The following is a 112337-nucleotide window of genomic DNA, read 5'->3' as shown; positions in this document are numbered from 1 at the left end:
GGCGTGCAGTCGGCGCGCGAACAGTCCGGCCGCTGATCGCCGCCTGCGGCGGCCCGGCGGGCGGGCCAGGGGTTCCGATCGCCACCGCCCATGGAGGTGAAGAGGACATCCGCTATCCTTGGCCCTCCGCAACTACCGCCCTCCCGCAGTGGCAGACCCTCATCCCGAGCGCGCGCACGGTGTGCGCGACGACAAGCGCAGCTTCTTCCAGAAGCTGGCCGAGTTCATCAACCCCGGCCCCGATTCGCGCGACGAACTCATCGAAACCCTGGCCGAGGCCGAGGACAACGACATCATCGGCGCCGATTCGCGCGTGATGCTCGAAGGCGTGCTGCGCATGGCCGACATGACGGCCGGCGACGTGATGGTGGCGGCGCCGCGCATGGACCTCGTCAACATCGACGCGCCCTACGAAGACCTGCTGCACCTCGTCATCGACACCGCGCACTCGCGTTTTCCGGTCTACGAAGGCGAGAAGGAAAACATCATCGGCATCCTGCTGGCCAAGGACCTGCTCAAGCTGCAGCGCTCGCCGGGGCTCAACATCCGCGCGCTGCTGCGCCCGGCCACCTTCGTGCCCGAGAGCAAGGGCCTGAACGACCTGCTGCGCGAATTCCGCGGCAACCGCCAGCACCTGGCCGTGGTCATCGACGAGTTCGGCCGCGTGGCCGGCCTGATCACCATCGAGGACGTGCTCGAGCAGATCGTCGGCGAGATCGAGGACGAGTTCGACATCGCCGAGGACGAGGGCGACATCTTCGGCCTGGCCGACCACACCTACCGCGTGAGCGGCGACACGCCCATCGAGCGCGTGGGCGAGGCCTTCGGCATCACCTTCGACGCCGAGCAGCTCAGCGAGGACTTCGACACCATCGGCGGCCTGATCGCGCACGAGATGGGCCATGTGCCCAAGCGCGGCGAGCGCCATGTGGTGGGCGGCTTCGACTTCCTGGTGCTGCACACCAAGGGCGGGGCCGTGCGCTGGTTCAAGGTGTCGCCCGCACGCGGCGACGAGCCGGCCGATTGAGCCCGCTGCGCGGCTTCGCCGGGCTGCGCCCCCTGGGCTTCGTGCTCGCGGGCCTGGCGCAGGCCGCGTCCATCGCCTCCCCCTGGGACGGGCAGCCGCAGCCTTGGCTGCAGTGGCTGTCGCTGGCCGCTTTCGTCGTCCTGCTCGACGGGTTGCGCGCACGGGGTGCGGGCTGGCTGCGTGCGGCTTGGCACGGCTGGCTGTTCGCCACCGCCTGGCTGGTGGGCAGCTTCTGGTGGCTGTTCATCTCGATGAACACCTATGGCGGCCTGCCGGCACCGCTGGCCGCCCTGGCCGTGCTGGCGCTCGCGGGCGCGCTGTCGCTGTACTACGCGGTGGCCGCGGCGGTCTTCGTGCGGCGCTCGCCCGACCCGCCGGTGCGCGCCGCGCTCTTCTTCGCCTTGATGTGGACGCTGGCCGAACTGGTGCGCGGCAGCTGGTTCACGGGCTTCCCGTGGGGCGCCGGCGGTTATGCGCATCTGGACGGGCCGCTTGCGGCCTATGCGCCCTGGCTGGGTGTCTACGGCGTGGGGGCGGTGTCGGCCTGGCTCGCGGCCGTTGCAGCATTGGCGCCGCGTCGAAATCGGAAGCCGCGGGGCCTGCATCTGGCCGGCGCGGCGGTGATCGCCCTTCTGGCGCTGCTGCCGCTGGCCGGAAACGCCTGGCTGAACCGCGCGGGCGGCCAGAGCTCGGCCGGCGCGCTGCGCGTGGCCCTGCTGCAGGGCAACATCCCGCAGGACGAGAAATTCATCCCCGGCACGGGCGTGGCCACGGCGCTGCGCTGGTACGGGGAACAGCTGCAGGCCGCCACAGCGCCTTTGGTGGTCACGCCCGAGACGGCCTTGCCGCTGCTGCCGCGCCAGCTGCCGCCGGGCTATCTGGAAACGATCGCGCAGCGCTACACCCAGGGCCGGCAGGCGGCGCTGATCAGCCTGCCCTTCGAAGACCGGCCGGGCGCCTACAGCAATACCGTGCTGGCCTTCGCGCCGGGGCAGGCGCAGCCCTACCGCTACGACAAGCACCACCTGGTGCCCTTCGGCGAATTCATCCCGCCGGGCTTTCGCTGGTTCATCGATCTGATGAACATCCCGCTGGGCGACTTCCAGCGCGGCGGGCTGGACCAGCCGCGCTTCGAGTGGCAAGGCCAGCGCATCGCGCCCAACATCTGCTACGAGGATCTGTTCGGCGACGAGATCGGGGCGGGCTTTCGCGACGCGGCGCAGGCGCCCACCGTGCTGCTCAACGTGAGCAACATCGCCTGGTTCGGCAACACGGTGGCCATCGACCAGCACCTGGGCATCTCGCGCATGCGCGCGCTGGAGTTCCAGCGCCCCATGCTGCGCGCCACCAACACCGGCGCCACCGTGGCCATCGACCACCGCGGCCGCGTGACGCACGAACTGCCGCGCCACACGCGCGGCGTGCTCGAGGCCGAGGTCGAGGGCCGCACGGGCCTCACGCCCTTCGCGTGGTGGGTGTCGCGCTTCGGCCTGTGGCCCCTGTGGGGGCTGTGCCTGCTGGGGGGCGCGGTGCTGGCCAGGCGGCGGCCGGGCCGGCCCGGTTGAGCATCGCCGCGGCCCCGCCCGGGCCGCGGCGCGTCACAGCCCGATACAAGCACGCTGCGGCGCGCATCCCGGCATGTCAAGGCGGCATGCGCGGGCGGGCATGCTTCCTGTATCTTCCGCGGCGCCGCCAGCAGGCGGCCTCCAGAACACCCCTCCTACAAAGACTTCCTATGCTCATCACGCACCATTTCCGCGCGTTCGCGACCGCCGCCGCATTGCTGGCCAGCGCCGCCCTCGCCCAGGCCCAGCAACTGCCCAACGTGCTGATCCTGGCCACCGGCGGCACCATCGCGGGTGCCGGCGCCTCGGCCGCCAACAGCGCCACCTACGCCGCCGCCAAGGTGCCGGTGGACAAGCTCATCGCCGGCCTGCCCGAGTTGTCCAAGGTCGCCAACGTCAAGGGCGAGCAGGTGTTCCAGATCGCTTCGGAGAGCTTCACCAACGACAACCTGCTCACCCTGGGCAAGCGCGTGTCGGCGCTGGTCAAACAGCCCGACGTGGACGGCATCGTGGTCACGCACGGCACCGACACGCTCGAGGAAACGGCCTATTTCCTGAACCTCGTGGTGCGCACCGACAAGCCCATCGTGGTGGTCGGTTCCATGCGCCCCGGCACGGCCCTGTCGGCCGACGGCGCGCTGAACCTGTACGACGCCGTCAACGTGGCCGCCAGCAAGGACGCCAAGGGCAAGGGCGTGCTGGTGACGATGAACGACGAGATCCACAGCGGCCGCGACGTCAGCAAGGCCATCAACATCCGCACCGAAGCCTTCAAGAGCCAGTGGGGCGCGCTGGGCATGGTCGTCGAGGGCAAGAACTACTGGTTCCGCGCGCCGGTCAAGCGCCACACCACGCAGTCGGAGTTCAACATCGACGAGATCACGGCGCTGCCGCAGGTCGACATCGCCTATGGCTACGGCAACGTGCCCGCCTCGAGCTACGAGGCCATCGGCAAGGGCGCCAAGGCCATCATCCACGCCGGCACCGGCAACGGCTCGGTCGCCGACCGCGTGGTGCCCGCGCTGCAGAAGCTGCGCGCCGACGGCGTGCAGGTGATCCGCTCTTCGCGCGTGAACACCGGCGGCTTCGTGCTGCGCAACGCCGAGCAGCCCGACGACAAGTACGACTGGGTGGTCGCGCACGACCTGAACCCGCAGAAGGCCCGCATCCTGGCCATGGTCGCGCTGACCAAGCCGCTCAGCACGGCCGACCTGCAGCGCGTGTTCTGGGAATATTGAACCGCCCGCCGGGCGGTGCGGGCCGGCGCAGGCCCGCTGCCGCCCTTGATTCAGGTCAGAGTGGATACAAGCGCACAGTTGCCAAGGCCTTCCGGCAGGGCCGCGCACGGCGGGGCATTGATAATGCCCCGATCTGAACGAGATGACGGCCTGCATTCCATCCGGATGCCGCGCGCAAGCATGAGCAAGCAGGCCGCTGTGGAGCGCAACTGACCAATGGCCGAATCTTTCTCCTATGACCAACTGATCGCTTCGGGCGAAGGCCGGCTGTTCACGCCGGAAAGCGGCCGGCTGCCGCTGCCGCCCATGCTGATGTTCGACCGCATCACGCACATCGCCAGCGACGACGGTCCGCACGGCCTCGGCACCATCCGGGCCGAACTCGACGTGAAGCCCGACCTGTGGTTCTTCGCCTGCCATTTCCAGGGCGATCCGGTGATGCCGGGCTGCCTGGGCTTGGACGCCATGTGGCAGCTGATCGGCTTCTACCTGACCTGGCTGCGCCTGCCGGGCCGCGGCCGCGCGCTGGGCGCGGGCGAGGTGAAGTTCACGGGCGAAGTGGGCCCCGACGTCAAGCGGGTGACCTACGAGATCGACATCAAGCGCGTCATCAAGCGCAAGCTGATCATGGCCATCGGCGACGCCCGCCTGCTGGCCGACGGCAAGGAAATCTACACCGCCACCGATCTGCGCGTGGGCCTGTTCGAGCGCGCGCAGCAGCAACCGCAGGGAGGAGCCGCGGCATGAAGCGTGTCGTCATCACGGGCGCGGGCATCGTCTCGTGCATCGGCAATGACCAGGCCAGCGTCACCGAAGCCCTGCGCACGGGCCGTTCGGGCATCCGCGCCATGCCCGAATTCAAGGAAATGGGATTGCGCAGCCAGGTCGCGGGCGTGCCCGAGATCGACCTCGACGCGCTCATCGACCGCAAGCAGCGCCGCTTCATGGGCGACGCGGCCGGCTACGCCTATGTCTCGCTCAAGAACGCCATCGCCCAGGCCGGCCTGGCGCCTGAGCAGGTCTCGCACCCGCGCACGGGGCTGATCATGGGCTCGGGCGGCGCCTCGCCGGCGAACCAGATCGAGGCCGCCGACACGCTGCGCAGCAAGGGCATCCGCCGCGTCGGCCCGTACCAGGTCACGCGCTGCATGGGCTCCACCGTGTCGGCCAACCTGTCCACGGCCTTCGGCGTCAAGGGCATCAATTTCTCCATCACCTCGGCCTGCAGCACCTCGGCGCATTGCATCGGCGTGGCCGCGCAGCAGATCGCCTTCGGCCTGCAGGACGTGATGTTCGCGGGCGGCGGCGAAGAACTCAGCTGGGGCCTGGCCATGCTCTTCGACGGCATGGGCGCCATGTCCAGCGCCTACAACGACACGCCCGAGAAGGCCTCGCGCCCCTATGACGCGAACCGCGACGGTTTCGTGATCGCCGGCGGCGGCGGCGCGCTGGTGCTCGAAAGCCTGGAGCATGCGCAGGCACGGGGCGCCACCATCCTGGCCGAGCTGGTAGGCTTTGGCCTGTCCTCGGACGGCGAGGACATGGTCGCGCCCTCGGGCGACGGCGCCGTCGCCTGCATGCGCCAGGCCATCGCGGCGGCCGGCCATCCGGCCATCGACTACGTGAACACGCACGGCACGTCCACGCCCGTGGGCGACCTGCCCGAGCTGCGGGCGCTGCGCGAGGTGTTCGGCGACGCGGTGCCGCCGTTTTCGTCCACCAAGTCGCTTACCGGCCATTCGCAGGGCGCGACGGGCGTGCAGGAAGCGATCTACTGCCTGTACATGCTGCAGGCCGGTTTCATGGCCGGCTCGGCGCACATCGAGAACCTGGACCCGGCCGCCGAAGGCCTGCCCGTGCTGCGCGAATCGCGCGAGGCGGCGATCCACACCGTGCTGTCCAACAGCTTCGGCTTCGGCGGCACCAACGCGAGCCTGGTGCTCCAGCGCTGGCAGGGGTGATGCCGCGTGGCCGGCGGGTGCTGCCGGCGTTCGAGAAGGACGAAGCAAGAGGCCGCGTGCGGCCTCTTTTCGTGGGCGGCGCCCGCAGGCACCACATCGCGCCTCAGTACAGCCCGGGAACGAAGCGCCAGCTGCGCCGCATGTAGTCGGCGTAGGCCGGGCCGAAGTACTGCAGGCACTCGGCTTCGTCGCGCCAGGCCGTCACCAGCAGGGCCAGGCTGGCCAGCGCCACCAGCCCTGTGCCGGGCAGCGACGGGTTCTTGAGGAAGATGCCCCAGGCCAGCGCCATCAGCGAGGCGTACATGGGGTGGCGGATCCAGCGGAAGACGCCGCTGGTCACCAGCGTGGCCGTCTTCTCGAAGCCGAACAGGGCCGGGTCGGTCCGCGCCGCATCGCGCCGGCCCAGGCGCCGCATCTGCCGCAGCGCCATCGCGACGAGCGCGATGGACGTGGCGAGCAAGGCCCAGGAGAGCAACTGGCGCGGCGCGAACATGTCGCGCTCCCAGTGCGGGTGGTTCAGCAGCAGCAGGGCCAGAATGGCCTCGAAGGCGAAGAAGCGCGCGAAGCCGTGCGAGCGCGGCTGGCGCAGTGCGCCGCGTGACACCCAGGCCAGCCAGCCCGCGCCCAGCGCGAACAACAGGGCGTGCAAGGGGCCGAGGTGCGACATGGCGCGCGATTATGGCGTCGGCTGCGGTGCGGCGGCGCCGCCGTCGGGGTGCGGATTCATCCTTTTCGACGATGTGTGCGCGCCGCGGCGCGCATCCCGCGCCTGCCCTGTCTGCGATGGCCGGCGTTTCCGGAGCGGGTCATGCCTGGCCGGTGTGCGCTGCCTCGAGCCGCTGCAGCGGCAGCCGCTGCACCTGCGCAGGCACGAAGTCCGCGGCGCCCGGCGGATGGTCCCAGCGCTCCAGCTCGCAATGCCGTTCGCCGCTGCGCGCGTCGACGAAGGGCCCGCGGATCAGGTTGACCGAATTGGGCGCGCCCGCGCGCACGCGCGACGAGACGGCGGTGCCCGCCTGCACCACCCAGGCCGTGCTGCGCGCCGCCAGCGGTGCCGCGAAGGGCAGGTGGATGTGGCCGCCCAGCACCAGGTCCACCCCCGCGTCGGCCCAGAGGGCGCTGGCGCGCGCATGGCCATGCAGCAGGTTGCGCCGGTCTTCGGGCCGGCTCACGGCCAGCGGCTGGTGCACGGCGACGATGCGCAGCTGCTGCGGGCGTGCAGCGCGCAGCCGGGCGGCCACGCGGGCGATCTGCGCGCCCGACAGCGCCCCGTCCTCATGGCGCCACCAGCGGGTGGTGTTCAGCGCCTGCAGCAGGCAGTCGGGCACGTCGAGCACGGGCTCCAGCGTGGGGCCGAAGGCCTCGCGGTAGCGCCCATAGGGCGTGAACAGCCGCGCCCCCAGCGCGAAGAGTGGGATGTCATGGTTGCCCGGGATCACCAGCGGGTGAGGCACCGCCAGCCGCGCGAGGAAGGCGCGCGCGGCCGCGAACTGGGCGCGCGTGGCGCGCTGGGTGACGTCGCCCGACAGCAGCAGTACGTCGGGCGCCTGTGCGTGAATCCAACGCACCAGCGCCTCGACCACGGACGGTTGCTCGGTGCCGAAGTGCGTGTCGGAGAGGTGGACCAGCGTGCTCATCCCCGCTCGCGCTCCAGCGACGCGGGCTTGACCAGCCACAGCGGCTTGGGCGAGACGCGAAAGCGCAGCGGCATGCGCATCCAGCGCAGCTCGCCGTCGGTGGCCACGCGCACCCGATGCCCGCGCGGCATCTGCGCGGCGGCCACCTCCAGCTCCCGGAACGACAGGCTTTGCACCTCGCTCGCCCGATCCAGCCGGCCCAGCCCGGCCTGCACCAGCAGGCCCAGCATCGCGGCCCGCCCCAGCGGCCTGAGCGCGATGGCGGCCAGCTCCCCCTGTTCGACCGCCTCGCCTTCCTCCACACCGACCTGTTCGAACTGCAGCGGGTTGTTGCCCACGAACAGCGTGGGGGTGCGCAGGGTTTCGGTGCGGCCGTGCCAGTGCGCTTCCAGGTCCCAGATCCGGAAGCCGCGCGCCAGCGTGAAAAGCGCCGCCACCAGGGCCACGCCGCGGCTGCGGCCGTAGCGGGCCTTGTAGCTCTCGCGGTCTTCCAGCAGGCGGGCGTAGAAGCCCAGGCTGGCATTGACCAGGAACACCTGCTCGTTGACCAGCCCGACCTGCACCGCCTCCGGCCGGCCCTGCAGCAGCGCAGCCACGGATTCCTCGGGCTGGGCCGGCAGGCCGTGCGCACGGCTGAAGTAGTTGAAGGTGCCCTGCGGGAGCACGCCGAAGGCGCAACCGCGCGCCACCGCATGGTTCGCCACGGCGTTGATGGTGCCGTCCCCGCCGGCGGCCACCGCGATGCCTCCCTCGACCAGCGCACCCTGCACGGCCCGTGCGATCACCGGCTCGGGCGACTGGCCGCGCTGGAGCGGCAGCAGGGTCAACGGGCGGCCGCCAGCTTTGCAGGCGGCCTGCAGGGCTTCTCGCGTCTGCGGCCAGTTCCCGCGCCCGGATTGCGGATTGAAGACCACGAAGAGGGGCGTCGAGGCTGCAAGGGCGGGTGCTGTCATGAAAACGGGCGAACGAGGCGCAAAAGCAGGGGCCGAGTTTGAGGGGCTCCCCGCGTGGGCGCCGTGGAAGGCGGCGCGCCTGCGTGTCGGCGCATTGCCCCCGTCCGGGTGGGCGCTTGGCGCCGGGCGGCTTCTAAAATGCGGGGTTCGCCGCCTCGGCGCCCGGCGCCGCCACCTCGTACAGCCCCCGCGGGCGCGGCTGCGCGGCCCCAAGCTCCAGCCCATTCATGCTGACCTTCCAACAGATCATCCTCCAACTGCAGGCCTACTGGGACGCCCAGGGCTGCGCGCTGCTGCAACCCTACGACATGGAAGTGGGCGCGGGCACATCGCACACCGCCACCTTCCTGCGCGCCATCGGCCCCGAGCCGTGGAAGGCCGCCTACGTGCAGCCCAGCCGCCGTCCCAAGGACGGCCGCTATGGCGAGAACCCCAACCGCCTGCAGCACTACTACCAGTACCAGGTGGTGCTCAAACCGGCGCCGGCCAACATCCTGGAGCTGTACCTGGGCTCGCTCGAGGCGCTGGGCTTCGACCTGAAAAAGAACGACATCCGCTTCGTGGAGGACGACTGGGAGAACCCCACGCTCGGCGCCTGGGGGCTGGGCTGGGAGGTCTGGCTCAACGGCATGGAGGTGACCCAGTTCACCTACTTCCAGCAGGTGGGCGGCATCGACTGCAAGCCCGCCACGGGCGAGATCACCTACGGCCTGGAGCGCCTGGCCATGTACCTGCAGGGCGTGGAGAACGTCTACGACCTGAAGTGGACCGAGGGCCTGTCCTACGGCGACGTCTACAAGCAGAACGAGGTCGAACAGTCGACCTACAACTTCGAGCATTCGGACGCCGACTTCCTGTTCACCGCTTTCGCCGCGCACGAGACACAGGCCAAGCACCTGATGGACGTGCAGCTCGCCTTGCCAGCCTACGAGCAGGTGCTCAAGGCTGCGCACAGCTTCAACCTGCTGGACGCGCGCGGCGCCATCAGCGTGACCGAACGCGCGGCCTACATCGGCCGCATCCGCAGCCTCGCGCGTAGCGTGGCGCAAAGCTACTACGACAGCCGCGAGCGCCTGGGCTTCCCCATGGCGCCGCGCGAATGGGTCGCGCAGATCCCGAAGAAAGACAGCAGCAAAGAGAAAGCGGCGGCCTGAGCGATGACCCAAGAGACCCGAAAGAACCTTCTCGTCGAACTCTTCGTCGAAGAACTGCCGCCCAAGGCCCTGAAGAAGCTGGGCCAGGCCTTCGGCGACGTGCTGCTGGCGCAGTTGCGCGCGCAGGGGCTGGCCGATGCCGGTTCGCTGCTCACCCCCTATGCCTCGCCGCGCCGCCTGGCCGCACATGTCACGCAGGTGGCGGCGCGCGCGGCCGACAAGCCCGTGTCGCAGAAGCTGATGCCCGTGGCCGTGGGCCTGGATGCGGCCGGCCAAGCCACGCCCGCGCTGCGCAAGAAGCTGGCCGCGCTGGGGCTGGACGAAGCGGCCGTGGCGCAGCTCAAGCGCGCGCCCGACGGCAAGGCCGAGGCCCTGTTCTACGAAAGCGTGCTGCCCGGCGCCACGCTGGCCGAAGGCCTGCAGAAGGCGCTGCATGAAGCCATCGCCAGGCTGCCGATTCCCAAGGTCATGAGCTACCAGCTCGAAAGCGGCTGCGAGCTGCCGGGCTGGAGCAGCGTGAGCTTCGTGCGCCCGGCGCACGGCCTGGTCGCCCTGCACGGCGCCGACGTGGTGCCCGTGGAAGCGCTGGGCCTGCAGTCGGGCCGCGACACGCACGGCCACCGCTTCGAGGCGGCCGTGGACCCGGTCGTGCTGCGCGATGCGGACAGCTATGCCCTGCAGCTGCAGGACGAGGGCGCCGTGATCGCGGGCTTCGAGGCCCGCCGTGCCGAGATCGCGCGCCAGCTGGCCGAGGCGGCCGTGGCCGTGGGCGGCGGTGCCGAGCCGATCCAGGACGAGGCGCTGCTCGATGAGGTCACGGCGCTGGTCGAGCGCCCCAATGTGCTGGTCTGCCAGTTCGAGCCCGAGTTCCTCGAGGTGCCGCAGGAATGCCTGATCCTCACGATGAAGGCCAACCAGAAGTACTTCCCGCTGCTTCATGCTTCGGGCAAGCTGACGAACCGCTTCCTCGTGGTGAGCAACATCCGGCCCGACGACGCCAGCGCCGTCATCGGCGGCAACGAGCGCGTGGTGCGCCCGCGCCTAGCCGACGCCAAGTTCTTCTTCGACCAGGACCGCAAGAAGACCCTGGCCTCGCGCGTCGAGGGCCTGGGCAAGGTCGTCTACCACAACAAGCTGGGCACGCAGGGCGAGCGCGTGGAACGCGTGCGCGCCATCGCCAAGGCCATCGCGGCGCAATTGTCAGAGGGTTCGGGCGACGCCGCGCTGGTGGCCCAGGCCGACCAGGCCGCCCAACTGGCCAAGACCGACCTCGTGACCGACATGGTGGGCGAGTTCCCCGAGCTGCAGGGCACCATGGGCCGCTACTACGCGCTCAACGACGGCCTGCCCGTGGCCGTGGCCGACGCCATCGAAGACCACTACAAGCCGCGCTTCGCCGGCGACGAACTGCCGCGCGGCCCGGTCGGCCTGGCGGTGGCGCTGGCCGACAAGCTGGAAACCCTGGTCGGCATGTTCGGCATCGGCAACCTGCCGACGGGCGACCGCGATCCCTTCGCGCTGCGCCGCCACGCGCTGGGCGTGGTGCGCATGCTGATCGAGCGCGACCTGCCGCTGGAGCTGCAGGCGCTGGTCGGCATCGCCGCCGACGCCATGGGGCCGCTGCTCACGCAGGCCGACGCGCAGGCGCAACTGCTGGACTTCATCTACGACCGCCTCGCCGGCAGCCTGCGCGAGCAGGGGGCCAGCGCGCAGGAAGTGGACGCCGTGCTGGGCAACCGCCCCGAGCGCCTGGCCGAAGTGCCCAGGCGCCTGGCGGCCGTGCGGGCCTTCGCGCAGCTGCCCGAGGCCCCGGCACTGGCCGCGGCCAACAAGCGCATCGGCAACATCCTCAAGAAGTCGCCCGAGGCCGATGCGCATGTGAACCCGCAATTGCTGCGCGAGCCGGCCGAAGTGGCGTTGCACAGCGCCGTGCAGGCCGTGGTGCCGCAGGCTGACGCCCAGTTCCAGGCCGGCGACTACACCGCTTCCTTGCAGACCCTGGCGCAGCTGCGCGCGCCGGTCGACGCCTTCTTCGACGGCGTGATGGTCAATGCCGAAGAGGCCGACCTGCGCCTGAACCGCCTGGGCCTGCTGGCCTCGCTGCACCGCGCGATGAACCGCGTGGCGCTGCTGGAGCGCCTGGCCTGATCCGACGACGCTGCCGAGGAGGCGAGCCGCCATGCCCCATGCCCCGCTCAAGCTGGTCATCCTGGACCGCAACGGCAGCATCAACGTGCACCGGGACGACTTCGTCAAGAGCGAGACGGAATGGACGCCGCTGCCCGGCGCGCTGGAGGCCATCGCGCGGCTCAACCATGCGGGCTGGCATGTGGTGATCGCCTCCAACCAGTCGGGGCTGGGGCGCGGGCTGTTCGACGTGGCCTCGCTCAACGCCATGCACGCCAAGATGCACAAGATGCTGGCCGCCGTGGGCGGGCGCATCGACGCCATCTTCTACTGCCCGCACAGCCCCGACGAGCACTGCGACTGCCGCAAGCCCAAGCCGGGGCTGTTCCGCCAGATCGGCGAGCGCTACGGCGTGGACCTGGCCGGCGTGCCCACCGCGGGGGATTCGCTGCGCGACCTGCAAGCCGGCGCGGCCGCCGGCTGCGAGCCGCACCTGCTGCTCACCGGCATGGGCCAGGCCTGCCGCGGCGTCGATCCGCTGCCGCCCGAGTACCCGGCGGGCACGCAGGTGCACGAGGACCTGGCCGCCTTCGTGCAGCACCTGCTGGCGCGCGAGGCGCAGGGCGCGCTGCAGATCGCGGTCTGAGCCCGAGGCCCGAAGGACGCCTGCCGACCTGCCACCGCCCGTCCCCGCGCCCCGCGTGCGGCACCGCTGCGCCCGAACCCGACGACGAAGACGACGACAACAACGACAACAACGACAAGAGGGAACACTGCGATGGCCTTTCTGCGTTCCGTGCTGCATCTGCTGTGGATGCTGCTCACGGTGATCCCGTGGGCGCTGGTGATGCTCGTGGCCTCGGTCTGGCGCCGCGGCGAGCCGCTGTGGTGGATGGCCGTGCGCTGGCTGCGCTGGGCGACGGGCGGCCTGCGCGTGATCTGCGGCGTGCACACGCGCGTCGCGGGCCTGGAGAACCTGCCGCAGGACAAGCGCGCGGGCGCGGTGCTGCTGGTCAAGCACCAGTCCACCTACGAGACCTTCCTCATGCCCACGCTGATGCCGCATCCGCTGGCCTACGTGTTCAAGAAGGAGCTGCTCTACGTGCCCTTCTTCGGCTGGGCCATGGGCCGGCTGGACATGATCCACATCGACCGCAGCCAGCGCGCGCAGGCCTTCAACAAGGTGGTGGCGCAGGGCAAGCGCCTGCTGGCGCAGGGTGTGTGGATCATCATGTTCCCCGAAGGCACGCGCACGCCGCGCGGCGGGCAGGGCGTCTACAAGACCGGCGGCACGCGCCTGGCCATCGAGACCGGCGCGCCCGTGATCCCGATCGCCGTCACCTCGGCCAAGTGCTGGCCGCGCAAGGCCTTCGTCAAGCGCCCGGGCGTGGTGGACGTGTCCATTGGGCCCGCCATCCCCAGCGTGGGCCGCAAGGCCGACGAGCTGATGGCCGAGGTCGAGGCCTGGATCGAGGCCGAGATGCGCCGGCTGGACCCCGAGGCCTATCGTTGAGCCCTCCGTCCCGCCGTCCGCGCCAGCCGCGCCAGCCCTTGATGGGGCTGGTGCAGCTGGCGCTGGACCTGTTCGATCCGCCACCGCCACCACCACCGCCCGCGGCGCCGCCCTGGCCGCGCGGCGGCGACGAGGCCCGTGGGCGCGCGCCCTTCGTGCCCGCCGTGCCGCTGGCCGATGCCATGGCGCCCGCGCGCTTCATGCATCCGCGCGCCAACCGCGAAACGCAGCTGGGCGCGGCCTGGGTGGGCTATGAATTCGTGCGCGGCCAGCGCCGCACCATTGGCTTCTCGGTCGGCCCCGAAGGCCTCACGGTGCGCGCGCCGCGTTGGGTGGCGCTGCGCGACGTGGAGGCCGCGCTGCAGGAGAAACAGGCCTGGATCCTGCGCAAGCTGGCCGAAACGCGCCAGCGCGAGGCGCGGCAGGAGGCCGGCCGCATCGACTGGCGCGACGGCGCGAGCCTGCCCTACCTGGGGGCGCCGCTCACCCTGAAGCTGGACCCGGCCCATGCCTTCGAAGGCGCGGGCGCCGTGCTCGATACCGCGGCCGAGGGCACGCAGGTGCTGCGGATGGCGCTGGCGCAGAGCGCGGGCGCTGCGCAGATCCGCGACGCCGCGCAGGCCTGGCTCATGCGTCAGGCCAGGCAGCTGTTCACCGAACGGCTGGCGCATTTCGCGCCGCAGCTGGGCGTGCGGTGGACGAAGCTGTCGCTGAGCAACGCCGCCACGCGCTGGGGCAGCGCGAGCGCCGACGGCTCCATTCGCCTGAACTGGCGGCTGATCCACTTCCGCCTGCCCGTGATCGACTACGTGGTGGTACACGAGCTGGCCCACCTGCGCGTGATGGACCACAGCCCGCGTTTCTGGGAGACGGTGGAAACCGTGGTGCCGGCCTGGCCCGCGCTGCGCCAGGAACTTAACAGGCCGTTGAAAAAATGCTCATCGAACGCGCCAGGGTCGTGGATTTCGAAGAAACGGATCGCCCAAACTGGCCTGCGCAGCGATTGGAGCGGCCATTTCGGCCTGTTTGCAGGCCGTTTTGCCCGTTCCGGGCGCACGTATCCCATGGTTCACGCATGATGCGCGTCCCACCAGCCGCCCAGACTGCCCATGCGCACCAGGTTGTAGGTGGCAAAGCACAGCAGCGCCTGGCCCGCGAGCTTGGCCTGACCGATCAATTTGGTCTTGGCCAGACCACCCACTGTCTTGATCCAGCCAAAGGCCTCCTCGATGCGCTTGCGCACTTTGAGGCTGGTCTTGTAGCCCTCGTGGCGCCGGATGCGGCCATCGACCGCCGAGTGCTTGTCCTTGGCCGCCACGTGTGGCGTGACTTTGAGCTTTCGGCAGCCCTTGATGAAGGCCTGGCTGTCGTAACCTTTGTCGGCCCCGACCGTGGCCCGCTTGTTCTTGTTTCCCCGGCGTTTGAGCATCGCCAGCGCCGCCTCGCGCTCGGCGGTGCCACTGGCATGTGTGATCTCCACATCCACGATCAGCCCGTTGCGGTTCTCCATGGGGATGTGCCCATGTGGCACAGGCGAGATTTGTCGCCCGCGCTCTTCTTGAACAGCCGGGCATCGGCATCGGTGGTGCTGGCGTGGGTGTCGTTGCAGCGCTCCTGCCCTTTGAAGTTCACCTCGGGGTTGCGTCCGGGTGGCGTGCCGCTGTCGTCGTCTTTGCGTTTGAAACTCTTGTGCGAGGCCCAGGCCTCAATCAGCGTGCCGTCCACGCTGAAGTGTTCGTCGCTGGCAAGCCGGCCCCACTGGGCGCTGAGCTTGACGCGCTCGAAGAAGGCGCGCGCCAGGTCTTCGTTGAAGAGGCGTTCGCGGTTGGCGCTGAAGGTGGAGTGGTCCCAGACCTTGTCTTCAATGTTCAGGCCCACGAACCAGCGGTACAGCAGGTTGTAGTTGACCGCCTCGACCAGCTGGCGTTCGCTGCGGATGGAGAACAGGATTTGCAGCAGCAAGGCCTTGAGCAGCATCTCCGGCGGCACCGAGGGGCGGCCACGGCGGGCGTACACCGCTTCGAACTCGCTGTTCATGCTCGACAGCAGCGCATCCACCACGGCGCGCAACTTGCGCAGCGGGTGTGCCGCTGGCACTCTTTCTTCAAGGCTGATGTAGCTAAACATCGCCCCCTGGAAGTCTTGGTTGCCTCTCATCTTTCTTGTCGCAGTTGTTCCGGGATGGCTTCAGATCGTAGCGGCCGACGCGGACGCTCGCAGGGGATTTTTCAACGGCCTGTTAAGGACGAGGGCGTCCCGCGCTGGTAGCTGGACGGCGCCGTGCTGTCTGGCGGTGATCCCCGCCAGCGAGCGACATGAAGCGCTCAGGGCACCCGTGGAACGGGCTCTGCCCGGCCACTGGGGAGGTCTTGCAGACCGCGCGAGGCCAGTGGCCTCGCCCTTCGCCAGTCACAAAAGGTCCACCGGACCTTTTGTGTACGGGCTCAGCCCCCTTCCCGCAGGAGAGGGGGGAGCCGCGAAGCGGCCTGGGGGGTGCTATCTCGTATACGTCACGCCGCCGTCGACGATGACCGTCGAACCGACCACGAAGTCGCCCGCATTCGACGCCAGGTAGATCGCGGCGCCCGCCATGTCCTCGGGCTTGCCGATGCGGCCGGCCGGCGTGTACTCCGCCACCTTGTCGCCATGGTCGCGCGCTTCCTTGTTCATCTCCGACGCGAAGGGGCCGGGCGCGATGCCGCTCACCACGATGCGCTCCTTGACTAGGTGCATGGCCATGCGCTTGGTCAGGTGGATCACGCCGGCCTTGCTGGCGCTGTAGGAATAGGTGTCCCACATGTTGACCGAGATGCCGTCGATGGACGCGATGTTGATCACCTTGGCCAGATGCTCGCCGGCCGCGCCCTTGCGCAGCAGCGGCGTGAGCGCCTGCGTCAGGAAGAAGGGCGTCTTCATGTTCAGGTTGACCACCTTGTCCCAGCCGCTCTCGGGGAACTCGTCATAAGGCGCGCCCCAGGCCGCGCCGGCGTTGTTCACCAGGATGTCCAGCTTGTCCTCGTGCTTCGAGTACGCGGCGACCAGCTTGTCGATGCCTTCGCGCGTGGACACGTCGGCCGGCAGCGAGACGATGTGGCCCTTGGCGGACAGTTCCCTGGCGGTCTGGTCGCAGGCCTCGGCCTTGCGCGCCGAGATGTAGACGCGGGCGCCGGCCGCGAGGTAGCCCTCGGCGATCATGCGGCCGATGCCGCGCGAGCCGCCGGTGATGAGGGCGGTGCGGCCTTGAAGCGAGAAAAGGCGGTTGATGTCCATGTGCGAGTCTCCGACGAGGGGGCAGCGCGCTACCGCGCCGCCGGGCAAGGAAGGGACCGGTCGATCGCGCCGCGTGGCGCGGCCCGGCCCCGGTGAGGCGGCACACCGGCCACGCCAGGCGCACCGGTCTGCGGCCGCAGCTTAAGACGCGGCTGCACGCGCGCCGGTCGCCAAGGTGCCATGCGCCGGCCCGGCGCGCGGGCGCCGTCCGACACCTTCCAGGCGCGGCCGCGGCTAGGGTGGCCACAACGGCGCGGCGCCGCCTCGCCACCCCTTCAGGGCCGCCGGCCCGTCCGAACCCTGCCCGGATCGCCACGCGCATGAGCCTGTTCCGACGACGCACCCTTTTGCTCCACGGCGCCTGCACGGCGCTGGCTGCCCTGGCCGCCTGCGCCGGCTCGCGCGCCGCCGCGCCCGCGGCCCTGCCGGTCCGTGCCGCGCCGCGCCTGAAGCTGGGCGCGCCGCAGCCCTTCTCGTGGGACGGCCTCGTGCAGCGCGCGCGCACGCTGGCCGCGCAGCCGCATCGGCTCGAATCCGCGCTGCCGGCGGCCGTCATCGAGCGCATCGACTACGAACAGCATGGCCGCCTGCGCTTCAAGCCCGAGTACGCGCTGTTCCGCGACGGCCCCGGGCCTTTCCCGGTCACCTTCTTCCACCTGGGCCGCTTCTTTCCCGTGCCCGTGCACATGCATGTGCTGGAGGGCGCGGCCGGCGCATCGCAGCCGCAGAACGCGCGCGAGCTGCTCTATGACCCCGCCTACTTCGACATGCCGCCCGACAGCCCCGCGCGCGAGCTGCCCGCGGGCGCGGGCTTCGCCGGCTTCCGCTTCCAGGAAAGCCGCCTGGGCGGCGCCGGCGCACCGGACTGGCGCACGCACGACTGGGTGGCCTTCCTCGGCGCGTCCTACTTCCGCGCCATCGGTGCGCTGAACCAGTACGGCATTTCGGCGCGCGGCATCGCCATCGACGTGGCCGTGCCGGCGCGCGAGGAGGAGTTCCCGCGCTTCACCCATTTCTGGTTCGAGCCGCCGGCCGACGGCAGCCGGCGCGCGACGGTGCATGCGCTGCTCGACGGCCCCAGCGTCACGGGCGCCTTCCGCTTCCAGCTGCAGCGCGACCAGGCCGTCACCATGGACGTGGAGCAGCAGCTCTTCCTGCGCCGCGACGTGGCGCGGCTGGGGCTGGCGCCGCTCACCTCCATGTACTGGTACTCCGAAACCTTCGGTGCGCGCGGCGCCGACTGGCGGCCCGAGGTGCACGACTCGGACGGCCTGGCGCTGTGGACCGGCGGCGGCGAGCGCGTGTGGCGGCCGCTGAACAACCCGCCGGCCACGCGCGCCTCGCAGTTCAACGACCGCAGCCCCAAGGGCTTCGGCCTGATGCAGCGCGACCGCGCCTTCAACCACTACCAGGACGGTGTGCACTACGAGCGCCGGCCCAGCCTGTGGGTGGAGCCCGTGGGCGACTGGGGCGAGGGCTCGGTGCAGCTGATCGAGATCCCGACCGACGACGAGATCCACGACAACATCGTGGCCTGCTGGGTGCCGGCCGCGCCTGCGCGCCAGGGCCAGCAGCTCGCGCTGCGCTACCGGCTGCACTGGGTGGACGACGAACCCTTCGCGCCGCCGCTGGCGCGCTGCGGCGCCACGCGCGTGGGCCGCGGCGGCCAGCCCGGCCACCCGCGGCCGCCGGGCGTGCACAAGTTCATGGTCGAGTTCAGCGGTGGCGAGCTGGCGAAGCTGCCCTTGGGCGTGAAGCCCGAGGCCGTGCTCAGCGCCGCGAGCGGGCGCTTCAGCGACGTGTTCACGGAGCCCGTGCCCAACGGCGTGCCGGGCCATTGGCGCGCCCAGTTCGACTACACGCCGGCCGAAAGCCGGGGCGAGGCGGTGGACCTGCGCCTGTTCCTGCGCGACGGCGCACGCACCTTGAGCGAGACCTGGCTGTACCAGCTGAATCCCGTGGCGGCCTGAGAGCCTGTTCAGTGTCTCCAAGGGGTCGCGTTGGGGCGCAATCGGGAGGCGATCGGCGTTGCGGCGCGCCGCATGGGCGGGTGCCCATGCAAGCGACGCAGCGCTGAGCGGACCCGATTTCGCCCCAACCCTTCGGGCAGCCGCCTTGCCGGGCGTCCTGCGGCGTTGCAGCGCTTGCGCGTAGATCACTACGAGCGGCGCACTGCGCCTTGCAGGCCACCCGGCGAGGCGGCTGCGCGACCCCTCGGAGGCACTGAACAGGCTCTGCGCGCGCGTCGGGCGCAGGCGCATGCGTTCACGCGCAGCGCTGCACGAGAGCGTCGGAGCCCGGGCGGGCGGCGGGTAGGGGTTGCAGGCAGTCGTCGCGCAGCGCCTGCAGCGCAGGCAGCGCATCGGCCTCGGCGCACCGGCTCAGCAGCTCGTCGAGCAGGCGGCCGAAAGCCAGCACGTCCAGCGCGCGCAGAGCCGGCTGCAGGGCCGCGGGCGCGCAGGCGGCCGCACCCAGGTCGCCGAGCAAGGCGCGCGCGGGCGCATCGCCCTGCGCGGGGCGCCACAGCACGTTGTGCGCGTACAGGTCGCCATGCACCAAGCCGTGCGCGTGCAGGTGGGCCGCGGCGGCGGCGATGTCGGCCGCGATCCGGCGCACCGTGCCGGCGTCGAAGGCCGCGTCGGGCGCATAGACGTCGCGCGTGCAGCTGGCAAAGCTCGGCGGTGCGGCCAGGTTGCGCCAGTCGGCGCCGACGCGTGCGAGCACCAGGCCCGCGCGGCCGTCGGGGTGCTGCCGCAGCCGGCCCTTCAGGCCGACGAGCGCCGGGTGCGCCCCGGCGGCCAGGCTGGCGGCCCTCTCGCTGTCGGGCCGGCCGTCGCTGGTGAGGCCGTCCTTGAAGAGCTTGAGCGCGACCGGTTCGGCGCCGCCGTCCTCGCGCAGCCATTGCGCGGCATGGATGACGCCCGACGCGCCTTCGCCCAGCAGTTCGCCCACGCGCAGTCGCTCCCAGGCGATGGCGGGCACGGCGGTGTTCTGGGCCTGGGCTTCGCGCGCCGCCGTCAGCGGATTGCCGGCCACGCCCAGCCAGGCCAGGCGCGGCAGTTGCAGCAGCCAGGGCGGCAGGGCCTCGAAGCGGTTGGCCGCCAGGCGCAGCAGTTCCAGCGAATGGCAGCGCGCCAGCGAATCGGGCAGCGTTTGCAGGGCATTGCCCGCGAGCATCAGCTTCTGCAGCCGGGGGCGCTCGCCCAGTGCTTCGGGCAGGGCCTCGATCGCGTTGTCGGTCAGGATCAGCCAGCGCAGCCGCGGCGGCAGCGATTCGGCCGGCACCCGGGCGATGCGGTTGCTCCTGAAGCCCACCATCTCCAGCTGCGCGCAGCGGCCCAGGGCGCGCGGCAGTTCGGTGAAGGCGTTGCCGGAGGCGAAGAGGATGCGCAGGCGCTGCAGCAGGTGCAGGTCCTCGGGCAATTCGCGCAGCGCGTTGCCCGACAGGTTCAGCACTTCCAGCGTGTCGGCCAGCGCGAAGATCTCGCGCGGAAATTCCTGCAGGCCCTGCGCGCCGCCCTCCAGGTCCAGCCGCGTGGCGCCCTGCAGGCGGCCCGCGCGCAGGTCTGCAAGCGTCTGCTCGACGGCCAGGCTCACGCCGCGGCCGGCGTGGCCGCGGTGCTGAAGCGCCACACGCCCTGCGCGTCGCGCTGGCGCTGCACCTGGCCCGCGTACCAGAGGTAGTGCAGGTGGGCCACGGTCTCGCCCATGGCAAAGGTCATCTGGTGCACGTCCAGCGCGCGCTTGAACAGGATGGGCAGCGCCTCGGCCGCGCTCATGGGCCGCTCGGCACAGGCGGCCAATAGCTCGGCCAGGCGCGCCTGATGGTGTTCCTGCAACTGGCCCACGCGGCGGTGGATGCCCAGGAAGGGCTTGCCATGCGCGGGCAGGCCCAGCGTGTCCTCGGGCAGCGGCAGGAACTTGAGGAGGCTGTCGAGGAAGAGCTGCAGCGAGTTGGCCTCGGGCTCGCCCGCATGCACGCTCACGTTGGTGGAGATGCGCGGCAGCATCATGTCGCCGCCCAGCAGCACGCCGCGGCCGCTGCGCTCGCCCAGCGCCCAGCCCAGGTCTTCGCAGAACAGCGCGATGTGCTCGGGCGCATGGCCGTAGCCGCTGATGCAGCGCCAGTCGCGCCCGCCGATGCGCACCTCGTGCCCGTCCATCAGGCGCACGAAGCGCTCGGGCACCGCAGGCACGAGCGTGGTGAAGTAGCTGGTGCGCTGGCGGATGGTGCTGAGCATCTCGCCTGCGGGCAGGCCGTGCGCGGCGAAGAAATCGGCGGCGGATTCGCCGCCGGCCAGCGTGTCGCCGGCCTGCACGAGCACGCGGGCCACGTGGTAGTCGGTGGCGCTGATCCACAGCGGCGCGTCCCACCGCTTGCACAGCCAGTCCGCCAGGCCGATGTGGTCGGGGTGCATGTGCGTGACGATCACGCGCAGGATCGGCAGCCCCTGCAGCTGGGTGGCGAAGATCTGCTCCCACTGCGCGCGCGACTCGGGGCGCGAGATGCAGCAGTCCACCACCGTCCAGCCATCGCGGCCATCGATGCGGTCGCGCAGCAGCCACAGGTTGATGTGGTCCAGGGCGAAGGGCAGCGCCATGCGGATCCAGCGCACGCCGGGCGCCACCTCGACGGTCTCGCCCACGCCGGGGAGCCGGTCGCCCAGCGGGTAGTGCAGTTCGCTTTCGAGCAGATTCATCTATGATCCGGGGTCATTGACGTTTACGTAAACGTCACAAGTGGGCCCTCATTGTAGGGAGCCGCGCCGGGCGCCGCTGTCGCCTGTGCATGGCCCCTTGCGGGGGGCCGTGCCGCACGCCGGCCCGCGATGGCGGGGCGGTCCCACCCATCCGCCACGCACTGCATACGCCGAGGAATGTCCGCTCAGACCTTCACCATCAGCGAACTGGCGCGCGAGTTCGACCTCACGACGCGGGCCATCCGCTTCTACGAGGACCTGGGCCTGATCGCGCCGCAGCGCGTGGGCGTGCAACGCATCTACAGTGCGCGCGACCGCACGCGGCTGGCGCTCACGCTGCGGGCCAAGCGGCTGGGCCTGAGCCTGACCGAGGCCAAGTCCATCCTCGACATCTACGAGAGCCCGCGCGACACGGCGCCGCAGCTGGAGGAGTTCCTGCGCGTGCTGGGCGCCCACCGCGCGCAGCTCGAGGCGCAACTGGCCGAGCTGCAGGCCAACCTGCAGGAGGTGCGGGCGCAGGAAGCCCAGGCCCGCGCGGTGCTGGCGCGCGTGCGCCGGCGGCCGGCCGCCAAGGCGGCGGGCGCCGCGGCCGAAACGGCCGCGCCCGGCCGGGCGCGCGCGGGCGGCCGCGCGGCCGGGTCTGCGCTCTGAATCCTTTTTGACCCAGGAGTCCCATGACGACCACATCCATCCAAGACCTCTTCGCTCACAACCGTGCCTGGGCGGCCCAGATGGAACGCGACCGCCCCGGCTTCTTCACCAGCCTGGTCAAGCAGCAGACGCCCAAGTACATGTGGATCGGCTGCTCCGACAGCCGCGTGCCGGCCAACCAGATCACCGGCCTGGACCCGGGTGAGGTCTTCGTGCACCGCAACGTGGCCAACATCGTGGTGTCTTCGGATCTGAACGCGCTGTCGGCCATCCAGTTCGCGGTGGACGTGCTCAAGGTGGAGGACATCATGGTCGTGGGCCACTACGGCTGCGGCGGCGTGAAGGCGGCGCTGGAGAACGTGCGCGTGGGCCTGGCCGACAACTGGATCCGCAACATCAAGAACGTGCGCGACCGCCATCAGGCCCTGCTCGAGGCCGTGCCGGCCGACGTGCGCACCGATGCGCTGGTCGAGCTCAATGTGGCCGAACAGGTCATCAACGTGGCAGTGAGCACCGTGATGGTCGACGCCTGGGCGCGCGGCCAGAAGGTCAACATCCACGGCTGGGCCTTCGGCGTGCACGACGGCCTGCTGCAGGACCTGGGCATCACCGTGAGCGGCGAGAAGTCGCTCGAAGGCGCGTACAAGGCGGCCGTGCAGCGCATCCGCCACAAGTGGAGCAGGCCGGCCGGCGGCGAGCCGGTGACCATCGAGCCGCGCCGCAACCGCCAGCCGGGCAACGGGCCGGCCTGAGTCCGCACGTCCACAGCTTTCCACCCGACCTCATCTTCCTCGGAGACACACATGAGCGAATCCATCGTCATCCTCGGTGCCGCGCGCACCCCCATGGGCAGCTTCCAGGGCGACTTCGCCTCGCTGGCGGCGCACGACCTCGGCGGCGTGGCCATCCAAGCCGCGGTCGAGCGCGCAGGCATCGCGCCCGAGGCCGTGGGCGAGGTGCTGTTCGGCAACTGCCTGATGGCAGGCCAGGGCCAGGCGCCGGCGCGCCAGGCGGCCTACAAGGGCGGCCTGCCCGACAGCGCGGGCGCCGTCACGCTCAGCAAGATGTGCGGCTCGGCCATGAAGGCCGCCATGCTCGCGCACGACCTGCTACTGGCCGGCACGCACGACGTCATGGTCGCGGGCGGCATGGAAAGCATGACCAACGCGCCCTACCTGATGCTCAAGGGCCGCGGTGGCTACCGCATGGGCCACGACCGCATCTTCGACCACATGATGCTCGACGGCCTGGAAGACGCCTACCAGCCCGGCCGCAGCATGGGCACCTTCGGCGAGGACTGCGCGGCCAAGTACCACTTCACGCGCGAGCAGCAGGACGAATTCGCCATCGCCAGCGTGCAGCGCGCGCAGCATGCGACGAAGGACGGCCTGTTCCAGGCCGAGATCGCGCCCGTCACCATCAAGGGTCGCGCGGGCGAGACCGTGATCGCCATCGACGAAGGCCCGGGCAAGGTCAAGCTCGACAAGATTCCCACGCTCAAGCCCGCCTTCAAGAAGGACGGCGGCACCATCACGGCCGCGTCCAGCTCGTCGATCAACGACGGCGCCGCCGCGCTGGTGATGAGCACCGCCTCGCATGCGCAGAAGATCGGCGCCAAGCCCGTCGCGCGCATCGTGGCTCATGCCACGCACGCGCAGCAGCCTGAGTGGTTCTCCACCGCGCCCGTGGGCGCCGTGCAGAAGCTCTTCGCCAAGACCGGCTGGGGCGTGAAGGACGTCGACCTGTGGGAGGTCAACGAGGCCTTCGCGGTCGTCCCGATGGCGCTGATGACCGAACTCGGTGTGTCGCACGACATCGTCAACGTGCACGGCGGCGCCTGCGCGCTGGGCCACCCGATCGGCGCCAGCGGCGCGCGCATCATGGTCACGCTGATCCACGCGTTGCAGCAGCGCGGCAAGAAGCGCGGCGTGGCCACGCTGTGCATCGGCGGCGGCGAGGGCACGGCGGTGGCCATCGAGCTGCTCTGATGGCCACCGTCCCGGCCATCGGCGCTTCGCGCGGCATCGGCCTGGAATTCGTGCGCCAGCACCGTGCGGCGGGCGACGCCGTGCTCGCCACCGCGCGCGACGCGGCCGGCCTGGCGCGCCTGCGCGAGGAGCGGCTGACGCCCTTCGGCCGCGGCGCCGTTCTCAACTACGATGGCCAGCGCTTCAGCGGCTGGTGAAGCCGCGGGGCCACCCTTCCACCTTTCTCATCTTTTCCACGATGGCTGCGTCCGCCATCCCTGTGTTCGTGCATTGCTAGGGAGACAACCATGCGCAACCCCCACCTCACCCGCACCCTGCTGGCCGGCCTGATGGCCGCCGCTTTCCTGCCGCCGGCCTTCGCGCAGCGCGACGACGCGCTGTTCAAGGCGGCCACCGACGCGCAGCCCGCCGTCGTGAAGACGCTGGAGCAGCTGGTCAACATCGAGACCGGCACCGGCGACGCCGAAGGCATGGCCGCCGCGGGCCAGTACTTCGAGGACCAGCTCAAGGCGCTGGGCTTCACGGTCACGCGCCACAAGGCGGCCGGCATGGTGGTGGGCGACAACATCGTGGGCACGCGCAAGGGCAAGGGCGGCAAGAACCTGCTGCTGATCTCGCACATGGACACCGTGTACCTCAAGGGCACGCTGGCCAAGTCGCCCTTCCGCGTGGAAGGCGACAAGGCCTACGGCCCTGGCATCGCCGACGACAAGGGCGGCAATGCCGTGATCCTGCACACGCTGCAGCTGCTCAAGGCACGCGGCTTCGAGGACTACGGCACCCTCACCGTGCTGTTCAACACCGACGAGGAAAAGGGCTCCTTCGGCTCGCGCGAGCTGATCCAGGCCGAAGCCGCCAAGGCCGACTACGTGCTGTCGTACGAACCGACCAGCGCCGGCAAGGAAGGCTTCTCGCTGGGCACCTCGGGCATCGCCTACGTGCAGGCCAACATCAAGGGCAAGGCCTCGCATGCGGGCGCCGCGCCCGAACTGGGCGTGAACGCGCTGGTGGAGGCGTCCGACCTGGTGCTGCGCACGCAGGATATCGACGACAAGGCGCGCAACCTGCGCTTCAACTGGACCATCGCCAAGGCCGGCGCGGTGAGCAACATCATCCCCGACAGTGCGACGCTGAACGCCGACGTGCGCTATGCGCGCAACGAGGACTTCGACGCCGCCATGAAGGAGCTGGAAGCGCGTGCGCAGAAGAAGAAGCTGCCCGACTCGGAGGTGAAGCTGCTCATCACCAAGGGCCGTCCCGCCTTCGACGCCGGCCCGGCCGGCAAGGCGCTGGTGGACAAGGCCGTCGCCATCTACAAGGAAGTGGGCGGCGAAGTGGGCGTGGTCGAACGCACGGGCGGCGGCACCGACGCGGCCTATGCCGCGCTGTCGGGCAAGCCGGTGATCGAAAGCCTGGGCCTGCCGGGCTTCGGCTACCACAGCGACAAGGCCGAGTACGTGGACATCAGCGCCATCCCGCGCCGCCTGTACATGTCGACCAAGCTGGTGATGGAGCTGGCGCAGGGCCGCTGAGCCACTGCGGTCAGGAAGGAGGGCGCGCCCATGGCGATCACCACCCGCGAGCAGCTGCGCGCCCTGTATGCGCAGCCCGGCGAGCGCGCGCTGCGCAAGCAGATGGCGCAGCTCGATGCGCATGCGCAGCGCTTCGTGGCGCTGGCGCCCTTCTGCGTGCTGGCCAGTGCCGGCGTGGGCGGCGCACTGCTGGACGCCACGCCGCGCGGCGGCGCGCCGGGCTTCGTCAAGGTGCGCGACGCCCACACGCTGCTGCTGCCCGATTCGGGCGGCAACAACCGGCTCGACACGCTGCAGAACCTCATCGATGATCCGCGCGCCTCGCTGATCTTCCTGATCCCTGGTGTGGACGAGACGCTGCGTGTGAACGGGACCGCCCGGCTGCGCGACGAAGCGGCCTTCACGGACCTGTTCGTGCAAGAGCGGCAGCGGCCCAAACTGGTGATCGAGATTGCGGTGCAGGAGGCCTACCTGCACTGTGCCAAGGCCTTCATGCGTTCGCAGCTGTGGCAGCCCGCCACCTGGGGGCCACGCGAGGCGCTGCCCTCGATGAACCGCATGATCCATGACCAGATCGGCGCCGGCCCGGTGACCGAGAGCCAGAACCAGATGCTGGCGCGCTACCGCGCCCAGCTGGACGAAGAAAGACAGGCGGGCGCCTGAGCGCCCGTGCACGGAGACGCCCCATGCTGCTGACCCCCGACCAGGAAGCCATCCGCGACGCGGTGCGCGCATTCGCCCAGGCCGAGCTGTGGCCGCATGCCGCGCAATGGGACCGCGAACACACCTTCCCCAAGGCCGCGCACGAAGGCCTCGCCGCGCTGGGCGCCTACGGCATCTGTGTGCCCGAGGAGGACGGTGGCGCGGGCCTGGACTACCTCACGCTGGCGCTGGTGCTCGAAGAGGTCGCGGCCGGCGACGGCGGCACCAGCACCGCCATCAGCGTGACCAACTGCCCGGTCAACGCCATCCTGATGCGCTACGGCAGCGCGCAGCAGAAGCGGCAGTGGCTGCAGCCGCTGGCGCAGGGGAAGATGCTGGGCGCCTTCTGCCTGACCGAGCCGCAGGCCGGCAGCGATGCGAGCAGCCTGCGCACCACGGCGGTCAAGGATGCCGATGGCTACGTGATCAACGGCACCAAGCAGTTCATCACCAGCGGCAAGAACGGGCAGGTCGCCATCGTCATCGCCATGACCGACAAGGCCGCAGGCAAGAAGGGCATGAGCGCCTTCCTCGTGCCCACCGACGCGCCGGGCTACACCGTGGCGCGGCTGGAAGACAAGCTGGGCCAGCATTCGAGCGACACCGCGCTGATCCAGTTCGACAACTGCCGCATCCCGGCCGAGAACCTGATCGGCCAGGAGGGCGAGGGCTACAAGATCGCCCTGGGCGCGCTGGAAGGCGGACGCATCGGCATCGCGGCGCAGAGCGTGGGCATGGCGCGCAGCGCCTTCGAGTTCGCCGTGAACTACGCCAAGGAGCGCACGGCCTTCGGCGGCCCCATCTTCGACCAGCAGGCGGTGGGCTTTCGCCTGGCCGACTGCGCCACGCAGATCGAGGCCGCGCGCCAGCTGATCTGGCATGCCGCCAGCCTGCGCGACGCGGGCCGGCCCTGCCTGAAGGAGGCGGCCATGGCCAAGCTCTTCGCCAGCGAAATGGCCGAGCGCGTGTGCAGCGCCGCCATCCAGACGCTGGGCGGCTACGGCTACGTCAACGACTTCCCGCTCGAGCGCATCTACCGCGACGTGCGCGTGTGCCAGATCTACGAAGGCACCTCGGACATCCAGAAGCTGCTGATCCAGCGGGCGCTGGCATGAGCGTCTGGCGATGAGCGTCAAAGCGCTTCGCGCCACCTTCGGTCCGCTGTGCCACTGGTGCGCGCTGCCCATGGATTTCAATGAACCGCTCGGCCGGCCCGAGTCCGCGACCGTCGAGCACCTGAACGACGCCACGCTGGGCAGCGTGCGCAAGCAGGCCCACCGGCGGCTGGCGCACGGCGCCTGCAATGCGGCGCGCAACGCTTTCCGCCAGCAGGCCGAGAACCAGTTCAAGGCCTGGATCGCCGAGCGCGTGGCACAGGCCGACGCGCGGCAGCCTCGCGAGGCTGGCCCACAGCCCGCCCAGGACATGCCCCATGAGCGCGCCTGAAGCCGCCACCGCCCCCTGCCCCTGCGGCCGGGTGGACCGGCGCAAGAAGCCCCTGAGCTATGCGGCGTGCTGTGGCCGCTATGTGGACGACTTCGCGCACACGCCCGCGCCCGACGCCGAATCGCTCATGCGGTCGCGCTACACGGCCTTCGTGCGGGAACGGGCTGACTATCTGCTCGCCACCTGGGCGGCCAGCCACCGGCCGGCGCACCTGCACTTCGACGCTGGCACGAAGTGGCTGGGCCTGGACGTGCGCGCCCATGCGGCGCAGGGCGCCGACCGGGCCGAGGTGGAGTTCGTTGCCCGCTCGCGCGACGCCACGGGTCGCGCCCATCGCCTGCACGAGCGCAGCCGCTTCGTGCGCGAGGGCGGGCGCTGGTACTACGTGGACGGCGCGCTGTTCTGAGAACGTGTTTACGATCTTCTGAGTAGCAGCCCCAAGAACGCCATGTGAATGAACTGCAAGCTGGTGTTGAGCAGCCTCTCGCAGTTCTTCCACAGCCTGCGGTTCTTCTCCAGCCACGCAAAGCTGCGCTCCACCACCCAGCGCTTGGGCATGACCTTGAAGGTGCGCAACTCGCTCCTTCTGGCGATCTGCACCGTCACATGCCCGCTCAGAATCTCTTGTACGCCCCGTGCAAAGGGCTGGCCCACGTAGCCGCTGTCGCCCAGCAGGCTTTGCACCCCTGTCAGCCTGGGCTTGCAGCGCCTGAGCGCCGCCAAGGCCCCTTTGCGATCCGTCACCTCGGCCGTGGTCACGGCCACCGCGTGCGGCAGCCCCTGGGTATCCACGCAGATGTGACGCTTGATCCCAGAGACCTTCTTGCCCGCGTCATAGCCCCTCAGGCTCGCCGTGTCGGTGTTCTTCACGCTCTGCGCGTCCACGATCAAGAGCGTGCTGCAGGCGTTGCGCCCCAGTCTCTCGCGGGCCGCGCCAACCTGATTTTTTGAGTGCCTGCTCCAGCACGCTCACGCCGTGCGGGTCAGGCTCGCTCCACTTGCGCCAGTAGGCATACACGTTCTGCCACTTGGGGAAGTCCGGTGGCAGATAACGCCACTGACAGCCCGTGCGCAGCAGGTACAGCACTGCGCAGAACACTTCGTACAGGTCCAGCTTGATCGGCTTGGTGCTGCGCCGAACGCCTCGCAGCAATGGCTCTATCTCGGCAAACTTCTCTCGGCTGATGTCGCTGGCGTATGGCTTTCTCTTCACCTCCCGATTGTCGGCGGGAGGTGATCGTAAACACGTTCTGAATGCCACCCGAGCGCTGCTGTCTCAGTCGCGCACCTGCGCCAGCGGCAGCAGTTGCCGCAGCGTGAGCGCGTAGTCGGCGGCCCTCACCGCCATGGGCACGACCGCGGCGTCGATGCCGTGTTGCGCGAACCACGGGTTGTAGATCATGGCGACTTGACGGTCTCGGTCGGATCGCCCAGCAGGGGCAGCAGTTCGGTGCCGCCGGAGATTATGGCGTGCCCGCCTTCATCGGGGCGGCGAACTGGTAGCCCACGCGCCGCGTCGGCGTCAGCGCCCCGAACTGCGGCCATTCGAGCAGCACGCCCTGCTGGCGCAGCAGGTGCTGGAAGTCCGCCAGCAGCTCGGGCACGGCGCGCACCGCGCGCGGCGGCTGCTTGCGCTGCAGCGCGAAGGCGGCCAGGAAGCCGGCCGCCTCGCCGATGCTCCACTCGGTCGCGTGTTCGCGGTAGGCGCCGTTGGTGATGCGCGTGGTGCCGATGTTCTTGCACGCGGGCAGCAGGTTCTGCACGCGCACGGGCAGCAGTGCGCCGAGCGGGATCTGGAAGGGGTAGGCATCGATGTCCACCGTGTTGCGCCCGCGCGTGCTCGGGTGCAGGTCGATGCGGTAGGCGCCGATGCCCACGCTGTCCTCGAAGCGCTCGGCGGCGTCGAAGCCGGCACGCGCCTGCACGCCGATGTGCTGTTCGAGCACCGTGAACTCGGCCTGGATGCGCCGGCCTTCGCGGTAGTAGACCTGCTTGGCCAGCCCGTCGGTGGTGCCCAGCACGTCGCCGCGCAGGCGCAGGCCCGGGTAGCCGTGGCCGCCGTCATGGCGCGGCGCTTCGGTCTGCATCCAGTAGAAGAAGGCCAGGCTGATGTCGCGCGCGCCCTGCAGCGCGGCCTGCTGCCGCTGCGGGCTCACGCCGACGAGGGGCTGTTCCCAGTAGTCCATCTGCGGCCAGTTGGCGAGCGTGATGTCGCTGGCGTAGGCGCCGGGCTCGAAGTTCTTGCGCCAGGCGATGCGGCGCGCGTGCCACAGGTCGTACAGCGTCTCGGCGTCGGTGGGGCCCACGAAGAGCGGGCGCTCGCGCGGCTCGTGCGTGACGAAGTCGCTCAGCGTCCAGCTCAGTTGCGGGCCGGGCCAGCAGTCCAGCTGCAATGTGCGCAGGCGGTCGTAGTCGCGTGGGCGCTCGATCGTGTGGTCTTCGCCGGGCAGGTAGTCGGCGGCCAGGCACCAGGTCACGGCCTGCTGGTCGAAGGGGTCGGGTTCGGCCAAGGCGCGCGGCTCCTGGGTCTGCGCCTGTGATTCGGCGCCGAAGACATGCTCCACACCGGCCAGATCGAGCACGTCGCCGATTTCCGTGGCGTCGATGAACATCGGCGCCCGCAGCACGCGCTGGCGGTTCTCGCGCAGGTCCAGCACCTGCATGGCCTGCACGCGGTCGCCGTCACTGTCCACCGATTGCAGACGGTGCTCGCGCAGCACCGTCAGGCGGCCCGCGGCCTCGTGCGGGGCCAGCATCCGGTCGATCACCTTCACCGCCACCCAGGGCTCGTGGCACAGGCTGCCCACGTTGCCCTGGCCGGGGTTGAGCCGCAGGTTCAGCCGTGCGGCTTCGGTGAGCGGGAAGCAGTCGCGGTAGTACTGGCGGATGCCGCGCCGCAGTTCCGCATAGCTGTGCGAGCCGCTCAGGTGCTCGATCCATGGATGCTCGTCGGGCGGCACGCCCTGGGCCGTGAGCTGGCCGCCCAGCCAGTCCAATTCTTCGGCCAGGATCACGCACGCGCCCAGGCGCAGGGCGGCCAGCGCGGCGGCGATGCCGCCCAGGCCGCCGCCGATCACCACCAGGTCGGCGTGCAGTTCGCTGCCATGCAGGTTGCCGGGATTCATGGGGGATGGGGTCCTCGCGCGGGCGGCGTCAATCGGGCGTCAGGCCCAGGCGGCGGATCGCGTCGCCGTAGCGCTGCGTCTCGGTCGCGATCAGCCGGGCGAAGTCGGCGCTCGAGCCCTGGCCGGGCGCCACGCCCAGCGACTGCAGCCGCTGCGCCACCGCGGGCTGCTGCAGCGCGGCATTCACTTCCTGGTGCAGGCGCTGCACCACGGCCGGCGGCGTGCCTGCAGGGGCCAGCACGCCGAACCAGCCCGTCACTTCGAACTGGGGCACGGCCAGCTCGGCCACGGTGGGGACCTCGGGCAGCACGGGCGCGCGCTGCGCGGTCGTCACGGCCAGCGCGCGCAGCTTGCCGGCCTGGATGTAGGGCAGGGCGCTGGAAGGAATGTCGAAGCCGGCATCGACCTCGCCCGAGAGCAGCGCCGTGAGCGCGGGGCCCGATCCCTTGTACGGGATCATCTGCATGTCCACCTTCGTCTCGTTCTTGAGGAATTCCGCCGCCAGGCTGGTCGTGGTCGCACCGCCGCCGCCGGCCGAGTAGTTGATCTTGCCGGGGGCCTTGCGCGCGGCCTCGAGCAGCGACCTGAAGTCCCGGATCGGCGAGCTGGCCGGCACCACGACGACGACGGGCGACTGGCCCACCAGCGCCACGGGCGCGAAGCTCTTCTGGTTGTCGTACTTGAGCTTGGGGTACAGCGCCGGGGAAGCCGCTGGTCACGAACAGCAGCGTGTGGCCGTCGGCCGGGGCTGCTGTCACGAAGCTGTTGGCGAGGGTGCCGCCGGCGCCCGGCCGGTTGTCGATCACGATCGGCTGGCCCAGGGCCTTGCCCATGGCTTCGCCCAGCAGGCGCGCGAGGATGTCGGCCGAGCCGCCGGCGGCGAAGCCGACGACCAGGGTGACGGGCTTGGAGGGATAGGCATCGGCGGCCTGGACGGCGGCAAGGGGCAGGCTGGCCGCGAGCAGGGCCAGGGCCGCGGACTTCAGTCCGCGGCGGCGGGAAATCGGGTGCATGCGTGTCTCCGTGCGGAACGCGTCCCCGGGGCGGGACGAACGCAGAAATGCTAGGAGCGGGCCGCCGCGTGCGCCAATACCAAGGCATGGCAAGGGCATGCCTGCGTGTTATGCCCGAGCGTCGTCCGCAGAGAATCTGTTCTGGACCGTCCCTGAGGAGTGCGCACTTGAACCTGCGACAGATCGAAGTCTTCCGCGCGGTGATGAGCACCGGCTCCATCACCGGTGCCGCCCGGCTGCTGCATGTCTCGCAGCCCGGCGTGAGCCGGCTGATCCGCCACCTGGAGCTGCAGTTGGGTGTGCCCTTGTTCGTGCGCGCCAGCGGCCGCCTGGTGGCCACGCCCGAGGCCTACACGCTGGAGGCCGAGGTCGAGAAGGTCTACCGCGGCGTGCGCCACGTGCAGGACGTGGCGGCCCACCTGCGCTTCGGCGCCCATGCCACGCTGCGTGTGCTGTCCAGCGCCAACACCGCGCTCGAGCTGGTGCCGCGCACCATCGCGCGCGTCATGCAGCGCTTTCCGAACGCGCAGATCGCCTTCGAGGCCCTGCCCACGCGGGAGATCGTGAAGCTGCTGGTGGCCGAGGAAGCCGACCTGGCGATCTCCAGCGCGCCGCTGGACCATCCCGTGCTCGACGTGCGCGAGTTCGGGCAATGGCGGCTGTGGTGCGCGCTGCCGCCGGGCCATGCGCTGCTGGCCGCCAAGCGCTTCGACCTCACGGCTGCGCTGCGCGAGCGGCTGGTGCTCTACAGCCCCGAGGCGCCGCAAAGCCGCGTGATCGACGGCTGGCTGGGCGAGCGCAACATCCACCCCCGGCGCGGCGTGGAAGTGCGCTCGGGCTATGCCGCCTGCGCCATGGCGGCGCACGGTGCGGGCGTGGCCTTCGTGGACGACCTGTCGGCCCGCGCCTTCCGCCCCGAACGGCTGGCCCTGGTGGCCCTGCCCAGGGCGCCGCGCTTCCCGGTCCTGCGCGTGAGCAACGTCCACCGGCCGCTGTCCACGCTGGGCGAGAGCTTCATGGCGCTGGCGCGCGAGGAGCTCGCGGCGATCCAGCAACACCCCATCGGCCGCCGCACCATCGGCACGCCGGCCGGCGGCCCGCCGCGCGATGGCCGATGATCGGCCTTCCGATTCCCCTTTGCGTTCCCTTTCTCTTCCATGACTGCCTTGCCCTTCGACGCCATCCTTTTCGACTGCGATGGCGTGCTCGTCGACTCCGAACCCATCACCAACCGCGTGCTGGCGCAGATGCTGGGCGAGCTGGGCTGGGCATTGAGCCTGGACGAATGCATGCGCCTGTTCGTGGGCAAGGCCGTGAAGGACGAAATGGCGATGATCGAGGCGCGCACCGGTGCGAAGCTCACGCCCGAATGGCTCCAGAGCTTCTGGCAGCGCCGCAACGAAGCGCTGGCGCAGGACCTGCTCATCGTGCCCGGCGCCGACGTGGGCGTGCGTGCCGTGCATGCGGCGCTGCAGGGGCGCATCGCCTGCGCTTCGGGCGCGGACCGCCGCAAGGTCGAACTGCAGCTGGCCAAGGTCGGCCTGCTGGACGCCTTCGAGGGCCGCATCTTCAGCGGCCACGAAACGCCGCGCAGCAAGCCCTGGCCCGACGTGTACCTGGCCGCCGCCGCCGCGCTGGACGTGGACCCGGCCCGCTGCGCCGTGGTGGAAGACACCGTGACCGGCGCCACGGCCGGCCTTCGTGCGGGCGCCACGGTCTTCGGCTACAGCCCGGGCGGCCTGGGCCACAGCAGCGCCGAGGCGCTGCGCGCGATCGGTGTGCCGCACATCTTCAGCGACATGGCGCAACTGCCGGCCGTGCTGGCGGCGGCCCGGCCGCCATCGGCCGGTTGATCGCCGCGCGCGCTTGGCGATAGACTCGGCCCCGCTCCGGGGTGCACGTAATGGCGTGCTGAGATGGCGGACCTGACCGCCGGAACCGCGAACTTGATCTGGTTAGTACCAGCGTAAGAAGAGCTGCAGTGCCGGTGAACCGGCGTGCGCCATGTGTGGGCCGATGAGGTTCTTTCCCTGCACAGCGTCCCCGGGGCGCCGGCCTGGGAAGGGTTCTGGTGGGCCGAGGCGCGCGCCCGCGTTCCTCCGGCGCGATGCGGAGCAATCCATCCACTTCCAAGGAGATTGCCCGCATGAATGCCCCAGACCGTTCCCTCCACGCCCGCCCTGACTTCGCCGCCCTGCTGGCGCGCACCCGCGAGCCCTTTCCGGCTTCCACCAAGGTCTACCTCGAAAGCGCGCGCGCCGATCTCGCCGAGCCCCTGCGCGTGCCATTGCGCGAGGTGCTGCTGACCAATGGCGAGCGCGTGCACCTGTACGACACCTCCGGTCCCTACACCGACCCGGCCGTGGACATCGACGTGCGCCGCGGCCTGCCAGGCGTGCGCACGCCGTGGATCGCCGCGCGTGCCGACACCGAAAGCTACACCGGCCGCCTGCACCAGGCGCTGGACGATGGCGTGAAGCACGAGGACCTGTCGGCCGCGCGCATCGCCGCGCTGCGGGCCGAGGCCGCCGGCCTGCAGCGCACGCCGCGCCGCGCCAAGGCGGGCGGCAATGTCACGCAGATGCACTACGCGCGCCGCGGCATCGTCACGCCCGAGATGGAATACGTGGCGCTGCGCGAGAACGGCCGGCGCGAATGGATGGCCGAGTACCTGGCCGACGCGGGCCGCGAGCAGCGCTTGCGCGGCAACGGCCTGGGCGCCGCGCTGCCCGCGGGCCCGATCACGCCCGAGTTCGTGCGCGACGAGGTGGCGCGCGGGCGCGCCATCATCCCGGCCAACATCAACCACCCCGAGGTGGAGCCGATGGCCATCGGCCGCAACTTCCTCGTGAAGATCAACGCCAACATCGGCAATTCGGCCGTCACCTCGAGCATCGAGGAAGAGGTGGAGAAGCTGGTGTGGGCGATCCGCTGGGGCGCCGACAACGTGATGGACCTCAGCACGGGCCGCAACATCCACACCACGCGCGACTGGATCGTGCGCAACTCGCCCGTGCCCATCGGCACCGTGCCCATCTACCAGGCGCTGGAAAAAGTGGGCGGCGTGGCCGAGGACCTGACCTGGGCGATCTACCGCGACACGCTGATCGAACAGGCGGAGCAGGGCGTGGACTACTTCACCATCCATGCCGGCGTGCGCCTGCCCTTCATCCACCTGACGGCGAACCGGCGCACGGGCATCGTGAGCCGCGGCGGCTCCATCATGGCCAAGTGGTGCATCGCGCACCACCAGGAGAGCTTCCTCTACACGCACTTCGAAGAGATCTGCGAGATCATGAAGGCCTACGACGTGAGCTTCAGCCTGGGCGACGGCCTGCGCCCCGGCAGCGGCGCGGATGCCAACGACGAAGCCCAGTTCGCCGAGCTGCGCACCTTGGGCGAACTGACGCAGATCGCCTGGAAGCACGACGTGCAGACCATGATCGAAGGCCCGGGCCATGTGCCCATGCACATGATCCAGGCCAACATGGCCGAGCAGCTGAAGCACTGCCACGAGGCGCCCTTCTACACGCTGGGCCCGCTGACCATCGACATCGCACCGGGCTACGACCACATCGCCTCGGCCATCGGCGCCGCCATGATCGGCTGGATGGGCACGGCCATGCTGTGCTACGTGACGCCCAAGGAGCATCTGGGCCTGCCCGACCGCGAGGACGTGAAGCAGGGGATCATCGCGTACAAGATCGCCGCGCATGCGGCCGACGTGGCCAAGGGCCACCCGGGCGCGCGCGTGCGCGACGACGCCATCAGCAAGGCGCGCTTCGAGTTCCGCTGGATGGACCAGTTCAACCTGGCGCTGGACCCGGACACGGCGCGCGACTTCCACGACGAGACCCTGCCCAAGGATTCGAGCAAGGAGGCGCACTTCTGCTCCATGTGCGGCCCCAAGTTCTGCTCGATGAAGATCACGCAGGAAGTGCGCGAGTTCGCGGCGGCGGGCATGCAGGCCAAGTCGGCCGAGTTCAAGGCCGCGGGCGGCGAGCTCTACATCCCCATCCAGCCGGCGGCCTGACGGGCGCGCGGCAGACCGGCCACGCGCATCAGTCCTCGAAATGCGGCCCCGGCCCGGTCTGCCCCAGCGCGTCCTGCGCGTTGCGCAGCGGGCAGGCCTTGAGCGACAGGCAGCCGCAGCCGATGCAGCCGTCGAGCTGGTCGCGCAGCTGCGTGAGCGCGTGGATGCGCGCATCGAGCTCGGCCCGCCAGCGCGCCGACAGCCGCCGCCAGTCGGCGACCGTGGGCGTGCGGCCTTCGGGCAGGGCCTGCAGCGCTTCGCCGATGGCGGCCAGCGGCACGCCCACGCGCTGCGCCACCTTGATGACGGCCACGCGCCGCAGCATCGAGCGCGGGTAGCGCCGCTGGTTGCCCGCAGTGCGCACCGAGTGGATCAGCCCGCGCGCTTCGTAGAAATGCAGGGCCGACACGGCCACGCCGCTGCGCGCGGCCAGCTGCCCCACGCTCAGTTCGGGCGGGGCATCGAAAGTGACGGGCATGCGGTGGTCGATGGGCATGGCGTAACAAGGAGAGGAGAACGTGCAAGGCTTGACCTCGATTATGGTTGAGGTTCCATACTGCCGGCATGTTCTTCCCACATCTGCATCTCCACCGCCTGTCCCTCGCGGCCGAGCCTGCCATCGCCGCAGCCGCGGCGTCTGCCGTGTCTGCGGCGTTTGCGCCGCCGGCCGCGGTGCACCGCTTCATCAACCCGGCCGGCCTGTACGACCCCGCCCCCCACGGCTATTCGCACGTGGCGCTGGCCGAAGGCGCGCTGCGGTGGGTGCAGGTGGCGGGCCAGGGCGGAGAAGGGCCGGACGGCGCCTTGCCGGCCGACTTCGGCGCCCAGGTCGACCAGGCGCTGGCGAACCTGCAGACGGCGCTGGCGGCCGCCGGCGCGCAGCCGGCGCATGTGCTCAAGCTCACGCTGCTGATCGTGGACCACAGCGAGGCGCGGCTGGCGCGGGTGTCGGCCGCGGTGCGCAGGGTGTGGGGCACGCTGCCCCCACCGGCCTGCACGCTGATCCCGGTGCCGCGCCTGGCGCTGGACGGCATGCGGTTCGAGATCGACGCGATGGCGGCCGTGCCCCTGCCGCCGCCGGCGCCCGCGGCCTGGGCCGATCCGCTCGCCTCCTTCGCCAGCGCCGGCCGGCGGGGGCGCGGGGCATGAGCGCCCGCGCCCTGCCAACCGCCGGCGGTCCGGCACTGCGCGTGCCGCGCCTGGGCGATGGCGCGCTGCTGCTCATGGCCCTGGCCACGGGCCTGTGCGCGGGCAGCAACTACTTCAACCAGCCGCTGCTGCATTCCATCGCCACCGGCCTGGCGGTGAACGATGCGGCCGCCGCCTCCACTGTCACCCTGTCGCAGCTCGCCTATGCGGCCGGCCTGCTGCTGCTGGTGCCGCTGGGCGACAAGCTGGAGCGGCGCGGCCTGGCCGTGGGCCTGATGGCGCTGGCCGCACTCGGGCTGCTGCTCAGCGGCTGGGCGCAGAACTTCCCGATGCTGGTCGCGGGCACGCTGATCACGGGCCTGTTCTCGGTGGCCGCGCAGATCCTGGTGCCGATGGCCGCCACCCTGGCCGAGCCCGCGCGCAGCGGACGCGCCGTGGGCCTGCTGATGAGCGGGCTGCTGATGGGCATCCTGGCGGCGCGCAGCGTGGCGGGCCTGCTGTCGGGCGTGGGCGGCTGGAGCCTGGTCTACCGCGTGGCCGCGCCCGCCATGCTGGCGCTGGCCGCCGCGCTGTGGTGCGTGCTGCCGCGCTCGCGCAACCCCGAGCCCATCCGCTATGCGCAGGTGCTGCGTTCCCTCGGCACGCTGGTGCGCGAGCACCCGCGCCTGCGCAGCCGCGCGCTGCTGGGCGCGTTGAGCTTCGGCTCGGTCAGCGTGCTGTTCTCGACCATGGCGCTGATGCTGGCCGGCCCCGCGCATGGCCTGGGCGACACGGCCATCGGCCTGATCGGGCTGGTGGGCGTGGCGGGCGCCTTCATGGCCAGCTTCGCGGGCCGCATGGCCGACCGCGGCCGGGTGCAGGCCACCACGGCCGTGTCGGTGGCACTGATGCTGGCGGGCTGGGGCGCGATGGCGCTGGGCGGTGCGCACCTGGGCGCGTTCCTGCTGGGCTTCCTGCTCATCGACCTGGGCCTGCCGGGCGTGCACATCAGCAACCAGAACGTGATCTATGCGCTGGCGCCGCAGGCCCGTTCGCGCGTCAACGCGGTCTACATGACCTGCTACTTCATCGGCGCGTCCGTGGGCTCGGCCCTGGGCGCGGCGGCCTGGCGCCAGGGCGGCTGGCTGGCCTGCTGCGCGCTGGGCGCGGCCCTGCTGCTGGGCGCGGCGGCCGTGCTGTGGCACGACCAGCGGCTGGCTCGCCGCACATGCGGCATTGGCTGACACGCGGGCGCGGCCCGGCGGCGCAGCATCTTTCGCATGACACACGAACCTCTTCAACTGTCGGTGGAAGAGCCCCAACCCGGCGACTTCCTCTGGGTCCTCATGGAAACCGACGCACAGGGCCGCCCCGTGCGCATCGCGCGCCGCGCCGAAGCGACCTGCGCGAGCTACGAAGCGGCGCTGGCCGCCGGCACTCGCGCGCTGAACGCGCAATTGCACCGCGCCGAACCGGCGCACGCCTGACGCGCCGCGGCTGGCGGGCGCGCCGCGCGCGGGCTCAGCGCGCCTTGCGGCGTGTGGGCGGCGGGGCGGTGCCGGCCACCTGCGCCGGCAGCAGTGCGCAGATCGCGCGCACCTGCTGCTGGATCACCTTGGCCACCTGGGCGCGGCGGGCCGGCCCGAGGCGGCTCGAGATCGCGGCCACGCTCACGGCCGCGATCGGGTTGTCGGGCGGGAAGGCCACGCCCACGGCGGCCGTGCCGGGCGTGGCGGCGCTGTCCAGAAAGGCATAGCCCTGGGCGCGTGTCTCGGCGACTGCCCGCTGCACGAAGCCGGGCGCGAACGCACCGTATTTCGCATAGCGGGCATCGTTCGCCTCGATGATCTGCGCCACCTCGGCTTCGGGCAGCGCACTGAGGATGGCCAGCCCGCCCGCGCCCACGCCCATGGGCCGGCGGATGCCCACGTCCAGTGTCAGCGCCTTGATCGGGTAGTCGCCCAGCACGCGGCTGGTGCAGATGGATTCGACGCCGCGCCGCTCGCTCAGGTACACGGTGTCCTGCGTCTCGTCGGCAATCGCGTGCATCGCCTGCTCGCACAGCTCGCTCAGGCGGTAGCGCGGCTGCGCGAGCATGCCCAGTTCGTAGAGCAAGGGCCCCAGGTGGTATTTGCGCGTCAGCGGGTCGCGCACCACCAGCTCTTCCAGCTCCAGCCGCTGCAGCATGCGAAAGCAGGTGGACATCGGCAGGCCGCTCACGCTCACCACGTCGGCGATGCGCATGCCGCGCCGCCCGCGCGAGGCGACCACGCGCAGCATGCCCACCACGCGCTCGATGCTCTGCGTGCCGGTGCGCGCGGGGGATTCCGCGGCGCCCGCGGGGCGGCCGTGGGGGCGGGCGGGGGCGTCCGGCGGGACGGAGGGCGTTTAGTTTCCACAGTGTGGCATTAACTCGGGTTGCACCTGAACGTTCTGGCTCCTTCATCCAATGTAATCGCGGTACTGCAGATTGATCAACAGCCACATCGTGGGAACCTCGATGGCGGCGACGTGAAAGAGCCATGCCCCAGACGATGACTGAGAAGATCCTGGCGCGCGCCGCCGGCCGGGGGCGCGTGCGTCCAGGCGAAGAGATCACGGCCCGCCCGGACTTCGTGATCGCCTACGACTTTCCCGGCTACACCGATGTGTTCTTCAAGGAGACGCGCGAGGACTTCGGCATCGAGAGGGTGTCCAGCCCCGAGCGCTTCGTGCTCTTCATCGACCACATGGTGCCGGCCACGGCGCCCAAGGAGGAAGAGCTGCACAAGATCACGCGCGCCTGGGGCCAGGAGCAGGGCGTGCCGGTGGTCGAGCGCGAGGGCATCGGCCACCAGGTCTCGGCCGAGCTGGGCTATGCCACGCCCGGCGCCTTCGCGGTGCATTTCGATGGCCACGTGAGCCAGCTGGGCGCCTTCGGCACCTTCGCCTTCGGCGCGCGCAAGGGCGTGGTCGAGGCCTTCGCCACCGAGACGATCACGATGACGGTGCCGGCGACGGTCAAGGTCGAGCTGACCGGCACGCTGCAGCCCGGCGTGATGGCGCGCGACGTGTTCCACCACATGGTGCGCGTGATGGGGCCGGCCTCCTGCCGCTTCAAGGTGGTGGAGCTCAGCGGGCCGGTGATCGACGCCATGAGCATCGAAGGCCGCCAGACCCTCTGCGGCCAGGCCATGTTCCTGGGCGCGACGACCATGCTGATCGCGCCCGACGCGAAGACGCTGGACTACGTCAAGGGCCGCTCCAAGGTGGCGCTGGATCCCGTGTACCCCGACCCCGACGCCGTGTACGAGCGCGTCGTGCGCATCGACGTGTCCGCGCTGGAGCCCATCGTGGTGGTGCCGCCCAGCCCGGCCAACACGCGCGACCTCAAGGACTACACCCGCGTCGAAGTGCACACCGGCTACCTCGGCTCCTGCGCCAGCGGCCGGCTGGAGGACCTGCGCATCGCGGCCGAGGTGCTGCGCGGGCGGCACATCCAGCCGGGCTTCCAGCTGCACGTGGTGCCCACGTCCAAGGCCATCATGGCGGCGGCGGCGCGCGAAGGGCTGATCGAGGTGCTGGTGGAGGCGGGCGCCTTCATCAGCTCGCCCAGCTGCGACTACTGCTTCGGCCGCATCGCCACCATGAGCGACGGGCAGCGCGCCGTCTCCACCGGCACGCTCAACACGCCGGGCCGCATGGGCAGTGTGGATTCGGAGATCTACATCTGCAACGCGGCCGTGGTGGCGGCGTCGGCGCTCGAAGGGCGCATCGCCGATCCGCGGCCCTACCTGGCCGAAGCGGCGGCAGGAGCAGCGGCATGAGCCTGGCCAACCTGCACGGCCGCGCGGCCTGGGTCTTCGAGGAGGACGACTACGACATCGACCTCATCATCGGCGTGCGCAACATCAAGATCACCGACGTGAAGGAACTGGCGTCGCTGGCCATGTCGGACTACGTGCCCGGCTTCGCGTCCACGGTGAAGAAGGGCGACCTGCTGATCGGCGGCGAGAACTTCGGCTACGGCCACCCGCATTACCCGGCCATGCGCGCGATGCGGCACCTGGGCATCGCGGCGGTGATCGCCGAATCCTTCTCGCCGGGCTTCTTCCGCGGCGAGACGAGCATGGGCTTTCCGCTCATCACCTGCCCGGGCATCCGCGCCGCGACCGCACGCGGCGACGAACTGACGGTGGACTGGGCCGCGAGCGAGGTGAAGAACCTGCGCACGGGCCAGGTCCTCGCGCTGCAGCCCTTCTCGGCCTCCGAGCGCGGCATGCTCGAAGCCGGCGGGCTGATCCCCTACCTGAAACGCCGGTTGGCCGGCAAGACGGACGCGGGCCCGGCGGCCTGAGGCGACCCTTCCACCCCCCCCCTGTCGTGACCCACGGTGTGCAGTCCGCGTCGGGCTGCGCCCCTTTCTTCTGGAGACATGCGATGACTTCCACCGGCCAGGCGCTGCGCGCGCGCATCACGAACGGTCCCACCGCCTGGTTCGGCGGCGCGCAGGACGCCCTGTCGGCCCTGCTGGTCGACCAGTCCGAACTCGATGGCATCTTCAGCACCGGCTTCGGCATCTCGGCTGCGCTGCTGGGCCAGCCCGACATGGAGCTCTACACCCTGAGCGAGAACGTGGCCACCGTGAACCGCATGGCCAATGTCGTGAAGAAGCCGATCTTCGTCGATGCGGACACCGGCTACGGCGGCGTGCTGAATGTCGCCCGCACGGTGCGCGAGTTCGAGAAGGCCGGCGCCGCCGCGCTGCAGCTGGAGGACCAGATCAGCCCCAAGCGCTGCCCCGCGGCCACCACGAGCTCCACGCTGGTGTCCCTGGACGACGCGCTGGCGCGCATCAAGGCCGCGCTCGATGCGCGCACCGACCCCGACCTGCTGATCGTCGCGCGCACCGACGCGGTGGACCCGAGCGAGGCGTTGGACCGTGCGGCGCGCTATGCCGAGGCGGGCGCGGACCTGATCCAGCCCATCTCGCGCACCTTCGACCGCTACGAGCAACTGGTGCAACTGCGCGAAACCTGCGGCCGGCGGCTGTCGCTGCAGCTGATGGCCGGCACCTGGATGACGGCGCTCACGCGCGAACAGATCGAGAGCGTGGCCGCCTTCGCCTCATACCCCATCGCGAGCCTGCTGACCACGGTCCACACCGTGCAGGCCAACCTGGCCGAGCTGGCGCGCCGCCGCTCGGGCGACTTCGCGAACCTGCCCTTCGAACAGACGACGATGGCCGCTTTCAAGAAGCTGATCGGCTGGCACGAACTGGAAGCGCGCCAGGCGCACTACGAAACGGGCGGCGCGCACTGAGTGCGCCCGGCCCGCCCACCAAGAGACCCTTTCCCCCACTAGAAGAATCAGGAGCCAACGTGCGCACTCTCACCCTCATCGGCCGCCTCGCCATGGCGGGCACCCTGTCGCTGGGCCTGGCCGCCACCGCCGTGGCGCAAGGCAGCGCCTACCCGAGCAAGCCGATCCGCATCGTCGTGCCGTACCCGGCCGGCGGCGCCACCGACGTGGCGGCACGCACGCTGCAGCCGCGCCTGCAGGAAGAGCTGGGCCAGCCCATCATCGTGGAGAACCGGCCCGGCGCCGGCGGCAACATCGCCATGAACAACGTGGGGCAGAGCGCGCCCGACGGCTACTCGCTGGCCATGACGCTGACCGGCATGCTGTCGATCAACCCCGTGATCTACAAGAAGGCCGGCTTCGAGGCGGCGGACTTCGTGCCCGTGGCGCGCGTGTCGCTGGCCCCGCTGATCCTGGTGGTGCCGGAGAAGTCGCCCTACAAGAACGTGAAGGAACTGCTGGAAGCCGGCAAGAAGGCGGGCAAGGGCGGCATGGCCTACGGCTCGGCCGGCGCGGGCGGGCTGTCGCACCTGGCGTCCGAATCGGAGAACAGCCATGCCAACGGCAACTTCACGCACGTGCCCTACAAGGGCGGCGCGCCACTGGTGCAGGCGCTGATGGCCAATGAAGTGGCCTGGGGCCTGCTGGGCACGGGCGACGTGCGCAGCTTCATCCAGTCGGGCAAGCTCAAGGCCCTCGGCCAGCTGCGCCAGGGCCGCTCGGAGCTGTGGCCCGAGGTGCCGACCCTGACCGAGCAGGGCGTGCCCGGCGGCGTGGACTTCGACGTCTGGTTCGGCATCGTGGCCCCGGCCAAGACGCCGGCGCCCATCGTCAAGCTGCTGGGCGAGAAGATCGCCAAGATCACGGCCGAGCCGGCCTTCCGCCAGCGCCTGCTGGACCTGGGCGGCGTGGCACCGGCCAGCGGCAACACGCCGGAGGCCTTCGCAGAGGTGCTCAAGCGCGAACTGGCCGTGCTGCCCAAGGCGGCGCAGGAAGCGGGGCTGCAACTGGACTGATCCGGTCCTTCTTCGGCCTGAAAGCGGCGCCCTGAGGGGCGCCGTTTTGCTTTCGCACGCAGGCTTACTTCGCCTGCAGCAGCGCGCCGGCTTCCAGCAGCACCAGTTCGTTGTCGTCCGCCCGGTTCGGCTCGCGGCTGCTGGAGAAGGGCAGGTTGTTGTCGTTGCCCACCACGATGTGCGTGGCATCGACCACGTCCACGTTCTCGATGGTGAAGAAGGGGAACTTCAGCACGCCGTCGTTGAGCGGCTTGCGCGCGAGCTGGTTCGGATCGGCGATGTTCAGCAGGTCGATGTAGCCGATCTTGCGCAGCGGGCCGCCCACGTTGGCATCGCTCAGCTCCACCTTGTAGACGCGCTTGAACTTGGCGATGTCATGGAAGCAATCGGCGCGCTTGACGCCCTCGGGGCAGGCCTTGTCGCTCGTGCCCTCGCCGTTGTCGCGCTCGATGATCAGGCCCGTCGTGCCGTCGATCATGTTGAAGTCGCCGATCGCATGGCCGTTGGCCTCCAGCACGTACTGCCAGTGGCGACCGGTCCACTTCTCGCTGGCCACGTCGAACTCCAGCACGCGCAGCGCTTCCTTGCCGTCCACCTTCTCGTAGTCCTTGGCGGCGGCGTTCCACACCGGGCCTTCGAGCAGCGCGTAGAGCTTGCTGCCGTCCTTCGACGCGGCCATGCCCTCGAAGCCCTTGGAGCGCTTGACCTGGAAGTCCACCGCACCACCGGGCGCGCCGGGCGTGGTCACAGCCGGGTGGTCGGGCGAGCGCACGGGCTTGCCGTCCACCTGCGTCTCGAACACGGCCAGCACTTTGCCCTTGAGGTCGGCCTTGATCAGGTAGGGGCCGAACTCCTCGCCGATCCACAGCGCGCCGCCGGCGAACTGGAAGCTCTCGGGGTCGAAGTCCGATCCCGTCAGGTAACGCTGCTTCGTGCCTTCGTGAACGATGCGGAAGGGCACCTTCTTGTCGGGGTCGTGCAGGAAGATCGTGTTCAGGCGGTTGAACTTGCCCGACTTGAAGTCCACCTGGTAGTGGTTCAGGTAGAGCATGAAGTCGGGCGAATTGACCTTGGCGCCCGCGCCGTTGTCGGTCAGCACCCAGAAGCTGCCATCGGCCATCTTCTTGATGCCCGAATGGCCCTGCAGCGGCTGCCCCTGGAAGGGCAGCGACACGCCGGTGCCGCGGCCGCCCGACAGGCCCTCGACGCTGCCCGGCGTTTCCACGCGCTGGCCGGTCGTGAACTTGCCGCTGACGCGCAGATCGGCTGGCGCGTCCTTGGGTGCGGCGACGAAGCTTTGGGCCGGCAGCAGCGCGTGGCCGGCCAGCGTGGCGGGGTAGGCGGTCTGTGCGGCGGCACCGGCACAGGCAAGGGCGGCGGCGAGGGAGAGACAGGAGAAGGGGGCGAGGCGCGTCATGAAAGAGGACCCAGGGTTTCAGTGAGACGCGAAACATGCCGATGCCGCGTGACGCTGCCATGACGGCTGTGCTGCCAGGCTTGGATGCCGTCCGGGTCAAGGGGCGGGCGACGAGGCAGGCGATGGGGCGGGCAAGGGCGCCACGCCCTCACGCTGGCGCCACGCGCCGGGCGCCATGCCGGTCCACTGGCTGAAGGCGCGCGAAAAGCTCTTCTCGTTGCGAAAGCCCACGGCCAGCGCGATCTGCTTGACCGAGCGCGTGCTGCGCCGCAGTTGGTCCAGCGCCTGTTCCAGCCGCACCTCGTTCTTCAGGCTCTGCAGGGACAGGCCTTCGGCCAGCAGCTGGCGGTGCAGCGTGCGGCTGGACATGTGCAGCATGCCGGCCAGGGCCTCGGCCTTGGTCAGTTCGGCGCCGTGGGTGCGCAGCAGCTCGCGCACGCGCTGGCTCAGCAGCCGGTCGCGCCGGTATTGCAGCACCGTGAGCGGCAGGGCGCGACGCAGCATCTGCCGCAGCGCGGCCTCGTCGCGCAGCAGCGGCAGCGCCAGGTACTGGGCGTCGAAGCTGTAGCCGGCCTGCGCGGCGTCGAAAACCATGTGGCCCGGGAACATCAGCGGGTAGGCGTCGGCATGCGGCGGTGGCGCAAACGGAAACCGCGCCTCGCGCAGCGACACGCGCGAATCGATGGCCCAGCTGGCATAGCCGTGCAGAAAGCGCAGGCTGGAGACCAGGCAGAACTCGCGGAACATGCCCAGGTCGCGCCGTTCCTCGATGCGCACATGGGCCAGGCCGTCGGCCACGTGCAGCGACAGGCCGATGTCGTCCACCAGCAGCGCATGGTGGCGGCACCAGCGCTTGAGCGCGACGCCCAGCGTGGGCGCGCCCAGCGAGGCGCGGCACAGCAGGCCGTAGCTGCCCCAGGGCAGGCGGCGGCTGAACCAGCCCAGCGCCTCGTCGTCCAGTTCCTGCATCGCATGGGCGTTGAGCGCCTCGAACTGCGCCGCCGTCACGCGCGCGCCGGGGCGCCACAGCTCGCGCGGCGTGATCTGTGCCGCCCGCAGCGCGCCGCCCGGGTCCACGCCGTAGCGTGCATAGCCCTTCATGATCGCCTGAACGAAGGCCATGGGCGTGGCCGCGCGGGGCGGCTTGAGGAAGGTGGGCGCGGTCATCGCGGCAGCGGAAGATGTGGCGTGATTTGCAACCATTGTGTCGCCAAATGCGGAGGTTGCGGGCGTAAGCTGTGCCTGTTTCGGCCGCGGCCCCGCCCCGGCCTCTTCATTCCCAAGGAGACAAGAACCATGGCGAACGCCCCCCTGCCCGGACTCGACTTCGACCTCGGCGACACCATCGACGCGCTGCGCGAAGCCGTGGCGGACTTCTGCGCCGCCGAGATCGCGCCGCGCGCGGCGGCCATCGACCACGAGAACCAGTTCCCGAAAGACCTGTGGGCCAAGCTGGGCTCGCTGGGCCTGCACGGCATGACGGTGAAAGAGGAATATGGCGGCACTGAGTTGGGCTACCTCGCGCACATCGTGGCGATGGAAGAGGTGTCGCGCGCCTCGGCCTCGGTGGGCCTGTCCTACGGCGCGCACTCCAACCTGTGCGTGAACCAGATCCACCGCAACGGCAGCGAGGCGCAGAAGAAGAAGTACCTGCCCAAGCTGGTGAGCGGCGAGCACGTGGGCGCCCTGGCCATGAGCGAGCCCAACGCGGGCTCCGACGTGGTCAGCATGAAACTCAGGGCCGACAAGAAGGAGGGCTACTACGTCCTCAACGGCGGCAAGATGTGGATCACCAATGGCGGCGACGCCGACACGCTGGTCATCTACGCCAAGACCGAGCCCGAGATGGGGGCGCGCGGCATGACGGCCTTCATCGTCGAGAAGGGCTTCAAGGGCTTCTCGGCCGGCACCAAGCTCGACAAGCTGGGCATGCGCGGCTCCAACACCTTCCCGCTGTTCTTCGACAACTGCGAAGTGCCCGAAGAGAACGTGCTGGGCGGCGAAGGCAACGGCGCCAAGGTACTCATGAGCGGGCTGGACTACGAGCGCGCCGTGCTGTCGGGCGGCCCGCTGGGCATCATGGCCGCCTGCATGGACGCGGTGATCCCGTACGTGCACGAGCGTCAGCAGTTCGGCCAGAGCATCGGCGAGTTCCAGCTGATGCAGGGCAAGATCGCCGACATGTACAGCACCTGGCAGGCCACGCGCGCCTACGTCTACGCCGTGGGCAAGGCCTGTGACCGCAAGGACCATGCGCGCAGCTTCCGCAAGGACGCGGCGGGCGCCATCCTCTACTCGGCCGAGAAGGCGACCTGGATGGCCGGCGAGGCGATCCAGGCCCTGGGCGGCGTGGGCTACACCAAGGAGTTCCCGGTCGAGCGGCTGTGGCGCGACGCCAAGCTCTACGAGATCGGCGCGGGCACGAGCGAGATCCGCCGCATGCTGATCGGCCGCGAGCTGTTCGCCGAGACGGCTTGAGCGGCTTCGCCGCCCGCCCATGAAGCGGCCCGCAGAAGCCGCGCCTGGAAGAACCTTGGGACATCCTCGGAGACATGCGATGACCGACAGCTACGCCCGCGGCGCCACCGAGCCCGCCCTGATCGAACACACCATCGGCGACTTCTTCGACGCCATGGTCGCCAAGCAGCCCGACGCGCTGGCGCTGGTGAGCCGCCACGAAGGCGTGCGCCGCAGCTACCGCGAACTGCAGGCCGAATCGAACCGCCTGGCCAGCGCCTTGCTGAAGGCGGGTTTGAAGCCGGGCGACCGCATCGGCATCTGGTCGCACAACAACCTGGCCTGGGTGCTGATGCAGATCGCCACCGCCAAGGCGGGCCTGATCCTGGTCAACATCAACCCGGCCTACCGTACCTCCGAGGTCGAGTACGCGCTGAACAAGGTGGGCTGCCGGGCGCTGGTGACCATGGCCCGCTTCAAGACCAGCGAATACCTGGCCATGCTGCGCGAGCTGGGCGCCGCGAAGCTGCCGCAGCTCAAGCACATCTGGTGGATCGACCGCGAAGGCGATGCAGACGAGGCGGCCGGCGACATTCCCCTCGCGCGCTTCTCGGCGCTGCTGCAGACGGGCGAGGCCGACGATGCGGCGGTGGCCCGGGTGCAGCAGACGCTGCAGGCCACCGACCCCATCAACATCCAGTTCACCAGCGGCACCACGGGCTTTCCCAAGGGCGCGACGCTGACGCATCGCAACATCCTCAACAACGGCTTCTTCATCGGCGAATGCATGAAGCTGGGGCCCGAGGACAGGCTGTGCATCCCCGTGCCCATGTACCACTGCTTCGGCATGGTGCTGGGCAACCTGGCCTGCCTCACGCACGGCAGCGCCATCGTCTACCCCAATGACGGCTTCGATCCGCTGCTGACGCTGGAGGCGGTGGAGGCCGAGCGTTGCACCGGCCTGCATGGCGTGCCCACCATGTTCATCGCCGAGCTGGACCATCCGCGCTTCGCCGAATTCGACCTCTCCAGCCTGCGCACCGGCATCATGGCCGGCACGGCCTGCCCCATCGAGGTGATGAAGCGCGTGGTGAGCCAGATGCACCTGAGCGAGATCACGATCGCCTACGGCATGACCGAGACCAGCCCCGTGAGCTGCCAGAGCAGCACCGACACGCCGCTGGAGCGCCGCGTGTCCACCGTGGGCACGGTGCAGCCGCACCTGGAGGTGAAGATCGTCGACCCCGAATCCGGCGCCACCGTGCCGCGCGGCGAGCGCGGCGAGCTGTGCACGCGCGGCTACTCGGTGATGCACGGCTACTGGGGCGACGAGGCCAAGACGCGCGAAGCCATCGACACCGAGGGCTGGATGCACACCGGCGACCTCGCGACCATGGACGCCGAGGGCTACGTGAACATCGTGGGCCGCATCAAGGACATGGTGATCCGCGGCGGCGAGAACATCTACCCGCGCGAGATCGAGGAGTTCCTCTACCGCCACCCGAAGGTGCAGGACGTGCAGGTCGTCGGCCTGCCCGACCGCAAGTACGGCGAGGAGCTGTGCGCCTGGATCATCCCGAAGCCCGGCCAGCAGCCCACCGAGGGCGAGATCCGCGACTTCTGCAAGGGCCAGATCGCGCACTACAAGGTGCCGAAGTACATCCGCTTCGTCACCGAGTTCCCGATGACCGTGACCGGCAAGATCCAGAAGTTCAAGATCCGCGAGCAGATGTCTCAGGATCTGGGCCTGGTCGCCGATCGCACGGCCTGACATGAAGCATCCCCCAGGCCGCTTCGCGGCTCCCCCTTCTCTGGCGCCTTCGGCGTGGAGGGGGCCGCACCCAGAGGCCTGGCAGAGCCAGTTCCCCGGGTGCCCTGAGCCATTCGCCGTGTGTGGCGGGGCCTCAATGCCCGTGCCCCGCCGCGCTCGCCTGCAGCCCCGCGGCCTGCTTCGCCACCGCCAGCCGCTTGCGCAGCGAGGTCTCGGACAGGTCCAGTTCCTGCACCAGGCTGCGCAGCGATTCGTCGTTGATGCGGTGCGCGTGCCGCTCGGCATACAGCGTGTCGCGCTCGGCATGCAGGCAGCGCAGGCGCAGTTCCAGCTCCATCACGTAGCGCAGGCGGCGCTGCCGGCGGACCTCGGGCGTTTCGGCCTGCGCCTCGGGCGTGGTCACGGCACTGCCGTCGTCCAGCAGGTCGATGCGCTTGCGGTAGTCCTGCGTGAGCCGGCCCGAGACCTCCTGGTACTGGGCCAGCCAGGCAGGGTCGTCTTCATGGCGCGCCAGTACCTCGGGGTCGGGCACCAGCCGCGCGATGGCCGCCTGGCAGGCCGCGAGGCGCGCCTGCCGTTCCTCGAAGGCCGAGGCCGGCTCGCCCGGCGCCGGCAGGTGCCGCAGCACCCAGGGCAGGCCGATGCTGCCCACCGCCAGCGTGAACAGGATGACGCCCGTGGCCAGGAAGACCAGCAGCTCGCGGGCCGGGAAGGGCTGGCCGTCGTGCATGAGCAGCGGGACCGACAGCGCGCCGGCCAGCGTCACCGCGCCGCGGATGCCGGCCAGCGTGGTCGCCAGCTGCAGCAGCGGCGAGGGCGGCTCGGCCATCCGGCCCGTGCGGTGCGCGCGGGCCAGGCTGCGGCGCACGCCCAGCATGAGCCAGACCCAGCGCAGCAGCAGCAAGGCGGTGCTGATCGCGACCACGTAGCCCAGCAGGGTCCAGGCGCCGTGGTGCCGGTATTCGTCCATCGAGCCCAGGATGGACGGCAGCTGCAGCCCCAGCAGCAGGAAGATGGCGCCGTTGAAGGACGATTCCACCAGCGTCCAGGTCGCCGCGGTCTGCATGCGCTCCGTGACGTAGGCGCCGCGGTCCAGGTCGGCGAAGTTGGTCGTGATGCCGGCCGCCACCGCCGCCAGGATGCCCGAGACGCCGATGCGCTCGGCCAGCAGATAGGCGGCAAAGGGCATGAGCAGGAGCAGCAGCACCATCTGCGTGGCCGCCACGTCGCCCACGCGTCGCGTGACCACGGCCCGCAGGCGCGCAAAGCCCCAGCCGATCAGCGCCCCCGCGCCCAGGCCGCCGATGGCGATCCACAGGAACTCCTGGGCCGCCTCGGTCCACGAGAACAGGCCCGTGAGCGTGGCGGCGACGGCGAACTTGAGGGCGACCAGGCCCGAGGCGTCGTTGAGCAGCGACTCGCCTTCGAGGATGTGCATGGTCTTGACCGGCATGCCCAGGTTGCGCGTGATGGCCGACACGGCCACCGCGTCGGTGGGCGAGACCACGGCCGCCAGCGCGAAGGCCACGGTGAGCGGGATCTCCGGGATCAGCCAGTGGATCAGATAGCCCAGGCCGATCACCGTGAACAGCACCAGCCCCAGCGCCAGCCGCAGGATGGGGCGCCACAGCGCGAAGAACTCGCGCTTCGGGATGCGCCAGCCGTCGGCAAACAGCAGCGGCGGGATGAACAGCAGCAGGAACAGCTCCGGATCGAAGGCGATGTGCAGCCCGTGGCGCGGCCACGAGAGCAGGGCACCGAGCGCGATCTGGATCAGGGGCAGCGGGATGGCGCGCACGTAGCGCGCCGCGATCCCGCTCAGGGCCCCCAGCATGAGCACGAGCAGGACGGTTTCGACGGTATGCATGGTGGGCGGCGCTCCCCGGGGACTTTTGCCCCGAGCTTAAGCCCGGCGGCCGCCGGCCCCACGGACACACAGCAAAGGAACATCAAGCCATGACGGCACTGGCCACCCAACTCAATCCGCGATCGGCCGACTTCCAGGCCAACGCCGCCGCCATGCGCGCGCTGGTCGACGACCTGCGCGTGCAGTTCGAGCGCGTGGCGCAGGGAGGTGGCGAGGCGGCGCGCGCCAAGCACACGGCGCGCGGCAAGCTGCTGCCGCGCGAGCGCGTGAACCAACTGCTGGACCCGGGCACGCCTTTCCTCGAACTCTCGCCACTGGCCGCGCACGGCATGTACGACGGTGCGGCGCCCGGCGCCGGGCTGATCGCCGGCATCGGCCGCGTGAGCGGGGTCGACTGCCTGATCGTGTGCAACGACGCCACCGTGAAGGGCGGCACCTACTACCCGATGACCGTGAAGAAGCACCTGCGCGCGCAGGAGATCGCCGCGCAGAACCGCCTGCCCTGCATCTACCTGGTCGATTCGGGCGGCGCCAACCTGCCGAACCAGGACGAGGTCTTCCCCGACCGCGAGCATTTCGGCCGCATCTTCTACAACCAGGCCAACATGAGCGCCGAGGGCATCGCGCAGATCGCGGTGGTCATGGGCTCGTGCACGGCCGGCGGCGCCTACGTGCCGGCGATGAGCGACGAGTCCATCATCGTCAAGAACCAGGGCACCATCTTCCTGGGCGGCCCGCCGCTGGTGAAGGCGGCCACGGGCGAGGTGGTGACGGCCGAGGACCTGGGCGGTGGCGACGTGCACACGCGCCTGTCGGGCGTGGCCGACCACCTGGCGCAGAACGACCTGCATGCGCTGGCGCTGGCGCGCCAGGCGGTGGCGAATCTCAATGCGCGTGCGACCCAGGCCCAACGCATTCCGGTCAACCCGCCGCGTGCGCCGCTCTTCGCGGCCGAGGAGCTGTATGGCGTGATCCCCACCGACACGCGCAAGCCCTTCGACGTGCGCGAGATCATCGCGCGCATCGTCGACGGCAGCGAGTTCCACGAGTTCAAGGCCCGCTACGGCGCCACGCTGGTGTGCGGCTTTGCCGAGATCGAGGGCATGCCCGTGGGCATCGTCGCCAACAACGGCATCCTGTTCAGTGAGTCGGCGCAGAAGGGCGCGCACTTCATCGAGCTGTGCGGCCAGCGCAAGATCCCGCTGGTCTTCCTGCAGAACATCACCGGCTTCATGGTGGGCCGCAAGTACGAGAACGAAGGCATCGCGCGCCACGGTGCCAAGATGGTGACGGCCGTGGCCACGGCCAACGTGCCCAAGTTCACGGTCATCATCGGCGGCAGCTTCGGCGCCGGCAACTACGGCATGTGCGGCCGCGCGTACAGCCCGCGCTTCCTCTGGATGTGGCCCAACGCGCGCATCAGCGTGATGGGCGGCGAGCAGGCCGCGAGCGTGCTGGCCACCGTCAAGCGCGACGGCATCGAGGCCAGGGGCGGCCAGTGGTCGGCCGAGGAGGAAGAGGCCTTCAAAGCACCCATCCGCCAGCAGTACGAGGACCAGGGCCACCCGTACTACGCGACCGCGCGCCTGTGGGACGACGGCATCATCGACCCGGCCGACACGCGCCGCGTGCTGGCGCTGGGGCTGGCGGCGGCGCGGCATGCGCCCATTCCCGAGCCGAAGTTCGGCGTGTTCCGCATGTGAGGCGCGGGCCGTGGACCTGCGCACCTATTTCGCCGGCCTGGCGCGCTACCACGCGTGGGCCACGCAGCGCCTGCTGAGCGCGCTGGCAGGCCTGGAAGACGCGCAGTGGCACCGCGACTGCGGCCTGTTCTTCGGCTCCGTGCACGGCACAGTGAGCCACCTGCTCGTGACCGACGGCATCTGGTGGTCGCGTTTCGCGCTCGGGCAGTCACCGCGCATCGCGCTCGACGCCGTGCCGCATGCCGAGCGTGAGCCGCTGGTGGCCGCCCTGCAGGCCGATGTGCCGCGCTGGCAGCCCTGGGTCCAGGCGCTGACGGCCGAGCGCTTCGACGGCGAACTGCACTACACGCGCGGCAATGGCGAGCTGGTGCGCCTGCCCTTCACGCCCACCCTGGGCCATGTGTTCAACCACGCGACCCACCACCGGGGCCAGCTCACCGCCGCGCTCACGGCGCTGGGTCTGAAATCGCCCGAACTGGACTGGGTCCGACTGCTGCAACAGGAGGCAGCCTCCGCATGACTGATTTCACCACCCTCGAACTGGTGCTCGACGGCGCCGTGGCCCGCATCTGGCTCAACCGCCCCGAGATGCGCAACGCCATCGACGACGTGTTCATCCGCGAACTGGGCGATGCGGTGACGCAGGCCGAGACCACGCCCGGCGTGCGCGCTGTGGTGCTGGGCGGGCGCGGCCCGGCCTTCTGCGCCGGCGCCAACCTCAACTGGATGAAGAAGGCCGCCGAGTACACGCACGATGAGAACCTGCAGGACGCCGCCGGCCTGCCGCGCATGCTGCGCACGCTGGAGCAGAGCCGCCTGCCGGTCATCGCGCGCATCCAGGGCGACGTATACGCGGGCGGCATGGGCCTGGTGTCGGTGTGCGACGTGGCCATCGCGGCCGACACGGCGCACTTCTGCCTGAGCGAAGTGAAGATCGGCCTCATCCCCGCGACCATCAGTCCTTATGTGATCCGCGCCATGGGCGCGCGCGCCGCGCAGCGCTACTTCCTCACGGCCGAGCGCTTCGGCGCCGCCGAGGCGCACCGCATCGGCTTCGTGCACGAGGTGGTCGCGGCCGACGCGCTGGACACCAAGGTGGACGAAGTGCTCAGGAACCTCCTGGCCGCCGCGCCTGGTGCAGTGGGGGAAAGCAAGCGCCTGTGGCGCGACGTGGCGGGACAGCCTATCACCGAGGCACTGAACCACGAGACCGTGGTGCGCATCGCCACCTTGCGCGCGGGCGAGGAAGGCCGCGAAGGCCTGAAGTCCTTCCTCGAGAAGCGCAAGCCGTCATGGCTGGCGCGCTGAGCCTCGCCATGCCTGCGGCTTCACCGCGCATCATGGCGTCCTGACCCTCCGCAGGGACCCTGACCATGATCGACGCTTTCATCCAGTGGCTGCACCGCCTGGGCTTGCATGCGGACCCCGCGCTGGCCGATGCGGCGCAGGCGGCCGGCCAGCAGGCGAGCCGGGCGATCGCGGGGATGGACCTGCCCGCCCTGCTGGCGCTGGCGGGCGCACTGGGCTGGGCCAGCGGCTTCCGGCTCTATGCGGTGGTGTTCCTGGTCGGCGCCATGGGCGCGGCCGACTGGCTGGCGCTGCCCGGCGGCCTGCAGCTGCTGGCGCATCCGGTGGTGCTGGCCGTGAGCGGCTTCATGCTGGTGGTGGAGTTCTTTGCCGACAAGGTGCCCTGGCTCGACAGCCTGTGGGATTCGGTGAACAGCGTGATCCGCATTCCGGGCGGTGCGCTGCTGGCGGCCGGCGTGTTCGGCGGCGACAACGCCGTGTGGGGCCTGGCCGCGGGCCTGCTGGGCGGCTCGCTGGCCGCCACCTCCTTTGCCACCAAGGCCACCGCGCGCGCGGCCATCAACACCTCGCCCGAGCCCTTTTCCAACTGGCTGGCCTCGCTGTTCGAGGACGGGCTGGTGGTCGGCGTGGTGTGGCTGGCCACGCAGCATCCCATCGCCTTCGGCATCGCGCTGGGGCTGATGCTGATCGTGTCGGTGGCGCTGCTGATCGTGCTGTGGAAGTTCCTGCGCGGGGTGCTGCGCAAGCTGAAAGCATTTTTTGGTGGGAGCACGTCCGCGGCCCCCACGTCCTGAATTCAAGGAGACCGATGTGTTCAAGAAGATCCTGATCGCCAATCGCGGTGACCAGCCGCGCAGCGGCGCAGCGGCGCAGCCAAATTGCCTGGCAGGCGCAGCCTGCCGAGGCGATTTCACCGCGGAGACCCGCCATGTTTAAGAAGATCCTGATCGCCAACCGCGGTGAAATCGCCTGCCGCGTGGCGGCCACGGCGCGGCGCCTGGCCATCCGCACGGTCGCCGTGTATTCCGACGCCGACGCGCATGCCAACCATGTGCGGGCCTGCGACGAGTCCGTGCACCTGGGCGGCAGCGCCCCCAAGGACAGCTACCTGCGCTGGGAAAAGATCATCGCGGCCGCCAAGGCCACGGGCGCCGAAGCCATCCACCCCGGCTACGGCTTTCTGAGCGAGAACGAGGACTTCGCGCGCGCCTGCGCCCAAGCCGGCCTGGTCTTCATCGGCCCGCCGGCCGAGGCCATCCTGGCGATGGGCCTGAAGGCCGAGTCCAAGCGCCTGATGGAACAGGCCGGCGTGCCGCTGGTGCCGGGCTACCACGGCGCCGATCAGAACCCCGAACTGCTGCAGCGCGAGGCCGACCGCATCGGCTACCCGGCGCTGATCAAGGCCAGCGCGGGCGGTGGCGGCAAGGGCATGCGCATCGTCGAAAAAAGCGAAGACTTCGCCGCCGCGCTGGCCAGCTGCCAGCGCGAGGCGATCAACAGCTTCGGCAGCGACGCGGTGCTGATCGAGAAGTACGTGCAGCGCCCGCGCCACATCGAGATCCAGGTCTTCGGCGATACGCAAGGCAATTGCGTCTACCTCTTCGAGCGCGACTGCTCGGTGCAGCGCCGCCACCAGAAGGTGCTGGAGGAAGCGCCCGCGCCCGGCATGACCGAAGCCATGCGCCAGCAGATGGGCGAGGCGGCCGTCAACGCGGCGCGCGCCGTCAACTATGTGGGCGCGGGCACCGTGGAATTCATCGTCGAGCAGACCGGCGGCTACGACGCGCCCGAGGCCATGAAGTTCTATTTCATGGAGATGAACACGCGCCTGCAGGTCGAGCATCCGGTGACCGAGGCCATCACCGGCCTGGACCTCGTCGAATGGCAGCTGCGCGTTGCCGCCGGCGAGCCGCTGCCCCTGCAGCAGGAGCAGCTGCAGATCCACGGCCATGCGATCGAGGCGCGCATCTGCGCCGAGAACCCGGACAACAACTTCCTGCCCGCCACCGGCACCTTGCACGTCTACCGCAAGCCCGCGCAGCATACGGCCTTCCAGCGCAGCCGCGTGCGCGTGGACGACGGCGTGCGCGAGGGCGGCGAGATCTCGCCCTTCTACGATTCGATGATCGCCAAGCTCATCGTGCACGGCGCCACGCGCGCCGAGGCGCTGGCGCGGCTCGACGCCGCGCTGGCCGAGGTGCACATCGTGGGCGTGGCGACCAACGTGCAGTTCCTGCGCGGCGTGCTGGCGACCGAATCCTTCGCGCAGGCGAAGCTGGACACGGCGCTGATCGAGCGCGAGCGCGCCGTGCTCTTCAAGCGCGAGCCGCTGGGCCTGCCGCTGGCCGTGGCCGCCGCCATCGCGCAGCAGATCCTCGGCGAATGGCCGCAGAACGTGAGCGGCCCGGCCAGCGGCTTCGACCGCCGCGACGGCTGGCGCGCGCTGGGTAGCTACCCCCGCCCCTTCGCCTTCGAGTTCCATGGCGAGCCGGTCCAGGCGCTGCTGCGCTATGAAGGAAACGGCGGCCTGCACCTGACGGTGGGCGAGGGCGACGGCACCATCGCCGGCCCGCTGCTGATCGGCCAGTTCCCGGACCGCCGCATCGAGGTCGAGTTCCACGGGGCGCGCCACACGCTCGACGTGTACGTGCACCAGGGCCAGGCCCATGTGTTCGCGCCGCAGGGTGCCACGCGCATCACGCCCGTGGACCGCCTCGCGCATGCGGGCGACACGCAGGCAGAAGGCGGCCGCCTCACAGCGCCCATGCCGGGCAAGGTCGTGTCCTTCGCCGTCAAGGCCGGCGATACCGTGGCCAAGGGCCAGGCCCTGGCCGTGATGGAGGCGATGAAGATGGAGCACACCATTGCCGCGCCGGCCGACGGCACGGTGCAGGAGCTGCTCTACGCGCCGGGGGACCAGGTAACGGAAGGGGCCGAGCTGCTGAAGCTGGCGGTCAGCGCCTGACGGGCGGCGGGCGAACGCCTGCCGCAGCCGTTCTGGCCATCGTTCGCGAGAGGCCTTGACCCCATTCCTGGCGCTGTACCGTATCAGGGGGGTCTTCACTCCCTCTGGAACGATGGTCATGCACAGGAAATGGAATCACCGGACGGCCGCGCGCCCTCTCTCGGCCGGTCTGCTGCTGGCGCTCTCGTTGGCGCTCGCCGCTTGCGGCCAGGCGCCGGGGCCGTCCACCGAGGCCGCGATGGCCGAGGCCGTCATGCCGGCTGCGCCCGCGCCGACTGCCCTGCAACTGCAGCGCGGCGGCGCGCAGGCCGACGCGTCGGCCGAGACCGCCGCCGTGGAGCGCCACATCGCCGTGCGGCAGATGCTCACCGTCGAAAGCCCGGGCGATCAACTGCCCACGCTGTGGGAGAAGGTGCGCGCGCAATGCGGCACGCTGCGCTGCGAATTGCTCACGGCCTCGCTGCGGCAGGAAACGCCGCGCCAGGCGGCCGGCGCCAGCCTGTCGCTGCGCGTGGCGCCCGAAGATGTGGACCAGTTGCTGGGCGCCCTGCAGGGCGGCGGTGCCATCGTGCAGCAGGACACGCACAGCGAGGACCTCACGGCGCAGGTGATCGACGTGCAGGCCCACATCCGCAACCGCACCGAATTCCGCGACAGCCTGCGCGCGCTGCTCGCGCGGCCCGATGCGCAGCGCGCGCTGAAGGACCTGCTGGAGATCCAGCGCACGCTCACGCAGACCCAGGCCGAACTGGACAGCCATGCCGCGCAGCTCAAGGCCCTGCAGTCGCGCACGCGCATGCAGCAGATCGACATCGAGTTCCGCGCCGAGCGGCGCGTGGTCAGCGGCGGCGGCTCCAACCCCATCGCGCGCGCGTGGGAGCAGGCCGGCGAGACCCTGGCCGACAGCGCCGCCGCTGTCATCACCTTCGTCGCGGCCGCGCTGCCCTGGGCGGTGGTGGCCGTGCCGTTCTTCGGGGGCCTGGGTGTGCTGGCGCGAGCGTGGCGCCGTCGTCGTGCCCGCAGAACCGGGGCATGACGACGATCGGCGGCGCGGTGGGGAACGGCTCCCCGCGCCGGGCGATCAGGTGGCAGAGGGGGCGGAACTGCCGCGGCCGGGCGATTGAGCCTCGGCCTGCAGGCCGGCCATGAAGGCCCGGCTCGCGGGCGACAGCGAACGGCCGATGCGCGTGACGATGCCGATCGGCCGCGACACGGTCGGCTGCACCAGCGGCACGGTCGCCAGAGCGGCCATGTCCACCAATTGGAGCGCCAGCCGCGGCAGGGCGGTGATACCGAGCCCGCCGCTCACCATCGCGCCGCAGGCCGCCACGCTGGGAAACTCCAGCACCGGCCGCACCGGCCTGCGCAGGCGCAGGAAGGCCGCGTCCGTCATCGCCCGGATGCTGCTGTGCGGCGCGCTGACGATGCACGGGCGGGTGGCGAACACCGACCAGGGCACGGACCGGCGCGCGGCCAGCGGGTCGTCGCGGCGGCATACCAGCACGAAGGCATCGTCGAGCAGGTGCTGGTAGCGCAGGCGCTGCTGCGGCGCCGGGCGCACGCTCAGGCCGAGGTCGGCGCGGCCTTCCTCCACCGCGGTCAGCAGCAGGTCGGCCGGCGCCTCGGTCAGCGCGAAGCGCACCTGCGGATGCGTGCGCATGAATGCGGCGGCCGCGCGCACCGCCAGCGCGACGCTGATGGACGGCAGGGCCGTCACCGTCACGCAGCCGCTGCGCCCGGCCATGAACTCGCCCAGGTCGCCCAGCGCATCGTCGAAGTCGCGCAGGATGCGGCGCGCGATGGGCAGCAGCTCCTGCCCGACGGCCGTGATGCGCACGTGGCGCGTGTCGCGGTCGAACAGGCGCGCGCCCAGCGTCTGCTCGGCGCGCCGGATGGCGCCGCTGAGCGCGGGCTGCGACTGGCCGAGTTGCTGCGCGGCCTGCCGGAAGCTGCCGCACTCCGCCACGCGCACGAAGGCTTCGAGCTGCCGCATGTTGAGGTCGATGCGCATGTCATTGATCCGCAGGAGTTATCACAGATATAGAAATGTAGCGATTCACAGATCAGATCCCCTTGCCTAGACTGGCCGCCAGATCAGGAGACAGACCGATGGAGAACCGACATGGCGGGCGTGCTTGAAGGCGTGCGCGTGCTGGAGCTGGGCCAGGTGCTGGCCGGCCCCTTCGCCGGCGCGATCCTGGCCGACCTGGGCGCCGAGGTGGTCAAGGTCGAGCGCACCGAGGGCGGCGACGACGCGCGCCGCATGGGCCCGGCCTTCCGCCACGGCGACGCGCTCAACTTCCACATCTTCAACCGCGGCAAGCAGTCGGTCGCGCTGGACCTCAAGACGGAGGCCGGCCGTGCGCACCTCGACCGGCTTGCGGCGCAGGCCGACGTCTTCATCCACAACCTGCGGCCCGGCGTGCCCGGGGCGCTGGGCATCGACGGCCAGACCCTGTGCGCGCGCCACCCGCGGCTGATCTACGGCGAGATCTCGGCCTTCGGCGCCACCGGCCCGATGGCCATGCGGCCCGGCTACGAGCCGCTGCTGCAGGCCTTCAGCGGCCTGTCGAGCACCAACGGCGGCGAGGGCGACCCGCCGATGCGCTCCGGCGCCTCGATGTGCGACCAGGGCTCGGGCATGTGGCTGGTGATCGGCGTGCTGGCGCTGCTGCACCGGCGCGAGCGCACCGGACGCGGCGGCCTGCTGAGCACCTCGCTGCTGGAGACCGCGCTGGCCTGGAACGCGCAGAAGGGCGATGCCTGGGCCAACGAGGGGCGGCTGCCGCAGCGGCATCGCTCCGGTCATCCCGGCTTCGTGCCCTATGAGGCCTTCGACACCGCCGACGGGCCGCTGCTGATCTGCTGCGGCAACGACCGCCTGTTCGCCAAGCTGGCCCACGCGCTGGAGCGGCCGGAGTGGATCGGCGATGAGCGCTTCGCCACCAACCGTGCCCGCCTGGCACACAAGGCGACGCTGTTCGAGCAACTGGCACCGATCCTGCGCACGCGCACGCGGGCCGCGTGGAGCGAGCGCTTCGAGGCGGCCGGCGTGCCCTGCGCGCCGGTGCATTCGGTGCCCGAGGCGCTGGCGCATCCGCAGGTGCAGGCGCTGGGGATGCTGGCGCCGGTGCCCGGCGCCGACTTCTCCCTCACCGCGATGCCGCTGTGCATCGACGGCAGCCGGCCGCAGGTGCAAGGCGTCGCGCCGCGCCTGGGAGAACACAACGCACGCCACCAGGTGCCCACGCCCCCCATCACCCCCCCGGAGACACCATGATCCTCTTCCGCCCTTCCCGCCGAGCCGCCACCACGGCGCTGATGCTGAGCGCCGCTGCGCTGGCCATGGCGGCGCCCCTTGCCCAGGCGCAGGACTACCCGAGCAAGCCCATCACCCTCGTGGTGCCCTTTGCTGCCGGCAGCGGCACGGACCAGTCGGCGCGGGTCTATGGCCAGGCCGTGTCCGACGACCTGAAGGTGCCGGTCGTGGTCGACAACAAGGGCGGCGCCAGCGGCTTCATCGCCGCGCAGCACGTCGCCAAGGCCCCGCCCGACGGCTACACCGTGTTCATCACCACCAACACCACGCAGGTGGCCAACCCCTACCTGTTCAAGACGGTGCCCTACGACCCGGTCAAGGACTTCACGCCCATCGCGCTGCTGGCCAAGGGCCAGATGCTGCTGCTGGTGCGGCCCGATGCGCCCTACAAGACGCTGGCCGACCTGCTGGCGGCGGCGAAGAAGAGGCCGGGCAAGCTCAACTTCGGCAGCGGTTCCTCTTCCAGCCAGGTGGCAGGCGAGCTGCTCAAGCAGATGGCCGGCGTGGACGTCACCCACGTGCCCTACAAGAGCAACCCGCAGGCCATCACCGACCTGATCGGCGGGCAGTTCGACTTCATGTTCGCCGACGCGCCCACCGCCGTGCCGCAGGTGCAGGGCGGCAAGCTGCGCGCGCTGGCCGCCAGCGGCGCCCAACGCCTGGCCGCCGCGCCGGATGTGCCGACCGTGGCCGAGGCCGGGGTGAAGGGCTACGACATGAGCTACTGGTTCGCGATCTACGGGCCGGCCGGCCTGCCGCCCGCCGTGGTCAAGCGGCTGAACGCGGCCTTCGGCAAGGCCTCGGCATCGCCCGAGGTCCAGGCCTTCCAGGCCAAGACCAGCGGCGAGGTGGCCTTCGGCACGCCCGAGGCGCTGGCGCAGTTCCAGGCCACCGACATGAAGAAGTGGGAGCGGGTCATCCGCGCGGCCGGCATCGAGCCGCAGTGAGCGCGGCGACGCGATGGAGCGGGCGATGAAGCAACCGAAGACCGTGCGCATCGGCGGCGCCTCCGGCTTCTGGGGCGACTCCAGCGTGGGCGCCCCGCAGCTGGTGGCCGGCGGCCGGGTCGACTACCTGGTGTTCGACTACCTGGCCGAACTCACCATGTCCATCCTGGCCGCGGCGCGCATGAAGAAGCCCGAGATGGGCTACGCCACCGACTTCGTCACCGTGGCGATGCGCTCGGTGCTGAAGGACGCGGTCGCTCAGGGCATCCGCGTGGTCAGCAACGCCGGCGGCGTCAACCCGCAGGGCTGCGCCGATGCGCTGCGCGCGCTGGCCGACGAACTGGGCGTGCCGGTGAAGATCGCGGTCGTCACCGGCGACGACGTGCTGCCGCTGATCCCGGAGCTGCGCGCCGCGCAGCCGCCCGTGGCCGAGCTGCAGCGCGGCGCGCCGCTGCCGGCCCGGGTCGTCACGGCCAACGCCTACCTGGGCGCGCTGCCGGTCAAGGTGGCGCTGGATGCCGGCGCGCAGGTCGTCATCACCGGCCGCTGCGTCGATTCGGCCGTGACGCTGGGCGTGCTGATGCACGCATTCGGCTGGCGGCCCGGCGACTTCGACGCGCTGGCCGGCGGCAGCCTGGCCGGCCACATCATCGAGTGCGGCTGCCAGGCCACCGGCGGGCTGCACACCGACTGGCAGGAGGTGCCCGACTGGGCGCACATCGGCTACCCCATCGTCGAGTGCGCCGCCGACGGCAGCTTCACCGTCACCAAGCCCGAGGGCACCGGCGGCCTGGTTGCGCCGCAGGTGGTGGCCGAGCAGATGCTCTACGAGATCGGCGACCCGGCGGCCTACCTGCTGCCGGACGTGGTGTGCGACTTCACGCAGGTGCGCATCGAGCCGGCCGGGCCGCAGCAGGTGCGCGTGCACGGCGCGCGCGGCCGCGCGCCCACCGGCAGCTACAAGGTCTGCGCCACCTACGTGGACGGCTTCAAGACCTCGGCGCAGCTCACCGTCGTGGGCTTCGACGCCGTGGCCAAGGCGCGCCGCACCGGCGAGGCCATTCTGGAGCGCGTGGGCGATCTGCTGGCCGCGCGCGGCCTGGCGCCTTTCAGCGCGACGCTCGTCGAGGTGCTGGGCAGCGAGAGCCCCTATGGCCCACATGCCCAGCCCGCCGCGGCGGGCGTGCGCGAGGCCGTTCTGCGCGTGACGGCGCGCCACCCCGACAAGGCCGCGCTGGAGCTGCTGGCGCGCGAGATCGCACCGGCCGGCACCTCGTGGGCGCCGGGCACCACGGGCGCGGGCGGGCGCGCGGGCGTCTCGCCGCTGATCCGCCAGTACGCCTTCCTGCTGGACAAGGGCCGCGTCGCGCCGCAGGTCCGGCTCGACGGCGCGCCGGTCGACCTACCGCCGCTACCGCCGCCGGCCGGCACCGTGCCTGCGTCCGACGTGGCGCCCGCGCCCGCCGGCCCGCCGCTGCCGCTGGAGGAACCCGCGGGGCCGACGGTGGAAGTGCCGCTGATCCGGCTGGCCTGGGCGCGTTCGGGCGACAAGGGCGACACCTCCAACATCGGCGTGATCGCGCGGCGGCCGGAGTGGCTGCCGCTGCTGCGCGCGCAACTCACGCCGCAGCGCGTCGCTGCGCACCTGGCGCACCTGGCCGAAGGGCCGGTCACGCGCCACGAGGTGCCGGGCATCCACGCCTTCAACTTCGTGTGCGAACGGGCCCTGGGCGGCGGCGGCATGGCCTCGCTGCGCAACGACGCATTGGGCAAGGGCATGGGGCAGATCCTGCTGGCGCTGCCGGTGCGCGTGCCGGCGGCGTGGTTCCCGCCGGCCTGAGCGCCGGCGCGGCCTTGGGTACAGTCGGGGCCATCGTCCGCCACCCCGAGGAGCTCCGCCGTGCGCATCGCCGTCTGCCTGACCGACAACAAGCCTGAACCTTGGGTGGAGGGCCTGCAGGCCGCGCTGCCCGAGGCCGAGGTGTTTGCCTGGTCGCCGGGGGCGCCGCAGGCCGATCACGCGGTGGTGTGGGCGCCGCCGCAGCAGTTGATCGACGAGCAGCCGCAGCTCAAGGGGATGTTCAACATCGGCGCCGGCGTGGACGCGATCATGAAGCTGCGGCTGCCGCCCGGGCTGCAGGTGGTGCGGCTGGACGATGCCGGCATGTCGGTGCAGATGGCCGAGTACGTGTGCCATGCGCTGATCCGCCACTTCCGCGAGTTCGACGTGTACGAGGCCGAGGCGCGCCAGGGCCGCTGGGTCTACCGCAAGCCGCTGGAGCGCGCCGACTTCCCGGTCGGCATCATGGGCCTGGGCGTGCTCGGCGAGCGCGTGGCCAGGGCGGTGCAGCAGTTCGAATTCCCGGTGCTGGGCTGGAGCCGCACGCGCAAGGAGATCGACGGCGTGCGCTGCTTCGCGGGCGAGGCGCGGCTGGGCGACTTCTTGGTCAACACGCGCGTGCTGGTCAACCTGCTGCCACTGACCGACGCCACGCGCGGCATCCTCAACAAGACCACGCTGGGCGCGCTCAAGCGCGGCGGCTACCTGATCCACATCGCGCGCGGCGGCCACCTGGTGGAAGAAGACCTGATCCCGCTGATCGACAGCGGCCACCTGGCCGGCGCCACGCTGGACGTGTTCCAGCAGGAGCCGCTGCCCGGCGAGCATGCCTTCTGGCGCCACCCCAAGATCACCGTCACGCCGCATGGCTCGGCCCGCACGCTGCGGCGCGAATCCATCGCGCAGATCGCCGGCAAGATCCGTGCGCTGCAGCGCGGCGAGGCGATCACGGGTGTGGTCGAGCCCGAACGCGGGTACTGAGCGCGTGGTTCAGGCGGGCGCGCTCAGCCATTCGCGCAGCACCGCGCTCGCGGCCTCGGGCGCTTCCAGCGGCGGCAGGTGGCCGCAGTCCTCGAACACATGCAGCCGCGAATGTGCGATGCCCTCGTGCATCGTGCGGGCCTCGGCCAGCGGCGTGAGCCGGTCGCCGTCGCCCACGCCGATCAGCGTGGGCACGCGCACCTGCGCGAGCAGCGGCCGCGAGTCGGGCCGGCCCAGGATGGCCGTCTGCTGCCGCACGAAGGCCGCTTGGCCCACGCGTGCGGCCATGTCGCGCACGGTCTGGCCCACGGGCCCATCCACGTGTCGGGGCTGAACCAGCTGCGGCAGCAGTTGCTGCGTCACGCCCGCGAATTTGCCGTGCGACAGGAAGGCGATGGACGCGCGCCGTCGGGCGGCACGCGCTTCGTCGTCGGGCGCGGCGCTGGTGTCGAACAGGGCCAGGCGCAGCACGCGCTCGGGCGCCTGGCGCAGGATCTCGAAGGCCACGTAGCCGCCCATGGACAGCGCGGCAAGGGCGAAGCGCTCCGGCGCGGCGGCCAATGCGCGGGCTGCCATGCCGGCCACGCTGTCGTCCTGCGTCAGGTCGGCCACCTGCGGCGTGGCCACGTCGGCCAGCGTCTGGGCCTGTTGCGCCCACAGCGCCTCGTCGCACAGCAGGCCGGGCAGGAAGAGAAGGGGAACGGGTTTCATGGCGACACGCGCTTGGGGAAGGCGCCGATGAAGACGAGGACCAGGGCCGAGGCGCACAGGCCGGCCGCGAGCGCGACCACGGCGTTCCAGCCGCCGTGCTCCCAGAACCAGCCGCCCACGGAGCCGGTGACGCTGGAGCCCAGGTAGTAGAACAGCAGGTACAGCGACGCGGCGTGCCCCTTGGCACTGCCGGCCTGCGGCCCCACCGCGCTGCTGGCCACCGCATGGGCGATGAAGAAGCCCGTGGTGACGACGGCGATGCCCGTGATGATGAGCCACAGCGACCCGGCCAGCGTGAGCAGCACGCCGCCCAGCATGAGGGCGAAGCCGGCGGCCAGCAGCGGCCGGCGGCCCAGCCGGTCGGCCAGGCGCCCGGCCGTCGACGAAGACACCATGCCCAGCGCGTAGCTCAGGAAGATCAGGCTCACCAGCGTCTGGCTCAGCGCATGCGGCGGTGCCGACAGCAGGAAGGTGGCGTAGTTGAACAGCGCCACGAACACGCTGGTGCTGAGGAAGCCGATGGCATACAGGCGCAGCAGGCCGCGGTTGCGCAGGTGCGCGCCCCAGGTCGACAGGTGGTAGCCCAGGTTCAGGCCCGGCTTGGGCGTGAAGTGGCGCGAGGGCGGCAGCAGCCTGGCGAAGGCGATGGCGCACAGCAGGCACAGCACGCCCAGCGCCAGCATGGCCGTGCGCCAGGAGGTGAACTCCGTCATCAGTCCCATGCCCACGCGCCCGGCCATGCCGCCGAAGGCCGTGCCCGCCACATACAGGCCCATGCTGCGGCCCAGGTGCGCGGGGTGGATCTCTTCGGCCAGCCAGGCCATGGCCACGGCCGGCACGCCGCCCAGCACCAGGCCTTCGAGTGCTCGGGCCACCAGCAGGCCGTGCCAGTGCGGCATCAGCGCGGCCGCGATGTTGAGCAGGGCCGCCAGCAGCATCGACGCTGCCATCACGCCGCGGCGCCCCAGCGCCTGCGAAAAGGCGCCCGCCATCACGATGGAGAAAGCCAGGGAGCCGGTGGTGAGCGACAGCGCAAGCGAGCTGGCCGCCGGGCTGATGCCGAAGCCGGCCGAGAAGGCCGGCAGCAGCGGCTGCACGCAGTAGATCAGTGAGAAGGTGGCGAAGCCGACCAGGAAGAGCGCGAGTCCGGCGCGCCGGCCCTCGGCCGTGCCGGGCCGGATGCCGTCGGTGACCGCGGGTGCGGGAGGGGCGTCTGTGCGGGCGGCTGCGGAGGCCGGCGCGGAGGTGGGCGATGGGGCGGGGGCGGTGTGCGCGGCCCCTGCGGCCGCCTGCGTCAAGGTGCGGTTCATGGCTGTCCGGGCCAGCGGCCCGCCGGGTCTCGCGTGCTTGCGAGCCTGAGGAGGATGCGGCGGACTGGTCCCTTGGCGGCGGACTTTAGGCCGCGCCCCGCAATCTGTCTAATCTATGTCCGTAACCGATCCCATATATTCGGCAGATACCTGGGGCACATCGCGATGGAGCTTCGCCACATCCGCTACTTCCTGGCCGTGGCCGACGAAGGCAACTTCACGCGCGCCGCGGCCCGGCTGGGCATCGGCCAGCCGCCGCTGAGCCTGCAGATCCGCGACCTGGAGGCCGAAGTGGGCGCGGCCCTGTTCCACCGCCTGCCGCATGGCGCAGCGCTGACCGAAGCCGGCCAGGCCTTTCTGGAGGCCGTGCAGCCGCTGCCCGGTCAGGCCGCCGACGCCGTGCAGCGCGCGCGGCGCGCGGCCCGTGGCGAGGCGGGCCAGCTGAGCCTGGGCTTCACGGGCTCGGTGGCGCTCAGCCCGCTGCTGCCGGCCTGCATCCGCGCCTTCCGCCAGCAGTTCCCGGCGGTGGACCTGCGCGTGGAAGAGGCGAATTCGGTGCTGCTGATGCAGGGCCTGCTGGCGCAGCGGCTGGACGTGGCGATCCTACGGCCCTCGCAGTCCGACCCGCCCGAGGTGCAGGTGCAGCCGCTGATCGAGGAGCCGCTGGCGGCGGTGCTGCCGGCCACGCATGCGGCCGCACGCGGGCGCGGCGGGCTCGATCTGGCGCTGTTGCGGCACGATCCCTTCATCCTCACGCCGCGGCCCGTGGGCATCAGCCTGCACGATGGCGTGCTGGCCGCCTGCCGCGAAGCCGGCTTCGAGCCCGAGCGCGGCCCGCTGGCCCCGCAGATCGCGTCGGTGCTGTCCCTGGTGTCGGCGGAGCTGGGCGTGTCGCTGCTGCCCGCGTCGCTGCGGCAGTTGAGCGTGCAGGGCGTGGTCTGGCGGCCGCTGCGGCGCTCGTCCATCCGCGCCGGGCTGGCCGTGGCGCACCGGCGCGGGCCGGTGTCGCAAATGGTGCTCAACTTCGCGCAGGTGGCACGCACGATGGCGCGCGCGATGGGGCCGGACCTGCGCTGAGCGCGCGGCGCTGGCTACCATTGCGGGCCTTCTTCTCCACTTCTTCGTCTGCTGCACCATGACCCGCCTCGGAACGCCCTTGTCTCCCTCCGCCACCCGCGTGATGCTGCTCGGCTCGGGCGAGCTCGGCAAGGAGGTGCTGATCGCGCTGCAGCGCCTGGGCGTGGAGACCATCGCCGTGGACCGTTATGAGAACGCGCCCGGCCAGCAGGTGGCGCACCATGCGCGCACCCTCCCCATGAGCGATGCGGCGCAGCTCCGGGCGCTGATCGAGGCCGAGAAGCCCGACCTGGTGGTGCCCGAGATCGAGGCCATCGCCACGCCCGTGCTCGAAGAGCTGGAAGCGGCCGGTGGGGTGCGCGTCATTCCCACCGCGCGGGCCGCGCGCCTGACCATGGACCGCGAAGGCATCCGCCGCCTGGCGGCCGAGACGCTGGGCCTGCCCACCAGCCCGTACCAGTTCTGCGATTCGCTGGAAGAACTGCAGGCCGCCATCGATGGCGCGAATGGCCAGGGCATCGGCTACCCCTGCATCGTCAAGCCCGTGATGAGCAGCTCCGGCAAGGGCCAGAGCAAGATCGACGGCCCGGCCGACGTGAAGAAGGCCTGGGACTACGCCATGGCCGGCGGCCGCGTGAGCCACGGCCGCGTGATCGTCGAAGGCTTCATCGACTTCGATTACGAGATCACGCTGCTGACCGTGCGTGCCCGGGGCGAGGACGGTGGCGTGCACACGCACTTCTGCGCCCCGGTGGGCCATGTGCAGGTCAGCGGCGACTATGTCGAAAGCTGGCAGCCGCACCCCATGCACCCGGCGGCACTGGAGAAGGCGCAGGAGATCGCGCGCCGCGTCACCAGCGACCTCGGCGGCCAGGGCCTCTTCGGCGTGGAGCTATTCGTCAAAGGCGAGCAGGTCTGGTTCAGCGAAGTGAGCCCGCGTCCGCACGACACCGGCCTGGTCACGCTGGCCACGCAATGGCAGAGCGAATTCGAACTGCATGCGCGCGCCATCCTCGGCCTGCCGGTGGACACCTCGCTCAAGAGCCCGGGCGCCAGCGCCGTGATCTACGGCGGCGTGGACGCGACCGGCATCGTCTTCGACGGCGTGGCCGAGGCCCTGGCCGTGCCAGGCAGCGACATCCGCCTGTTCGGCAAGCCCGAGAGCTTCGTCAAGCGCCGCATGGGCGTGGCCCTGGCGCATGCGGCCGACGTGAACACGGCGCGCGAACGCGCCAAGGAAGCCGCGTCGCGCGTGCGGCCGGCGCGCGGGGATTGAGCCCAAGCCATGGCGCGGGGCGGGTGATGCGCGTGACGGGATGGGCTCGGCGGCAAGCGCCGTTGATGGGGCTCACGCACTTAGCGGGCCTCGTACCAGCGCTGCGAACGGTTCACCACGGCGACCACCGCCAGCATCACCGGCACTTCGATCAGCACACCCACGACCGTGGCGAGCGCCGCCCCGGAGTGGAGCCCGAAAACGCTGATGGCCGTCGCCACGGCCAGCTCGAAGAAGTTGCTGGCGCCGATGAGGGCGGAAGGGCCGGCCACGCAGTGGGCCACGCCCAGCTTTCGGTTCAGCAGATAGGCCAGGCCTGAATTCAGGATCACCTGCAGCAGGATCGGCACGGCCAGCAGCGCGATGACCAGCGGCTGACGCAGGATCGCTTCACCCTGGAAGGCAAACAGCAACACCAGCGTGAGCAGCAACGCCGCCATGGACCACGGCCCGAGCTGGGCCGCGACCGCCTGCAGCCGAGCCGGCCCGCCCTTGAGCAGCCGCGCACGCAGCGCCTGGGCCAGGATCACCGGCACCACAATGTAGAGGCCGACCGACATCAGCAGGGTGTCCCAGGGCACGGCGATGGAAGACAGGCCCAGCAGCAGCGCCACCAGCGGCGCGAAGGCCACCACCATCAGCGCGTCATTCAGGGCCACCTGCGACAGCGTGAAGTACGGGTCGCCGCGGCACAGCTGGCTCCATACGAAGACCATCGCCGTGCACGGCGCGGCGGCCAGCAGGATGAGCCCGGCGACGTAGCTGTCCAACTGTTCCGGGGGCAGGAGCGGCGCAAAGACATGGCGGATGAACAACCAGCCCAGCAGCGCCATGGAAAAGGGCTTGACGGCCCAGTTCACGAACAGCGTGACACCGATGCCGCGCCAGTGGGCCTTGACCTGGCCGAGTGCGCCGAAGTCGATCTTCAGCAGCATCGGAACGATCATGATCCAGATCAGCAGGCCCACCGGCAGATTGACCCGGGCCACCTCCATGGCCGCCACCGCCTGAAAGGCAGACGGGAACCACTGGCCGAGTCCAACCCCCGCCAGGATGCACAGGCCCACCCAGACGGTCAGATAGCGCTCGAAGAAGCCGATGGCCGGCGCGGGGGCGGCCACCGCCCCGGACGTGAGGGACGCCATGGCTCAGGACTTCGACAGTGCGCGGGCGGTGGACTCGAGGACCATCTTGTCGAGGCGGGTCGCGGGCAGGTTCACCAGCAGCTCCAGCCGGCGCCGGATGGCGTGCAGCGTCTGGCGAAAGGCCTCACGGCGCTGCTCGTCGGTGCCTTCGACCTCCGAGGGGTCCGCATAGCCCCAATGCGCGGTGGCCGGCTGACCGGGCCAGTACGGGCAGACTTCGCCGGCCGCGTTGTCGCACACCGTGATGACCAGATCCATGTGCGGCGCATGCGCGCCGCCGAACTCGTCCCAGCTCTTGCTGCGCAGGCCTGCGGTGTCGATGCCGGCTTTCTGGAGCACTTCCAGCGCCATGGGGTTGGGCTGTTGGTTCTCGCGCGGGCTGCTGCCGGCGGAGAAGGCCTGGAAGCGGCCGGCGCCCAGGTCGTTGAGCACCGCCTCGGCCAGGATGCTGCGGGCCGAGTTGTGGGTGCAGAGGAAAAGGACGTTCAGCGCTCGGGTGTCGGTCATGGTGGGCTCGTGAAGTGGGATATCGAAGGCGCAGGTGTGCCCACGCGGCGCCCCAGACTTCGGCGCTCGCGGCGGCGGCGGGAATCAGGAGGGCAGGGGTCAGCAGCAGCTGGAGGCTTTGGCGTCCACCGCGCAGGGCTCGCCGGCACAGCAGTTCTCGGTGAGGTAGCTCAGCAGTCCCTCCATCTGGTCGAAAGCCGCGCGGTAGCGCAGGTTGCGGCTCACGCGCTCTTGCGACACCAGGCCGGAGCTGGTCAGCTCCTTGAGGTGGAAGGACAGGCTGGTGGCGGGCACGTCGATGGTTTCCAGCAGCGTGCCGGGCGTGGCACCCTCCGGGCCGGCGACCACGAGCGCACGGAACACGCGCAGGCGCAAGGGGTGCGCCAGGGCCGCGAGGGCTTGAACAACCTTGTTTTCTTCCATAATTCAAGAATATTCGTATTATTGAATTCATGCAACACCCCCTCTCGCTTCCCGACCTCCCGAACATCCAGCCGTCGCGCTTCGACAGGCCCTCCCTGGACCGCCTCACCCGTGCACCCAGGTCCGTCCATGCGCCTCGCATCCTGATGCTCTACGGCTCCCTGCGTGAGCGCTCCTACAGCCGGCTGCTGTCCGAGGAAGCCGGGCGCCTGCTGGAGGCCATGGGGGCGGAGGTGAAGACCTTCCACCCGGGCGGCCTGCCGCTGCCTGACAGCGTGGACGCGGACCATCCGAAGGTGCGCGAGCTGCGCAGCCTGGCGCGTTGGGCCGAGGGCATGGTGTGGTCGTCGCCCGAGCGGCACGGCGCCATGACGGCCGTCATGAAGGCGCAGATCGACTGGATTCCGCTCAGCGAGGGCGCGGTGCGGCCGACGCAGGGCAAGACGCTGGCCGTCATGCAGGTGTCCGGGGGCTCGCAATCCTTCAATGCGGTGAACCAGCTGCGGGTGCTGGGCCGCTGGATGCGGATGCTGACCATCCCCAATCAGTCCTCGGTCGCCAAGGCCTATCAGGAGTTCGATGAAGCCGGCCGCATGAAGCCTTCGCCCTACTACGAGCGCGTGGTGGATGTGATGGAAGAGCTGGTGAAGTTCACGCTGCTGACACGCGACGTGGCCCCCTATCTGGTGGACCGGTACAGCGAGCGCATGGAAAGCGCGGCCGAGGCGGCGGCACGGGTGGGCCTTGCTGCCATCTGACGGGCGCTCGACCGGCGGCGCGGCACAGGCCGCCACCGATGGCGGCGGGCGGGCAGGTTTCGGCCACCCAGGCGGCTGTGCGTTCCGGGGGCGATCCGCATCACCGCGCCGGCTTCTTCGCAACGTCTGTGGCTTGGGGCGTGCACCGGCACAGGTCTGGGCGAGGCCAGGCGCTGTCCGGGACGAACAGCGCCGCCCCGCTGGCGCCTCCACGCAGCCCCCGGCCCCCGGCGTCCATCCCATCCATCCGGGCCGGGGGCCGGTGGCCGCAGGCCGCTCAGTGCGACTGCAGCCGCGCGCGCGTGGTGGCGGCCGCCATGCGGCCGAACAGCGTGTCGGGCTTTTCGCTGCTGTGTGCCGCGTCATCGATGCTGCGCTCCGACATCACGTAGCCGATGACGAGCAGCACCGCGCCTGCGACGCCGAACACCATCAGGCCCAGGAAGCTGCCGCCGATGGTGAAGGCATTGGCCGGTGCCGCCGCGGTGCAGATCATGGTGGCGGCGCTCATGCCCACGTAGTGCATGCTGCACACGGCCACGCCCATCACCACCGCGGCCGCGGCCTGGTGCGAGACCTTGCGCAGGTTGAAGGCCAGCCACAGCGCGGCGGCGGCGGCCGTGATGGCGATGGCCACCGACAGCAGCACCCGGGCCCCATCGAACTCCATGGTGGCGCGCATGTTCATCGCGAACATGCCCATGTAGTGCATCACGCACACGCCCAGACCGGCCAGCACGCTGCCAGCCGCCCAGCCCCGCAGGCTGAACCGGGTGCCGCCGCGGCCCGCGAGGTACAGCGCCAGGCCCGAGATGCCGATGGCCGCGATCAGCGAGATCGTCGTGAGCGCGATGTCGTACGACACGCGCACCGGCAGGCTGTAGGCCACCATGCCGATGAAGTGCATGGACCAGATGCCGATGCCGCCCAGCGCGATGGCGCCGCCGACGGCCATCGCCCAGTCCAGCCGGCCATCGGCCCGGAACATGCGCCGGGCGCACAGCAGGGCCACGAAGGACCCGGCACAGGCGATCAAGAACGACAGTGCCACCATGCCCAGCCCGTAGCTGGGATTGAGAACCTGACCAATCTGGAGATCCATGACTGCCACCTTTGCAAGTGAAGTTGAAACAACGCACCCAGCGCTGTTTCATTTGATGACACTTGTAGGGCAGGAGCAACTACGCGGAAAGTGTGCGTGGCCCCGTGGCTGAGTCCTTTGGTTTCCAGCTTGGAGGCGCCAGGCGAGGGCGGGTCACGCGCGCGACGCCATGCGGCGCGCGCAAACGTGAATTAGTTGGCAGCCATGGGGCGGGAATCGTGCGGCGGCGCGCGCGACGCGCCCGTCTCTTCATCAGGCGCGAAAGCGCCGCCGCGTCAAGGCCAGCGCGACCCAGAAGGCCAGCAGCGCATCGCCCAGCAGCACCAGCGCCGGGCGCAGCGGCGCGGCGGGCCACTGGTCCATGAACAGCGGGCGCACCAGGGCCACGGCATTGGTCAGCGGCAGCCAGTCCGCCGCGGCGCGCACCAGCGGCGGCAGTTGCTCCAGCGGGAAGAACACGCCCGACAGAAACATCATGGGCGTCATGAACAGGGTGAAGTAGTAGGTGAAGAAGTCGTAGCCCTTGGCCAGCGCGTTGAAGATCAGCGCGATGCTGGAGAACACGAGTCCGCAGCCGGCCAGCACGAACCAGGCCGCGATCAGCTTGGGGCTGTGGCTGATGCCCAGCGCCAGCATCACGAGCAGGATGGCTGTCACGGTGAACAGCGACTTGAAGGCGGCCCAGACCATTTCGGCGAAGACCACGTCGTCCAGGCCCACGGGGGCGTTCATGATGCCGTCCCAGGTCTTTTGCACATGCATGCGCGAGAAGGCCGAATACAGCGCCTCGAAGCTCGCGGCGTTCATCGCGCTCATGCAGATGGAGCCGCTGGCGAGGAACAGGATGTAGGGCACGGCCGTGCCGTGGACCTGAACCGTGCCCACCAGCGCGCCCATGCCGTAGCCGAAGGCGACCAGCCAGATCAGCGGCTCGGCGATGTTGCCGATCAGGCTGGGCAGGGCCAGCTTGCGCCACACCAGCAGGTTGCGCAGGAACACGGGCCACCAGCGGGCCGTGATCTGGGGCGCGCGCCAGACCGAGGGTTCGGCCGAGGGGGCGTGGAACGGGTCGGTCGATGCAGGCATGGGTCTCTCAGCCTCCCTCGCGGATCTGCCGGCCCGTGAGCTTGAGGAACAGGTCTTCCAGGTTGGCGGGACGGTGGAAGGTACGCAGCCGGCCGGGGCCGAACTGACTTTCCAGCGCGTCGAGCAGCGCCCGTGCCTGGTGGGTGTAGAAGAAGACCGTTTCGCCGCTCACTTCCACGCGCGCGGCCAGCCGCGCCGCGGGCGAGTTGGCCAGCGACGGTGCGTCCGCGCCCTCGCCGGCCTGGCCGAACACCTCCACCACCTCGGGCTCCAGGTGCTGCGCGATCAGCTCGCGCGGGCGGCCTTCGGCGATCTTGCGGCCGTGGTCGATCACCAGCAGGCGCGAACACAGGCGCTCGGCCTCGTCCATGAAGTGCGTGGTCAGCAGGATGGACTTGCCCTGCTGCAGCAGCGTCTGCAGGCGCTCCCACATCAGGTGGCGCGCCTGCGGGTCCAGGCCCGTGGTCGGCTCGTCGAGGATCAGCAGCTTGGGGTCGTTGACCAGCGCGCGCGCCAGCGACAGGCGCCGGCGCATGCCGCCTGAAAGTTCACCCGGCTTGGCATCGGCCTTGTGCGCGAGCGCGGCAAAGTCCAGCAGCGGCGCGATGCGCGGCGCAAAGGCGCGGCGCGAGAAGCCGAAGTAGCGCGCATACACCACCAGGTTCTCGGCGCAGCTGAAGTCCGGGTCCAGCGCGTCGTACTGAGCCACCACGCCCAGCTGCGCCTTGATGGCCCGCGCATCCTGCGGCATGCGCAGGCCGCCGAGCGCCTCGATGCCGCCGCTGTCGGGCGCCGTGAGGCCCAGGCACATGCGGAGGGTGGTGGTCTTGCCCGCGCCGTTGGGCCCGATCACGCCCAGGCATTCGCCGGGCGCGATCTCGAAGCTCAGGTCGTCCACCACCGTGCTGGCGCCATAGCGCTTGTGCAGGTGGCGGGCGCGCAGCAGCGGCGCCGCGGCGGTGGGGGAGGACGGGGGCAGATCGGAGCGCACGCCGCATTCTGGCAAAGGCCGGTGCGGCGGCCGCGTCAGCGAAGGGCGCTCGCCGGCCCCAGCAGGCGCAGCAGGTTGGCACGCCCCACCTGGGCCTGCGCGGCGGGGCTGAGCTGCGCGAGGAAGTTCTGCACGCTGGCGAACTTCATCTGTTCGCTGGCGGCGTCGCGGTGGCTCGCATCGGTGCCGATGAGGAAGCGCTCGGGCTGCGACTCGATCAGCGCCAGCCATTCGGGCCAGACCTCGCGGCCGTCGCGCAGCAGCGTGAACTCCGGCGAGCGCGGATGCCGCGGCCAGGTGCGGGCACTGAGCTCGTAGTAGAGGTTGGGATGCTGCGCCAGCATGCGCCGCGCCAGGATCAGCGGCGTGTAGCCGCCATGCGCCCAGATCACCGGCACGTCCGGGAACTGCGCCAGCAGCGTCGACAGCTCGGCCATGCGGGTGGATTCCACATGCAGCATCACGGGCACGCGATGCCGGCGCGCCAGCGCCATGATGCCCTCCATCACGGGGCCGGACAGGGCGTAGTCGGTCTCGGCGAAGCCGGCTGATTCGAAATGCACGGCGTTGATCTCGCCGATGCCGCGGTAGTGGCCGGTGGCCAGCAGCGCGTCCAGCTCGGCCAGCAGCGCCGCGCCATCGCCCCCGGCCCAGGCCGGGCGGTAGGCCCGCCGTTCGGGCGAGATGGACGCAAAGGCGATGAAGCGCCCCGGGTGCTGGCGCGCGGCCTCGGCCACCGACTCGTTGCTGCTGCGCCCGCCCCAGAACACCACCGCCTGTTCCGCGCCGAAACGGTCCATCAGCGCGAGTTGCATCTGCGGGTCGTTGAGGTGAACGTGGGCATCGATGAAGGGAATGGGCTGGGCCTGCGCGGCCGCGGCCCCCGCCAGTGCGTGCACGAGGGCGGATGCGAGCGGCAGGGCGAAGCGCCGAAGGCGAAGAAGGGCGGGCAGACGGTTCATGGCCGGCGCAGCATAAAGAAAGACGCGAAGCGCCGCCATGGGGCGCCCCAGGGGGCCGGGCCCGGCGCGAAGCCCGACAATCGCGGCTTTTCCCCGCCTGGCTTCCTGCTCTTGTCCTCTTCTTCCCTTCACGCGGTCCATGCGGCCCATGCGGCCCTGGGCCTGCGCCCCGAACTGCAGCAGGCCGCCGCCGACCGGGGCCATGCCGCGCCCACGCCCATCCAGGCCGCGGCCATCCCCGTGGCCTTGCAGGGGCGCGACCTGCGCGCCATGGCGCACACGGGTTCGGGCAAGACGGCCGCCTTCGCGCTGCCGCTGCTGCAGCGCTGGCACGAAGGCCCGCGCCACCGCTCGCGCCGCGCGCTGCACAGCCTGGTGCTGGTGCCCACGCGCGAGCTGGCCACGCAGGTGGCCGAAAGCATCGCGGCGCTCGCCGTCCACCTGCCCGAGCGGCCGAAGGTGGTGCGGGCCATCGGCGGCGTGTCCATCAACCCGCAGCTGATGGCGCTGCGCGGCGGCGCCGACATCGTGGTCGGCACGCCGGGCCGGGTGCTGGACCTGGCGGATCACAACGCACTGCGCCTGCACGAATGCGCGCTGCTGGTGCTCGACGAGGCCGACCGGCTGCTGGACCTGGGCTTTGCCGACGAGCTGCAGCGCATCCTCGATGCACTGCCCGCACGGCGGCAGAACCTGCTGTTTTCGGCCACCTTCGCGCCGCGCACGGCGCAGCTGGCCGACGCGCTGCTGCACGACCCGGTGGCCGTGGTGGCCGCCGCGCCGACGGCCGCGCTGCCGCTGATCACCCAGCGCGCCATCGAGGTGGACGCGGGCCGCCGCACCGCGCTGCTGCGCCACCTGATCGCGCAGGAAGGCTGGCGCCAGGTGCTGGTCTTCGTGGCCACCAAGCATGCCTGCGAGACCGTGGCCGACAAGCTGCGCAAGGGCGGCCTGGCGGCCGAGCCGCTGCATGGCGTGCTGGGCCAGGGCAAGCGCACGCAGGTGCTGGCCGACTTCAAGGCCGGGCGCGTGCAGGTGCTGGTGGCCACCGACCTGGCGGCGCGCGGCATCGACATCGCGCAGCTGCCCGTGGTGGTCAACCATGACCTCGCGCGTTCGCCCACCGACCATGTGCACCGCATCGGCCGCACGGGCCGCGCGGGCGTGCGCGGCGTGGCCGTCAGCTTCGTGCCGGCGGCGGCCGAGGCGCATTTCCGCCTGATCGAAAAGCGCCAGGGCCTGCGCGTGCCGCGCGAGCGCATCGCCGGCTTCGAGCCCGTGGAGGCGCCGCCCGCCGATGCGCCCGCGCCGGGCGGCGGCATCAAGGGCCGGCGGCCCAGCAAGAAGGACAAGCTGCGCGCCGCCGCAGCCGCTGCGAATGCGGCCGCCGTGCGCCGGGGCGAGGGCGGCGGCGCATGAGGCTGGACTACCTGCTCTTCGAAGCCAGCGAAGGCGACGACGGCGTCGGCCTGTTCGAGGCCATGGCCGACGTGCCCGCAGCGCGCGCAGGCGCGGTGCAGGCCGAGGTGGATGCCGTGCTGGCCTGGGCCACGCGCCACTTCGGTGCGGTGCGTGGGCCCGTGGAGGAGGGCGGCGAATGGGATGCGCACCTGGAGATTGCCGACACGGCGGACGGCCGCCGCAGCTTCACCTTCAGCGTGGCGGGAACGCCTGCCTTCTGCGCGGCCTTGGCCGACGCCTTCGAGACGGACCGCCCGGACCTTTGAGCCCCGGCGGCCCCGCGGCCGCGCCCGAACGAATGGCGCCTGGCCGCCTTACTGCGGCACCAGCCCCGCCGCCTTCACCAGTTCCGCATGGATGCGGATGTCCTCCGAGATCGTCTGCCTGAGCGGCTTCGGGTCGTCCAGCGCGGGTTCCATGCCGGACTCGATCAGCCGTGCGCGCGCCTCGCCCTGCAGCGCGGCGCGGACCGACTGCTGCAGCTGGTCCAGCACGGGCTGCGGCGTCTTCGCGGGCGCCAGCAGGCCGATCCAGGCCGACAGCACCAGCCGATCGATGCCGCTTTCCTTCATGGTCGGCACCTCGGGCAGGATGGCCGAGCGCTGTTCGCTGAGCACGCCCACCGGATGCAGCTTGCCGGCCTTGATGTGGGGCAGCGCCTCGGGGATGGGCGCGAACACCATGTCCACCGTGCCGGCCATCAGGTCGGTGATGGCCGGTGCGCCGCCCTTGTAGGGCACGTGCAGCATGCGCACGGCGGCGCGGCTTTCGAACATCAGGCCGGCCAGGTGCTGCGGGCTGCCGTCGCCCGAGGAGGCATAGGTCAGCTGGCCGGGCCGGGCCCGGGCGGCGGCCAGCACATCGGCCACCTGGGCGTAGCGCGACTTGTGGCGCACCACCAGCACCATGGCCTGGTTCACCAGCTTGGCCACGGGCGCGAAGTCGGTCTCGGGGTCGTAGGGCAGGGTCTTGAAGATGCTCTTGTTGGTGGTGAGGAAGGAGGCGGGCGACACCATCAGCGTGTAGCCGTCGGGCGCGGCGCGCGCCACCGCCGGCACGCCGATCTGGCCCGAGGCGCCGGCGCGGTTGTCGACCACGAAGGGCTGACCGAGCTGGTCGCCCATCTTCTGGCCCAGCAGGCGCGCCACCATGTCCACGCTGCCGCCGGCCGGCAGTGCCACGATGAGCTTGACCGGCCTGTCAGGGTAGCGCGCCGGAGCCTGGGCCTGGGCCGGCGCGTGCAGCGCGGCGGTGCCCAGTGCAGCCAGCACCAGAAAGTGACGGAAGAGGAAGCGAGCCGAGGAGCGCCGTGCGGTCATGAGAAGAGCCACCCAAGTGAATGCCTGCGGACCAAGCGGATTCTGTGCCAGCACGCGGCGGGTGTCTGCGCTTCGGCGCCCGCGCGAACCGGGCCCGGAGTTGGGCGCGGAAACGAAAAAGGCTCCTTGCGGAGCCTTCTCAAGCCGGCCCGGCGAGGCCGGGCCTTCGGCGAAGCAATTACTTCTTCTTGGCCTTCACGGCGGCCTTCTTGGTGACCGTGGTCTTCTTGGCGGCGGCCTTTTCGGCGCGGCGCTTGGCGGCCTTGGGGTCCACGGCATCCTTGAAGGCGGCGCCCGGCACGAACTTGGGCACCTTCTGGGCCGCGATCTTGATCTTCTCGCCGGCTTGCGGGTTGAAGCCGGTGCGCGCGGCGCGTGCCACTTGCTTGAAGCTGCCGAAGCCCACGAGCTGGACGGCGTCGCCCTTCTTGACGGCGTTCACGATGGCTTCGGTCACGGTGTCCAGCACGCGGCCGGCTTCGGCCTTGGAGAGCTGGTGGGCCGTGGCGATCTTTTCAACGAGTTCTTGACGGTTCAATTGAGACTACCTCTTTGCTTTGATGATGACGCCGCGCTGCCAGATGCAGTTGCCGGGGCAGCGCGGCTGCGCCCAGTGTAGTGGAGGTTGCGCGGCCTTCTCCTGCGCAAAAGCCGCTTCGACAGCGGGAATGCGCCGATTCGGTCACCGAATGCGGCATGGACAGCCGCGCCGGCGGCCGCCATGCGCGCGCGGGCCTCACTGGAACGCGACTTCGGCGAAGCTGCGCAGCTTGCGGCTGTGCAGCCGGCTCGCGTTCTGGCCGCGCAGCAGCTCCACCGCCTTCATGCCGATGCGCAGGTGCTGCTCCACGCGTTCGCGGTAGAAGTGGTTGGCCATGCCGGGCAGCTTGATCTCGCCATGCAGCGGCTTGTCGCTCACGCACAGCAAGGTGCCGTAGGGCACGCGGAAGCGGAAGCCGTTGGCCGCGATGGTGGCGCTTTCCATGTCCAGCGCCACGGCGCGGCTCTGGCTGAAGCGGCGCTGCGGCTCGTTGTCGGGCAGCAGCTCCCAGTTGCGGTTGTCGGTGCTGGCCACGGTGCCGGTGCGCATGAGCGCCTTGAGCTCCGGGCCCTGGCAGCCCGTCACCGTGGCGACGGCTTCCTCGAGCGCGAGCTGGATCTCCGACAGCGCCGGGATCGGCACCCACAGCGGCAGTTCCTCGTCGAGCACATGGTCCTCGCGCACGTAGGCGTGGGCCAGCACGTAGTCGCCCAGCTGCTGCGTGTTGCGCAGGCCGGCGCAGTGGCCCAGCATCATCCAGGCATGCGGGCGCAGCACGGCGATGTGGTCGGTGATGGTCTTGGCATTGGCCGGGCCGACGCCGATGTTGACCATGCTGATGCCGCTGCGGTCGGCGCGCACCAAGTGGTAGGCCGGCATCTGCGGCAGCCGGCCCGGCGGCGTGCCCTGCAGGCCGTGCAGCAGCTCGGTGAAGTCGCCCGCCGCCTCGGCAGGCAGGCCGCGCCGGCGCGTGATGACGTTGCCGGGTTCGATGAAGGCGATGTACTCGCTGTGTTCATCGGCCATGGCCTCGTGGCCCAGGCGCACGAATTCGTCGATGTAGAACTGGTAGTTCGTGAACAGCACGAAGTTCTGGTACCAGAAGGGCAGGGTGCCGGTGTAGTGGCGCAGGCGCTGCAGCGAATAGTCCACGCGCGCGCCCGTGAACAGCGCCAGCGGCTCGGCCTCGCCGGGGGCGGTGCGGTGGGTGCCGTTGGCGATGCCGTCGTCCATGGCGGCCAGGTCGGGCAGGTCGAACACCTCGCGCATCAGCGTGCGCCGCGCGGCGTTCATCGTGCCTTCGATGTGGTCGTTCTCGCCGAAGGAGAAGTGGATCGGGATCGGCTGCGTGCTGGTGCCCACCTCCAGCTCCACCGGGTGGTTGGCCAGCAGCAGGCGGAACTGCTGCTCGTAATAGCGCGCGAACAGGTCGGGCCGCGTGAGCGTGGTCTCGTAGCGGCCCGGGCCGGCCACGAAGCCGTAGCTCAGGCCGGCGGTGACGGGCGTGGCGTGCCGCGTGTTGGTGTGGGTGTGCACGCGCACGAAGGGGTAGCAGGCGCGCACGCGGCCGGGCAGGTCCTCGCCGGCGACGAAGCGCTGCATGGACGTGCGCAGGTGCTGGATGGCCGTGTCGTAGATGTGCCGCACCTGGGCCAGCGCGGCCGCGGGGTCGGTGAAACGCAGGGGGGCGACGAAGGGCGGCATGTAGGGCATGGCGGCATTGTGCCGCCGGGCGACGGCGGCGGCGACGGGCTGCGCGCCCGGCATGCGCTGCCGCGCCGGCTCAGCCCGCCATCGGTTCGCGCAGCGTCACGAACTCCTCGGCCGTGGTGGGGTGGATGCCGAGCGTGCTGTCGAACTGCGCCTTGGTCGCGCCCGCGTTCATGGCCACGGCGAAGCCCTGCACGATCTCGCCCGCCTCGGCGCCCACCATGTGCAGGCCCACCACGCGGTCGCTCTTGGCCTCGACCACCAGCTTGATGAAGGTGCGCTCGTCGCGGCCCGAGAGCGTGTGGCGCAGGGCCTTGAAGTCGGTGGCGAAGACCCGCACCCCCTGGTCGCCGAACTTCGCGCGCGCCGCGGCTTCCGTCAGCCCGCACGTGCCCACGCCGGGATGCGTGAACACGGCGGTGGGCACGTTGTCGTAGCGCATGCGCCGCTCGTTCCTGCCGAAGAGCTGGTCCACCACCACCATGGCCTCGGCCAGCGCCACGGGCGTGAGCGCCAGGCGGCTGCTCACGTCGCCGATGGCCAGCACCGAAGGCACGCTGCTGCGGTATTGCGCATCGACCACCACGGCCCCGCGCGCGTCCAGCTTCACGCCGGCCGCTTCCAGGCCCATGCCGGCCGTGTTGGGCTTGCGGCCCGTGGCCAGCAGCACCGTGTCGGCCTCGATCTGCTGCCCGCGCGCGAGCATGGCGACCAGGTGGTCGCCTTCGCGCCGCAGCGTCTCGACCTGTGCCGTCATGCGCAGGTCGATGCCCTGGCGGCCCATTTCGCGCGCCAGCGCCTCGCGCACGTCGTCGTCGAAGCCGCTCAGGATGTGGGGGCCGCGGTTGACCAGCGTCACCTCGGCCCCCAGCGCATGGAAGACCGAGGCGAACTCGCAGCCGATGTAGCCGCCGCCCATGACGAGCAGGCGTTTCGGGAAGCGCGGCAGGTCGAACATCGCGTCCGACACCACGGCCAGCTCGCGGCCCGGCAGGTCGGGCGCGGAAGGCATGCCGCCGGTGGCGATCAGGATGTGGCGCGCGGTATGGCGCGCCTCGCCCACGCGCACCGTGTGGCCGTCTTCCAGCTGCGCCCAGCCCTGCAGCGTTTTCACGCCGGCGCCGTCCAGCAGCTTGCGGTAGACGCCGTTCAGGCGCGTGATCTCCTTGGCGCGCTGGCGCTTGAGCGTGTCCCAGTCGAAGCGCGGCGCCTCGGGCAGCGTCCAGCCATAGCCGGGCGCTTCGTCGAAGGCGGTCGCGTAGCCCGCGGCATAGCTGTAGAGCTTCTTGGGCACGCAGCCCACGTTGACGCAGGTGCCGCCCAGTTCGGCGCATTCGGCCAGCGCCACGCGCGCCCCGGCCTGGCCGGCCATGCGCGCCGCGCGCACGCCGGCGCTGCCGCCGCCGATGACGAAGAGGTCGAAGTCGTAGGGGGTGCGCATGGGCAGCGTTCTCCTAAAGGGGGCTGCCACTGTAGCCCGCTCGCGTTCTTCCCAGCTGGCGAGCGCAGCGAAGCCCCCAGGGCACCCGTGGAACCGGCTGTGCCGGGCCGCCGGGGTCTTGCAGACCACGCGAGGCCAGACCAGTGACCTCGCCCTTCGCCAGCCTCAAAGGTTCGCCGGTCCTTTTGAGTGCGGGGCTCGACCGGCCTGGGGTTGCGGCGCTTACTTGTACAGAAGCTGCGGCAGCCACAGCCCGATCTGCGGCCAGATGTACAGCAGCACGATGGCCAGGATCTGGATGCCCATGAAGGGGATCATGCCCAGGAAGATCTGGTTCAGTGTCACGTGCGGGGGCGCCACGCCTTTCAGGTAGAAGGCCGACATGGCCACCGGCGGCGACAGGAAGGCGGTCTGCAGGTTCAGCGCCACCAGCAGCCCGAAGAACAGCGGATCCACGCCGAAATGGTCCAGCAGCGGGATGAAGATGGGCATGAAGATCACGATGATCTCGGTCCACTCCAGCGGCCAGCCGAGCAGGAAGATCACCACCTGCGACAGCACCATGAACTCGAGCTGCGTGAGGTTCATCGACAGCACCCAGCGCTCGATCAGCTCCTGCCCGCCCAGCAGCGCGAAGGCGGCCGAGAAGATGGCCGAGCCCACGAAGAGCCAGCACACCATGGCCGAGGTCTTGGCCGTGAGGTAGACCGATTCCTTGATCATCCCCATGTTGAGCCGGCGGTAGGCGCCCGCGAGCAGGAAGCCGCCCGCGGCGCCCATGGCCGCGGCCTCGGTGGGCGTGGCCAGGCCGAAGACGATGGTGCCCAGCACCGCCAGGATCAGCACCACCAGCGGGAAGAAGGAGCCCAGCAGCATCTTGAAGATCTCGAGCCGGGCGAAGCTCAGGAACAGGTAGAACAGCGCGGTGGCGGCGCCCAGTACGGCGAACATCACCCACCACCAGGTGGGGGCGGGCTGGCGCTCGGCGGCGGTCGTGCCCTCTGCTGCAGCGGCCTGCGTGGCCGCAGGGAGCTCGCTCACGCTGGAGCTACCGGGGATCGGCGCCGCGCGCTCGGCGCCCGGGGGCTCCTGAACGCCGCTGCTGCTTTCCGTGTGGCTTCCCGGAGGCTCCTGCAGCGCGCCGCCGGCCTCTTCTTCCTGCGGCGGTTCCTGCAAGCCGCCGGAAGAAGGCGGCTCCTGCAGGCCGGTGCCCGAGGACGACGAATTGCCTTCGCCCGAGAAACCGATGGGCTGGATGTCGTAGACGGCCTCCACCGGCACCGTGGTCACCGCGCGCCAGGTGCCGGTGGCCAGCACCAGGAAGATCAGGCCCGGCAGCAGCACCAGCGCGAGCTGGCGCAGCACGTAGCCCGTGGGCACGTCGGCATTGCGCCTGCCCTTCAGCGCCTGCAGCAACTGGCGCGGCGCGTACTGCTCGCCGCGCGCGGGCAGCGCCTGCAGCTGGGGCGGCAACTGCACCTGCCGGTCGGCCGCGGACAGGGGCGGCGCCCAGTGCGGCTTGAGCTTGGCCATCAGGATCACGTAGCCCACATACAGCGCGGCCAGCATCAGGCCGGGGAAGAAGGCGCCAGCGTAGAGCTGCACCACCGACACGCCGGCCGTGGCGCCGTACAGGATCAGCAGCACCGAGGGCGGCAGCAGGATGCCCAGGCAGCCGCCGGCGGTGATGGCGCCGGCCGCCATCGGCGTGCTGTAGCCTGCGCGCAGCATGGCCGGCAGGGCCAGCAGGCCCATCAGCGTGACCACCGCGCCGACGATGCCGGTGGCGGTGGCGAAGATGGTGCAGGTGACCAGCGTGGCCACCGCCAGCGAGCCCGGCACGCGCGCCATCGCCAGGTGCATGCTTTTGAAGAGCTTCTCGATCAGGTTGGCGCGCTCGACCAGGTAGCCCATGAACACGAAGAGTGGCACGGCGATCAGCACGTCGTTGGCCATGCTCTTGTAGGCCGCCTGCACCATGAGGTCCAGCGTGCGTGGGATGTCGCGGTCGTAGGCCAGCCAGGTGAAGATCATGCCCATGCCCATCAGCGTGAACGCCGTGGGGAAGCCCAGCATGATGGCGATCACCACCAGCGAGAGCATCAAGAGGCCCAGGTGGCCGTGGGTGATGGTCTCCACGCCCAGCAGCAGCCAGATGATCGAGGCGACCACCAGGCCCATGATGGAGAAGCCGAACCAGAGTTCCTTGCGCATGGCTCAGGCCCTCCCCTGGTTGGAGCCGGCGGCCTGGCCCGCCGCCAGTTCGCGGTCCAGCGCGGCGATGTCGCTGTCTTTGACGTGCACCATCTCCTTGAGCTTGTCCACGTCGACCTCGACCACGTCGTCGCCGCGGCGCGGCCAGGCCCCGGTCTTCAGGCAGATGACGCAGCGCGCGATCTCGGCCAGCCCCTGCAGCAGCAGCACGGCGCCCGCCAGCGGGATCACGAACTTGAACGGGTACAGCGGCAGCGGCGTGGCCGAGAAGGTCTGCTCGCGGATCGCCAGCGATTCCTGTGCGTAGGTCCAGCCGGCCCAGGTCATCGCGATCACGCCGGGCAGGAAGAACAGCAGATAGAGCGTGAAGTCCACGCCCGCCTGCGCGCGCGGGCTGAAGAAGCCGTAGAGCACGTCGCCGCGCACATGGCCGTTCTTGCTCAGCGTGTAGGCGCCGGCCAGCATGAAGAGGGTGCCGTAGAGCATGATCTGCGCGTCCAGCACCCAGGCATGCGGGTTGTTCAGCGCGTAGCGCGAGAACACCTCCCAGCTGATCAGGACCGTGAGGCCGACCACGGCCCAGGCCGCGACTTTTCCGATGAAGGTCGATATCGCATCGACGCCGAGCAAGAGTTTCTGCATGGATGGGAGGCCGGCAATGGGCGCGCCGGGCGCGGCGGGGAATGAACGAAGGGGCGCCCCGTGGGCGCCCCGCTCGGCGAAAGCGCCCGGCGGGCCCGGCCACGCGGGGCCGCCCGGGCGCTTGCGGCCCTTCAGCTCTTCTTCTGCGCGAAGTAGTGGTTCCAGGCCATCTTGAAGTCGATGTCGGTGTCGTTCTTCCAGCGGCCGCTGCGCTGGGCGAACGCGCGCATGGAGTCCATCACCTTCTTGAACATCGGGTTCTCTGCGGCCTTCTTCTGTGTCACCTTGTCCCAGGCCGCGAGCTGCGCGCGCAGGATGGCGTCGGGCGTCTTGTAGAACTTCACGCCCTGCTTGGACTGCATCTCGGCATAGTCCTTGGCGTAGCGGTCGGCGGCCTTCCAGCTCATGTCGGCGCTGGCGGCTTGCGTGGCGTAGTCGATGATGGACTTCAGCTCGGCCGGCAGCGCGTCGTACTTGGTCTTGTTGAACAGCACCTCGAACTGCTCGCTGCTCTGGTGGAAGCTTTGCAGCATGCAGTTCTTGGCCACGTCGGGAAAGCCCAGCACGCGGTCGCTCGAGGCGTTGTTGAACTCGGCCGCGTCCAGCAGGCCGCGGTCCAGCGCGGGCACGATCTCGCCGCCGGGCAGCGGGTTCACGGCCACGCCCATCTCGGTGAACACGTCCACCGCCAAACCCACGGTGCGGAACTTCAGGCCCTTGAGGTCTTCCACCTTCGCGACGGGCTTCTTGAACCAGCCCAGCGGCTGCGTGGGCATGGGGCCGTAGAGCTTGGACACCACGTCCATGTTCAGGCTCTTGTAGATCTCGTCCAGCAGCTCCTTGCCGCCGCCGTAGTTGTGCCAGGCCAGCACCATGTTGGCGTCCATGCCGAAGGCCGGGCCCGAGCCCCACAGCGCCACCGCCTGGTTCTTGCCGTACCAGTAGGCGATCACGCCGTGGCCGCCGTCCAGCGTGCCCTTGGCCACTGCGTCCAGCAGCTGGAAGGCCGGCACCACGGCCCCCGCGGGCAGCACGTCGATCTTGAGGCGGTTGCCCGCCATGTCGTTGACCTTCTTGGCGAAGTCCTGCGCGAACTCATGGAAGATGTCCTTGGCCGGCCAAGTGCTCTGGAAGCGCCAGGTCGTAGTCTGGGCTTGGCTGACCATGGGCACCGAAAGGGCGCCGGCGGCCACCGCAGCGCCCTTGAGCAGGCTGCGGCGGCGGGGCGTCGTCTTGCTGTCTGTCATCGGTCTGTCTCCAATCGTTAGAGCCGGAAATCAAACGCTTCCGTGCCATTCACTTTTGATGCGATGCGCAGCGCCACCAAGAGGGTTTTCACCCGCTGGTGAAAAATGGCAGGCCCTGCGCGGCAGTCCAGGCACCCGCCTCCCACGGCAGGGCGCGCGAGTTCAGGTCAGGGGGCAGACAGGAAAGGACCGGTGCCCGGGGCGTGCCGCGCTTGATGCACTGCAATACTTCACGGCTGTCAGTTTGTTGAAAGGCATTTCCATGAATGAATCGCAACAGGCCCTGGAGCAGCCCCGGCCGGCCGAGGGCTACGCGGGCGACATCAGTCCGCAACTGGCCGCGCAGTGGCTGGCCGGCGGCCAGGCGGTGCTGGTCGACGTGCGCACCGACGCCGAGCGCGAATGGGTGGGGCAGGTGCCCGGTGCCGTGCCTCTGGCCTGGAAGCAGTGGCCCGGGATGGCGCTGAACCCCGGCTTCGACGAGGGGCTGCGCGCCGCCGTGCCGCCCGGCGCCAAGGTAATGATGCTGTGCCGCAGCGGCGTGCGCTCCATCGCGGCCGCACGCCGCGCCACCGAACTGGGCGTGGAGGCCTACAACATCCTCGAAGGCTTCGAAGGCGATGCCGATGCGCAAGGCCACCGCGGCCGGCGCGGCGGCTGGCGCTTCCACGGCCTGCCCTGGCGACAGAACTGAAACGCCCCCGGCTTCCCCGGAGTTCGGCCTGGCCGGGGGGCCGATATGATGAAAATGCTTACAACTGCGTGCGCTTGAAGTCACGCAACGCCGAGCCTCGCTCGGCTCTGGCAAAGATCGTCCGAGGAATCATCGTGGTCCCATTCCGTTCATGCAGGGGTTTGATACACCGCGGCGCCGCTGGGCCGAGGGCTGTGGCGGGACTGGCCGGCAGGGCGTCCGGCCTGGCGAAGGCGGGGGAGGGCCGGCCATGAGCGACCTGTCGGCCCTGGGCGAATGGGTGCGTCAGCGGCACGAGGCCGGCGAAAACGTCGATCAGCTGCTGGAGGCGTGCATGGGCTCGGGGTGGGACGGCGAAGTCGCCATCCGCGCCGTCGAGGAGGCTCTGGGCCGGCGGCTGTTCCCGGCCGCGCCCACGCCCTCGCCGAATTTCCGCAACCGCACCACGCTGGACGTGGGCGACCGCGAAGTGCATGTGCTGCTGTCCATGCCGCTGCCCAAGCTGCTGGTGGTGGGCAACATGCTGTCCGACGAGGAGTGCGAGGCGCTCATCGAATCGGCGCGCGGCCGGCTGGCGCCCACCACGGTGGCCGACGTGGTGACCGGCGAGATTTCGCACAGTTCGGTGCGCACCAGCCAGGGCACCTTTTTCCGCCGCGGCGAGACCGCACTGATCGAACGCATCGAGCGGCGCCTGGAGCGCTTCCTGGCCTGGCCCGCGGACTGGGGCGAAGGCCTGCAGGTGCTGCGCTATGGCGTGGGCCACGAGTACAAGCCCCATCACGACTATTTCTCCTACCTGGCCCGCAAGCTGGAAGCCGGCGAGCCGGTCAAGGACGCCGCCCAGCGCGTGGCCACGGTGCTGCTGTACCTGAACGAGCCCGAAGAGGGCGGCGGCACGGCCTTCACCGACGTGAACCTGGAAGTGGCGCCGCGGCGCGGCACGGCCGTGTTCTTTGCCTACGACCGCCCCTACCCGACCACGCGCACGCGCCATGCGGGCTGCCCGGTGCTGGCCGGCGAGAAGTGGGTGGCGACCAAATGGGTGCGCGACCGCCGCTTCGAGGAGCCGCGGCAGGGCGACAGCGGCGGCGCGGCGGCCGCGCCGGCCGGCAACGCCACCGACCACGTCTGAGCCTGCGCTGCGGTGGCGGTGGCGGTGAGCGGGCCGCGGCCGGGAATCGCCGCGGCGACCCGCCGCCGCCATCGCCGCGTGAATAATGCCGCGCATGCAAAGCCCCGACAGCGCCTTCCTCGCCATCGACATCGGCAACACGCGCCTCAAGTGGGCGCTCTATTCGCAGGGCGCGCCCGGCGCGACCGTGCTGGCGCATGGCGCGGAATTCCTGGACCACATCGACCGCCTGAGCGAAGGCCCCTGGGCCGAACTGCCGGTCACGCCCACCGCCATGCTGGGCTGCGTAGTGGCGGGCGAACATGTGCGCCGCCGCACCGAAGAGCAGATCGGTGAGGCCTTCGACTTCTCGCCGCGCTGGGCCGTGTCCAGCGTTGGCGAGGCCGGCATCACCAACGGCTACGACCACCCCACCCGCCTGGGCGCCGACCGTTTCGTCGCCATGATCGGCGCGCGCCACCGCATGCTGGCGGCGCAGGCCGGCGCCGCGCCGCGGCCCATCATCGTGGTGCTCGTGGGCACGGCCGTGACGGTGGAAGCCATCGACGCCGAGGGCAAGTTCCTGGGCGGTCTGATCCTGCCGGGCCACGGCATCATGCTGCGCGCGCTCGAATCGGGCACGGCCGGCCTGCACGTGCCCACGGGCGAGGTGCGCACCTTCCCGACCAACACCAGCGACGCGCTGACCAGCGGCGGCACCTATGCCATCGCCGGGGCCGTGCAGCGCATGGTCAAGCACCTGCGGCAGCACTGCGGGGCCGAGCCGGTCTGCTACATGGCCGGCGGCGCGGGCTGGAAGATGGCGCCTTCGATGGAGGGCGAATTCGAGCTGGTCGAGAGCCTGATCATGGACGGGCTGCTGGTGATCGCGCAGCAGCGCGCGCTGCGCGCCTGACCGTCGCAGCCGCCACGCCGCGCTGCGCTCAGGCGCTGGCGCGCAGCCCGTCCACCGCCTGGAACATCGCCTGCCGCGCCTGGCTGATCACCTGGCCCTTCCACGCGTCGGTGTCGGTGTAGAAGGCGCGGCGCATGCGGTCGCGGAGGGTGGCGGCCAGTTCGGGCGCGGCCTTCGGATGCTGGTGCAGCCAGTGGTCGCCGCGCAGCGCGGCCATCACTTCGAGCAGCGGCTCGGTGCCGTATTCGAGCGCGATGCCGGTGTATTGCGCCTGCGGGCATTCGTCATAGACGGCGTGGCACAGCAGGCCCTGGAGTTCGGCGGACGTCGAACTGCCGTCGTACATCGAGGTCACGGGCGTGGCGCCGCCGCCGCTCCACCAGGCGCTGGCGCGCGCCAGTTCGGCGGCGTCGTTGCGGCCGGCGAAGATGCGCTCGCCGTGGCCGTTCGGTCCCAGGCCCGTGTGCAGGTCGATCCAGGCGATGTGCGCGGCCTGGCCCGCGTAGCGGCGCAGCAGCTCGCGCAGCGTGCGGTTGCTCCAGGTGGGCGCCTGGCCGCCGAAGAACAGGCCGTCGCCGAACTGGTACTGCCCGCCCGACACCGCGGCCTGGAAGGCGGGCAGGCCGTGCTGCGCCATCCAGCCGTTCAGGGCCTGCTCGTCGGTAGGCGAGGGCGGCCATTGGTCGGGCAGCAGCAGCGCATGCAGGCTGGCGTAGCCTTCATTCACCGGCAGCGGCTGGCCGAAGTCGATGAAGTTGCGGTTCAGGTCCACGTTCTCCTGCGTCACGCGCCGGCCGTGCGAGAAGCCGTGCGGGTTCAGCGCATGGATGTAGAGCACCGCCACGCCCGCGTCGCGCGCCTTGGCGCGCCATTCGGCATCGTGCAGCGCGAAGACCTGCACGCCGCTGCCGCAATGGCCTTCCACGCCGTGGCAGGCACTGCTGACGACCAGCAGGCGCCGCGCATCGGCCGCACCGTCCAGCGCCACGTCCATGGCCAGCTGTTCGCCCTGCGCGCCGGGCAGCGGCAGCGGGCGCGAATCGACCGCCAGGCCCGCGGCCAGGCAGCCGCGCAGGAACTTCTGCCGCGCCAGCGCGTAGCTGTCGCTGAAGGCATCGACCACGCCGATCACTTGAAGCGCTCCGGCCGGCCTTCGAGGAAGCGTTCGGGCGGCTCGGCCAGGAAGCGCTCGGCCAGCCGCACCCACACGGTGGCGCCCAGCGGGATCAGGTCGTCGTTGAAGTCGTAGCTGGGGTTGTGCAGCGTGCACGGGCCTTCGCCGTGCAGCGCGTCGCGGTGCGTGCCGTCGCCGTTGCCGATGAAGGCATAGGCGCCCGGCCGCGCAAGCAGCATGAAGGCGAAGTCCTCCGAGGTCATGGCCGCTTCCTGCTTCAGCACGTTCTGCGGGCCCACCACCTCGGCCATCACCTCGCGCGCGAAGTCGGCCTCGGCCGGCGTGTTGATGGTCGGCGGGTAGTAGCGCTCGAAGCGGAAGTCGCATTCGGCATCGTGCGCGGCGCAGATGTGCTCGGCCACCTGGCGCATGCGCGATTCGATCAGGTCCAGCACTTCCAGCGAGAAGGTGCGCACGGTGCCCGTCAGTTCGCAGTCGTTGGGGATGACGTTGTTGGTGTCGCCCGCGTGGATGGTAGTCACCGAGATCACGGCCGAGTCGGTGGGCTTCATCTTGCGCGTGACGATGGTCTGCCAGGCCTGCACCAGTTCGCAGGCGATGGGCACCGGGTCGATGCCCGTGTGCGGCAGCGCCGCGTGGCCGCCCTTGCCGCGCACCGTCACGTAGAACTTGTTGCCCGAGGCCATCGCCGGCCCGGGGCTGACGGCGAACTGGCCGGCCTGCATGCCGGGCCAGTTGTGCATGCCGTACACGGCGTCCATGGGGAAGCGTTCGAACAGGCCGTCCTTGATCATCGCGTCGGCGCCGCCGCCGCCTTCCTCGGCCGGCTGGAAGATCAGGTACACGGTGCCGTCGAAGTGGCGGTGCTTCGCCAGGTGCTGGGCCGCGGCCAGCAGCATGGCCGTGTGGCCGTCGTGGCCGCAGGCGTGCATCTTGCCGCTGTGCCTGCTGGCATGGGCGAAGGTGTTGAGCTCCTGGATCGGCAGCGCGTCCATGTCGGCGCGCAGGCCGACGGCGCGCGTGCTGCTGCCGTTCTTCAGGATGCCCACCACGCCGGTCTTGCCCAGCCCGCGGTGGATGGGGATGCCCCATTCCGTGAGCTTGGCGGCCACCACGTCGGCGGTGCGCACTTCCTCGTAGCCGAGTTCGGGATGCGCGTGCAGGTCGCGCCGCACGGCGGCAATGCCGGCGGCCTGGGTGACGATGGAATCGATCAGGTTCATGGGAAGCAGTCTAGGCCGGCGGGCCGGAAGCTGCCATGGGAAGCAATACCGATGCCCGCAGGGGCATCGTGGGAGGCCGGCGCGCGCACGGCCGCGCGGCCGCCGCCGCCTTGCCCCACAATGCCACGCATGCCCACCCCCACCCTTTCCGCCCAAGGCCTGGAATTCGCCCAGGCGCTGGTGCGCATGAACACCGTCAGCGAAAACAGCAATCTCGCGCTCATCGACTTCGCCCGCGAGCACCTGGCCCGCCTGGGCGTGACCAGCCGCCTGACCTGGAACGCCGAGCGCACCAAGGCCAACCTCTTCGCCACCCTGGGCGAGGGCAAGCCGGCCGGCGTGATCCTCTCGGGCCACACCGACACCGTGCCGTGGGACGGCCAGGCCTGGACCGTGGACCCGCTGTCGGCCGTGGTGCAGGACGGCCCGCAAGGCCCCAGCCTGTACGGCCGCGGCGCGGCCGACATGAAGAGCTTCATCGCGCTGGCGCTGGCCAATGCCGAGCGCTTCCTGGCCAGCGATGCGCCCTTCGCGGTGCACTTCGCCTTCAGCTACGAGGAAGAGATCGGCTGCTTCGGCGTGCGCGAGCTGATCGCCGACCTGCGCGACGCGGGCATCCGGCCGCTGGCCTGCATCGTGGGCGAGCCGACGATGATGGTGCCGGCCATCGCGCACAAGGGCGTGTACCGCTACCGCTGCTGCGTGCGCGGCAAGGAGGCGCATTCCTCCCTCACGCCGCAGTCCGTCAACGCCATCGAGATGGCCGCGCGCGTGATCGGCAAGGTGCGCGACATGGCCGAAGGCTTCGAGGCCCGCGAGCCGCGCTACGAAGGCTTCGACGTGCCTTTCTCCACCGCCAGCGTGGGCCAGTTCCACGGCGGCATCGCCGACAACGTGGTGCCGCGCGACGCCGAGTTCCGCTATGAATTCCGCGACCTGCCCACCGCCGACGCGCGCGCCATGCAGGCCGAAGTGCGGGCCTATGCGCGCAGCCTGGAGCCGGCCATGAAGAAGGTGGCGCCCGACACCGGCTTCGCCTTCGACACGATCTGTGAGATTCCCAGCTTCCTCGGCGCGGCCACCGACCCGGTGACGAAGCTGGCCCTGCGGCTGTCGGGCGAGGCGCGCACCACGCTGGTCGCCTTCGGCACCGAGGCCGGCCTGTTCAAGAACGCGGGCATTCCCACGGTGGTCTGCGGCCCGGGCAGCATCACCCAGGCGCACCAGCCCGACGAGTACGTGACGATCGAGCAGCTGGCGCGCTGCGAAGCCTTCCTGCGGGGCCTGGCCGAGACGCGCGAAATTGCCTGAGGCGCTCCCTGCAGACCCCGCCGCGCGCATGAAGCGCCTGGCGCTGGCCTTGCTGGCCGGCGCCGCGCTGCTGTACGGGCTGGCCGTCTGGGGCGGCCAGGCCCATCCGCACGCCGCCTGGGGCTGGCTGGCCGCGGGCGCCGAGGCGGCGATGGTCGGCGCCATCGCCGACTGGTTCGCCGTGGTGGCGCTGTTCCGCCATCCGCTGGGCCTGCCCATTCCGCACACGGCCATCCTGCCCACGCGCAAGGCGCGGCTGGGGCGCAACCTGGCCGACTTCATCTGCGACAACTTCCTGGCCACGCCGCAGGTGCTGGCCAAGCTGCGCAGCTACGGCGCGGCGGGCCGCATCGCGCGCTGGCTGGCGCAGCCCGAGCACACGCAGCAGCTGGGCACGCACGCGGTGGCGCTGGTGCGGCTGGCGCTCAACGCCTTCGACGACACCCGCGTGCGCGACTTCGTGGCGCGCGCGGCAGGCGCCGGGCTGCAGCGCATCGACGTGGCGCCCCTGGCCGGGCAGGTGCTGGGCGCGCTCACGGCCGAGGGGCGGCACCAGGCGCTGCTCGACGAGGTGCTGCGCCAGCTGGCCGACCTGCTCGACGACGAGGCGCTGCAGGACCGGCTGACCGACGCCATCGCACGCGAAGTCAAGGCGCTGCGCTACCTGGGCCTGGACCAGGTCGCGGCCAAGCTGGCCACGCGCAAGATCGTCGCCGCCGTGGCCCACACGCTGGGCGAGACGGCGGCGCAGCCCGATCACCCGCTGCGCCAGCGCTTCGACGCCTTCACCGGCCGCTTCGTCGAGCGCCTGCAGCACGACCCGGCGTTTGTCGCGCGCGGCGAGCGCTGGCGCGACGAACTGCTCGCGCATCCGGCGCTGGCCGACTACCTGCAGGGCCTGTGGGGCCGGGTGCGCGCTTGGCTGGACGCCGACCTGGCGCGCGAGGACTCGGCCCTGCGCCAGCGCGTGGCCCTGCTGGCGGCCGAGCTGGGCCGGCGCCTGGAGGCCGACGAGGCCATGCGGCGCTGGCTCGACGAGCAGCTCCTTGCCGCCGCGCCCGCGCTCATCGACCGCTGGCGCGAGGACGGCCGCCGCTACATCGAAGAGCGCGTGGCGGCCTGGGACACCGACGCCATGGTGCGCGAGGTGGAACGCAACATCGGCCGCGACCTGCAGTTCATCCGCATCAACGGCACGCTGGTGGGCGGGCTCGTGGGACTGGCGATCCACGGGCTGACGCTGGGGCTGGCCGGCTGACGCGCGCGCCCGCCGGTGCGCAAGCGCGCGCCGCCGCGCCCCACTAGACTCGGCGCGAAGGCGCGCCCCCGCCGCGCCACGTCCGCCCCCGCCGAATCCGAGATCGCCGCCATGACCGCACCGACCCGCTCCGTCGTCCGAGGCGCCTGCCCGCACGACTGCCCCGACACTTGCGCCCTGCTCACCACCGTGGAGGACGGCCGCGCCATCAAGCTCCAGGGCAATCCCGCGCATGCGCCCACCGGCGGCGTGCTGTGCACCAAGGTGTCGCGCTACATCGAGCGGCACGACCATCCGGAACGCCTGCTGCAGCCGCAGCGCCGCGTCGGCGCCAAGGGCGAGGGGCGCTTCGAGCCCGTGTCGTGGGACGAGGCCCTGGACGACATCGCCGCGCGCCTGCGCGCGCTGGCGGCCGAGGACGCGCAGGCCATCCTGCCCTACAGCTACGCCGGCACCATGGGGCTGGTGCAGGGCGAATCCATGGACCGGCGCTTCTTCCACCGCCTGGGCGCGTCTCTGCTCGACCGGACCATCTGTTCCACGGCCGGCGGCGAAGCGATGGGCTACACCCTGGGCGGCAAGGTGGGCATGCGGCTGGAGTTCTTCGCCGAGGCCAAGCTGATCCTGATCTGGGGCAGCAACTCCATCGCCAGCAACCTGCATTTCTGGCGCCATGTGCAGACCGCCAAGCGCGCCGGCGCGCGCGTGGTGTGCATCGACCCGCGCCGCACCGAGACCGCCGACAAGTGCGACGAGCACATCGCGCTGCTGCCGGGCACCGACGGCGCGCTGGCGCTGGCGCTGATGCACGAGCTGATCGTGCACGACTGGCTGGACCCCGACTACATCGCCCGCCACACCCTGGGCTGGGAGGCGCTGCGCGAACGCGCGCTGCAGTGGCCGCCTGAGCGCGCGGCCGAGGTCTGCGGCATCCCCGCGCAGCAGATCCGCGACCTGGCGCAGGCTTACGGCACCACGAAACCGGCCGCCATCCGCCTGAACTACGGCATGCAGCGCGTGCGCGGCGGCGGCAATGCGGCGCGCGCCATCGCCTGCCTGCCGGCGCTGGTGGGCGCCTGGCGGCACCGCGCGGGTGGCGTGCTGCTCAGCAGTTCCGGCTTCTATCCCGCCGACCGTGCCGCGCTGCAGCGGCCCGATCTGCTGGCCGGCCGCCGGCCGCGCACCATCAACATGAGTCGCATCGGTGATGCGCTGACGGGCGACGCGCAGGCCCTGAGCGGCGGCCCGGCCGTGCAGGCGGTGGTGGTCTACAACAGCAACCCGGTGGCGGTGGCGCCCGAGTCGGCCAAGGTGGTGGCGGGCTTTGCGCGCGAAGACCTGTTCACCGTGGTGCTGGAGCAGTTCCAGACCGACACGGCCGACTACGCCGACTACCTGCTGCCCGCCACCATGCAGCTGGAGCACTGGGACATCCACTGCAGCTACGGCCACACCGATGTGCTGCTGAACCAGCCCGCCATCGCAGCGCCCGGCCAGACGCGCAGCAACGCCTGGGTGTTTCGCGAACTCGCGCGGTGCATGGGCTATGACGAACCCTGCTTCGCCGACGACGACGAGGCCCTGTGCCGCCAGGCCTTCGCGCCCGGCGCCATCGACTGGGCGGCGCTGGAGCGCGACGGCTTCGCGCCCGTGCCGCTGCCCGAGGCGCCCTTTGCCGAAGGCCGCTTTCCCACGCCTTCGGGCCAATGCGAGTTCTTCAGCGAACGGCTGGTCGCGCTGGGCATGGACGGCCTGCCTGACCACGTGCCCAACCACGAGCCCGCGGGCAGCAGCAGCGCCTTTCCGCTGGCCATGATCTCGCCGCCCGCGCGCAACTTCCTCAACAGCACTTTCGTCAACGTCAGGAGCCTGCGCAGCATCGAGGGCGAGCCGCTGATCGAGATCCATGCCGACGACGCCGCCGCGCGCGGCATTGCCGACGGCGCGATGGTGCGCGTGTTCAACGCGCGCGGCGAACACCGCTGCCGCGCCGAGGTCTCGCGCCGCGCGCGGCCCGGCGTGGTCAACGGCCTGGGCATCTGGTGGCGCAAGTTCAATGCCGACGGCACCAACGTCAACCAGCTCACCAGCCAGCGCCTGACCGACATCGGCCGCGGTCCGACCTTCTACGACTGCCTGGTGCAGGTGGAAGCGCTGGCCGGATGAACCGGGGCGCGTGCCGCCGGCGGCCGGCGCTGTGGGGCGCGCTGGCGCTCGCGGCGCTGGGCGCGGCCCTGCTCAGCGGCTGCGGCACGCTGGGCTACTACTGGCAGGCCGCGCACGGCCATGTGCGCCTCATGCGCGCCGCGCGGCCGGTTTCGGACTGGCTGGCCGATGCGCAGACACCCGAACGCCTGCGCGAGCGCCTGCTGCTGGCCCAGCGCATCCGCCGCTTCGCCAGCGAGCAGCTCGCGCTGCCCGACAACGCGAGCTACACCGGCTATGCCGACCTGGGCCGCGCGGCGGCCGTGTGGAACGTGGTGGCCGCGCCGCCCTATGCGCTCACGCTCAAGACCTGGTGCTTCCCGGTGGCGGGCTGCGTGGGCTACCGCGGCTACTACGACCTGCAGGCTGCGCAGGCCGAGGCGCAGGCGCAGCGCGACGCGGGGCTGGAGGCCTCGGTCTATCCGGTGCCCGCGTATTCCACGTTGGGCTGGCTCAACTGGGCCGGCGGCGATCCGCTGCTGTCCACCTTCATCGCGTACCCCGAAGGCGAGCTGGCGCGCATCGTGTTCCACGAGCTGGCGCACCAGGTGCTCTACGTGGCGGGCGACACGGGCTTCAACGAGTCCTACGCCACGGCCGTGGAACGCCTGGGCGGCGCGCAGTGGCTCCACACCCAGGCCAGCCCCGCCGCGCGTGAGGAGTACGCGGCCTTCGACGCGCGGCGGCGCCAGATGCGCATGCTGATGCTGGACACGCGCCGCCGGCTGGAGCAGGTCTACGACTCGCCCGTCGCCCGGGCTGGCGACTGGCCGGCCGTCGAGGCGGCCAAGCAGGCCGCGATGGCGGAATTCCGCGCCCGCTATGCCGCGCTGCGCGCCCAGTGGACCGGCCCGCGCCAGGGCGCTTGGGACGCCTGGGTGGCCGGCGCCAACAACGCCACCTTCGCCGCGCAGGCCGCCTATGACCAGGGCGTGCCTGCCTTCGAGGGCCTGTTCGCGCATGAAGGGCGCGACTGGCCACGCTTCCATGCGGCCGTGCGGCGCCTGGCCCGCCTGCCCACGCCCGAGGCGCGCCGCGCCGCGCTGGCCGCATTCACCCCCGATCCCGCCGCCGTGCCGGCCGCGGCGCCACCGGCGGCCGCGCCCGCGCAGGACGCACGGGACCCGAGCCTCACGAACGAGAACCGCACCGATGTCCGACATCCGCATTGAACGCCAGCACCAGCTGGGCCTGCCGCGCGCGCGCCGCGTGGCCACCGACTGGATGGCGCAGGCCCGCGAACGCTGGGGCCTGCAGTTCGACCACCGGCCGGCCGCCGATGAATCGCCCACCGCCACCGACCACATCCGCTTCAGCGGCATGGGCGCCGAAGGCACGGTGCAGGTCAGCGCCTCGCGCTTCGCCGTGCAGCTGGCGCTGGGCGGCCTGATGTCGGCGATGGCGCCCATGATCGAGGAGAAGATGAGCCGCAACCTCGACGAATTCCTGGCGCGGGAGGCGGCGGATGGCGGCTGAATCGCCGCCGGGCCGCGTCTCACGTGCCGCCGCCCTCGCAGGGCCAGGGCGCGTGGCCACTCAAGCGCTCACGACGCCTCGCAGCTGAAGTTGGCCGCGTCCTCGAGGCTGCCCGTGCCCTTGTACTTCGCGAACTTCGGGTAGGGGCACAGCGGGCGCGTGCGGTTCGGGAAGTAGGCGTTCGTGGCACTGGCGCGCGCGGCGATGGTGTCGGGCGCGATGCCCTTTTCCACCCAGTCCACCATCGCCTGCAGCGAGTCGAAGGTGTCGGTGGCCGGGCCGCCCGAGCAGTGCGCCATGCCGGGCACGAGGAAGGTGCGGGCGAAATCCTGGGTGGCCGCGATGCCGCCGTGATGGGCGGCCAGGCGTTCGTAGTACTCCACCACCTCGTCGGCCGAGAAGATCGGGTCGGCCATGCCGTGGATGAACAGCAGCTTGCCGCCGCGCGCCTGGTACGCCGTGAGCTTGTCGTCGCGGTAGGTGTCGTACACGGCCGAGAAGGCCTCCATGCGCGCGGGGTCGGTGTCGAAGTTGAAGGCCAGCGGGTCGAAGTCCGGGTCGGGCGGCGTGAAGAACTCGTTGACCAGCGCATCCACCATCAGCACGTTGTAGCGCGAGTTGGGCGTGCCGGTGGTCGAGGTGCCCAGCGTCCAGTTGCGCCAGCCGGCGTCGCGCAGGCCCGGGTCCCAGGGCTGTGTCACGTAAAGCGGCTGGCCGGCCGAGTTCTTGGGGCCGCCGAACACGTCCTTCAGCGCGCCGACCTGGGCGGGCGTGAGGCACTGGTCGTTCTTCGCCCCGCTGCACTGCAAAACGGCGGGGTCGAAGCGGCAGGCCTTGGTGTTCTGCACCAGGCCGTCGACGGCACCGTCGGCCGCGTCGCAGGCCTTGAGCACGCCGTCGGCCACCAGGTTCAGGTCGCCGTTGCTGAAGGCCTGCGACAGCACCGGCTTGCCGTCGGCGCCGGCCGGCGCGATGTCGGTCAGCTTGCGGTTGTTCCACATGGCGGCGACGGTGGCGCCGCTGGACACGCGCATGGCCGGCGCGCCGGCCGTGATGCCGTCGAAGTAGTCGGGGAAGCGCTGCGAGAACATCATGCCCTGGCGTCCGCCGCCCGAGCAGCCCGAGAAGTACGAGTAGTCGGGCTTGCGGCCGTAGCGCCAGTCGATCAGCGCCTTGGCGGCCTGCGCCGTCTTGTCATGCGCGTGGTAGGCATGGTCGATGCGCGCCTGCGGGTCGGCGCCGAAGCTGGCGCTCGTGCCTTCGTGGCCCGCGTTGGTCGACACCACTGCATAGCCCTGGCCCAGCGGCGAGGGCGTGCCGATGGAGATGCTGGACGACAGCGAGGTGTCGCGCAGCGTGCCATCGTTGCCGCCGCCGCCCAGGTACAGGAAGCGGCCGTTCCAGTCGTCCGGCAGGCTCAGCTCGAAGCCGATGGCGTAGGGCTTGCCGTCCACGCCGGTGCGCGGATCGATGCTGCCCGTGACCACGCAGTGGCTGCCCAGGAAGTCGCCGCTGGCGGCGCCGCCGGGCCGGCGCGTGCCCGCGGGCACGTAGCGGGTCTTGAGCGTGGTGCCCGCGAGGCCGGCCTGGGCGGCCAGGCTGGTGCAGCGCGCTTCGGGCGAAGGCGTGGCGGGCTCGGTGGGCAGCGCGCCCAGCAGGGGGAAGGAAGGGCCGCTTCCGCCACCGCAACCGGCCAGCAAAGCCAGCAGCAGGGCAGGAACAGGCGCGGCAGGGCGCATCATCTTCATCACGTCGTGTCTCCTCTCGCGTGGGGTCCGGTTCCCGCGCCGGCTCTGCCGAGCCTGTGGGAACCGGGCCGTAGCGTAGGAGCATGTGGCGATGCGCTCTGTCATCCCGGAAGATGACAGGCCTGCCGTTCGCCGCGCGCGGCGCGGACCGGAAAGCCGCACCATGGCGCGGTGCGCTGGCCGCCGTGGTGCCCGCGGCTCGCGCGTGCGCCGGGCCGTCGGGCGGTTCAGCCCTTCGCCGCGAGCGGCAGGTACATCGTGGCTTCCACCTCGACCAGCACTTCGTCGCCGGGCAGGAAGCGGTTGACCTCGACCACCGTGCTCACGGGGGGCGCGTCGGGGTAGAACAGGCCGCGCACGCGGTTGAAGGGCGCGTAGTCGGGGAGGCGGCGGAAGTACTGCACCAGCTTGAACACGTCGGCCATCGTGCCGCCGTGCTCGGCGGCCAGCGCGCGGATGCGCTCCAGCACGAACCAGCTCTGGGCCACGAGGGGCGCCTCGAACACGTCCACCGACATCTGGCCGGTGACAAAACCCAGGCCGCGCAACTCGGCCTGCGCCGCCTCGGGCAACTGCTCGTAGCGCGACACGGCCTGGCGCGTGGCCGGGTCTACTGCCACCACGCCGCTCATGAAGACGAAGTCGCCCACGCGCTGCGCCGCGGCGTAGCGCGCCATGGGGGCGCCCATGCTTGCGACGGCGGTCATGCGGCCGCGGCCACCGGCCAGCCGCGCAGCTTGCCCGGGTTGAGCAGGCCGAATGGGTCGAAGCGCGCCTTCATCGCCAGCACTTCTTCGGGCAGGTCGCCCCCGGCCTTGCCGTCCTCGACGATGAAGGTGTGCGGGTTGTTGATGCGCACGCCATAGGCGCGGTGCTCGTCGATGATCTGCTGCAGCCGCTCCTCGGTGGTGAAGCGCACGATCTGCAGCGCGCTGCAGTTGATCTGCCCATCCAGGTTGCGCAGGAACTCGGCATGCATGAAGACCTCGCCGGCATAGCGCTGGCTCAGCTCGGTGATCTGTTTCACGTACTCGCCGGGCGTGAAGCTGGTCTGGAGGTAGGTGAGGCTCTTGTCCACCTTCAGGGCGTGCAGCGTGGTGTGGTTCCACGTGTACTCCATCAGCGTCTTGTGGCTCCGGGTCACTTCTGCGGCGGTGCGGCGATAGCTCACCGTGCCGCCGTGGGCGGCCACCAGTTCGTTGAGCGCCTCTTCGCCCGCTTCGGACACCAGCGAGAGCACGGCGTGGCAGCCCTTGGGCAGGTAGTCGCCCAGCTGGGTCAGGTAGTCGGGCACGGGGCTGGCGAGGAAGGCGACCTCGCGCTTCTCGATGCCCGGCGCGCGCGCGAGCTGGTCGCCGAAGGCCAGGGCGGCGTCGAAGTCGGTGAACACGGCCAGCGTTTCCAGCCAGGGGCGGGCCGGCGCCAGGCCGATCTCCAGCTCCAGCACCAGGCCGTTGGTGCCCCACAGGTGGTGCAGACGCAGGGCCTCGGCGCCGCGCAGCTCGATCACCTGCGGCTCGGCCTCGATGGTCATGGCCTTGATGCCCACCACGTTGCCGGCGGCAGCCAGCGGACCGTAGTTGATGGAGCCCACGCCGCCGAAGCCGCCGCCGAACAGGCCGCCCAGCGTGGCGCTGCGGTAGGTGGAGGGCATGCAGCGCAGCTCCTGCCCTTCGGCCTGCGCGGCCTTCTCGATCTCGTTGAGGCGGATGCCGGCCTGCGCGCGCGCCAGGCCGGGGCGCAGCCACAGCAGTTCGTTGAAGCTGGTCATGTCCATCACCACGCCGCCGGCCAGCGGTGTGGTCTGGCCGTAGTTGCCGGTGCCGCTGCCGCGGACGGTAAGCGGCAGCTTCAGCCGCACGCAGGCGCTGACCAGCTGGCGGATCTGTGCTTCGGTGCGCGGGCGCACCACGGCCTCGGCCACCTTGCCTTCCAGCTGGCGCGTGAGGACCGGGCTGAACCAGGAGAAGTCCTGCGACAGCCGCTGGATGCGGTTCGGGTCGGTGATCCAGTCCAGCTCGGGCAGGCCCAGCTGCAGCTGTTCGATGGGGGAAACGGGTGCGTTCACGGTCGTTATCTCTCAGTCAAGCATGGCGCGGCGCGCCGAAGCAGGCAATCCAAGCCGGCGAGCGCAGCGAAGCCCCCAGGGCACCCGAGGAACTGGCTCTGCCAGGCCTCTGGGTGCGCCCCCCTCCCGCCGAAGGCGAGAGAGGGGGGAGCCGCGAAGCGGCCTGGGGGGTGTTACTCCATCTCACTGGCGTGCCAGGAGCCCAGGGCCGCGCGCGTGGCCCAGGCCATCAGCACGAACAGGCCCACGCCGGTGAGCGAGATCAGCAGCAGGGCCGCGAACATGCGCGGAATGTTGAGCTGGTAGCCGGCCATCAGGATCTGGTAGGCCAAGCCGGTGGCGCTGCCGCCGGTGCCGGCCACGAATTCCGCCACCACGGCGCCGATCAGCGCCAGGCCGCTGGAGATGCGCAGGCCGCCGAAGAAGTAGGGCAGCGCGCTCGGCACGCGCAGCCGCACCAGCGTCTGCAGGCGCGTGGCGCGGTTCATCTTGAAGTAGGCCTGCAGGTCGGGGTCGACGCTGCGCAGCCCCAGCGTGGTGTTGCTGATGATGGGGAATAGCGCCACCAGCGTGGCGCACAGCACCAGCGAAGCCGTCGGGTCCTTCACCCAGATGATGATCAGCGGCGCGATGGCCACGATGGGCGTGACCTGCAGCAGCACCGCGTAGGGGAAGAGCGCGGTCTCGATCAGCCGGCTCTGCACGAACACGAAGGAGATCAGCACGCCCAGCAACGTGGCGACGAGGAAGGACAGCACCGTGATCTTCAGCGTCACCAGCAGGGCCATGCCCAGCATGCCGGCGTCGGTGATCAGCGTCTGCATCATCAGGCCCGGCGAGGGCACCAGGTAGGGGGGCAGCTCCAGGCCCACCACCAGCGCCTGCCAGGCGCCGAGCAGCACCAGGCCGACCCCCACCGGCAGCAGCACGCGCTGCACGCGCGGCTGGGCCAGCAGCGGCACGCGGGCGGGTGCCACGGCCGGCGGCAGCGGGGCGACGGGCGCTGCGACCGCGGGCGTAGCGGGCATGGCGGGTGGGGCCACGGCGGCCGTGGCGGCAGACGTCGACGCCGGCGCGGGGGCCGGCGCGGCATTCCAGGTGATGCTCATGTCGCGGACTCCTCTTCGGTGTGCTGGCTGGCCGCCAGCAGGCTGCGCTGCAGGTGTTTGGCGTAGTGCTGGAATTCGCTGGAGACCATGAACTCCGCGCTGCGCGGGTAGGGCACGTCGATGTGCACCTCTTCGACGATGCGGCCGGGCCGCGCGGCCATCATGACCACGCGGCTGGACAGGAAGACCGCCTCGTGGATCGAATGGGTGACGAAGACCACGGTGAGCTTCTTCTTGCGCCAGAGTTCGAGCAGGTCGGCGTCCAGCTTGTGGCGCGTGATCTCGTCCAGCGCGCCGAAGGGCTCGTCCATGAGCAGCAGGTTGGGCTGCACGACCAGACCGCGCGCGATGGACACGCGCATCTGCATGCCGCCCGACAGGGCGCGCGGCAGCGCCTTGGCGAACTTCGACAGGCCCACCAGTTCCAGCGCCTCGGCCACGCGGGCGTCGGCCTCGGCGCGGGGCACGCCGGCCAGGTCCAGCGGCAGGCGCACGTTGGTCTGCACACTGGCCCAGGGCATGAGCGTGGGGGACTGGAAGACGAAGGCCATCTTTTTCGCCTCGGCGTCCGCGTCCAGCGCCGCCTGCACCGGCTTGCGCCACAGCAGCAGGCGCCCGTCGGAAGGCTCCAGCAGGCCGGCGACCATCTTCAACAGCGTGCTCTTGCCGCAGCCCGACGGGCCCAGCAGGGTCACGAACTCGCCTTCCTGGATCGTGAGCTGAACCGGCTGCAGGGCGACCGTCCCGTTGGGGTAGGTCTTCTGCGCCGACAGCACCTCGATGGCTGGCACGGGGGAGTGATCGCTCATGGCTGCCTCTCTTGGCGTCTGGCGGGATCGGTGCGCCCGCTCAGGGCAGGACCTTGGCGGCCTGGATGAAGCGCAGGTCGAAGGCCTGCTTCAGGTCCACCTTGGCGGCCTCGATCAGGCCGGCGGACACGGCGAAGTCGTAGTTCTGCTTCACGCGCGCCTCCTGCATGATCCCGATGCCCTGGGTGAGGGCGTCGCCGCTCGCCACGATCCCCATCTCCTTGAGCTTGGCCACGCTGTGTGCGAGCTGCTCATCGGTCATGTTGGGGTTGTCCTTCTTGATCAGCGCATTGGCCGGCGCCGGGTCGGCCAGGTAGGACTTCCAGCCCTCGGCCGTGCCCTTGACGAAGGCTTCCACGGCCTTGCTGCGCTCCTTCACCGTCTTGTCCATGCACGAGACGGTGGTCGCGTAGGAGGGGTAGCCGTTGTCGGCCAGCAGGAAGGTGTTGGCCTTCACGCCGGCCTTCTGGATGGCGAAGGGCTCGGAGGTCAGGTAGCCCTGCTGCACCACGTTCTTGTCGGCCACGAAGGGCTGGATGTTGAAGGTGTAGGGGCGGGTCTGCGCGTCGGTGAAGCCGAACTTGGTCTTGAGCCAGGCGTAGTAGCCGCGCTGGGCCGCGGGCGCGATGAGGATCGTCTTGCCCTTCATGTCGGCCAGGCTCTTCACGTCCTCGTGCGCGATCAGCACCTGCGGGTCCTTCTGGAACATCGCGGCCACGGTGACCACCGGCAGGCCGCCGCTGCGCGCGATCATCATCTGCAGGTCGCTGGAGCCCATGATGCAGTCGGCCTGGCCGGCCGCCATGATCTGCAGGATGTTGACCTGCGGGCCGCCCATCTTGACGGTCACGTCCAGGCCGTACTTCTTGTAGATGCCGGTGGCCACGGCCTGGTAGAAGCCGCCGTGCTCGGCCTGCGCGTACCAGTTGGTCATGTAGGTGAACTTCTCCTGCGCGTGGGCGCCGCCGGCGGCAAGGCCCAGGACGGAGACACCCAGTGCCAGGGCGGCACGGGAAGCGAGGCGGGTGAGGCGAGTGTTCAAGGCAGGGCTCCTGGAGAGGTCAGACAAATCAGTGCAGGGAGAGGAAAAAGGGGGGGGGACGGCGGCTCAGGGTGGGCGCTAGCAAGAGGCAGACCGCGCCGTCCTGGGGCATGCAGGGTGGGAGCGGGCGGGCGCGGCTTCAGCGCACCGACTCGATGTGGCCCGTGTACTGACCGCGCTCCCAGGTCGCTTCCTCGCGCACCAGCCAGCGCAGCTGGTACAGCTCGGTCAGCGCCTGCGCCCAGCTGTCGCTCAGCGTGTCCAGGATGGCCAGGCCCTGTTCGCGCGTGGCCGAGGTCGGGTCGCCGATCACGCCCGAGGGGCCGAAGTCGCGCGCCGTCCAGGCGCAGGCCGGGCGGCCATCGGGCGACAGCAGCGGGATGGGGAAGGGCGGCGGGAAGTTGGCGGCAGCGCGGTCCATGCGCACCGTTTCGGGCGCCAGGGCCAGCATCAGCGCGGTTTCGGAGTGGCCCGCGTGCATGGCCAGCTTCTTCTCCTGCTCGCTCACCTGCTTGCTGGCGGCACTGGGCAGGCGCGACACGCCGTGCGGCACCACCACGAAGTCGCCGTGGCGCAGGCGCAGCTCGCGTGCCGCCATCTCCAGCACCTGCGGCTGGCCGCCGTGGCCGTTGGCGAACAGCAGCTTGCGAAAGCCCGAGCGGTAGACCGATTCGCCGATCTCGATCACGGTGGACAGCAGCGTGGTGCCGGTCAGCGTCAGGGTGCCGGGGAAGTGCAGATGCTCCTCGGACTTGCCGTAGGTGATGGGCGGCAGCGCGAAGGCGCGCACGTCGGCCGGCAGCTTGCGCAGGGCTTCGCCCATCACGCCGGAGGCGATCACGCTGTCCACCGAGCAGGGCAGGTGCGGGCCGTGCTGCTCGATGGCGCCGCAGGGCAGCACGATCACCGTGTTCTCGCGGTCGGGCAGCGCGTCGATCTCGGTCCAGCTCAGGTAGGGCAGGAAGCGGTGGGGCGGGATGTAGCCGTGGAGCATGGGAATGTCTCGCTGGGTTCAGGAAAGGACGAAGGAGGAGGCCGGCGCGGGCGCCGCGTGGGCCGCATGGGCCGCATGGGCCGCGGACGGCAGCCAGCCCGCAGGCGGCTGGCCGTGCGCCAGGCGGCCGTCGCGCAGCACCACGCGGCGCGCGGCGCGCGACGGGAAGCCGTGCATGTCGGCGTCGGCGAACAGCACCAGGTCGGCCGGGGCGCCGATCAGCGAAGGCGCCTGCACGGCGGCGGGCGCGCGCTCCAGCCAGTCGGCGCGGCACAGCGCTTCGGACCAGGTGTCGAAGGGATCGGGCAGCTGGCCCACCAGCGCGCCGATGGCCAGCGCCTCGACGGGGTCGTAGCTGCCCAGGCGGCAGAACGGGTCCTGCACGTTGTCGCTGGCCAGCAGCCGCGGGATGCCGCGCTCGCGTGCCTCCTTCACCAGCGTCAGGCCGCGCTGGCGCGGCGTGCGGCCGGTGACGGCGTCCTGCAGCAGCAGGTTGGTGGCGGGCAGCGACACCAGCGTGATCGGCGCGCGCGCCACGGCGTCCAGCGTTCGCAGCGCGGTGGCCTCGTCCTGCGCGGCCAGCGCGCACACATGGCCGCAGACCACGCGGCCGGTGAAGCCGATCTCGCGCGTGAGGCGGGCAAGTGTCGCCAGGCCATGGGCCGAGGGCTCCAGCTCCTCGTCCACGTGCAGGTCCACATCCAGGTCGTGGCGTTGCGCGGCCCGCAGCAGGTGGCGCAGCCCGGTCTCGTTCCAGTGCGCGGTGTGGACGAAGCCGCCCAGCAGCGCGTCGGGCCCGCTGGCGGCCACCGTGCGCGCGAGCCGGTCGGCCTGCGCGGCGTCTTCGTAGAAGGCCAGGCGCATCAGGCTCACGCGCTCCAGCCGCACGCGGCCGCGCCAGGCCTGCGCCAGTTCGCGCAGCACGGGCCAGGCCACGGGCACCCGGTCGGGCTCCCACCAGTCCACATGGGTGCGCAGGCGCGTGCTGCCGGCTTCCCAGGCCCAGTGCAGGGCGCGTTCGGCGCGCTGGCGCACGTCCTCGGCGGTCCAGCCAGCGCGGTCGGTCATCATGGCCTCGATGGCGCCGAGCAGGCCGGGTTCGACGTGCGGGATGCGCGGCAGCGTGAAGGTCTTGTCCAGGTGCACGTGCGCGTCGACGAAGCCGGGCAGGGCCAGCGCGCCGTGCAGGTTCCAGCCGCTGTGGGCGGGCTGTGCCTGCGCGGCGGGCGTCAGCGCAGTGATGCGGCCTTGCGAGAGGCCCAGTTGCGCCGGCGCCGGGTGACCCTGGATCTGTGGCCAGTCGCTGGGCAACAGCCAGCGCGGCAGGCGCACCTGTTGCAGATGTGCGGGCATGGGCGTTTGCATGGCCTGTGGTCCGCTCAAGCCAGCCGGGCCATGGCCTGGCCCACGCGCGCCTTGAAGCGCGACAGCTGCTCGCGCGTGGCCACGTTCATGTGGTAGTGGGCGTGGTAGTCCACGCGGGCCTGCGCGGCCGTCAGCCGCTTCATGTAGCGCGTGATGATCTTGCGCGGCGGATCGCCCATGTACCAGGCCATCCAGCGCGGGCGGCCGTAGGTCACGACGGCGCTGATGCGCTGGATGTTCGTGAGCATGGGCCTGACGTTGGCCGGGTCGCTGATGTCGAAGGCCACGCCCGGCATCAGGATGCGGTCGAACCAGCCCTTGAGCATGGCCGGCAGGCCGAAGCACCAGGTCGGGAAGCAGAACACGATGGCCTCGGCGCGGTGCAGGCGGTCGATGTAGCTTTGCAGCGGGGCGCGGTTGGCGGGCACGTCGTGGTAACCCAGGCGCTCTTCGCGCGACATCACGGGGTTGAAGCCCTCGGCGTAGAGGTCGCAGTCGTCCACCTCGTGGCCGGCGGCGCGCAGGCTGTCCAGCACCTGCTGGTGCAGGGCGGCGGCAAAGCTGGTTTCGACCGGGTGGCAGTAGATGACGAGCACTCGCATGGGGCTTGACCAGTTAATCAGAGCAACTGGTCAGAGTTCACGCAAGTCACGTGCCAGGGTTGGCGGGGGTGCGCACGGGCGCGCATGCGCCGCTGTGGTGCGCGGCGGCCCGGATCAGGGAATGGAGCGCGCGGGCACGGCAGGCCCAGGCCGGCGCCGGCTCAGCCTCTCAGCGGCGGATGGCGCAGCCCGCGAGCACGAAGTCGACCAGCTCGCGCGCCACGGCCTCGCGCTCGAGCGCGGCGCCCTCGCCGCGCCGGGCCATCGCGCGCGCCTGCAGTGCGTAATCGGCGTGGTACTGGGTCATGGCCCAGATGTGCTGCAGCAGCAGCATGGCGTCCAGCGGGCGCATCCGGCCGCGGGCGATCCAGCCGTTGATGATGTCGATCTTCTTCTGCGTCCACTGGCGCGACAGCGGCCAGAAGCGCTCCAGGTTGCGCCCGCCGTCCAGCACTTCGCGCGTGAAGATGCGCGACATCTCAGGGTGGTCGAAGGCGTGGTCCAGCTTCTGGCGGACATAGGCCTCCAGCACGCGCGCCGGGTCGTCGCTGCGCTCGTCGAACGCGAACACCACCTTCCAGTCGTGCAGCACCTGCATCAGCAGCTCGTTGTAGAGCTCTTCCTTGCCGGTGATGTAGTAGTGCAGCTGTGGCTTGGTGAGGCCGGCGCGGTCGGCGATGGCCTGGGTGGACGTGCCCTTGAGCCCGTTCTGGCTGAACTCCGTGATGGCTGCCGCGCGGATGTCCGCCAGGATGCGCTCGCGCCCCTGGCGCACGCGCGACGAGCTGCGCCGGGCCGAGAGCGCGCGCGCCGGCGCATGGGCCAGGAAGGTGTCGGGCGTGTCGGAAGCGGTGGTCATGGGGGCAACAGGGGGCTGAATATAAGCGCCGCGGGCCGCCGCGCCGGCGTCAATGCCCGGCACGCATCAGCTGCGCCCGCATCGCCTGCAGCGACTTGCGCACCCGCGCCACCTCGGCGGGGGAGCACACCGACAGCACGTCCTGCGTCAGCGCCTCCACGGCCGCTTCGGCTTCGGCATGGGCTTTCTTGCCACGCGGCGCGATGCGCACCAGCACGGCGCGCCCGTCGTGCGCGGCGCCGGTGCGCTCGACCCAGCCGCGTTCTTCCATGCCGTGCAGGATGCGTGTGAGCCGGGTGCGTTCGTAGGCGGTCCACTGCGCCAGCTCCTGCATGGTCTGCGGCCCTTTGCGCACCAGCGTGCCCAGCGTGCGCCACTCGGTGTTGAGCATGCCCAGTGGGCGCAGCGCGTCGTTGATGGCGCGGTCGCGCCGGTACACCACCTGGGTGCAGAGAAAGAAGAGGTGGTCTTCGAGTTCCATCAGCGTGCGCCTTCCTTTCGCGGCACCTCACGCACATTGCGGGCCGCGCCTGGAGATGTGTGCATTTTCACGCATAGGCATGCTCCTTGCACCGCTTGAAGAGACGACGTGACAAGCCCAGGGTCCGCGTCCACCGTGGTGCATGCACCGCGTGGGCCGCGGCTCTCGCCCCGCAGCGACGGCGCCATTCCTTTGTTCAAACCATGAGAAAGAGAACCCAGGCATGAACGACACCGCTGCCTTCCTTGCCGCGCTGGGCGACGTCCCCGCCATTTCAGACCCCGACATCGTGCGCCGCAAGAGCCGCGACATGACAGCCAACTTCAGCCCCGTGATGAAGGACGACGCGCTGGCGCATGTGGCCGACGTCATCGTGCAGCCACGCCACAAGGCCGACGTGCTGCGCGTGGCCGCCGCCGCGGCGCGCACGCGCATGCCGCTGGTGATGCGCGGCGCCGGCACCTGCAACTTCGGCCAGGGCATTCCGCTGGCCGGCGGCGCGATGGTCGACATGACCGCGCTGTCGCGCGTGCTGTGGCAGGAGCCCGGCCGCCTGCGCGCCGAAGCCGGCGCGCGCCTGTCCCACATCGACGAGGCCACGCGGCCGCTGGGTTGGGAGCTGCGCATCCATTCGTCCACCAAGAAGGTCGCCACGCTGGGCGGCTTCGTCGGCGGCGGCCACGCGGGCGTGGGCAGTTGTGAATGGGGCATCCTGCGCGACCGCGGCAACATCCTGGGCCTGGAAGTGGTGAGCGTGGAAGCCGAGCCGCGCGTGGTGCAACTGCGCGGTGACGACGTAAACCTCGCGCATCACGCCTACGGCAGCAACGGCATCATCACCGAGGTCGAGATGCCGCTGGCGCCGGCCTGGCCCTGGCGCGAGGCCGTGGTCGTGTTCCCGGAGTTCATGACTTCGGTGCGCTTCGCGCATGCGCTGGCCACCAGCGACGGCGTCCCGAAGAAGCTGGTCAGCGTCATCGGCGGCCCCATCTGGCGCATGATGCGCGTGCTGCGGCCTTACGGCCGCGACGACTGCGAAGGCATGGTGCTGGCGATGGTCGCGGCGCCCTTCATGGAGGCCTTCCAGGCGCTGGTGCAAGAGTTCGGCGGACTCGTCACCAGCGAGGCGCCGGAAGGCGAGGCGCCCTACCGCATCCCGCTCTACGAGATGAGCTGGGGCCACACGCGCATGCATGTGAACCGCGAGCATCCCGAGGTGGTGAGCAACGTGGGCCTGTACCTGGACCCGGACCTGGTGGGCGCCATTGGCCGCAGCCACCAGCGCTTCTCGCACCTGCTGGGCATGCACTTCGAGGCCAAGCGCTTCGACGGCAAGCTCAGCTTCCAGGGCTCGCCCTTCTTCCGCTACGAAGGCGAGGCACATCTGGCCGAGGTGATGCGCGGCATGGCCGAGGACGGCGCCATGGTCGCCAACAACCACACCTTCCTGGTCAAGGAAGGCGGCATGAAGTCGCTGGGCGGCGCCGACGCCGCCTTCAAGCAGGCGATGGACCCGCTGGGCCTGATGAACCCCGGCAAGCTGCGCTTCGACGCCGGCGCCGCCCAGCAGAGCACGGGCGGTGCGCTGCCCAGTGCGGGCTGGCGCTTTCGCGGCGGGGCCGATGCGCAGGAGCCCGCCGTGGCGCCCGCCGCCGTGGCCGAGCAAGCAGAGGCCAGCGCGGCCTGATCCCCGATCCGCCACTCCGAGGACCCACCATGAACGCCCGCATGCCCCCTGCCTCTCTTTCACAGGCGCCCATCGGCCTGAGCCGCCGCCGCACGCTGGCCGCCCTGGGCGGTGCCGCGCTGGTGTCGCACCTGCCGGCCTTCCTGCCGCGCGCCACCGCGCAGGGCCTCACCAAGATCAGCTACCAGACCGGCTGGCTGGCCCAGGCCGAGCACGGCGGCCTGTACCACGCGCAGGCCACCGGCATCTACAAGGAACACGGGCTGGACGTCGAGATCCGGCCCGGCGGCCCGCAGGTCAACGTGATGCAGCTGTTCATGGCCGGCACCTGCGACTTTGCCGACGCCGACAGCTTCCGCACCTTCGCCTTTGCGCAGGACAAACTCCCCGCCGTGGCCATCGCGGCCTTCTTCCAGAAGGACCCGCGCGTGCTGATGTCGCACCCGGGCACCGGCAATGACACGCTGGCCGCCCTGAAGGGCAAGCCCATCCTGGTCGCCACCACGGGCCGCCAGACCTACTGGCTGTGGCTGAAGGCGAAGTTCGGCCTGACCGAGGATCAGTTGCGTCCCTATGCCTTCAGCCTGGCGCCCTGGCTGGTGGACAGGCAGGCCACCGTCCAGGGCTACCTGACCAGCGAGCCCTTCAATGCGCGCAAGTCGGGCGTGGAGCCGGTCATCCACTTGCTGGCCGATCAAGGCTTCGACAACTACGCCAACGTCACCATCGCCGTGCCGAAGATGGTGAAGGAGCAGCCCGAACTGGTGCAGCGCTTCGTCACCGCCACCGCCAAAGGCTGGGCCGGCTACCTGAACGGTGATGCGTCGGCCGCCAACGCGATGATCCAGAAGAGCAACCCGCAGATGGGCGCCGACACCATCGCCTATGCCATCGGCGCCATGAAGCAATACGGCCTGGTCGAAACCGCCGACACGCGGGTCAAGGGCATCGGCACCATGAGCGAAGCACGCTGGAAGAGTTTCTACGACGCCATGGTCGCGGCCGGCGCGCAGAAGCCGGGCGTGGACATTCAAACCGCCTACACGCTGCAATTCGTGGCCGGAAAGAAGAACGCATGACGCACGGCTTCTTCACCCCGCCGCCGGGCGACAGTCATGTGCTGCGCCACGTGCGCGCCCCGCGCTGCCTGATCGAGGACCCCGGTGCGGGGCGCCTGCGCCCGGCCGGCGACGGCGACCTGGTGGCGCTGGACCTCGCCATCGAAGCCGGGCGCATTGCCGCCATCGCGCCCGCAGGCGCGACGGACGCAGCCCGTGGCCCGGACCTGGATGCCTCGCTGGTGCTGCCCGGCTTTCTAGACCTGCACACCCATCTGGACAAGGGTCACATCTGGCCGCGCCAGCCCAACGCCACGGGCGACGGTGCGGGTGCGTCCCAAGCCACGGCGCAGGACCGCACGAAGAACTGGCATGCCGAAGACGTGCGCCGGCGCATGGACTTCGCGCTGCGCACCGCCTATGCCAAGGGCGTGGTGGCGATCCGCACGCACCTGGACTCGCAGGCGCCGCAAGCCGAGATCTCCTTCCCGGTCTTTCGCGCGATGCGCGAAGCCTGGGCCGGCCGCATCGACCTGCAGGTGTCGTCCATCGCGCCGGTGGACGTGTTCCTGACCGAGGAGGGTGTGCGTCTGGCCGACATCGTGGCAGAGAGCGGCGGCAACCTGGGCTGCGTCACGCGCTCGATGCGCCACCCGGCCGAGCCCACGCCACCGGAGATCGACGAAAGCATCACGCGCCTGTTCCAGCTCGCGACCGAGCGCGGGCTGAACGTGGACCTGCATGTGGACGAATCCACCGACCCGCGCGCCCGTTCGCTGATCCGCGTGGCCCGCGCGGCGGTGGCCGTGGGTTTCAAGGGCCGCATCCTGTGCGGCCACTGCACCTCGCTGGCGCTGCAGACCGACGCATTCATCGCCGAGACCCTTGCCGCCTGCCGGGACGCCGGCATCGCCATCGTGAGCCTGCCCACCGTCAACATGTACCTGCAGGACCGCAGCGTGGACGCCGTGCGCACCCCGCGCTGGCGCGGTGTGACGGTGCTGCACGAACTGAAGGCCGCCGGCATTCCCGTGGCCGTGGCGGGCGACAACTGCCGCGACCCCTTCTACGCGTACGGCGACCACGACATGCTGGACACCTACACCCAGGCGGTGAAGATCCTGCACCTGGACCACCCCTTCGGCGACTGGATCCGCGCCGCCAGCGCCACGCCCGCGGCCATCATGGGCCTGAGCCAACGCGGCGTGCTGAAAGTGGGTGCCCCGGCCGACCTGATGGTGCTGCGCGCGCGCAGCTATTCCGAGATGCTGGCGCGCCACCAGTTCGACCGTACCGTGCTGCGCGGCGGGCGGGCCATCGACACCACGCTGCCGGACTATCGGGAGCTGGATGATCTGGTGATGAGGCGGTTGGCTGATCGCTGATGCATAAAGAACGTTCACTGCTGATGCGGTGAACGTTATTGCAGTGGGCGTGTGTTCTGAGTAACCGTCTTTGAAGTCAAGCGCCGAGAAGCGATTTATCCCAATGTTTGCCGGTTCGGGCCATGGCGTTGAGCGTGGTCAACAGCTTGCGCATGCAGGCGACCAGGGCGACCTTGGGCAG

At 70.6% G+C, this 112337-nt stretch carries 103 protein-coding genes, 4 pseudogenes and 1 riboswitch (1 of these 108 running past the window's edge); of the genes and pseudogenes, 60 read left to right on the top strand and 47 right to left on the bottom strand.

What is annotated here, in order from left to right; all coding sequences use genetic code 11:
* The 6 genes from LG388_RS25005 to fabB all read left to right on the top strand — a co-directional run.
* A protein-coding gene (locus LG388_RS25005) for a GNAT family N-acetyltransferase (protein WP_225785292.1) crosses the window boundary here: on the top strand, positions 1-36 show its 3' portion. The gene continues 708 nt to the left of window position 1, outside the view; the window shows 36 of its 744 coding nt (coding positions 709-744); its start codon lies off the left edge, out of view; it ends in the stop codon at positions 34-36.
* Between the two features lie 112 nt (positions 37-148).
* On the top strand, positions 149-1027 hold the full coding sequence (locus LG388_RS25000) for an HlyC/CorC family transporter (protein WP_225785291.1): 879 nt from the start codon (positions 149-151) through the stop codon (positions 1025-1027).
* On the top strand, positions 1024-2592 hold the full coding sequence (gene lnt, locus LG388_RS24995) for an apolipoprotein N-acyltransferase (RefSeq protein ID WP_225785290.1): 1569 nt from the start codon (positions 1024-1026) through the stop codon (positions 2590-2592). Before LG388_RS25000 ends, lnt begins: the two co-directional genes overlap by 4 nt.
* A 170-nt stretch (positions 2593-2762) precedes the next feature.
* Positions 2763-3830, top strand: coding sequence for a type II asparaginase (locus tag LG388_RS24990; RefSeq protein ID WP_225785289.1), 1068 nt, complete (start codon positions 2763-2765; stop codon positions 3828-3830).
* A 216-nt stretch (positions 3831-4046) separates the two neighbouring features.
* A complete protein-coding gene (fabA, locus tag LG388_RS24985; protein ID WP_225785288.1) occupies positions 4047-4577 on the top strand; it encodes a 3-hydroxyacyl-[acyl-carrier-protein] dehydratase FabA in 531 nt (176 codons plus the stop codon).
* The gene (gene fabB, locus LG388_RS24980; RefSeq protein WP_225785287.1) at positions 4574-5791 is read left to right on the top strand and encodes a beta-ketoacyl-ACP synthase I; all 1218 of its coding nucleotides are present in this window, start codon (positions 4574-4576) and stop codon (positions 5789-5791) included. The genes fabA and fabB overlap by 4 nt, the downstream gene beginning before the upstream one ends.
* Before the next feature lie 103 nt (positions 5792-5894).
* Here the strand turns inward: fabB and LG388_RS24975 are convergent, their stop codons facing one another.
* From LG388_RS24975 to LG388_RS24965, 3 genes are all read right to left on the bottom strand, one after another.
* Complete coding sequence (locus tag LG388_RS24975) at positions 5895-6458, bottom strand: isoprenylcysteine carboxylmethyltransferase family protein (protein ID WP_225785286.1); 564 nt, start codon at positions 6456-6458, stop codon at positions 5895-5897.
* Between the two features lie 139 nt (positions 6459-6597).
* Positions 6598-7428, bottom strand: a complete 831-nt coding sequence (locus LG388_RS24970) for a metallophosphoesterase (protein WP_225785285.1) — start codon at positions 7426-7428, stop codon at positions 6598-6600.
* Positions 7425-8381 (bottom strand): diacylglycerol kinase family protein, encoded by a 957-nt coding sequence (locus LG388_RS24965; protein ID WP_225785284.1) that lies wholly within the window; start codon positions 8379-8381, stop codon positions 7425-7427. The genes LG388_RS24970 and LG388_RS24965 overlap by 4 nt, the downstream gene beginning before the upstream one ends.
* A 227-nt stretch (positions 8382-8608) precedes the next feature.
* Between LG388_RS24965 and glyQ the strand changes: the two genes are divergently transcribed.
* From glyQ to LG388_RS24940, 5 genes are all read left to right on the top strand, one after another.
* Complete coding sequence (glyQ, locus tag LG388_RS24960; RefSeq protein WP_225785283.1) at positions 8609-9535, top strand: glycine--tRNA ligase subunit alpha; 927 nt, start codon at positions 8609-8611, stop codon at positions 9533-9535.
* Between the two features lie 3 nt (positions 9536-9538).
* Positions 9539-11683: a glycine--tRNA ligase subunit beta gene (gene glyS, locus LG388_RS24955; protein WP_225785282.1), complete on the top strand. Its 2145-nt coding sequence runs from the start codon at positions 9539-9541 to the stop codon at positions 11681-11683.
* Between the two features lie 31 nt (positions 11684-11714).
* A complete protein-coding gene (gene gmhB / locus LG388_RS24950) occupies positions 11715-12308 on the top strand; it encodes a D-glycero-beta-D-manno-heptose 1,7-bisphosphate 7-phosphatase (RefSeq protein ID WP_225785281.1) in 594 nt (197 codons plus the stop codon).
* 132 nt (positions 12309-12440) lie between these two features.
* Entirely contained in the window at positions 12441-13175 is a 735-nt protein-coding gene (locus LG388_RS24945) for a 1-acyl-sn-glycerol-3-phosphate acyltransferase (RefSeq protein WP_225785280.1), read from the top strand.
* Positions 13176-13216: 41 nt separating this feature from the next.
* Positions 13217-14254, top strand: coding sequence for a M48 family metallopeptidase (locus tag LG388_RS24940; protein ID WP_370630245.1), 1038 nt, complete (start codon positions 13217-13219; stop codon positions 14252-14254).
* On the opposite strand, the pseudogene LG388_RS24935 reads toward LG388_RS24940, so the two are convergent.
* Both LG388_RS24935 and LG388_RS24930 read right to left on the bottom strand, forming a co-directional pair.
* A pseudogene (locus LG388_RS24935) lies at positions 14245-15332 on the bottom strand (IS5 family transposase). The gene LG388_RS24940 and the pseudogene LG388_RS24935 overlap by 10 nt on opposite strands.
* 339 nt (positions 15333-15671) lie before the next feature.
* Entirely contained in the window at positions 15672-16445 is a 774-nt protein-coding gene (locus tag LG388_RS24930) for an SDR family oxidoreductase (protein WP_225785278.1), read from the bottom strand.
* Between the two features lie 320 nt (positions 16446-16765).
* Between LG388_RS24930 and LG388_RS24925 the strand changes: the two genes are divergently transcribed.
* Positions 16766-18415, top strand: a complete 1650-nt coding sequence (locus LG388_RS24925) for a glucan biosynthesis protein (protein ID WP_370630243.1) — start codon at positions 16766-16768, stop codon at positions 18413-18415.
* 295 nt (positions 18416-18710) lie between these two features.
* Here the strand turns inward: LG388_RS24925 and LG388_RS24920 are convergent, their stop codons facing one another.
* Both LG388_RS24920 and LG388_RS24915 read right to left on the bottom strand, forming a co-directional pair.
* Entirely contained in the window at positions 18711-20078 is a 1368-nt protein-coding gene (locus tag LG388_RS24920) for a leucine-rich repeat-containing protein kinase family protein (RefSeq protein ID WP_225785277.1), read from the bottom strand.
* Entirely contained in the window at positions 20039-21145 is a 1107-nt protein-coding gene (locus LG388_RS24915) for an MBL fold metallo-hydrolase (protein WP_225785276.1), read from the bottom strand. Before LG388_RS24915 ends, LG388_RS24920 begins: the two co-directional genes overlap by 40 nt.
* A gap of 177 nt (positions 21146-21322) precedes the next feature.
* Between LG388_RS24915 and LG388_RS24910 the strand changes: the two genes are divergently transcribed.
* The 9 genes and pseudogenes from LG388_RS24910 (at position 21323) to LG388_RS24870 (ending at position 27870) form a co-directional block, all read left to right on the top strand.
* The gene (locus LG388_RS24910; protein ID WP_225785275.1) at positions 21323-21796 is read left to right on the top strand and encodes a MerR family DNA-binding transcriptional regulator; all 474 of its coding nucleotides are present in this window, start codon (positions 21323-21325) and stop codon (positions 21794-21796) included.
* Between the two features lie 23 nt (positions 21797-21819).
* Entirely contained in the window at positions 21820-22548 is a 729-nt protein-coding gene (gene can, locus LG388_RS24905; protein ID WP_225785274.1) for a carbonate dehydratase, read from the top strand.
* 51 nt (positions 22549-22599) lie between these two features.
* On the top strand, positions 22600-23784 hold the full coding sequence (locus LG388_RS24900; protein ID WP_225785273.1) for an acetyl-CoA C-acyltransferase: 1185 nt from the start codon (positions 22600-22602) through the stop codon (positions 23782-23784).
* Positions 23784-23909 (top strand): annotated as a pseudogene (locus tag LG388_RS24895) (short chain dehydrogenase); the annotation flags it as partial. The gene LG388_RS24900 and the pseudogene LG388_RS24895, both read left to right, overlap by 1 nt.
* Positions 23910-24071: 162 nt before the next feature.
* On the top strand, positions 24072-25316 hold the full coding sequence (locus LG388_RS24890) for a glutamate carboxypeptidase (RefSeq protein ID WP_225785272.1): 1245 nt from the start codon (positions 24072-24074) through the stop codon (positions 25314-25316).
* Between the two features lie 30 nt (positions 25317-25346).
* The gene (locus LG388_RS24885) at positions 25347-25979 is read left to right on the top strand and encodes a pyridoxamine 5'-phosphate oxidase family protein (RefSeq protein WP_225785271.1); all 633 of its coding nucleotides are present in this window, start codon (positions 25347-25349) and stop codon (positions 25977-25979) included.
* Between the two features lie 23 nt (positions 25980-26002).
* Complete coding sequence (locus LG388_RS24880) at positions 26003-27133, top strand: acyl-CoA dehydrogenase family protein (protein ID WP_225785270.1); 1131 nt, start codon at positions 26003-26005, stop codon at positions 27131-27133.
* Between the two features lie 10 nt (positions 27134-27143).
* Positions 27144-27464 (top strand): hypothetical protein, encoded by a 321-nt coding sequence (locus LG388_RS24875; RefSeq protein ID WP_225785269.1) that lies wholly within the window; start codon positions 27144-27146, stop codon positions 27462-27464.
* Positions 27451-27870, top strand: a complete 420-nt coding sequence (locus tag LG388_RS24870) for a YchJ family protein (RefSeq protein ID WP_225785268.1) — start codon at positions 27451-27453, stop codon at positions 27868-27870. The genes LG388_RS24875 and LG388_RS24870 overlap by 14 nt, the downstream gene beginning before the upstream one ends.
* Before the next feature lie 8 nt (positions 27871-27878).
* Here the strand turns inward: LG388_RS24870 and LG388_RS24865 are convergent.
* The 4 genes and pseudogenes from LG388_RS24865 to LG388_RS24850 form a co-directional block, all read right to left on the bottom strand.
* Positions 27879-28677 (bottom strand): IS5 family transposase gene (locus LG388_RS24865; RefSeq protein WP_370630242.1). Its coding sequence is split into 2 segments (ribosomal slippage): positions 27879-28403 and positions 28405-28677, totalling 798 coding nucleotides; the frame shifts between segments, so codons are not numbered across the junction.
* A gap of 63 nt (positions 28678-28740) precedes the next feature.
* Positions 28741-28866, bottom strand: a complete 126-nt coding sequence (locus LG388_RS26885) for a hypothetical protein (RefSeq protein ID WP_370630241.1) — start codon at positions 28864-28866, stop codon at positions 28741-28743.
* A 61-nt stretch (positions 28867-28927) separates the two neighbouring features.
* Positions 28928-30589: an FAD-dependent oxidoreductase gene (locus LG388_RS24855; RefSeq protein ID WP_225785266.1), complete on the bottom strand. Its 1662-nt coding sequence runs from the start codon at positions 30587-30589 to the stop codon at positions 28928-28930.
* A 28-nt stretch (positions 30590-30617) separates the two neighbouring features.
* Positions 30618-31422: pseudogene (locus LG388_RS24850) on the bottom strand (Bug family tripartite tricarboxylate transporter substrate binding protein).
* 347 nt (positions 31423-31769) lie between these two features.
* Here LG388_RS24850 and LG388_RS24845 point away from each other — a divergent pair.
* The 3 genes from LG388_RS24845 (at position 31770) to thiC (ending at position 35635) form a co-directional block, all read left to right on the top strand.
* Positions 31770-32720 carry a LysR family transcriptional regulator gene (locus LG388_RS24845; protein ID WP_225785265.1) on the top strand — a complete coding sequence of 317 codons (951 nt, stop codon included), beginning with the start codon at positions 31770-31772 and terminating at the stop codon, positions 32718-32720.
* 39 nt (positions 32721-32759) lie between these two features.
* Positions 32760-33455: an HAD family phosphatase gene (locus LG388_RS24840; protein ID WP_225785264.1), complete on the top strand. Its 696-nt coding sequence runs from the start codon at positions 32760-32762 to the stop codon at positions 33453-33455.
* A 27-nt stretch (positions 33456-33482) separates the two neighbouring features.
* A riboswitch (TPP riboswitch) is annotated at positions 33483-33592 on the top strand.
* Between the two features lie 156 nt (positions 33593-33748).
* On the top strand, positions 33749-35635 hold the full coding sequence (gene thiC / locus LG388_RS24835; protein ID WP_225785263.1) for a phosphomethylpyrimidine synthase ThiC: 1887 nt from the start codon (positions 33749-33751) through the stop codon (positions 35633-35635).
* Positions 35636-35663: 28 nt separating this feature from the next.
* Here the strand turns inward: thiC and soxR are convergent, their stop codons facing one another.
* Positions 35664-36131, bottom strand: a complete 468-nt coding sequence (gene soxR / locus LG388_RS24830) for a redox-sensitive transcriptional activator SoxR (protein WP_304956863.1) — start codon at positions 36129-36131, stop codon at positions 35664-35666.
* A gap of 68 nt (positions 36132-36199) precedes the next feature.
* On the opposite strand from soxR, the gene LG388_RS24825 reads away from it, so the two are divergent.
* The 3 genes from LG388_RS24825 to LG388_RS24815 are packed head-to-tail and all read left to right on the top strand — an operon-like array spanning position 36200 to position 38250.
* Positions 36200-36784 (top strand): RidA family protein, encoded by a 585-nt coding sequence (locus LG388_RS24825; RefSeq protein ID WP_370630240.1) that lies wholly within the window; start codon positions 36200-36202, stop codon positions 36782-36784.
* The gene (locus LG388_RS24820; RefSeq protein WP_370630239.1) at positions 36781-38007 is read left to right on the top strand and encodes an MFS transporter; all 1227 of its coding nucleotides are present in this window, start codon (positions 36781-36783) and stop codon (positions 38005-38007) included. The genes LG388_RS24825 and LG388_RS24820 overlap by 4 nt, the downstream gene beginning before the upstream one ends.
* Before the next feature lie 36 nt (positions 38008-38043).
* Positions 38044-38250, top strand: coding sequence for a hypothetical protein (locus LG388_RS24815; RefSeq protein WP_225785262.1), 207 nt, complete (start codon positions 38044-38046; stop codon positions 38248-38250).
* A gap of 34 nt (positions 38251-38284) precedes the next feature.
* On the opposite strand, the gene LG388_RS24810 is transcribed toward LG388_RS24815, so the two are convergent.
* A complete protein-coding gene (locus LG388_RS24810) occupies positions 38285-39043 on the bottom strand; it encodes an IclR family transcriptional regulator (RefSeq protein ID WP_255632239.1) in 759 nt (252 codons plus the stop codon).
* 254 nt (positions 39044-39297) lie between these two features.
* Here LG388_RS24810 and LG388_RS24805 point away from each other — a divergent pair, with 254 nt between their 5' ends.
* The 4 genes from LG388_RS24805 to LG388_RS24790 all read left to right on the top strand — a co-directional run bounded on the left by LG388_RS24805 (position 39298) and on the right by LG388_RS24790 (position 43119).
* Positions 39298-40569, top strand: coding sequence for an aconitase family protein (locus LG388_RS24805; RefSeq protein WP_225785260.1), 1272 nt, complete (start codon positions 39298-39300; stop codon positions 40567-40569).
* Positions 40566-41099 carry a 3-isopropylmalate dehydratase gene (locus LG388_RS24800; protein ID WP_225785259.1) on the top strand — a complete coding sequence of 178 codons (534 nt, stop codon included), beginning with the start codon at positions 40566-40568 and terminating at the stop codon, positions 41097-41099. The genes LG388_RS24805 and LG388_RS24800 overlap by 4 nt, the downstream gene beginning before the upstream one ends.
* Positions 41100-41182: 83 nt before the next feature.
* On the top strand, positions 41183-42064 hold the full coding sequence (locus LG388_RS24795; protein WP_225785258.1) for an oxaloacetate decarboxylase: 882 nt from the start codon (positions 41183-41185) through the stop codon (positions 42062-42064).
* Between the two features lie 59 nt (positions 42065-42123).
* The gene (locus LG388_RS24790) at positions 42124-43119 is read left to right on the top strand and encodes a tripartite tricarboxylate transporter substrate binding protein (protein ID WP_225785257.1); all 996 of its coding nucleotides are present in this window, start codon (positions 42124-42126) and stop codon (positions 43117-43119) included.
* Positions 43120-43183: 64 nt separating this feature from the next.
* Here LG388_RS24790 and LG388_RS24785 read toward each other — a convergent pair whose 3' ends face one another.
* Positions 43184-44536 (bottom strand): esterase-like activity of phytase family protein, encoded by a 1353-nt coding sequence (locus LG388_RS24785; RefSeq protein ID WP_225785256.1) that lies wholly within the window; start codon positions 44534-44536, stop codon positions 43184-43186.
* Positions 44537-44632: 96 nt separating this feature from the next.
* Positions 44633-45703 carry an AraC family transcriptional regulator gene (locus tag LG388_RS24780; protein ID WP_225785255.1) on the bottom strand — a complete coding sequence of 357 codons (1071 nt, stop codon included), beginning with the start codon at positions 45701-45703 and terminating at the stop codon, positions 44633-44635.
* A 129-nt stretch (positions 45704-45832) separates the two neighbouring features.
* Here LG388_RS24780 and LG388_RS24775 point away from each other — a divergent pair, with 129 nt between their 5' ends.
* Positions 45833-47014: an isovaleryl-CoA dehydrogenase gene (locus tag LG388_RS24775; RefSeq protein ID WP_225785254.1), complete on the top strand. Its 1182-nt coding sequence runs from the start codon at positions 45833-45835 to the stop codon at positions 47012-47014.
* Between the two features lie 79 nt (positions 47015-47093).
* Positions 47094-48764, top strand: a complete 1671-nt coding sequence (locus tag LG388_RS24770; RefSeq protein ID WP_225785253.1) for an AMP-binding protein — start codon at positions 47094-47096, stop codon at positions 48762-48764.
* Between the two features lie 133 nt (positions 48765-48897).
* Here LG388_RS24770 and LG388_RS24765 read toward each other — a convergent pair whose 3' ends face one another.
* Entirely contained in the window at positions 48898-50631 is a 1734-nt protein-coding gene (locus LG388_RS24765) for a Na+/H+ antiporter (RefSeq protein ID WP_225785252.1), read from the bottom strand.
* Positions 50632-50720: 89 nt separating this feature from the next.
* On the opposite strand from LG388_RS24765, the gene LG388_RS24760 reads away from it, so the two are divergent.
* From LG388_RS24760 to LG388_RS24735, 7 genes are all read left to right on the top strand, one after another.
* Complete coding sequence (locus LG388_RS24760; protein WP_225785251.1) at positions 50721-52334, top strand: carboxyl transferase domain-containing protein; 1614 nt, start codon at positions 50721-50723, stop codon at positions 52332-52334.
* A 10-nt stretch (positions 52335-52344) separates the two neighbouring features.
* Positions 52345-52854 (top strand): DinB family protein, encoded by a 510-nt coding sequence (locus LG388_RS24755; protein WP_225785250.1) that lies wholly within the window; start codon positions 52345-52347, stop codon positions 52852-52854.
* Positions 52851-53642: an enoyl-CoA hydratase/isomerase family protein gene (locus LG388_RS24750; protein WP_225785249.1), complete on the top strand. Its 792-nt coding sequence runs from the start codon at positions 52851-52853 to the stop codon at positions 53640-53642. Before LG388_RS24755 ends, LG388_RS24750 begins: the two co-directional genes overlap by 4 nt.
* Before the next feature lie 65 nt (positions 53643-53707).
* On the top strand, positions 53708-54436 hold the full coding sequence (locus LG388_RS24745) for a DUF4126 domain-containing protein (protein WP_225785248.1): 729 nt from the start codon (positions 53708-53710) through the stop codon (positions 54434-54436).
* A 16-nt stretch (positions 54437-54452) separates the two neighbouring features.
* Positions 54453-54578 (top strand): hypothetical protein, encoded by a 126-nt coding sequence (locus LG388_RS26740; RefSeq protein WP_255632236.1) that lies wholly within the window; start codon positions 54453-54455, stop codon positions 54576-54578.
* Positions 54571-56607 carry an acetyl/propionyl/methylcrotonyl-CoA carboxylase subunit alpha gene (locus LG388_RS24740; RefSeq protein WP_225785247.1) on the top strand — a complete coding sequence of 679 codons (2037 nt, stop codon included), beginning with the start codon at positions 54571-54573 and terminating at the stop codon, positions 56605-56607. The genes LG388_RS26740 and LG388_RS24740 overlap by 8 nt, the downstream gene beginning before the upstream one ends.
* Before the next feature lie 118 nt (positions 56608-56725).
* Positions 56726-57643: a DUF4349 domain-containing protein gene (locus tag LG388_RS24735; protein WP_225785246.1), complete on the top strand. Its 918-nt coding sequence runs from the start codon at positions 56726-56728 to the stop codon at positions 57641-57643.
* A 45-nt stretch (positions 57644-57688) separates the two neighbouring features.
* On the opposite strand, the gene LG388_RS24730 is transcribed toward LG388_RS24735, so the two are convergent.
* On the bottom strand, positions 57689-58618 hold the full coding sequence (locus LG388_RS24730) for a LysR family transcriptional regulator (protein WP_225785245.1): 930 nt from the start codon (positions 58616-58618) through the stop codon (positions 57689-57691).
* 111 nt (positions 58619-58729) lie between these two features.
* Here LG388_RS24730 and LG388_RS24725 point away from each other — a divergent pair, with 111 nt between their 5' ends.
* The 4 genes from LG388_RS24725 to LG388_RS24710 are packed head-to-tail and all read left to right on the top strand — an operon-like array spanning position 58730 to position 63694.
* Complete coding sequence (locus tag LG388_RS24725; protein ID WP_225785244.1) at positions 58730-59887, top strand: CaiB/BaiF CoA-transferase family protein; 1158 nt, start codon at positions 58730-58732, stop codon at positions 59885-59887.
* On the top strand, positions 59884-60873 hold the full coding sequence (locus tag LG388_RS24720; protein ID WP_225785243.1) for a tripartite tricarboxylate transporter substrate binding protein: 990 nt from the start codon (positions 59884-59886) through the stop codon (positions 60871-60873). The genes LG388_RS24725 and LG388_RS24720 overlap by 4 nt, the downstream gene beginning before the upstream one ends.
* Before the next feature lie 25 nt (positions 60874-60898).
* Positions 60899-62713 carry an acyclic terpene utilization AtuA family protein gene (locus LG388_RS24715; protein WP_225785242.1) on the top strand — a complete coding sequence of 605 codons (1815 nt, stop codon included), beginning with the start codon at positions 60899-60901 and terminating at the stop codon, positions 62711-62713.
* Between the two features lie 60 nt (positions 62714-62773).
* On the top strand, positions 62774-63694 hold the full coding sequence (locus LG388_RS24710; RefSeq protein WP_225785241.1) for a glyoxylate/hydroxypyruvate reductase A: 921 nt from the start codon (positions 62774-62776) through the stop codon (positions 63692-63694).
* A gap of 9 nt (positions 63695-63703) precedes the next feature.
* Here the strand turns inward: LG388_RS24710 and LG388_RS24705 are convergent, their stop codons facing one another.
* Positions 63704-64405, bottom strand: a complete 702-nt coding sequence (locus tag LG388_RS24705) for an alpha/beta fold hydrolase (protein ID WP_225785240.1) — start codon at positions 64403-64405, stop codon at positions 63704-63706.
* Complete coding sequence (locus LG388_RS24700; protein WP_225785239.1) at positions 64402-65715, bottom strand: MFS transporter; 1314 nt, start codon at positions 65713-65715, stop codon at positions 64402-64404. The genes LG388_RS24705 and LG388_RS24700 overlap by 4 nt, the downstream gene beginning before the upstream one ends.
* Before the next feature lie 165 nt (positions 65716-65880).
* Here LG388_RS24700 and LG388_RS24695 point away from each other — a divergent pair, with 165 nt between their 5' ends.
* Both LG388_RS24695 and purT read left to right on the top strand, forming a co-directional pair.
* Positions 65881-66792, top strand: coding sequence for a LysR family transcriptional regulator (locus LG388_RS24695; RefSeq protein WP_225785238.1), 912 nt, complete (start codon positions 65881-65883; stop codon positions 66790-66792).
* 58 nt (positions 66793-66850) lie between these two features.
* Entirely contained in the window at positions 66851-68068 is a 1218-nt protein-coding gene (gene purT, locus LG388_RS24690) for a formate-dependent phosphoribosylglycinamide formyltransferase (RefSeq protein ID WP_225785237.1), read from the top strand.
* A gap of 80 nt (positions 68069-68148) precedes the next feature.
* Here purT and arsB read toward each other — a convergent pair whose 3' ends face one another.
* The 3 genes from arsB to LG388_RS24675 all read right to left on the bottom strand — a co-directional run bounded on the left by arsB (position 68149) and on the right by LG388_RS24675 (position 70143).
* Positions 68149-69213, bottom strand: a complete 1065-nt coding sequence (gene arsB, locus LG388_RS24685; RefSeq protein WP_225785236.1) for an ACR3 family arsenite efflux transporter — start codon at positions 69211-69213, stop codon at positions 68149-68151.
* A gap of 3 nt (positions 69214-69216) precedes the next feature.
* Entirely contained in the window at positions 69217-69720 is a 504-nt protein-coding gene (locus tag LG388_RS24680; protein WP_225785235.1) for an arsenate reductase ArsC, read from the bottom strand.
* A gap of 99 nt (positions 69721-69819) precedes the next feature.
* Positions 69820-70143: a helix-turn-helix transcriptional regulator gene (locus LG388_RS24675; RefSeq protein ID WP_225785234.1), complete on the bottom strand. Its 324-nt coding sequence runs from the start codon at positions 70141-70143 to the stop codon at positions 69820-69822.
* Positions 70144-70172: 29 nt separating this feature from the next.
* Here LG388_RS24675 and arsH point away from each other — a divergent pair, with 29 nt between their 5' ends.
* On the top strand, positions 70173-70901 hold the full coding sequence (gene arsH / locus LG388_RS24670) for an arsenical resistance protein ArsH (RefSeq protein ID WP_225785233.1): 729 nt from the start codon (positions 70173-70175) through the stop codon (positions 70899-70901).
* A 277-nt stretch (positions 70902-71178) separates the two neighbouring features.
* Here the strand turns inward: arsH and LG388_RS24665 are convergent, their stop codons facing one another.
* The 4 genes from LG388_RS24665 to LG388_RS24650 form a co-directional block, all read right to left on the bottom strand.
* Positions 71179-72003, bottom strand: coding sequence for an MHYT domain-containing protein (locus tag LG388_RS24665; RefSeq protein ID WP_225785232.1), 825 nt, complete (start codon positions 72001-72003; stop codon positions 71179-71181).
* Between the two features lie 252 nt (positions 72004-72255).
* Positions 72256-73089, bottom strand: a complete 834-nt coding sequence (locus tag LG388_RS24660) for an ABC transporter permease (RefSeq protein WP_225785231.1) — start codon at positions 73087-73089, stop codon at positions 72256-72258.
* Positions 73090-73096: 7 nt separating this feature from the next.
* Positions 73097-74080, bottom strand: coding sequence for an ATP-binding cassette domain-containing protein (locus tag LG388_RS24655; RefSeq protein ID WP_370630238.1), 984 nt, complete (start codon positions 74078-74080; stop codon positions 73097-73099).
* A 35-nt stretch (positions 74081-74115) separates the two neighbouring features.
* Positions 74116-75042, bottom strand: coding sequence for an amidohydrolase family protein (locus LG388_RS24650; RefSeq protein ID WP_225785230.1), 927 nt, complete (start codon positions 75040-75042; stop codon positions 74116-74118).
* Positions 75043-75153: 111 nt separating this feature from the next.
* Here LG388_RS24650 and LG388_RS24645 point away from each other — a divergent pair, with 111 nt between their 5' ends.
* Complete coding sequence (locus LG388_RS24645; protein ID WP_225785229.1) at positions 75154-76461, top strand: DEAD/DEAH box helicase; 1308 nt, start codon at positions 75154-75156, stop codon at positions 76459-76461.
* Positions 76458-76769: a hypothetical protein gene (locus tag LG388_RS24640; RefSeq protein ID WP_225785228.1), complete on the top strand. Its 312-nt coding sequence runs from the start codon at positions 76458-76460 to the stop codon at positions 76767-76769. Before LG388_RS24645 ends, LG388_RS24640 begins: the two co-directional genes overlap by 4 nt.
* Positions 76770-76817: 48 nt before the next feature.
* On the opposite strand, the gene LG388_RS24635 is transcribed toward LG388_RS24640, so the two are convergent.
* From LG388_RS24635 to LG388_RS24605, 7 genes are all read right to left on the bottom strand, one after another.
* On the bottom strand, positions 76818-77822 hold the full coding sequence (locus LG388_RS24635; RefSeq protein ID WP_225785227.1) for a tripartite tricarboxylate transporter substrate binding protein: 1005 nt from the start codon (positions 77820-77822) through the stop codon (positions 76818-76820).
* A gap of 178 nt (positions 77823-78000) precedes the next feature.
* Positions 78001-78360, bottom strand: coding sequence for an HU family DNA-binding protein (locus tag LG388_RS24630; RefSeq protein WP_225785226.1), 360 nt, complete (start codon positions 78358-78360; stop codon positions 78001-78003).
* A 198-nt stretch (positions 78361-78558) separates the two neighbouring features.
* Positions 78559-80076 carry an AMP nucleosidase gene (locus LG388_RS24625; protein ID WP_225785225.1) on the bottom strand — a complete coding sequence of 506 codons (1518 nt, stop codon included), beginning with the start codon at positions 80074-80076 and terminating at the stop codon, positions 78559-78561.
* A 70-nt stretch (positions 80077-80146) separates the two neighbouring features.
* On the bottom strand, positions 80147-81514 hold the full coding sequence (gene gorA / locus LG388_RS24620) for a glutathione-disulfide reductase (RefSeq protein ID WP_225785224.1): 1368 nt from the start codon (positions 81512-81514) through the stop codon (positions 80147-80149).
* 222 nt (positions 81515-81736) lie between these two features.
* A complete protein-coding gene (locus tag LG388_RS24615; protein WP_225785223.1) occupies positions 81737-83728 on the bottom strand; it encodes a TRAP transporter large permease subunit in 1992 nt (663 codons plus the stop codon).
* 3 nt (positions 83729-83731) lie between these two features.
* On the bottom strand, positions 83732-84370 hold the full coding sequence (locus LG388_RS24610) for a TRAP transporter small permease subunit (RefSeq protein ID WP_225785222.1): 639 nt from the start codon (positions 84368-84370) through the stop codon (positions 83732-83734).
* A 131-nt stretch (positions 84371-84501) separates the two neighbouring features.
* Positions 84502-85617 carry a TRAP transporter substrate-binding protein gene (locus LG388_RS24605; protein WP_225785221.1) on the bottom strand — a complete coding sequence of 372 codons (1116 nt, stop codon included), beginning with the start codon at positions 85615-85617 and terminating at the stop codon, positions 84502-84504.
* 262 nt (positions 85618-85879) lie between these two features.
* Here LG388_RS24605 and LG388_RS24600 point away from each other — a divergent pair, with 262 nt between their 5' ends.
* From LG388_RS24600 to LG388_RS24590, 3 genes are all read left to right on the top strand, one after another.
* Entirely contained in the window at positions 85880-86311 is a 432-nt protein-coding gene (locus LG388_RS24600; protein ID WP_225785220.1) for a rhodanese-like domain-containing protein, read from the top strand.
* Positions 86312-86561: 250 nt separating this feature from the next.
* Positions 86562-87446, top strand: coding sequence for a 2OG-Fe(II) oxygenase (locus LG388_RS24595; RefSeq protein WP_225785219.1), 885 nt, complete (start codon positions 86562-86564; stop codon positions 87444-87446).
* A 94-nt stretch (positions 87447-87540) separates the two neighbouring features.
* A complete protein-coding gene (locus LG388_RS24590) occupies positions 87541-88341 on the top strand; it encodes a type III pantothenate kinase (RefSeq protein ID WP_225785218.1) in 801 nt (266 codons plus the stop codon).
* A 28-nt stretch (positions 88342-88369) separates the two neighbouring features.
* On the opposite strand, the gene LG388_RS24585 is transcribed toward LG388_RS24590, so the two are convergent.
* Complete coding sequence (locus LG388_RS24585; protein ID WP_225785217.1) at positions 88370-89473, bottom strand: M14 family metallopeptidase; 1104 nt, start codon at positions 89471-89473, stop codon at positions 88370-88372.
* Positions 89470-90699 carry a M20 aminoacylase family protein gene (locus tag LG388_RS24580; RefSeq protein ID WP_225785216.1) on the bottom strand — a complete coding sequence of 410 codons (1230 nt, stop codon included), beginning with the start codon at positions 90697-90699 and terminating at the stop codon, positions 89470-89472. The genes LG388_RS24585 and LG388_RS24580 overlap by 4 nt, the downstream gene beginning before the upstream one ends.
* 129 nt (positions 90700-90828) lie before the next feature.
* On the opposite strand from LG388_RS24580, the gene argE reads away from it, so the two are divergent.
* The 5 genes from argE (at position 90829) to LG388_RS24555 (ending at position 96949) form a co-directional block, all read left to right on the top strand.
* Positions 90829-92010, top strand: coding sequence for an acetylornithine deacetylase (gene argE, locus LG388_RS24575; RefSeq protein WP_225785215.1), 1182 nt, complete (start codon positions 90829-90831; stop codon positions 92008-92010).
* Between the two features lie 28 nt (positions 92011-92038).
* A complete protein-coding gene (locus LG388_RS24570; protein WP_225785214.1) occupies positions 92039-93268 on the top strand; it encodes a DUF445 domain-containing protein in 1230 nt (409 codons plus the stop codon).
* A 111-nt stretch (positions 93269-93379) separates the two neighbouring features.
* On the top strand, positions 93380-95434 hold the full coding sequence (locus LG388_RS24565) for a molybdopterin-dependent oxidoreductase (RefSeq protein ID WP_225785213.1): 2055 nt from the start codon (positions 93380-93382) through the stop codon (positions 95432-95434).
* Entirely contained in the window at positions 95431-96645 is a 1215-nt protein-coding gene (locus LG388_RS24560) for an aminopeptidase (protein WP_225785212.1), read from the top strand. The genes LG388_RS24565 and LG388_RS24560 overlap by 4 nt, the downstream gene beginning before the upstream one ends.
* Complete coding sequence (locus LG388_RS24555) at positions 96626-96949, top strand: polyhydroxyalkanoic acid system family protein (protein ID WP_225785211.1); 324 nt, start codon at positions 96626-96628, stop codon at positions 96947-96949. Before LG388_RS24560 ends, LG388_RS24555 begins: the two co-directional genes overlap by 20 nt.
* Positions 96950-97017: 68 nt before the next feature.
* On the opposite strand, the gene LG388_RS24550 is transcribed toward LG388_RS24555, so the two are convergent.
* The 11 genes from LG388_RS24550 to LG388_RS24500 form a co-directional block, all read right to left on the bottom strand.
* Positions 97018-98697 (bottom strand): DUF6351 family protein, encoded by a 1680-nt coding sequence (locus LG388_RS24550; protein WP_225785319.1) that lies wholly within the window; start codon positions 98695-98697, stop codon positions 97018-97020.
* A gap of 227 nt (positions 98698-98924) precedes the next feature.
* Positions 98925-99404 (bottom strand): RidA family protein, encoded by a 480-nt coding sequence (locus tag LG388_RS24545; RefSeq protein WP_225785210.1) that lies wholly within the window; start codon positions 99402-99404, stop codon positions 98925-98927.
* Positions 99401-100765 (bottom strand): FAD-binding oxidoreductase, encoded by a 1365-nt coding sequence (locus tag LG388_RS24540; RefSeq protein WP_225785209.1) that lies wholly within the window; start codon positions 100763-100765, stop codon positions 99401-99403. The genes LG388_RS24545 and LG388_RS24540 overlap by 4 nt, the downstream gene beginning before the upstream one ends.
* A gap of 173 nt (positions 100766-100938) precedes the next feature.
* Entirely contained in the window at positions 100939-101874 is a 936-nt protein-coding gene (locus LG388_RS24535) for an ABC transporter permease (RefSeq protein WP_225785208.1), read from the bottom strand.
* A complete protein-coding gene (locus LG388_RS24530; RefSeq protein WP_225785207.1) occupies positions 101871-102683 on the bottom strand; it encodes an ABC transporter ATP-binding protein in 813 nt (270 codons plus the stop codon). The genes LG388_RS24535 and LG388_RS24530 overlap by 4 nt, the downstream gene beginning before the upstream one ends.
* Positions 102684-102723: 40 nt before the next feature.
* On the bottom strand, positions 102724-103725 hold the full coding sequence (locus LG388_RS24525) for an ABC transporter substrate-binding protein (RefSeq protein ID WP_370630237.1): 1002 nt from the start codon (positions 103723-103725) through the stop codon (positions 102724-102726).
* Positions 103726-103864: 139 nt separating this feature from the next.
* Entirely contained in the window at positions 103865-104719 is an 855-nt protein-coding gene (locus LG388_RS24520) for a creatininase family protein (protein ID WP_225785206.1), read from the bottom strand.
* An 18-nt stretch (positions 104720-104737) separates the two neighbouring features.
* Positions 104738-106072 carry an amidohydrolase family protein gene (locus LG388_RS24515; protein ID WP_225785205.1) on the bottom strand — a complete coding sequence of 445 codons (1335 nt, stop codon included), beginning with the start codon at positions 106070-106072 and terminating at the stop codon, positions 104738-104740.
* 26 nt (positions 106073-106098) lie between these two features.
* A complete protein-coding gene (locus LG388_RS24510) occupies positions 106099-106686 on the bottom strand; it encodes an NAD(P)H-dependent oxidoreductase (protein ID WP_225785204.1) in 588 nt (195 codons plus the stop codon).
* Between the two features lie 169 nt (positions 106687-106855).
* The gene (locus tag LG388_RS24505; RefSeq protein WP_225785203.1) at positions 106856-107545 is read right to left on the bottom strand and encodes a TetR family transcriptional regulator C-terminal domain-containing protein; all 690 of its coding nucleotides are present in this window, start codon (positions 107543-107545) and stop codon (positions 106856-106858) included.
* 49 nt (positions 107546-107594) lie between these two features.
* Complete coding sequence (locus tag LG388_RS24500; protein ID WP_225785202.1) at positions 107595-108026, bottom strand: MarR family winged helix-turn-helix transcriptional regulator; 432 nt, start codon at positions 108024-108026, stop codon at positions 107595-107597.
* A gap of 223 nt (positions 108027-108249) precedes the next feature.
* Here LG388_RS24500 and LG388_RS24495 point away from each other — a divergent pair, with 223 nt between their 5' ends.
* Genes LG388_RS24495 through LG388_RS24485 form a run of 3 tightly spaced genes read left to right on the top strand, consistent with a single transcriptional unit; the run spans position 108250 to position 112156 of the window.
* Positions 108250-109713 (top strand): FAD-binding oxidoreductase, encoded by a 1464-nt coding sequence (locus LG388_RS24495; RefSeq protein ID WP_225785201.1) that lies wholly within the window; start codon positions 108250-108252, stop codon positions 109711-109713.
* A gap of 29 nt (positions 109714-109742) precedes the next feature.
* A complete protein-coding gene (locus LG388_RS24490) occupies positions 109743-110792 on the top strand; it encodes an ABC transporter substrate-binding protein (protein ID WP_225785200.1) in 1050 nt (349 codons plus the stop codon).
* Positions 110789-112156 (top strand): cytosine deaminase, encoded by a 1368-nt coding sequence (locus LG388_RS24485; protein ID WP_225785199.1) that lies wholly within the window; start codon positions 110789-110791, stop codon positions 112154-112156. Before LG388_RS24490 ends, LG388_RS24485 begins: the two co-directional genes overlap by 4 nt.
* Positions 112157-112232: 76 nt before the next feature.
* Here LG388_RS24485 and LG388_RS24480 read toward each other — a convergent pair.
* Positions 112233-112337: pseudogene (locus LG388_RS24480) on the bottom strand (IS110 family transposase); the annotation flags it as partial.

The sequence above is a fragment of the Xenophilus sp. Marseille-Q4582 genome, from assembly GCF_916700565.1.
Lineage (GTDB): Bacteria > Pseudomonadota > Gammaproteobacteria > Burkholderiales > Burkholderiaceae_C > Xenophilus.
The sequence above is the reverse complement of the archived record's forward strand: the minus strand, read 5'-3'. Positions and strand labels throughout refer to the sequence as shown.

Bases quoted from the DNA above. Each gene is read 5' to 3' on its own strand.
- LG388_RS24940 (WP_370630245.1), top strand. From the start codon at position 13,217: ATGGGGCTGGTGCAGCTGGCGCTGGACCTGTTCGATCCGCCACCGCCA.
- LG388_RS24915 (WP_225785276.1), bottom strand. From the start codon at position 21,145: ATGAATCTGCTCGAAAGCGAACTGCACTACCCGCTGGGCGACCGGCTC.
- LG388_RS24590 (WP_225785218.1), top strand. From the start codon at position 87,541: ATGCAAAGCCCCGACAGCGCCTTCCTCGCCATCGACATCGGCAACACG.
- LG388_RS24495 (WP_225785201.1), top strand. From the start codon at position 108,250: ATGAACGACACCGCTGCCTTCCTTGCCGCGCTGGGCGACGTCCCCGCC.
- LG388_RS24785 (WP_225785256.1), bottom strand. From the start codon at position 44,536: ATGACGCGCCTCGCCCCCTTCTCCTGTCTCTCCCTCGCCGCCGCCCTT.
- LG388_RS24760 (WP_225785251.1), top strand. From the start codon at position 50,721: ATGACGGCACTGGCCACCCAACTCAATCCGCGATCGGCCGACTTCCAG.
- LG388_RS24780 (WP_225785255.1), bottom strand. From the start codon at position 45,703: ATGACCGCGCCCACCTTCCTCAAGCCGCCCCGCGCGGCCACGCCCATG.
- glyS (WP_225785282.1), top strand. From the start codon at position 9,539: ATGACCCAAGAGACCCGAAAGAACCTTCTCGTCGAACTCTTCGTCGAA.
- LG388_RS24740 (WP_225785247.1), top strand. From the start codon at position 54,571: ATGTTTAAGAAGATCCTGATCGCCAACCGCGGTGAAATCGCCTGCCGC.
- LG388_RS24485 (WP_225785199.1), top strand. From the start codon at position 110,789: ATGACGCACGGCTTCTTCACCCCGCCGCCGGGCGACAGTCATGTGCTG.
- LG388_RS24675 (WP_225785234.1), bottom strand. From the start codon at position 70,143: ATGGAAGAAAACAAGGTTGTTCAAGCCCTCGCGGCCCTGGCGCACCCC.
- LG388_RS24945 (WP_225785280.1), top strand. From the start codon at position 12,441: ATGGCCTTTCTGCGTTCCGTGCTGCATCTGCTGTGGATGCTGCTCACG.
- LG388_RS24570 (WP_225785214.1), top strand. From the start codon at position 92,039: ATGAAGCGCCTGGCGCTGGCCTTGCTGGCCGGCGCCGCGCTGCTGTAC.
- LG388_RS24730 (WP_225785245.1), bottom strand. From the start codon at position 58,618: ATGCGCATCGACCTCAACATGCGGCAGCTCGAAGCCTTCGTGCGCGTG.
- LG388_RS24665 (WP_225785232.1), bottom strand. From the start codon at position 72,003: ATGGATCTCCAGATTGGTCAGGTTCTCAATCCCAGCTACGGGCTGGGC.
- LG388_RS24515 (WP_225785205.1), bottom strand. From the start codon at position 106,072: ATGCCCGCACATCTGCAACAGGTGCGCCTGCCGCGCTGGCTGTTGCCC.
- LG388_RS24800 (WP_225785259.1), top strand. From the start codon at position 40,566: ATGAGCCTGGCCAACCTGCACGGCCGCGCGGCCTGGGTCTTCGAGGAG.
- LG388_RS24970 (WP_225785285.1), bottom strand. From the start codon at position 7,428: ATGAGCACGCTGGTCCACCTCTCCGACACGCACTTCGGCACCGAGCAA.
- LG388_RS24875 (WP_225785269.1), top strand. From the start codon at position 27,144: ATGAGCGTCAAAGCGCTTCGCGCCACCTTCGGTCCGCTGTGCCACTGG.
- glyQ (WP_225785283.1), top strand. From the start codon at position 8,609: ATGCTGACCTTCCAACAGATCATCCTCCAACTGCAGGCCTACTGGGAC.
- thiC (WP_225785263.1), top strand. From the start codon at position 33,749: ATGAATGCCCCAGACCGTTCCCTCCACGCCCGCCCTGACTTCGCCGCC.
- LG388_RS24510 (WP_225785204.1), bottom strand. From the start codon at position 106,686: ATGCGAGTGCTCGTCATCTACTGCCACCCGGTCGAAACCAGCTTTGCC.
- LG388_RS24735 (WP_225785246.1), top strand. From the start codon at position 56,726: ATGCACAGGAAATGGAATCACCGGACGGCCGCGCGCCCTCTCTCGGCC.
- LG388_RS24600 (WP_225785220.1), top strand. From the start codon at position 85,880: ATGAATGAATCGCAACAGGCCCTGGAGCAGCCCCGGCCGGCCGAGGGC.
- LG388_RS24680 (WP_225785235.1), bottom strand. From the start codon at position 69,720: ATGACCGACACCCGAGCGCTGAACGTCCTTTTCCTCTGCACCCACAAC.
- LG388_RS24520 (WP_225785206.1), bottom strand. From the start codon at position 104,719: ATGCTCCACGGCTACATCCCGCCCCACCGCTTCCTGCCCTACCTGAGC.
- LG388_RS24890 (WP_225785272.1), top strand. From the start codon at position 24,072: ATGCGCAACCCCCACCTCACCCGCACCCTGCTGGCCGGCCTGATGGCC.
- LG388_RS24880 (WP_225785270.1), top strand. From the start codon at position 26,003: ATGCTGCTGACCCCCGACCAGGAAGCCATCCGCGACGCGGTGCGCGCA.
- soxR (WP_304956863.1), bottom strand. From the start codon at position 36,131: ATGCCCATCGACCACCGCATGCCCGTCACTTTCGATGCCCCGCCCGAA.
- LG388_RS24775 (WP_225785254.1), top strand. From the start codon at position 45,833: ATGGCGAACGCCCCCCTGCCCGGACTCGACTTCGACCTCGGCGACACC.
- gorA (WP_225785224.1), bottom strand. From the start codon at position 81,514: ATGCGCACCCCCTACGACTTCGACCTCTTCGTCATCGGCGGCGGCAGC.
- LG388_RS24910 (WP_225785275.1), top strand. From the start codon at position 21,323: ATGTCCGCTCAGACCTTCACCATCAGCGAACTGGCGCGCGAGTTCGAC.
- LG388_RS24700 (WP_225785239.1), bottom strand. From the start codon at position 65,715: ATGAACCGCACCTTGACGCAGGCGGCCGCAGGGGCCGCGCACACCGCC.
- LG388_RS24975 (WP_225785286.1), bottom strand. From the start codon at position 6,458: ATGTCGCACCTCGGCCCCTTGCACGCCCTGTTGTTCGCGCTGGGCGCG.
- LG388_RS24725 (WP_225785244.1), top strand. From the start codon at position 58,730: ATGGCGGGCGTGCTTGAAGGCGTGCGCGTGCTGGAGCTGGGCCAGGTG.
- LG388_RS24900 (WP_225785273.1), top strand. From the start codon at position 22,600: ATGAGCGAATCCATCGTCATCCTCGGTGCCGCGCGCACCCCCATGGGC.
- LG388_RS24660 (WP_225785231.1), bottom strand. From the start codon at position 73,089: ATGCCTGCATCGACCGACCCGTTCCACGCCCCCTCGGCCGAACCCTCG.
- LG388_RS24840 (WP_225785264.1), top strand. From the start codon at position 32,760: ATGACTGCCTTGCCCTTCGACGCCATCCTTTTCGACTGCGATGGCGTG.
- LG388_RS24925 (WP_370630243.1), top strand. From the start codon at position 16,766: ATGAGCCTGTTCCGACGACGCACCCTTTTGCTCCACGGCGCCTGCACG.
- fabA (WP_225785288.1), top strand. From the start codon at position 4,047: ATGGCCGAATCTTTCTCCTATGACCAACTGATCGCTTCGGGCGAAGGC.
- fabB (WP_225785287.1), top strand. From the start codon at position 4,574: ATGAAGCGTGTCGTCATCACGGGCGCGGGCATCGTCTCGTGCATCGGC.
- LG388_RS24560 (WP_225785212.1), top strand. From the start codon at position 95,431: ATGAACCGGGGCGCGTGCCGCCGGCGGCCGGCGCTGTGGGGCGCGCTG.
- LG388_RS24815 (WP_225785262.1), top strand. From the start codon at position 38,044: ATGACACACGAACCTCTTCAACTGTCGGTGGAAGAGCCCCAACCCGGC.
- LG388_RS24765 (WP_225785252.1), bottom strand. From the start codon at position 50,631: ATGCATACCGTCGAAACCGTCCTGCTCGTGCTCATGCTGGGGGCCCTG.
- LG388_RS24885 (WP_225785271.1), top strand. From the start codon at position 25,347: ATGGCGATCACCACCCGCGAGCAGCTGCGCGCCCTGTATGCGCAGCCC.
- LG388_RS24545 (WP_225785210.1), bottom strand. From the start codon at position 99,404: ATGACCGCCGTCGCAAGCATGGGCGCCCCCATGGCGCGCTACGCCGCG.
- LG388_RS24640 (WP_225785228.1), top strand. From the start codon at position 76,458: ATGAGGCTGGACTACCTGCTCTTCGAAGCCAGCGAAGGCGACGACGGC.
- gmhB (WP_225785281.1), top strand. From the start codon at position 11,715: ATGCCCCATGCCCCGCTCAAGCTGGTCATCCTGGACCGCAACGGCAGC.
- LG388_RS24610 (WP_225785222.1), bottom strand. From the start codon at position 84,370: ATGCAGAAACTCTTGCTCGGCGTCGATGCGATATCGACCTTCATCGGA.
- LG388_RS24580 (WP_225785216.1), bottom strand. From the start codon at position 90,699: ATGAACCTGATCGATTCCATCGTCACCCAGGCCGCCGGCATTGCCGCC.
- LG388_RS24530 (WP_225785207.1), bottom strand. From the start codon at position 102,683: ATGAGCGATCACTCCCCCGTGCCAGCCATCGAGGTGCTGTCGGCGCAG.
- argE (WP_225785215.1), top strand. From the start codon at position 90,829: ATGCCCACCCCCACCCTTTCCGCCCAAGGCCTGGAATTCGCCCAGGCG.
- LG388_RS24750 (WP_225785249.1), top strand. From the start codon at position 52,851: ATGACTGATTTCACCACCCTCGAACTGGTGCTCGACGGCGCCGTGGCC.
- LG388_RS24555 (WP_225785211.1), top strand. From the start codon at position 96,626: ATGTCCGACATCCGCATTGAACGCCAGCACCAGCTGGGCCTGCCGCGC.
- LG388_RS24625 (WP_225785225.1), bottom strand. From the start codon at position 80,076: ATGCCCTACATGCCGCCCTTCGTCGCCCCCCTGCGTTTCACCGACCCC.
- LG388_RS24795 (WP_225785258.1), top strand. From the start codon at position 41,183: ATGACTTCCACCGGCCAGGCGCTGCGCGCGCGCATCACGAACGGTCCC.
- LG388_RS24990 (WP_225785289.1), top strand. From the start codon at position 2,763: ATGCTCATCACGCACCATTTCCGCGCGTTCGCGACCGCCGCCGCATTG.
- LG388_RS24770 (WP_225785253.1), top strand. From the start codon at position 47,094: ATGACCGACAGCTACGCCCGCGGCGCCACCGAGCCCGCCCTGATCGAA.
- LG388_RS24715 (WP_225785242.1), top strand. From the start codon at position 60,899: ATGAAGCAACCGAAGACCGTGCGCATCGGCGGCGCCTCCGGCTTCTGG.
- can (WP_225785274.1), top strand. From the start codon at position 21,820: ATGACGACCACATCCATCCAAGACCTCTTCGCTCACAACCGTGCCTGG.
- LG388_RS24825 (WP_370630240.1), top strand. From the start codon at position 36,200: ATGTTCTTCCCACATCTGCATCTCCACCGCCTGTCCCTCGCGGCCGAG.
- LG388_RS24720 (WP_225785243.1), top strand. From the start codon at position 59,884: ATGATCCTCTTCCGCCCTTCCCGCCGAGCCGCCACCACGGCGCTGATG.
- LG388_RS24490 (WP_225785200.1), top strand. From the start codon at position 109,743: ATGAACGCCCGCATGCCCCCTGCCTCTCTTTCACAGGCGCCCATCGGC.
- LG388_RS24870 (WP_225785268.1), top strand. From the start codon at position 27,451: ATGAGCGCGCCTGAAGCCGCCACCGCCCCCTGCCCCTGCGGCCGGGTG.
- LG388_RS24550 (WP_225785319.1), bottom strand. From the start codon at position 98,697: ATGAAGATGATGCGCCCTGCCGCGCCTGTTCCTGCCCTGCTGCTGGCT.
- LG388_RS24500 (WP_225785202.1), bottom strand. From the start codon at position 108,026: ATGGAACTCGAAGACCACCTCTTCTTTCTCTGCACCCAGGTGGTGTAC.
- LG388_RS24635 (WP_225785227.1), bottom strand. From the start codon at position 77,822: ATGACCGCACGGCGCTCCTCGGCTCGCTTCCTCTTCCGTCACTTTCTG.
- LG388_RS24805 (WP_225785260.1), top strand. From the start codon at position 39,298: ATGACTGAGAAGATCCTGGCGCGCGCCGCCGGCCGGGGGCGCGTGCGT.
- LG388_RS24745 (WP_225785248.1), top strand. From the start codon at position 53,708: ATGATCGACGCTTTCATCCAGTGGCTGCACCGCCTGGGCTTGCATGCG.
- LG388_RS24820 (WP_370630239.1), top strand. From the start codon at position 36,781: ATGAGCGCCCGCGCCCTGCCAACCGCCGGCGGTCCGGCACTGCGCGTG.
- LG388_RS24965 (WP_225785284.1), bottom strand. From the start codon at position 8,381: ATGACAGCACCCGCCCTTGCAGCCTCGACGCCCCTCTTCGTGGTCTTC.
- LG388_RS24705 (WP_225785240.1), bottom strand. From the start codon at position 64,405: ATGAAACCCGTTCCCCTTCTCTTCCTGCCCGGCCTGCTGTGCGACGAG.
- LG388_RS24695 (WP_225785238.1), top strand. From the start codon at position 65,881: ATGGAGCTTCGCCACATCCGCTACTTCCTGGCCGTGGCCGACGAAGGC.
- arsB (WP_225785236.1), bottom strand. From the start codon at position 69,213: ATGGCGTCCCTCACGTCCGGGGCGGTGGCCGCCCCCGCGCCGGCCATC.
- LG388_RS24615 (WP_225785223.1), bottom strand. From the start codon at position 83,728: ATGCGCAAGGAACTCTGGTTCGGCTTCTCCATCATGGGCCTGGTGGTC.
- LG388_RS24650 (WP_225785230.1), bottom strand. From the start codon at position 75,042: ATGAACCGTCTGCCCGCCCTTCTTCGCCTTCGGCGCTTCGCCCTGCCG.
- LG388_RS24605 (WP_225785221.1), bottom strand. From the start codon at position 85,617: ATGACAGACAGCAAGACGACGCCCCGCCGCCGCAGCCTGCTCAAGGGC.
- arsH (WP_225785233.1), top strand. From the start codon at position 70,173: ATGCAACACCCCCTCTCGCTTCCCGACCTCCCGAACATCCAGCCGTCG.
- LG388_RS24855 (WP_225785266.1), bottom strand. From the start codon at position 30,589: ATGAATCCCGGCAACCTGCATGGCAGCGAACTGCACGCCGACCTGGTG.
- purT (WP_225785237.1), top strand. From the start codon at position 66,851: ATGACCCGCCTCGGAACGCCCTTGTCTCCCTCCGCCACCCGCGTGATG.
- LG388_RS24595 (WP_225785219.1), top strand. From the start codon at position 86,562: ATGAGCGACCTGTCGGCCCTGGGCGAATGGGTGCGTCAGCGGCACGAG.
- LG388_RS24810 (WP_255632239.1), bottom strand. From the start codon at position 39,043: ATGCTGCGCGTGGTCGCCTCGCGCGGGCGGCGCGGCATGCGCATCGCC.
- LG388_RS24565 (WP_225785213.1), top strand. From the start codon at position 93,380: ATGACCGCACCGACCCGCTCCGTCGTCCGAGGCGCCTGCCCGCACGAC.
- LG388_RS26885 (WP_370630241.1), bottom strand. From the start codon at position 28,866: ATGATCTACAACCCGTGGTTCGCGCAACACGGCATCGACGCCGCGGTC.
- LG388_RS24930 (WP_225785278.1), bottom strand. From the start codon at position 16,445: ATGGACATCAACCGCCTTTTCTCGCTTCAAGGCCGCACCGCCCTCATC.
- LG388_RS24535 (WP_225785208.1), bottom strand. From the start codon at position 101,874: ATGAGCATCACCTGGAATGCCGCGCCGGCCCCCGCGCCGGCGTCGACG.
- LG388_RS24505 (WP_225785203.1), bottom strand. From the start codon at position 107,545: ATGACCACCGCTTCCGACACGCCCGACACCTTCCTGGCCCATGCGCCG.